The organism is Streptomyces sp. TBY4 (genome assembly GCF_024213195.1).
GTDB lineage: Bacteria > Actinomycetota > Actinomycetes > Streptomycetales > Streptomycetaceae > Streptomyces.
Map to the genome: position 1 here is coordinate 1 of NZ_JANAVF010000006.1, position 115,343 is coordinate 115,343.

Here is a 115,343-nt window from a genome sequence, read left to right on the forward strand (position 1 = left end):
TGGCCTTCGGCCACCCTTGACCGACCGACCCACCCCGAAACGCCACAAGACTTCCGGGATCCCCCCGGGGAACGGCCGGGGGGAGGAGTGGGGAGGAGCGGCCCGGTCGCGTGTGCGCAGCCCCCTCCGGCCGGTGGTCATCCACACACCGCCCCGGCAGGACCGTGACCTCAGCCGGAACAGACGCGCGGGGCGAGCACAGCATCCAGGGCCGGGCGTCTGGACACCCTTCCCGTGACCTTCGACCGCCACCACGAGCGTCAGGACGGCGACCACTACCTCAGAGTCGGTGGGCGCATCAGATCGCTACGCACTCTCGCTCGGCTTGGCGACTGCTGGCCGTCTTGGGCTGGGAAGCCGTTGAGGACGACCGGGGGCCCCTCGCAGCTGGCCGCGGTGTGGTCAGTAGGTGCTGGCGACAGGCCGCGCATTCAGTACCACGCAGACCTGGATCTCCGCATCGACAGCCTGCGCGAGTCGATCACTCCAGCCGGGCCGGCAGGTCGGTGAGGGCCTGCTTCTGAGCCGGGTGCGTGATCGGCAGTGGTGTGCCGATCGCCGCCCGCCGGGGGTGCCCGTAGTCGGTGGTCCGGGCCCCGACTGCGACTTCGTCGTTCCGTACTTGTGGACCGGCCCCTGTCCCGACTCGGGTCGGAAACAATTCTGCAATCTCTTGCGCAAGGTCTTGCAGAGCCTCCCCCTGGCACCTACGGTCGCTGCAATCCCCGACTCGGCCGTGACCGGTCCCCACCCGGTCCTGCGCCTCTCCGCCAGGAGGAACACCCCATGCCAACGCCTGCCCGCGCCGTCAGAGCCGCCGCCGCGCTGCTCTCCGTGTCTGCCGTCACCGCTGTGGCCGCCCTCGCCGTTGTCGGGGGGGCCGCGCCGGACGCCGTGGCTGCTGCCCCGGGTGAGAAGGGCGTCACCGCCGTCATGTTCGAGTGGCGGTTCGAATCCGTTGCGAAGGCCTGCGCGGAGAGCCTCGGGCCCGCCGGCTACGGCTACGTCCAGGTGTCGCCCCCGCAGGAGCACATCCAGGGGAGCCAGTGGTGGACCTCGTACCAGCCCGTCAGCTACAAGATCGCCGGGCGGCTGGGTGACCGTACCGCCTTCAAGTCCATGGTCGACGCCTGTCACGCCGCCGGCGTGAAGGTCGTCGCCGACTCCGTCATCAACCACATGGCGGCCGGGGACGGGGTGGGGACGGGCGGGAGTTCGTACACGAAGTACAACTACCCGGGTATTTACTCCGGTGGTGACATGGACGACTGCCGGGTCTCGATATCGAACTACGGGGACCGCGGGAACGTTCAGAACTGCGAGCTCGTGCAGCTCGCTGATTTGGACACGAGTGAGGAGTATGTGCGGGGGCGCATCGCCGGGTACCTCAATGACCTGCTGTCGCTGGGCGTTGACGGCTTCCGGATCGATGCCGCCAAGCACATGCCCGCCGCCGACCTCGCCAACATCAAGTCGCGGATGACGAACCCGAACGCCTACTGGAAGCTGGAAGCCATCCACGGGGCGGGGGAGGCCGTCTCGCCGAGCGAGTACCTCGGCAGCGGTGACGTCCAGGAGTTCCGGTACGCGCGGGACCTCAAGCGGGTCTTCCAGAACGAGAACCTCGCCTACCTGAAGAACTTCGGGGAGGCGTGGGGGTACATGCCCTCCGGGCAGGCCGGTGTCTTCGTCGACAACCACGACACCGAGCGCGGCGGTGACACCCTCAGCTACAAGGACGGGTCCGCCTACACGCTTGCGAGCGTCTTCATGCTGGCCTGGCCCTACGGGTCGCCCGACGTGCACTCCGGCTACGAGTGGACCGACCGGGATGCCGGACCGCCCAACGGCGGTACCGTGAACGCCTGTTACGCCGACGGATGGAAGTGCCAGCACTCCTGGCGGGAGATCTCCTCCATGGTCGGCTTCCGCAACTCCGCGCGCGGCCAGGCCGTCACCGACTGGTGGGACAACGGCGGCGACCAGATCGCCTTCGGCCGCGGGGCCAAGGCCTACGTGGCGATCAACCACGAGGGCTCGGCCCTGACCCGGACCTTCCAGACCTCCCTCGCGGGCGGGGACTACTGCGACGTGCAGAGCGGCCGCACCGTGACCGTGGACTCCGGGGGCCGGTTCACCGCCACCCTCGGCGCCGGGACGGCCGTCGCCCTGCACGTCGGCGCCCGCGGCTGCGGCACCGGCTCCACGCCGAGCCCGACCCCGACAGTCACCCCCACTGCTGCAGCCGGTGCCTCCTTCGCCGTCAACGCCACCACCGTCGTCGGCCAGAACATCTACGTCACCGGTGACCGCGCCGAGCTCGGCAGCTGGAACACCGGCAGCGCCCTCAAGCTCGACCCGGCCGCCTACCCCGTCTGGAAGCTCGACGTCGCGCTCCCGCCCGGCACGGTCTTCGCGTACAAGTACGTCCGCAAGGACGCCGCCGGGAACGTCACCTGGGAGAGCGGAGCCAACCGCTCCGCCACGGTCCCCGCCAACGGCAAGGTCACGCTGACCGACACCTGGCGCAACTGACCCTCCCGCCCCACCCCCTGTCCCGCACCCGAGGAGATCAGCCTTGATACGCCCCGCCCTCGCCGGCGCCGCGGGAGTGCTCGCCGCCACCCTGGCCGTGACGCTCCTGCCCGCCCTGCCCGCCGCCGCGGCGGTCGCCGCCAAGGCGCCACCGGCCCCGCCCTCGGACGCCAAACTGGCGGCCGAGTCCGCGCGGCACGACCTGACCCGGGAGCAGTTCTACTTCGTGCTCCCGGACCGGTTCGCGAACGGCGACCCGCGCAACGACCGGGGCGGCCTGACCGGTTCCCGGCTGGAGACCGGGCTGGACCCGACCGACAAGGGCTTCTACCAGGGCGGGGACCTCAAGGGGATCACCGACCGGCTGGACTACATCAAGGGGCTCGGCACCACCGCCATCTGGATGGCGCCGATCTTCAAGAACCAGCCGGTCCAGGGGACGGGCAAGGACGTCTCGGCCGGGTACCACGGGTACTGGATCACCGACTTCACCCAGGTCGACCCGCACTTCGGGACCAACGCCGATCTGGAGCGGCTGATCGACAAGGCGCACAAGAAGGGGATGAAGGTCTTCTTCGACGTCATCACCAACCACACCGCCGACGTCGTCGACTACCGGGAGGCGTCCTACGGGTACCTGTCGAAGGGCGCCTTCCCGTACCTGACCAAGGACGGGGAAGCGTTTGAGGACTCCGACTATGTGGGCGGGAAATTCCCCAAGACCGACGGCGACTCCTTCCCCCGCACCCCCTTCGTCCCCGAGGCGAAGAAGAACCTGAAGGTCCCGGCCTGGCTCAACGACCCGACGATGTACCACAACCGGGGCGACTCCACCTTCGCCGGCGAATCCTCCGACCAGGGCGACTTCTTCGGCCTCGACGACCTGTGGACCGAGCGTCCCGAGGTCGTGGAGGGGATGGAGAAGATCTACGAGAAGTGGGTCGAGGAGTTCGACGTCGACGGCTTCCGCATCGACACGGTCAAGCACGTCAACACCGGCTTCTGGACCCAGTGGGCCACCGCCCTCGACGCGTACGCGGCCAGGAAGGGCCGCAAGGACTTCTTCATGTTCGGCGAGGTCTACTCCGCCGACACCGCGATCACCTCCCCGTACGTGACCCGGGGCCGGCTGGACGCCACCCTCGACTTCCCGCTCCAGGAGGCGATCCGCTCGTACGCCGCCCAGGGCGCGGACGCCGGGCGGCTGGCCTCCGTCTTCGGCGACGACTACCGGTACACCACCGACAAGGCGAACGCCTACGAGCAGGTCACCTTCCTCGGCAACCACGACATGGGCCGCTTCGGGACCTTCCTGAAGCAGGACCGGCCGGGGGCGGGGGAGCAGGAGCTGCTGGACCGGTACCGGCTGGCCAACGAGCTGATGTTCCTCTCCCGGGGCAACCCGGTGATCTACTCCGGTGACGAGCAGGGCTTCACCGGCGCGGGCGGGGACAAGGACGCCCGCCAGCCCCTCTTCGCCTCCAAGGCGGCCGACTACCTGGACGACGACCAGCTCGGAACGGTGCGCACGCATGCGAGCGATGCTTACGATCCGGAGCACCCGCTCTACAAGCAGATCAGTGCTCTCGCGAAGCTGACGAAGGAGCACCCGGCCCTCCGGGACGGCGTTCAGAGCGAACGTTTCTCCGACGGTTCGGCCTACGCCTTCGCCCGCACCGACACCCGCACGCGCACCGAATACCTGGTCGCGGCCAACAACGCCACCGCGCCCCGCACCATCGACCTCGACGCCCCGGCCGGCGTCCAGTACGTCGCCCTCTACGGCGGCACGGCCACGCTGATCCGCTCCTCCGCGGCCGGCAAGCTGACCGTCACCCTCCCGGCCCTCGGCTCCGTGGTCCTCCAGGCCACCACCCCGGCCGCCAAGCCCACCGCCAGGCCCGCCCTCACCCTCAAGGCCCCGGCCCCCGGCGCCACCGGCACCGTCGAGCTCTCGGCCGAGGTCTCCGGCGACCCCCTGGGCCGGGTCGTCTTCGCCGCCCAGACCGGCACCGAGAAGTGGCAGGTCCTCGGCTCCGCCGACCACGCCCCGTACAAGGTCACCCAGTTCATCGACCCGGCCACCCCGGCCGGCACCCCGCTGCGCTACAAGGCCGTGGTCGTCGACTCCGCCGGCCGCACCGCGTCCGCCCTCGCCGCGTCCACCACGGGGCAGACCCCGCCCGCCGAGGTCCCCACCGCCACCCAGCGCGACTACGCGATCGTCCACTACAACCGCCCCGACGGCGACTACACGAACTGGCGCCTCTACGCCTGGGGCGACATCGCCGAGGGCGAGGCCACCCCCTGGCCCGCCGGCCACGACTTCACCGGCCGCGACGCCTACGGCGCCTTCGCGTACGTGCGCCTCAAGCCCGGCGCGAGCAGCGTCGGCTACCTCGTCATCGACAAGGACGGCACGAAGGACGTCGGCGCCGACCGCACCATCGACGTGACGAAGACCGGGGAGATCTGGCTGGAGCAGGGCAAGGAGCCCGTCCGCACCGAACGCCCCGCCTACCCGCCGCAGGACACGTCCAAGGCCGTCCTGCACTACCAGCGCCCCGACGGCGCCTACGAGGGCTGGGGCCTGCACGTCTGGACCGGAGCGGCGACGCCCACCGACTGGTCCAAGCCGCTGCTCCCCGTCCGCACCGACTCCTACGGCGCCGTCTACGAGGTCCCCCTCGCCGCCGGAGCCACCAGCCTCAGCTACATCCTCCACAAGGGCGACGAGAAGGACCTCCCGTCCGACCAGTCCCTCGACCTGAAGAGCAACGGGCACGAGGTGTGGATGCTGGGCGGCAAGGAGAAGTACCTCCTCCCGCAGCCCGCCGGCAGCGCCGCCGCCCTGGACCTCACCAAGGCCCAGGCCGTCTGGATCGACCGCGACACCGTCGCCTGGAACGCCCCGGCAGCCGCCGCCTCCCTCCAGCTCCTCGCCTCCCGCGAGGGCGCCGTCAAGGCCGAGAACGGCACCCTGACCGGCCGGGCGCAGTGGCTGCGCATGAACAGGGCCGAGCTGACCGCCGCCCAGAAGCAGAAGTACCCGCACCTGGCCGCCTACGCCGCCTACTCGATCGACCCGCGCGACCGGGACCGCGTCCGCGAAGCCCTGCGCGGCCAGCTCGTCGCCAGTGCCCGCGCCGCGAACGGCGCCGTCCTCGCCGCCACCGGAGTCCAGCTCGCCGGGGTCCTCGACGACCTGTACGCGACCGGCGCGCAGAAGGCGGCGCTCGGCCCGGTCTTCAAGGACGGCCGCCCCACCCTCTCCGTGTGGGCCCCGACCGCCCAGCAGGTGAGCCTCGAACTCGACGGCCGCACCGTCCCGATGCGCCGCGACGACGCCACCGGCGTCTGGTCGGTGCGCGGTGACCGCGACTGGACCGGCAAGCGCTACCGCTTCGCCGTCACCGTCTGGGCCCCGAGCACCGGCCAGGTGGTCCGCAACCTGGTCACCGACCCGTACTCCACCGCCCTGACCACCGACTCCGCGCACAGCCTGGCCGTGGACCTCGCCGATCCGAAGCTCGCCCCGCCCGGCTGGCGCGAGCTGAAGAAGCCCGCGTCCGTCCCCTTCACCTCGGCGCAGATCCAGGAGCTGCACATCCGCGACTTCTCGGTCGCCGACCGCACCAGCACCCACCCCGGCCAGTACCTGGCCTTCACGGACACCGCCTCGGCGGGCATGCGCCACCTGCGCGACCTGGCCGCCGCCGGGACCTCGTACGTCCACCTCCTGCCCGCCTTCGACATCGGCACCATCCCCGAGAAGCCCGCGGACCGCACCGAGCCCGCCTGCGACCTGAAGGTCTACGCCCCCGACTCCGAGGAGCAGCAGGCCTGCGTGGCGGCCGCGGCCGCGAAGGACGCGTACAACTGGGGCTACGACCCGCTGCACTACACGGTCCCCGAGGGCTCGTACGCCAGCGACCCGAACGGCACCGCCCGCACGGTGGAGTTCCGCCGCATGGTGCAGTCCCTGAACGGCGCCGGCCTGCGCACCGTCATGGACGTGGTCTACAACCACACCGTGGCCGCAGGACAGTCCGACAAGTCGGTGCTCGACCGCATCGTCCCCGGCTACTACCAGCGGCTGCTGGCCGACGGCTCCGTCGCCACCTCCACCTGCTGCGCCAACACCGCCCCCGAGAACGCCATGATGGGCCGCCTCGTCGTGGACTCGGTGGTCACCTGGGCCAGGCAGTACAAGGTCGACGGCTTCCGCTTCGACCTGATGGGCCACCACCCCAAGGCCAACATCCTGGCCGTCCGCGCCGCCCTCGACGCGCTGACGCCCGAGAAGGACGGGGTCGACGGGAAGAAGATCGTCCTCTACGGGGAGGGCTGGAACTTCGGCGAGGTCGCGAACGACGCCCGCTTCGTGCAGGCCACGCAGCAGAACATGGCCGGCACCGGAATCGCCACCTTCTCCGACCGCGCCCGCGACGCGGTCCGCGGCGGCGGCCCCTTCGACGAGGACCCGCGCGTCCAGGGCTTCGCCTCCGGCCTGTTCACCGCCCCCAACGCCTCCCCGGCGAACGGCACCCCGGAGCAGCAGCGCGTCCGGCTCCTCCACGACCAGGACCTGATCAAGGTCGGGCTCACCGGCAACCTCGCCGCCTACACCTTCACGGACTCCACCGGCCGCGCCGTCAAGGGCTCCGAGGTGGACTACAACGGGGCCCCGGCCGGGTACGCGGCAGCCCCCGGCGATGCGCTCGCGTACGTCGACGCCCACGACAACGAGACGCTCTACGACGCCCTGGCCTTCAAGCTCCCCGAGGGCACCTCGGCGGCCGACCGGTCCCGCGCCCAGGTCCTGGCGATGTCTGTCGCCGCCCTCTCGCAGGGCCCGGCCCTCTCCCAGGCGGGCACGGACCTGCTCCGCTCCAAGTCCCTGGACCGCAACTCCTACGACAGCGGGGACTGGTTCAACGCCATCCACTGGGACTGCGAGGACGGCAACGGCTTCGGCCGCGGCCTGCCCCCGGCGGCCGACAACCGCGCGAAGTGGCCCTACGCGAAGCCCTTGCTGACCGCGCCCGCACCTGGCTGCACGGAGATCGACGGCGCCGCCTCCGCCTACCGGGACCTGCTGAGGATCCGTACGACGGAACCGGCCTTCGCCCTCACCACCACCGAGGCGGTCCAGGCGGAGCTGGCCTTCCCCCTCTCGGGGCCCGAGGAGACCCCGGGCGTGATCACGATGACCCTGGGCGACCTGGTGGTGGTCCTCAACGCCGGCCCCACCGCGCAGACCCAGCGGGTCCCGGGCCTCGCGGGCACGGCCCACGCCCTGCACCCGGTCCAGGCCTCGGGTGCGGACCCGGTGGTCCGGCGGGCGGCCTACGACCGGGCGAAGGGGGAGTTCACCGTCCCGGCCCGCACGGCGGCGGTCTTCAAGCGGGGGTGAGCGGGGAAGGGCGGGTCAGCGAGGGGTGACCAAGGTGAGCTGATCCAGCCGCTTCTCCAGCAGGATCACCCCGTACACCCGCCCGTCCTTGCCCTCCTTGTTGGGGAACTCACCGACCACCCGGTAGCCCGCGGACTGGTAGTACGCGAGCAGCCGGGGGTTGGTGGAGACGCAGTCCAGCCGCGCCCGTTCGCGGCCGGTCCTGGCGATGCGCCGCTCGGAGTGTTCGAGCAGCCGCCGGCCGGCCCCGGCGGGCGCGGCCTCGCGTTCGACCATGAGCCGGTGCACGTAGCCGGCCACGGGAGGCTGGATGCCCCAGGCCTCCTCGTCGGACCACCACAACTCGTACGCGCCGACGGCGTGCCCGTCGGCGTCCGAGGCGAGCCACACCTCGCCCTCGCGCATGATCGCCCGGAAGTGCGCGGCGTCCTTGTCCCCGGGCTTCCACTGCTCGATCCCGTGCGCGGCCATCCAGCGGGCGGCCTGGTCGTACAGCGCCACCAGGGTGCCGGCGTCCTTCTCCTCGGCCTGCCGGAACACGATCTCGTCTTCAATGATCACGCGGGCATTATTGCGCGCCATTCGATCAAGGACGGTCGATCAACGCGGACCGGGCACCGAGGGACCGGGTTCCGAGGGACCGGGGGCCGAGGGGCCGGGTTCCGAGGGGCTGGAGGCTGAGGTGCCGGGGGCCGAGGTGCCGGGTTCCGAGGGGCCGGCCCCCGGGGGTACCAGGGCCACCAGCCGCCCCACCAGCTCCCCGAACGGCCCGTCCGCCGGCTCGTCCGCGAGGATCCGTACGAGGATCCCCGCCATCTCCGCGTCGTAGGCGGCGCTCACCGCGGCCAGCGCTGCGAAATCGTGCACCAGCTGCAGCTCCAGCTCGGCGCGCGGGATCCGCCGGCCGTCCAGCCAGATCAGCGCCGTCGACTCGGCCAGCGACACCCACGAGCGCACCACGAGCTCCAGCCGGGCGGGCGGAGCCTGCCGGTCGATGCCCAGGTGCGCGAGGATCTGCTCGTACGCGGCCTGGCGCACCTCGTCGATCATCGCGTTGGCCCGGCTGCTGCCGACCGCCGGGCCGCCCCGCATCAGCGCGGAGAAGCCGGGCCCGTGGTCGTCGACGAAGGCGAAGAACCGCCCCATGACCCGGAGCAGCCGAGCCCCGAGCGGCCCCTCCCGGGGCTCCACGAACCGCAGCGCGAGCTCGTCGGCCGCCCGCCGCAGCGCAGCCTCGTAGAGGCTCAGCTTCCCGGGGAAGTAGTGGTAGACGAGCGGCCGCGATATCCCCGCGGCGGCGGCGATCTCGTCGATGGACACATCGTCGGGCGACCGGTGGCTGAACAGCTCCAGCGCCACCCCGATCAGCTGCTGCCGCCGCTCCTCGACACCCATCCTGCGCCGCACCCCGGTTGTCATGCGGACACCCTACTGCGCAGCCCCGTAAGGGCCCCCTACAGGTCCAGGACCAGGTGGTCCGAGGCCGCGCGGGAGACGCACAGGAGCATGGAGTCCTCGCGTTCGCCGTCCGTGAGGAGGGTGTCGCGGTGGTCGATCTCCCCCGCCAGCACCCGGTGTTGGCAGGTCCCGCAGAAGCCCTGCTCGCAGGAGTACGGCGTACCCGGGAGCTCCCGGCGCACGGCGGCCAGGGCGGATTCCGTCGCCGCCACCTCCACGACCCGCCCCGAGCGGCGCAGTTCGACCGTGAAGGGCTGCGCATCCCCGCCCGAGGCCGCCGGGGCGAACCGCTCCAGGTGCACCGGGGTGCCCTCCGGCGCGGCCGCCAGGGCCGCCGCCATCAGCGGGGCCGGGCCGCAGCAGTAGACCGCCGTGTCCGGGCCCAGCGCACCGAGCGCGTTCAGGTCGGGGAGGCCCGCCTCGTCCTCGGGGACGACCGTGACCCGGTCCCCGTACGGGGCGAGTTCGGCGAGGAAGGGCATCGAGGCCCGCGAGCGGCCCCCGTAGAGCAGGGTCCACTCCGCGCCCGCCTCCGTGGCCGCCCGGAGCATCGGCAGGACCGGGGTGATGCCGATCCCGCCCGCGACGAACACGTAGGACCGGGACGGGACCAGCGGGAAGCGGTTGCGGGGCGGGCGGACCGGGAGCTCCGCGCCCTCCAGCAGCTGGGCGTGCGCCTCGCGCGAGCCGCCGCGGCCGTCCTCCACGAGCCGGACCGCGATCGTGTAGCGGCCCCGGTCGGCGGGGTCGCCGCACAGCGAGTACTGGCGGACCAGCCCCGACGGGAGCCGCGCGTCCAGGTGCGCGCCCGGGTCCCACTCCGGGAACTCCGGAGATTCCAGCGTCAGGGCCAGCACCCCGTCCGCGGGCTCCGTGCGCGAGACGATCAGCGCCGGGATCCACCGGCGCGACGAGTACCCCGAGACCGGGGTCTCCAGCGCGGGCAGCGGCCAGAGCGGCGATCCGGAGTCGATGCGCCGGCCGATCGCGCGCTTCGCCAGCCAGGCGGCGCCCGCGAACGCGGTCACCGTGAGGACGCGCTTCACGGGCGGACACCTCCGTCGGTGCCGTGGAAGCCGCCGTTGGCTCCGGGGGAGGAGGCCAGGTAGGCGACGGCCTGCGCCGTGGAGCCCTCCTGCGAGGGGTGGTACGAGCGCGAGAGGTACCTCGGTATCGACCTCAGCATGGCGCCCGTGGCCGGCAGGGTCCCCTTGCGGCCCGAGCGGTAGAACTGGCCCACCGAGGCCTTGGAGCCGGGCGGGAGCGAGGCGTCGTGCTCCATGAAGTAGCGCGATCCGCGCTGCCACAGGAAGACCAGGGCCGTGAAGGCCGTCGCCCAGGTGCGGGCCCGGCGGCGGTAGGTGCCGTCCAGGTGCATGAACAGGTCGAAGGCCACCGACCGGTGCTCGACCTCCTCCGCGCCGTGCCAGCGCAGCAGGTCCAGCATCATCGGGTCCGCGCCGCGCCGGTCCAGCTCTTCGGCGTTGAGGATCCAGTTGCCGAGGAAGGCCGTGTAGTGCTCGATCGCGGCGATCATCGCCACGCGCTCCATCAGCCACCACTTGCGGGGCGCGCCGGGCGGCAGGGTCCGGTCGCCGAGCAGCTTCTCGAAGAGCCAGTCGATCTGCGCCGTGTAGGGCGTCGGGTCCAGGCCCAGCCGCTTGAGGTGGGGGAGCACGTCGTCGTGCGCGCTCGCGTGCATGGCCTCCTGGCCGATGAACCCGACGACGTCCTCGCGCAGCCGCTCGTCCGTGATGTACGGGAGCACCTGCTTGTAGACGTGCACGAACCAGCGCTCGCCCGCCGGGAGCAGCAGGTGCAGCACGTTGATGGTGTGGTTGGCGAAGGGGTCGCCGGGCAGCCAGTGGAGCGGGGTGTCCTCCCAGGAGAAGGACACGTCGCGGGCCTTCAGATCGATGTGCTCCGACGCCACGGGGGCGGGCGACGCGGACGACGCGGGCGGCGTATTAGACATGGCGTCAATGTACTGACGGGTAAGAGCGAGGGAAACCCCTCTGCGGACACTTGTGGCGCCACACCGCCCACCCCTGTCCGTCTATCCGGCGCCCCCGGCCTCCGGGCCCGCCCCCGCCGCCGGGATGGGCTCCGCCTGCCAGTTGATGGGACCGGCGCCTCCGAGCGGGAGCCGCCCCGGGGTCAGGCCGGTGGCGTCCTTCACGGCGTGGCTGAAGTGCGCCTGGTCGTGGAATCCCGCGAGCACCGCCACCTTCGCCAGTGGTACGCCCCGCAGCTGGAGCCGGAAGGCGTGCGTCAGCCGCAGCACCCGGGCGATGGCGCCCGGCGGGTGCCCGATCTGCTCGCGGAACCGCCGCTCCAGATGACGCCGGCTCCACAGCAGCTGGGCCGCGAGCCGCCCGATCCGGATCCGCCCCTGGGTGCGGTGCAGTTCGTGCCACGCCAGCATGATCTCCGGCGCGATCCGTACGGCCTGCGCACCCCGGTGTCCCGCCATCAGCCGGGGCAGCTCCGCGTCGAGGATCGCGGCGCGCGCCAGCGCGTCGGCCTCCTCCAGCATGCGCGGCAGGTGGCGCAGACCGCGCGGCAGCAGGTCCGAGGGGTCGAGGTCGGTCTGGTGCCACTCCGACATCGGGACGCCGAACAGCCGGTAGGCGCCCATGGGCCGCATCCGGACGACCACCCCGCGCACGTCGCCCTCGTGGTCGGCGCGCACCGCCACCGTCGCCGGGAGGTCCACCCGGGAGGGGCTCTCGCTGTAGGTGCGCTCCCCGGCCATCCCCCGGGTGCGCACGGGTGCACCGAATCCGAAATTCACGGTGGCCACGGTATTGGGCAGCAGAATGCGTCCGCGACGCGTTCCGGCGCTGTAGGCATAGCTGGAATATCCACACACAAGCCCTTTCAGGTCGTTTCCCGGAAGGAATGCGTGGCTGGAATCCGGGACTGGGGTTGCGGGCACGGGTGTCCTCCTTCGGATGATCTTCGGTGACGCATGGTGCCTGTGTGGCGGGTGCGTCGAAAGTGCCTCGTCAGCCATCCTTTGAAGCGGACTTGACCGCTCCTTTTCGTGTCGCACATCTACAAGACCGGGCCCGCGGTACAACCCCAGGATTTCCCCTGCACGACCGAACCATCTGAATGCCGGAATCCCCGTGACTCCGGAATCAGCTGAAACGTGGAATTCGCAGATGAACCACCGATTTCAGAGGGGATAGGTCTCATGGCACCGCGCAGCACCTTCCTGTCGGCCGCACCCGCGAAGGCCGCCGTGGCCCTGGCGATGACGGCGCTCACCCTGTTCGCCGCGCCGGGCGTGGCCGGCGCCGCCTCGGCGCCGGACGCCGCCCGGCCCGAGTTCGCCGCCCAGGCGCGCGCCGCGGGGCTCGACGCCGGCCAGGCCAAGAGCCTCCAGAAGCGCGTCGACTCCTACCTCGGCAAGGAGAAGGGGAAGCAGGTCGCAGTCAACAAGATCACCTTGGACAAGGGGGCGGAGATCCTGCTGACCCTGCCGGGGGAGAAGTACGCCCGGGAGGTGGGCGCCCCCAAGATCGCATCGGCGGCGGCCGCGTCCGAGTACTGCGCCTACACCTACGTCTGCGCCTTCGAGTCCACGTGGTTCCAGGGCGACAAGAAGACCCTCTTCACGTGCAACACGCTCAACTACATCCCCTGGTCCGGGACCGGCTCCTGGATCAACAACCAGCGGGCCGCGCTCCGCGCGAAGTTCTACCGGAGCGACCAGACCATCGGGTGGATCTCCCCGGGCGGCTACAGCGAGGACGGACAGGCGCCCTGGGGCTGGGTCTACTGGCTCAGCCCCTGCTGAGCCACCCCGCACCCCCGGGCCCCTGACCCGGGCCCCTGACCCGGGCCCCTGACCCGGGCCCGGTCCAACCGGCTCCGATGGGTGGCGGGGGGCATCCATCGGAGCCGGTCCCCTGGCAGGGGTCCGACCACCGGGCGGGAGGGCCGGTCCTCCTTGCCGGGGGAGTCGGTCCCTTGGCAGGGGGGCCGTCCCTTGGCAGGGGGACCGGCCCTCCTGTGCCACCGGGGCCGCCCGACCGAGCCGGGCGTCAGCGCAGCACGCCCGCCTTCGAACCGTCCGTCAGCTTGCCCGTCAGTTCCACCTGCGCCCCCGCCGGAGCCTTCACCGCCAGCCGGTTGCCGACCGCGACCCCGCTCACCTGCCCGCCGCCCACGGTCAGCGAGGCGAACTGCGCGCTTCCCGCGGCGAGTACGTACCACTGCCCCGCCTTCGACTTCCACAGAACCCCGGCCAGCACCCGCGGCTCCCGCGGCCCGCACGCCGGCGAACCCTCCGCCTTCGCCGCCTGCGCCGCCAACGGCGCGCCCGGGGCCAGGAACTGCGCCTGCACCCGGTCCGCGGTGCCCTGCCAGGTCTCCGCCCGGGTGCACAGCCAGGTCGCCGTGCCGTCGCCCTCCGGCAGCGGCTGCTTCGCGTACGTCCACGCGTTGACCGTGCGCACCCCGTGCGAGCGCACCGAAGGCAGCAGGCACGCGATCCGCGACCAGTCGCCCAGCTCCGCGCCCTCCGTCACGTTCCGCTCGGCGCCCGGCGCCCCCGAGGTCAGCCGGGCCGGGGTCAGCTCGCCCAGGTCCGTGATCAGCCGGGTCGCGCCGTCGCCGGTCACCGCCAGTGCGCTCCAGCTCGTACAACTGCCGTCCGGGGCGGGGCTCGGCACCGGCGGGGTGACCCCCTCCGGGCTCAGCTCGAGCCCGGTCGGCGCCTCCGCCGGCTTCAGCAGGTCCCGCCGCGTGGCGGCCGTCACCCAAGGCGCCGTCAGATAGCGGACGTTGCCGTCGACCCGGCTCAGCACCAGGGCCGCCGCCGTGTCCGCCGAGGCGCCGTCGGTCCGGGCGAAGTCGAGGGCGGCGATGTCGGTGCCCGAGAGCGGTTCGGCGTACCGGGCCACGCGCAGGCCGTCGTACAGCAGGACCACGACGGCCTGGTCGACGGTCCCGGCGAACAGCAGCTGCGGGGGCCCCATCGGCGGCCCCGACGGGGTGCCGGGGGTGGCCGAGACCACCACCGACCGGCCCGGCCGGGCCCAGACGGCCAGCGCCCGCCGCAGCAGTGCGGAATCGTCGACGCGGTTGCCGCGCGCGGGCCAGCCGGAGTAGTCGGTACGGGAGGACGTGCTCCACACCGTGGGCGCGACCCGGAGCAACTGCCCGGGGTCCAGGGCCTGCTCCGCCGCCGCGTTCTTCGCGTAGAGCGGGGCGGCGGCCCCGTCGGCCCCCCACCCGCCGCCGGGCAGCGAGAGCAGCACCCCGCACACGGCGAGGGCGATCCCGGCGGCGATCCCGGCCCGCACCAGCCGCCGGCGGCGCAGCAGGTCGGTGGGCCGGGCCTGGAGCACGCAGGGGTCGAACTCGGGGGAGGCGAACAGCTCGTCGGTCGACGGGTCCCCGGACTCGGCGACGGCGGCGGCCGGGTTGGCCACCCCCGCCTCGGTCAGCACCCGCAGCACCTCGGGCTCGGGCAGCCGCTCCAGCGCCCGCAGGACGCACGCCGCCCGCCCGGGCCCGTCGAGGGTGGCCAGCCACTGGTCGAGGGCCAGCTCCTCGGCCCCGCCCGAGCGCGGGAACAGCCGCAGCCCCCACACCTGGGGGAGCGCCGGCGGCAGTTGAGCCCGCCGGGGCAGCGCGCGGAACGTCAGCGGGATCCCGGCCTCCAGGGCCGACCGCAGCACGCGCAGCCGTACGTACGCGTACCCGGACTCGGCGCCCGCCCCGCCCCGCTGGCCCGGAACCCCGCCCTGCACCGCCGCCTGCGCGGCGGCCGCCCCGTCCCGCCGCCCGCGCGGCAGGGCGCGCTGGGCCAGCGAGTGGGCGGTCAGCACCCGCCGGTTGCGCCCGAGCGCGGGCGGCAGCACCAGGTAGGCCAGCCGGACCAGCCGGGGATAGTGCTCGACGATGGCGGCCTCGGCCTGCTCGACATCGGGGGAGAGGGGGCGGGTGGCGGTATCCGGCGCAGTCACGTTCAGCAGAACGAGCGAATGGTCGGATGGTCACCGTTCCTGGCGATGCCGGTCTCTGTCGCCGATAACGCCGTAAACCGGCCTGGCCGGTTGTCTCCCCGAACGGTCTTGGGAGACGGGGAACAGCGCGAGCTGGTCGCTTCGGTCCCGGCAGGTCTTGCCACCCAGGTCGGGTGTGCCCGTGGTCCTCGGCGGGCTCGCGGTCCCTCGCGCCCTCGGTACGGTGACGGTCTGGCCGGTAGCTCTCCGCGCGACGATCCTCCGGTCGTGTGCGGTCACACCTGGCCGACGCCGGATCCCGTGTCCGAGGGCGCGCCTGCCGATCGCCGCGGCCGCCGCGTGGTGGCCGGTGACGGTCGCGGTCCTGGATTGTTGCTGGAGCGGGGGCTTCCAGTGCTGGGCGCCCCAGCGGCTGGTGTAAGCGGGGTCGACGGCGATGACGACGAGGCCCGCGTGGTGGGCCATGCCGGCCAGCCGGTTGCGGAAGCGCGCGGTGGGCAGGCCCGCGACGGTACGGCGGAACGCCTTGCCGCGCTTGCCACGCCCCATCGTTTCCCGGCCGGCGGCGCGGGCGTCGGCGAAGCCGAGGTCCTCGATGGCGAAACCGGCGCAGCAGGTCCACGGCCAGCAGTCGGGCGCCGGTCGCGGCCAGCTCGGCGGGGGTCGGGAGCCTTGTTTCCGGCATGGCCCAGGAGGCGTCGAGGTACCAACGCCCGCGCTCCGGGTCGCACACGATGTCGTAGCGGACGGAACGGTTGGCCGTGACCCGGTCCAACCACTCGCCCTGGCGATGATGGAAACTGGCGGTGCAGTCGAGCCGGTAGCGGCCCCGGGGTGCGTTGGCCAGGTGCCTGAGCGGCTCGGGCAGGACCATGGTGACCGTGCCGCCATCCGGGTCCACGGTGATCGTGTAGTTCCCGTACCGGGCCCCGGACTCCCCATCGGCGGTCAGGAACATGCGCCGCGCGTTCCGCCGTTCAAGCCACTCGATCTCCGTGAGCCGCGCGGAGGTGAGGTTGTGCCGGGTCTTCGCCAGCTTCCGGCTTCCGGCCACGATGGCCGGATGCCCGGCCTCGATCCGCCGATCCGCCTGGGCGAGGCGCGCGCTGAGAACCTGCCACCGACGCTGCTTCTGTGCCCGCTCGGCCTGGCTCGGGTATCCACGAACGCCACCGGCCCGCTGGCCACAGGGGACGGTCAGGCGCTTGCTGATCTTCGCGATGGCCCGCCGCAGCGAGGTCCGTTCATCGAACAGGCACCGCAGGGAAAGCTGGTACTGATCCTCCGACAGGCGAGTCATCGCCCCGGCCCACCGGGACGATGACATCTGCGTCAGCTCACGCTTGCGATCCGCCCGCCGGTTCTCCTTCGCCGGCACCCTGCCGATGCGGACACGCTCGGCCAGGTCGGCGCGGGCATGCCGGCCGAGATGCCCGCCGACCATCCGCAAGACCTCGGCATCGCGGACGGACAGACGGAGGCGCCCGCGGATACGCGCGCCTAGGGGTGCCGGCACGGTGAACGGTTCGGCCGGCGTGCGCAGCGGCCGCTTCCCCTGCCCTTCCCTACGCGCCATCGGCCACCCTCGTCCGATCCCCTGATGCGGTACCAGCGTTCTCCGGTCACCTTGACGTCTTCGCGAGGACCGTGCGCGCCGAAAGCACCCCGTGTTCACCCGTACGAGCTTGAAGCAGGCCGATCCTGACCAGGGATCAGAGGACGAGGCGGGCGCGCAGGGCCTCGACCGTGTCGTCGGAGATGCCGAGTCCCTCGCGCACGTACTTCTCCATCGAGCCGTAGCGCGTGTTCACCTCGTCGAGGGCGGCCTCCAGGTAGGAGGGGAAGACGCCGATCAGCGCCAGCGCGATGTCCGGGTCGCCGCCGGCCGCAGTGAAGCCCTCGATCATCGGGGCGAAGGCGATCCGCACCGCCGGGTTGACCGACAGGTACTCCTCCATCAGCGTCTCGTCGTCGGCGCCGAGCAGCGCCAGGACCACGGTCGCGCCCCAGCCCGTACGGTCCTTGCCCGCCGTGCAGTGGAAGAGCAGCGGCCCGGACTGCGGGTCGGCGAGTTCGGTGAGCAGCAGCCGGTACGCGGACTGCGCGGAGGCGGAGCTGACCAGGGAGCGGTAGAGGCTGGTGAACAGGGCCTGCACCTTGCCGCCGCCGAGGTGCTCCTCCGCCACCACCGGGTCGGACAGGATGTCCTTGAGCTGGGCGGCGGGTATCTTCCCGGGGCCGCCGTCGCCCGTGCTGTCGGCCGTCATCTTGTCGGCCAGGGCGTCGGCTATGAGCAGCCGGGCGCCGGCCGGCATCCGGTCGGGGTGCTCGCCGCGCTCGACTCCGGTGCGGAAGTCGATGACGGTACGGATGCCCAGCGCGGCCACCGCCTGGTCGACTTCGAGGTCGAGCCGGTCCAGCTGGCCGGAGCGCAGCACCAGACCCGGGCGGACGCTGCGGCCCCCGGCGAGCGGGGTGCCGCCGAGGTCCCGGAGGTTGGCGACGGTCTTGGCGGGGGTGACGGTCATCGTGGCGGCTCCAACGTGATCAGAGAAACGTGGCTCAGGACGAAGCGCGCTGGGTGACGCGTGTCATCCATATGATTTTCGGAGATTTCGCTCCGGATCGGTAATCGGCCAGGTGATCGGCCAGGTAATCGGTGGCCAGCGAGACCCCGATGCCGAGCCCCAGGGCCACCAGGTGCCCCGCGTCGGTGAAGGTCCGCTCCCGCCGCAGCACCGGCCGGACGGCGAGCGCCAGCAGCCCGGCCCGGGCGGTGGTGCGCACCGGCCCGCGCGGGAGCGCCGAGGTCAGCGCGCCGAGCACGGTGTTGAACCCGTAGCTGGTGCCCACGTCCACCGCCCGCCGGGTCCCGGGGCCGGCCGTCCGGCGGAGCACCCCGTACACCAGCAGGGTGGCCGTGACGTGCCCGAACAGGAACGCGGCCGCCGTCCACCAGGCCCCGCGGGCGTACTCGGCGTACCCGAGGACGGCCACCAGCAGGAGCGCGTACGGCAGCGGCATCGGCTCCTCGACGAGGAAGGCGCTGGCCGCCAGGGTCTCCCAGCGGGCGGCGTCCAGGTTGTCGGGGTTGGTGGAGCAGCGGCGCAGCAGCCGGTCCCGCGCCGCCGGATCCAGCCGCTCCAGGGCGTACGCCCCGAGCTGGACCGCGCCCGTGTACACCGCGCTCAGCGGCACCGTCGACGACAGGGGGTTCATCGGACCATGATCGGCCACGGGGGTGCCGTCCGGCGAGGCGGGGGGTCGTGGCAATATGCCCAGGTCATGTCACACAGCCCCGCGCCGATGCGCGCCACGCGGGCCGCGCTCTTCGCGGCGGTGGCCGTCGCACTGGGTGCGGTGGGGCATTCGTACATGTCCGGTACGGACCTTCCCGCATGGGGCCTTCTGTCGGCATTCGCACTGACCGGCGGCCTCGCCTGGCTCGCCGCCGGCCGCCGCCGCGGACCGTTCCCCATCACCGGCGCGCTGCTCGCCGTACAGGCGGTGCTGCACCTCGTCTTCTCCGCGTCGGCCGGGAGCGGCCATTCGGCGGGCATGGGCATGGGCATGGGTGCGGGCGCGGATACCGGCATGCACGGCACGGGCGGCACGCACTCCGCGCACTCCACGGCCTCCACGGGCGCCACGGAGTCCATGCAGGGCATGGCCGACATGCCGGGCATGGCGGGGATGGGCGACATGGCGGCCGGCCACGCCCACGACGGGCTCGGCATGATCGCCGCGCACGTCCTCGCCGGGCTGTTCTGCGCGCTCTGGCTCGCCTGGGGCGAAGCGGCGGTCTTCCGGCTCGCCACCGCCCTCGCGGCCGGGGCGCTGCTCGCCGCCCGGCCGCTCTCCCGGGTGCTCGCCCTGCTCCGGACGCGCGTACGCCTCGTACCGCCGGCGCGTGCGTTCCGGCCGGCAGGGTTCCGGCGGCCGCGCACCCTGCGCGGAGCCGTGCACGCGCACACCGCCGAGCGGCGCGGGCCGCCCGCGCGCGGACGGATCCGCCTCACGGCCCCCGGCCGTCCTGCCCGCGCCTGACCGAACGGCGCACCTCCCCGCTCCGGGCGAGGTGGCGAGACCTGGGGCCGCTCACCCATGTCTTCGCCAACACCTAGGACACCCATGTCTCTCGACGAGGTCGGGGAACTCCGCGCAGCGGACCCCGCCGCACCCGGAACCCCCGTACGCGAAACCGCCGCACCCGAAACCCCCGCGGCCGAACACGCGCCGCCCCGCAAGCCCGGCACCTGGGCCGCCCTGCGGCCGCTGCTCCTGCGCCTGCACTTCTACGCCGGGGTGCTGATCGCCCCGCTCCTGCTGGTCGCCGCCACCACCGGGCTGCTCTACGCCGGCTCCTGGCAGGCCGAGAAGATCCTCTACGCCGACCAGCTGACCGTCGAGCGCGTCGGCGCGAGCGCGCAGCCGCTCAGCGCCCAGGTCGCCGCGGCGGCGAACGCCGCGCCCCAGGGCAAGGTGACGGCCGTCTGGCCCGCGCCGGAGGCGGACGCCACCACCCGGGTGATCATGGAGAGCCCGGGACTCGCCGAGGGCGAGACCCTCACCGTGTTCGTCGATCCGTATACGGCCGAGGTCCGCGGGCAGCTCACCACCGTCGGGGACGCGCTGCCCCTGCGGGCCTGGCTGAGCGAGTTCCACGCCAGCCTCCACCTGGGGGAGTTCGGCCGGAACTACAGCGAGCTCGCCGCGAGCTGGCTGTGGGTGGTCGCGCTCGGCGGGCTCGCGCTGTGGATCGGCCGCAAGCGGGCCCGTAAGGCCGCGCTCGTCGTGCCCGACCGCAAGGCGACCGGCCGCCGCAAGACCCTGTCCTGGCACGGCTCCGCCGGCGTCTGGATCGTGGTCGGCCTCGTCGGCCTCTCCATCACCGGCCTGACCTGGTCGCGGTACGCGGGCGAGAACATCGGGGAGCTCAAGGACAGCCTCGGCGGGGGCACCCCGGCCGTGGCCGCCAAGCTCCCCGGCGCCCCGGCCTCCGACGCCGGCGGCGGCGAGCACGCCGGGCACGGCGCGGCCGGCGGCGAGCACGAGCCCGTGCCCGCCGCCGTCGATGTCATCGGCATCGACGGAGCGGTGGCGGCGGCCCGGTCCGCCGGGATCACCGAGTCGCTTCGGATCACCCTGCCCGCCCAGGGCAAGGGGTACGTCATCAAGGAGCAGGACAAGCAGGTGCCGGTGCACCTGGACGCGGTCTCCGTGGACCCCTCCGACGGCCGGGTCATCGACGTGCTCCGCTTCGCCGACCACCCGCTGCTCGCGCAGCTGACCCGCTTCGGCATCGACCTGCACATGGGCCTGACCTTCGGGCTCGCCAACCAGCTGGCCCTGGCCGTGCTGGCGGTCCTGGTGATGTCCATGGTCATCTGGGGCTACCGCATGTGGTGGCTGCGCCGCCCGACCAAGGAGCGCACGCTCTCCGTCGGCCGCCCCCAGCCGCGCGGGGCGTGGCGGAAGCTGCCGGTGACGCTGCTGCTGCCGCTGGCCGCGGCGACGGCCGTCGTGGGCTGGTTCGTCCCGATGCTGGGCATCAGCCTGCTGGTGTTCCTCGCGGGTGACCTGGTGCTGGGCTTCGTCGCGTCGAGGCGCCGGGCCGGGGCCGAGGCCGGGACCGAGGCCGGCGCCGAGGTCTAGAACCTGGAACACCGTCCGTGGGCCCGGGCCTCCTCCTGGGGAGGCCCGGGCCCACGGCGTCAGCCGGTCTTCCAGAGGGTGACTGCCGTGACGTAGTCGGGGGCAGGGCGGAAGTTCCCCTTGTTGGGCACGACCTCGGTGATGCGCAGCATCGCCAGGTTCCCGTCGCTGGTGACCGTGCACAGCACGGTGCCCTTCGTGAGCTCCTTGCCCTCGTGGAGCTGGTCCTTCGTCAGCTTGGAGGTCAGGGCGTTGGTGCCGACGGCGTCCTTGCACTCCTCCGGCGTACTGCCCGGGCTCTTGCCCGTGGCCGTCAGGAAGACCAGGCCCGCGTCGCTCCAGTCGTGGTAGGTGAGCTCCATCTCCTTGTCCTCGCCGATCCTTCCGTTCGGAACGACCTTCGGAGCGTCCAGGTCGACGTGGGTTCCGGTGCTGGAGGAGGGGGCGCGCAGGGTCAGGGGCTTGTCCTGGAAGACCACCGTGTACGCGGCCTTCGGCGGGGCGGAGGCGGAGGGGGAGGTCTTCGGCGCGGAGGAGGCGGAGGAGGCAGGGGCCGGGTCCGGTGATCCGGACACGGAAGCGGCCGGGTTCTCCTGCCGGGCGGCGGGTGCCTTCGCGTCGTCCCCGGAGCCGTCCTCGTCCAGCAGCCAGACCGTGCCGGCTCCCGCGAGGACGGCCACGACGAGGGAGGCGGCGACGAGCCCGCCACGGAACCCCTTCGGAGCCGGAGCCGGAGCCGGAGGTGCCGGCGTCGCCGCACTCGGCCGGGGCGGTCCGGCGGGCCGGGGCGGCGCGAACGCCGTGTCCGCGTCGTGCACCCCGGCGAAGGCGCCGGACACCCCGGTGCCCGCACCCGTACCGGCCGGGCCGAACCCGCCGGCGGCCGCTGCCGCTGCCGCTGCCGCGCCCGCGCCTGCTGCCGCGCCCGCGCCCGCGCCTCCGGCCCCGCCCGAGTCGAGGACCGTCGGCGCCGGCGGATTCTCCGCGGCCCGCACCCGCCGGGCGATCTCCAGCCCGAGCGGCTCCGGGAGCCAGCCGTCGAAGTCGTTCAGTGGCTGCCCGGCGAACAGTTCGCACATCGCGGCGAGTTCGTCCGTACCGATCCGCTCCGCCGGATCCGGCGTCAGGCAGCGCTCCAGCAGCGGCCGCAGCTCGGCCGGGTAGCCGTTCAGGTCCGGGGGCAGCCGGTCGGTGTTGGCGATCCGCACGCCGATGGCCGTGGCCCCGCCCTCCCCGTACGGATGCCGCCCGGTGGCGGCGACCGCCGCGATGAGCCCGACCGCGAACAGGTCGCTCGCGGTGGTGGTCTCGGCGCCCAGCGCGTGTTCGGGGGACATGTACTGCGGAGTGCCGATGACCCCACCGGTGCGGGTGAGCTGCGTACCGTCGGCGGCCCGGGCGATCCCGAAGTCGATGACGTACGGCCCGGCCGCGCCGAGCAGCAGGTTGGCGGGCTTGAGGTCGCGGTGCACGACCCCGGCGGCGTGGATGGAGCCGAGGGCCCGCGCCGTGCAGCCGATCAGCTGGAAGACGGCGGCCAGTGGCAGCGGTCCGTAGGCACTGAGGGCGTCGTGCAGCGACAGCCCCGGTACGAACTCGGAGGCCAGCCAGGGGAGGGGGCCCGTGGTGTCGTGGTCGAGGACCGGTACGAGGTGGTAGCCCTGCACCCGGCGCGCGGCCCGCACCTCCTGCTCGAACCGGCCGCGGAAGTCCGGGTCCTGCCCGAACTCCCGGCGGATCAGCTTGAGCGCGACCGGCTGCCCGCCGCGCGTGTGCGAGAGGTAGACGGTGCCCATGCCGCCCTCGCCGATCCGGGCGATCAGCCGGTAGCCGGCGGTCTCGCGGGGGTCATGGGGCTCAAGTGGGGCAAGTACGCTGCCGGTTCCGATGATCACGAAGGAAAAGCCTACGGCAGGGGCCGGGCCTGATCAGCGCGGATGTTCGAATAACTCCCCTTTGTCGCGGCTGCGTTGGCCGGCCCGTACTCCCCCTCGTCAGTACGGGCCGGCCGCCCCGCTCCGGTCCGCTCAGGGGGCGTACTTGTACCCGACCCGGCGCACGGTCTGGATCGCACCGCGGTGGGCGGCGCCCAGCTTGCGGCGCAGCCGCGCGACGTGGACGTCGACCGTGCGGCCGTCGCCGACGTGGCCGTAGCCCCAGACGGTGGTCACCAGCTGGTCGCGGCTGTGCACCCGGTGCGGGTGCGCGACCAGGTGGGCCAGCAGCTCGAACTCCAGGTACGTCAGGTCCAGGACCTCGCCGTCCACCTCGGCGGTGCGCTGCGCGGGGTCGATGCGGACCAGCGCGTCGCCGGCCGGTGCGGCCGCGGCGGGGGCCGGGGCGGCGGGAACGGACTGCGGGGAGAAGGCGATCGGCGGCTGCTGGTCGGCCGGTACGAGCACCAGGTAGCCGACCATCGGCGGCTGGCCGGGGAGGCTGGGCAGGGTGTGCTGGGGAGCGGGCAGCCAGGTGGCGCCGGGCGGGAGGAAGTCCACGACGCGGGCCACCTCGTCGCGGTCCACGGCCCGCAGGCGGTGGCGCGGACTGGGCGGGAAGCTCGGGTAGGTCAGGGGAGAGGTCGCAGCGGAGGCGGCAGAAGCGAAGGAACGGGTGTTCGCCATGAGTGGTCAGCTCTTTCACGCGGAGTGGTCGGCAGGAGACGTGCGGAAGTGGCTCGTCTTGTGTCGTACCGCGCAGACCGAAGGCCTGGGGGAGGTCGGTTGAGGTCCCGGAGGCTTTAGAGGGCCGGCGCGTTCTTCGCGCGGCAACACACCCGGTCGAAATCGTGATCCTGACGGGAAGGCCAGAACGGCTCGAGGTCGCTGCGACCGGTCGAGGGGTGCGAGTAGCTGGCCATGGCCCCATTCAAGCAGACGCGGGGCCGTCCGGGCACACCCCGTCTCACCTGATGGAGCGGAATCCCATATTCCGCGAACGCACTATGAACGGCCCGTCACAATCCCGACAAACCATCACCCGCCCAGTGGCCTGCGCCGCTCGGCTTCCGTCACGCGTATCGCATGTCGGGCGGAAACGTCCCAGCCCCACCGAAGCTTTCTACCCCGGTAGGTCGAGCCGCTCCCAGCGGAAGCCGCGGTCCCAGTCCTCTTCCCGGCGGGCCCAGAGCATCATCAGCTCCACGACCTCGTCCGCGACGCCGACGTGCGTCTGGAAGTGCAGCTTGGGGGAGCCCGCCCGGTGTTCCACCTGGTAGTCGCCCTCTCCGGTGGCGGTCCCCGGGACGGGCCGAAGCCCGCCTGGCCACGGGGGCTCGGCGGGCTTCGGGTGTTCAGGGGAGAGGGGCCGGGGTCAGACCAGGCCGTCCTTCTCCAGGGCCGTGCAGCAGGTGTCCGTGATGAGGCGGGTCACCACGTACGGGTCCACGTTCGCGTTCGGGCGGCGGTCCTCGATGTAGCCCTTGCCGTCCTTCTCGACCTGCCACGGGATGCGGACGGAGGCGCCGCGGTCCGAGACGCCGTAGCTGTACTCGTTCCACGGGGCGGTCTCGTGCAGGCCCGTCAGACGCTCGTCGATGCCCGCGCCGTAGTTCTTGACGTGGTCCAGCGGCTTGCTGCCCTCGCCCAGCGACTCCGCCGCGCAGATGATCGCGCGGTAGTCCTCGCGCATCGCCTTCGTGGAGAAGTTGGTGTGCGCGCCCGCGCCGTTCCAGTCACCCTTGACCGGCTTCGGGTTCAGCGTCGCGGAGACGTTGAAGTCCTCGGCGGTGCGGTACAGCAGCCAGCGCGCGATCCACAGCTGGTCGGAGACCTCCAGCGGGCCGACGGGGCCGACCTGGAACTCCCACTGGCCGGGCATGACCTCGGCGTTGATGCCGGAGATGGCGAGGCCCGCCGCGAGGCAGTGGTCCAGGTGCTTCTCGACGATGTCGCGGCCGAAGATCTCGTCCGAGCCGACGCCGCAGTAGTAGCCGCCCTGCGCGGCCGGGAAGCCGTTGACCGGGAAGCCGAGCGGGCGGGTGCCGTCGAAGAAGGTGTACTCCTGCTCGATGCCGTAGATCGGCGCCTGCGCGGCGAACTTCTCGGCGATCGGACGCAGCAGCGCGCGGGTGTTCGACTCGTGCGGGGTCATGTCGATGTTCAGGACCTCGCACAGGACGAGGACGTTGTCGCCGCCGCGGATCGGGTCCGGGCAGGAGAAGACCGGCTGCAGCACGCGGTCGGAGGCGTGGCCCTCGGCCTGGTTGGTGCTCGATCCGTCGAAGCCCCAGATCGGCAGCGCGTCGCCGTCCGCCAGGATCTTGGTCTTGGAACGCAGCTTCGCCGTCGGCTCGGTTCCGTCGATCCAGATGTACTCAGCCTTGTAGCTCACGGGCCCCATCCTTCGGTGCGTCGCTCCGGCGCAGACCCTGCGGGTGCTGCGCTGCGTCCTGCGGATCGCGTACGGCGGTTCACGTCCCTGTGGCTCGCGTACTGCGACATTCGTTCTGCGGTGTAGACCGCAGAGTGCCCGCTCGCGATTTCTCTTCCGTTGCCCGTGTGTGAACCCCGTGTTACCGAGGTTTACGCCGCAGGTGGGCGCGGTCGAGAGGGTTGGGGTCGGGAGGCCCGTCCGGGTGGGGCAGACTGGGCACGTGAGCATTTCGTACGATTTGACGTCCGCCGGAGATGCCGCCGCCGAGGCCGCTTCCGGGCCCCGCCCCCGGGTCGGGCTGCTGGGCACCGGCCCCTGGGCCCGCCGCACGCACGCCCCCGCCCTCGCCGCGCATCCCGGTTCCGAGTTCGCCGGAATCTGGGGCCGGCGCCCCGAAGCCGCCGCCGAACTGGCGCGCGAGTACGGGGTGAAGGTGTACGAAGACCCCGACGCGCTGTTCGCCGACTGCGACGCCGTGGCCTTCGCCCTCCCGCCCGACGTACAGGCCCCGCTCGCCGTGCGCGCGGCCGCCGCCGGCTGCCATCTGCTGCTCGACAAGCCCGTCGCCACGACCCCGGCCGACGCCCGCGCGGTCGCCGCCGCCGTCGCCGAGCACCGGGTCGCCTCCGTCGTCTTCCTCACCCTGCGCTTCGCCGAGCCGACCGCCGGCTGGGTCGAGGAGCAGGCGGAGCGCACGGGCTGGTTCACCGCCGCCGCGCACTGGCTCGGCGCGGTCTTCCCGCCCGACGGCGAGCCCAGCGCCTACGCCGACTCGCCCTGGCGCAAGGCCAAGGGCGGGCTGTGGGACGTGGGCCCGCACGCCCTGTCCGTACTCATCCCGGTCCTCGGCGACGTCACCGGGGTCAGCGCCACCCGCGGCCCCGCCGACGTGGTCCAGCTGGCCCTGCGCCACACCTCCGGCGCGGCCAGCACCGCCGTGCTCAGCCTCAGCTCCCCGCGCGCGGCCGCCGGAGTGGGCCTGGAGCTGCGCGGCACCGCCGGCGTCTTCGGCCTGCCGGAGTGGGGCAACGTCCCGGGCGCCTACGGGCGCGCCCTGGACGCCCTCCTCGCCTCGGCCCGCACCGGGGTGCCGGACGTACGGGACGCGGAGTTCGGCGCCCGCCTGACGGAGATCCTCGCGGAGGCCGAGGAGCAGCTGCCGGAGTGAGGCCCGGGGGCCGGGGCCGGGGCCGGCGTCGGGCAGCGCCGGCCCCCGCTACTTGATGACCGCGTTCGCCACGATGATGGCCAGCCCGATGGTGGCGTCGGCGACGCCGATGAGCAGGGCCGAGCCGAGCTTGTAGCCGACCCGGAGGGCCACGAAGGCGCCCCAGGCGAACAGCAGCGCCGTGTTCACGCCGAGCCCGATCGCCGTGACCCCGTGCGAGTCCCAGTCGGCGAGTCCGGCGACGAGCAGGAGCAGGACCGTGGGCAGGGTGGCCGCGATCATGGGCCACTCGTTCCACAGCGCCCGCCCGAGGATCCGCCACCGGTGTCCGGCGGAGCCGGGCTGATGGGTGCTCATGTGGTGCGCGTACCCGTGCGCGAGCCCGGCCGTGGCGGCGGTGACGAGCACCCAGCTGGCGTCGTAGAACGGGGTGTACTCCCCGCCCTTCTGGTCGAGCGCGGCGAGCAGCCCGGACGCGAGGACGGTGCCGTACACCCCGCCGAACATCCAGTCGGCGCCGCGCCGGGGCGGGGGGAGCCGGGGGAGCGGAGGCGCCGGGAGGTCCGGCGATGCCGGCGGTGCCGCCGGCGGGGCTGCCGACGGCACGGGCGGCGCGGGCGGCTCGCCGGGCGTGGTGGGCCACGGATGCTGCTGCTCGTTCACGATGGATCCTTTGGTGCGGTACGTCCCCTTTGTGCCGCCCCCCACCCTACGAGGCGCGGGATGGGGCCGGGGTGAAGGGTCCGGGCGGTGGGGTCCCACGGGCCCCCGCCCCGGATGGCGCGGCGCTGGAATACCGCGGATCGCGGGCGACTTGAACCCCGCATGGCAACTCTTGGACTCATCGGAAGCGGCAACATCGGAAGCACCCTCGCGCGGCTCGCCGTGGACGCGGGGCTGGACGTGGTCCTCAGCAACTCCAGGGGACCCGAGACGCTGGATACCCTGGTCGCCGAGCTCGGCCCGCGGGCCCGGGCGGCCACCCCGGCCGAGGCGGCGGCCGCCGGGGACTGGGTCGTGGCCACCATCCCGCTCGGGAACTACCGCGACCTGCCCGCCGAGGCCCTGGCGGGCAAGGTCGTGCTCGACACGCTCAACTACTACCCCCAGCGGGACGGGGTCTTCCCCGCCCTGGAGGCGGAGCAGGCCACCACCAGCGGGCTCGTCCAGGAACACCTGTCCGGGTCGCGGGTCGTCAAGGCCTTCAACAACATCTACTTCAAGCACCTGCTCGCCCTCGCCCGCCCGGCCGGCTCCCCGGACCGCTCGGCCCTGCCGATCGCCGGCGAGGACCCGGCCGCCCGCGCGTCCGCCACCCGCCTCCTCGACCTGCTCGGCTACGACGCGGTCGATGCGGGGGAGCTCGCCGAGAGCTGGCGCTTCCAGCGCGACACGCCGGTGTACGTCCTCCCCTACGCCGAGAACCCGGCCGGTCCGGGCGGCCTCGCCGAGGACCCGGGCGCCGTCGCCGACGCGGCGACCGTCCGCGCCGCCCTGGCAAAGGCCGCCCGCCCCGCGGGCTCCGCCGGATGAGGATCCTGAGGGTCGGAGCCGGCCGGCGGGTCTCGGGGCTGGTCGCACAAGTCCCCTGAGGGTGGTCTCGGGGTCCGGTCGGGGTGATCACCGATGGGCAACGCGCGGTGGACGGCGGAGTGTTGGTGTCAGACCCCACCGAGCCGCCACCGTGCCGCCTTCTCCAGGAGCCACCGATGAACGCACGCCCCCGCACCTTCCGCCGGATCGCCGTCACCGGCATCGCCCTGGCGGCCCTCGTCGTGGGTGCGGGCGCCCCGGCCGCGCTGGCCGCGCCCGGCGGGTCCGGCGGGTCTGCGGACTCCGCCGCGGCCGCGGTGCACGACCGGCGGGGGGCCGACCACGACCCCGCCGCGCTGCGGGCCCTGCTGGCCTCGCTGCCCGACGCGGTCTCGACGGGGGCCCTGGCCCGGCTGTCCGGCGAGGGGCTGCACACGCCGTGGACGGGGACCGGCGGGCCGGTCGCCGCGGACGCGGAGATCCCGATCGGCAGCGTCACCAAGCTGTTCACGAACGTCCTGGTGCTGCGGCTCGTCGCGGAGCACCGGATGGAGATCGATGCGCCCGTGCGCCGCTACCTTCCCGGCCTGATACCCGGTGCCTACGCCGAAGTGACCGTGCGGCAGCTCCTGGACCACACCGCCGACCTGCCGATGGTCGCCAGCGACTCCTCCGATCCGCGCACCGTGGTGCTGGAGACCTTCGCGAAGGACGCGGCCGCCCGCCCCGGCCGCATACCCGCCCCCGGCACGGCCCAGCAGTACAACGGGACGAACAGCTTCGTCGCGGGCCTGCTCGTGGAGCGGATGTCCGGCCGGAGCTACGAGGAGGAGCTGCGGCGCCGCATCCTGCGCCCCCTGGGACTGCACCGGACCCGCATGTCGGCGGATCCGCGGATGGCCCGGTTCTGGGCGGAGGGCGGCCTGGACTCCACCGCGGCCGACCTGGACCGCTTCACGGCCGCGCTGCTGGGCGGCAGGCTGCTGCCGCCCGCACAGCAGCGGCACCTGTACGAGGTCCCGGACGTGCCCAACGCCCCCATGAACACCTGCCTGTCGCCGCGGGCCTGCTTCGGCGCGGGCGGCCTGATGCGCCACGAGGCGGCCGGCGCCACGGTCTGGGGCAAGACGGGCTCCGGCCCCGGCTGGTCGACCGGGGTGTTCGCCACCGAGCAGGCCGGCCGCCGGCTCGTCTACGCCCACAACCCGAAGGCCGGCACGTCCCGGACCCAGCAGATCGGGCGCGTCGTGGAGTTCGTGGACGCGGGCTTCGCCGGCCTCGGCTAGGCCGTCGGGCCGGAGGTGCGGGAGAGGGCTTCGCGGACGGCCTCCTCCGAGCGGGCCACCACCGCCGTGCCGTCCTCGGCGGTGATGATCGGGCGCTGGATCAGCTTCGGGTGCGCCGCCAGATGGCTGATCCAGGCCCCGCGGGCCTCTTCGGTCTCCTCGCGCGGCAGCTCCCGTACGCCGGTCTCCTTGGCCAGGGGGTCCGAGGTGCGGGTGATGTCCCAGGGCTCCAGGCCCAGCCGTCCCAGCACCTCGCGGATCTCGGCCTCGGAGGGCACGTCCTCCAGGTAGCGGCGGACGGTGTACTCGGCGCCCTCCGCGTCCAGCAGGGTCAGGGCGCTACGGCACTTCGAGCAGGCGGGATTGATCCAGATCTCCATGCCCGGAAGCTTAGCCAGGGGGCCTCCGGCCAGGTCCTTTGTCAGTGGTCGCCGGTAAAATTCAAGGAGAAGGACAGGACGCCAACTTGCCTTTGGGAGGCTGTAGATGGCCACTGCCATGACCCTGCACACCATCGGACCCGTCAAGAAGAAGCCGCTGCCGGCCGGGCTGCCCCGCGAGTGGTACGAGAGCCACAACCGGCGGCTGAAGGCGATGCGGCTGGCGATATCGCTCCTCGACTCGGGCACCTACGACGCCCAGCGCGCCACCAACCGCAAGATCCGCACGATGGCCGTCCGGACGGGCATCCGCCGGCCGTCGAACGTCACCTGCAAGATGGTCCGCTCCTTCATCCGCGACGCCGGGTAGGCGGGCGGGCCTCAGTCCCCGGTCCCGGGTGCGGGGACCGGGGCGGGGCCCACCTGGGCGGGGGCCTCGATCTGCTGGTGCCGCGCCGCATCAGGTGCCGCGGCCGCATCGTGCACGGCGAGGCCGAGCACGATCGAGCCGTTGATCAGGGCGACGGCTCCGGCCGCCGCGATGACCGCGGAGATCCGCTGGTTGTGCTTGTACGGTGCGCGCATCGAAGGGGCCTCGGATTCCGTGCTCGAAGGGCTGGGAGGGGGTTGGAAGGGTTGGAAGACCCGAGCAAAACACGGAAACTTGCCCAAATGGGTGCCTGTCATCGTTTGGTCATGTGATCAATACGGCGTGGTCATCGGCTGCCAGGGGCGCTGCCGGGGCCGGGTCCGTTGTCGGCCCGGTCCGCGGACAGGGACAGGACCAGCAGGGCCACGTCGTCGCGCGGCCCGCCCCCGGTGAAGGACCTCAGGTCCCGCCACACCGCCGGGGCCAGTCCCGCGGGGTCCGTCGCCAGGACGGGCACGCGCGCGGCCAGCGGGTAGAAGTTCCCCGCCGCGTCGCGGGCCTCCGTCACCCCGTCCGTGTACATCACGAGCCGGTCCCCGGGGGCGAGCCGGAGCTCGGCCGGAGCCGCCGGGGTGGGGCCGGCCAGGCCCAGGCCCAGGGGAGGTCCCGGGTCCACGTCTACTTCCGAGACCGTGAAACCCCGTAGCAGCAGGGGCGGGGGATGCCCGCACGACACGATCCGTACGAGGTCCAGCCCGGGCGGGAACTCCAGCAGCACCGCCGTCGCGAAGAGCTCCGCGTGCGCCACCGACTCGGCCGCAGAGTCCGCGAGCAGCCGCCGGTCGAGCCGGGCCGCCACCGTCGTGAGCTCCGCGTCGTCCAGCACCCCCTCCCGGAAGGCGCCGAGCAGCGAGGCCACGGTGCCGACGGCGGCCAGTCCGTGGCCCTGGACGTCACCGACCAGCGCGCGCACGCCGTAGGGGCCGACCCGTACGTCGTACAGGTCGCCGCCGACCAGGGTGCCCTGCTGGGCGGCCCGGTAGAGGCCCGAGCAGCCGACCGAGCCGACCCGTTCGGGGACCGGCGGCAGGACCGCGAGCTGCGCCGCCTCCGCGACGGTGCGCACGCTCACCAGCTGGGCGTCGCGGCGTTTCCGGACCCAGGCGACCACCACGCTGAGCAGCCCGATCACCGCGACGGTCGCGAGGTCGGAGCCCCTGGCGTGGGCGATCCCGAGCGAGGGCAGGCCGACGAGGACCAGCACCACCGCGGCGAAGACGGCCGTCCCGGCGGCCCCGTAGGCGAAGGCGGCCACCGGGGGGAGCCCGGCCAGGAAGTAGCCCAGCTCGACGTCGCCCGGGGTGATGCGCTGGACGAGCACCAGCACCACGAGGGCCACCGCGGGCGCGAGGCGGGCCCAGCGCGGCGGCGGCGCCCCGCCCAGCCAGCCCGGTTCCTCGCGTCGGCGTCTCACCCCTCCACCCTGATCCCGGCACCGGAGGCGCGCACGCCGGGTGGCTCCTAACGGCGGCGGCCGCGACAGTGGTGGCGTGACGGAAACCGACAGCGGTGCGCAGGGGCCGGCGCACGCGGACCACGGGCAGAGCGCGGAGATCAGCACCCGGCTGAACTGGCTGCGCGCGGGGGTGCTCGGCGCGAACGACGGGATCATCTCCACGGCGGGCCTGGTCGTCGGCGTCGCCGGGGCCACGACCTCGCGCACGGCGATCCTGGCGGCGGGCGTCGCCGGACTGCTGGCGGGCGCGCTGTCGATGGCGGCGGGGGAGTACGTGTCGGTCAGCTCCCAGCGGGACTCGGAGAGGGCCGCGCTGGACCTGGAGCGGCGGGAGCTGGCGGAGTACCCGGAGGAGGAGCTGGAGGAGCTGACGGGGCTGCTGGTGGGCAGGGGGCTGAGCGAGCCGGTGGCGCGGGAGGCGGCGGAGCAGCTGACGGAACGGGACGCGCTGCGGGCGCACGCGCGGGTGGAGCTGGGCATCAACCCCGACGAGCTGGCCAACCCCTGGCACGCGGCGGCGGCGAGTCTGGTGGCGTTCACGGTCGGGGCGCTGCTGCCGCTGCTGGCGATCGTCCTGCCGGGCGCGTCGGAGCGGGTCCCGGTGACCGTGGTGGCGGTGCTGCTCTCCCTGACCCTGTGCGGGGTGCTCAGCGCGAGGCTGGGCGGGGCGCCTCCCGTCCGGGCGATCCTGCGCAACGTCGCCGGCGGCGCGCTGGCCATGGCGGTCACCTACGCGGTAGGCACCTGGCTGGGCACAGCCACCTGACCCCCGGGCCTCCGCCCCGGCCCCCGCTCCTCAAACGCCGGAGGGGCTGGATATCCCCCGTACGTCGGGCGGCAGGGGTGGCGTCCGGGAGGCCCCGCGCCCAGCGGTGCCCGGCCCGCCCGCGCCGTCGGGCCGTCGCCGGGCCCGGGAGGGGGGCCGCGCTGCCAAGATGGGGCCATGCGTATCGCAGTCACCGGTGCGACCGGGCTCATCGGCAGCGCCCTCGGGCGGTCACTGGAGGCCGACGGGCACGAGCTCGTCCGCTTCGTGCGGCGGGAGCCGGCCGGGCCCGGGGAGGCGCGGTGGGACCCGGCGCGCGGGTACGTGGACCCCGCCGGGCTCGCCGGGTGCGGAGCCGTCGTGCACCTGGCCGGGGCCGGGGTCGGGGACCACCGCTGGACGGCCGCCTACAAGCGGGAGATCCGCGACAGCCGGGTCAAGGGCACGGCCGCCGTCGCCGCGGCCGTCGCCGCCATGGAGGAGCCGCCGGGGGTCCTCGTCTGCGGCACCGCCGTCGGGTACTACGGCGACACGGGCGACCGGATGGTCGACGAGGACGCCCCGGCGGGGGAGGGGTTCCTCTCCGAGGTGTGCGTCGACTGGGAGGCCGCCGCCGCGCCCGCCCGGGCCGCCGGGGTCCGGACCGCGTTCGCCCGTACCGGACTGGTCGTCGCCGCCGAGGGCGGGGCCTGGGGGAAGCTGTTCCCGATCTTCAAGGCGGGCATCGGCGGCCGCCTCGGCAACGGCCGCCAGTACTGGTCGTACATCTCGATGCACGACGAGATCGCCGCCCTGCGCCACATCATCGACACCCCGTCCCTGGCCGGGCCGGTGAACCTGACCGCCCCCGAGCCCCTCACCAACCGCGAGGTCACCGCCGCGATGAGCCGGGTCCTGCACCGCCCGGCGGTGTTCGCCGTACCCGCGCCGGTCATGCGCGTGGTGCTCGGGGAGTTCGCCCAGGACGTGCTGGGCAGCCAGCGGGTGCGTCCCGCCCGGCTGCTGGAGTCCGGCTTCGTCTTCCGCCACCCGGGGATCGAGGAGTCGATCAGGGCCGCGCTGGAGGCCTGAAAGCCCTGCGCCATTCGGCCTGAAAGCCCTGCGGCCTCCGGCCTGAAAGCCCCGCGGCCTCCGGCCTGAAACACCCCGGGGCTCCAGGGGGAGCGCCCCGGCGCACACATGCGACCGCCTGTGAGCCGAATGCGACCGTCGTGCGACCGGAGTTGACCGCATCACCCGTAATGGTCCGCCCAACTCGGGTTCCGCTCGACCCCGTTGGGGGAAGGAGGATCCCCACACAGCCGGGCCGACCTCGGGGAGGGGCACGTGCTCAACAGCTCGCACGCACACGCACACCATGCGGACGTGGTCATCGTAGGAGCCGGAGTCTCCGGACTCGCGGCAGCGCACCACCTGATCGCGGCCGGGGTCACGGTCATCGTTCTGGAGGGCGCCGACGACCCCGGCGGCCGGATGGCCACCGAGACCGTCGACGGCTTCCGGCTCGACCGGATCGGCCAGCTCCTCAACACCGCCGCCACCGAACCGGCCCGCACCCCGGGCCTGGAAGGCCTGGTCCTCAAGCCCTTCGCGCCCGGCGCCCTCGTCCAGAGCGACGGCAGAACGCTGCGCGCCGGCGCCCTCACCCCCGCCCGGGCCCTGACCAGCGGCTCCCTCGAACAGGCCCGGATCGGCGCGGCACTCGCCCGCCTCGCCGCCCTGCCCGAGGAACGCCTCCTGGCCCGCCCCGAGCGCACCGCGCACGCCGCCCTGAGCTCCAGGAGCCTCGGTACGACGCTGCGCCCGCTCCTCGCCGCCCTCCTGCGCGACCCCGGACTCACCACCTCCAGCCGCGTCGCCGACCTGGCCCTGCGCACCTTCGCGCGCGGCCGCCTCGCCGTACCCGAGGGCGGCGCCGCCACCCTGCCCGGACTGCTCGCCGCGGGGCTGCCGCCCGGCACCGTGCGCACCGGGGTCCGGGTCCGCTCCGTGGCCACCAACCTGGTCACCACCGAGGAACACGGCGAGTTCAGCTGCCGCTCCGCGATCCTGGCCACCGGCGCCAGGGCCGCCGCCGCACTGCTCCCGGGCCTGCGCGTGCCCGCCTTCCACCAGGTGACCGTGATCCACCACGCCACCGGCACCCCGCTCCCGTGGGACGGCTCGCTGCTCCTGGACGGGGACCCGGACTGGCCCGTCGCCCACACCGCCGTGATGAGCGCGGTCGACCCGACGCGCGCACCCGTCGGCCGCAGCCTGGTCACCACCACCGTGCTCGGCCCGCCACCACCCACCCGTACGGTCGCCTCGCGACTGGCCCGGCTCTACGAGACCGCCACCCGGGACTGGGAGCTGCTCGCCGTCCACCACACCCCGGAGGCCGTCCCCGCCATGCCGCCGCCGCAGGACACCCGGCGCCCCGTCAGGGTCCTGGCCGGGCTCTACGTCTGCGGAGACCACCGGGACACCAACACCGTCGAGGGAGCCCTGCGCTCCTCCCGCCGCGCCACCGCCGCCGTCCTCCGCGACTTCGGCATCCCCGTCCCGACCGCCCCGGAAGCCGCCCTCCCGGTAGCGGCCTGACGGGTCACCCACCCGCACCGGCGGGGCTGATCTGCCCGCAGGGCAGAAATCAGCCCCGCCGGCGTTTGAGGCGCGGGGTCCGGGGCGGCGCCCCGGCAGCCGGCCCGCGCAGGGCTGCGACACCGCAACCACCCCCCCGGCTCCGGGGCGCAGCCCCAGCCGACCCGCAGGGTCAGGACAAGGCGGCCACCCGCTCCCGGTACCCCCGCACCGCCGACGCGTCCCGGTACGGCTCGAGCCGCCGCTCGAAGTCCCGTACGTACTCCACCGCCCGCACCGACCGCATCTCCATCGCCTGCTGCGCCGCCTCCGCGCCCAGCGCGCACGCCTGGTCCAGCTCGCCCAGCCCCAGCCGCGCAGTCGCCAGCACCACCCGGCAGAACAGCCGCGAGCGCGCGTACGAGGGCGCCCGCAGCTGCAGGGACCGCTCGGCGTGCTGCGCCGAGGCCCGGTACTGCTGCAGGTCCCGGTGGCAGTGCCCGAACTCGTCCGCGAGCTGCGCCTCGTCGTAGTCGCGGGCCCAGTGCGGTACGTCGTCCCCCGGCCGGGCCGCGCCCAGCGCCCGCTCGGCGCGCACCAGCGAGGCCGTCGACGCCCGCACCTCGCCGAGCACCGCGTGCCCGCGCGCCTCCGCCGAGTGCAGCAGCGCCTGCACCACCGGCGGCGGCCCCGAGCCCACGCCCTGCTGGGCCACCCGGGCCAGCTGCACCGCCTCCCGGCCGTGGCCGAGGTAGACCGCCTGGCGGCTCATGGTGATCAGCACGTACGCCCCGTACGGCCGGTCCCCGGCGGCCTGGGCCAGCCGCAGCGCCTGGACGAAGTACCGCTGGGCGAGCCCGTGCGCGGCGATGTCGTACGAGGTCCAGCCCGCGAGCCGGGTCAGATCGGCAGCGGCGGCGAAGAGCCGGCGTCCGGTGGTCTCCCCGTAGGTGCCGCGCAGCATCGGCTCGGCCTCGTGCTCCAGGTACCGCACCAGGGCCTGGCGGGCATGGCCGCCGCCGTAGGCGTGGTCCAGGGTGCGGAAAAGCTCGCCCACCGATCTGAGCGCCGCGATGTCACCGCCGGTCACCCGCTGCCCGGGCCCGCGGTCGATCTGCCGCTGCCGGGGCACCGAGGTCCGCCCGGTCAGCAGCCGGCCCTGCTCGGGGCGGCCCTGCTCGGGACGGCCGAGATCCGCACGGCCCAGCTCCGGTCGGCCCAGCTCGGGGCGGCCCTGTTCGGGAACGCGCGCCGCGGCCTGCTCCGCGCCCCGGCCGACCCGCTCGTCGGCCCGGCCGATCAGCCAGTCCCGGCTGGGCACCACCAGCCCGGCGGGGGTGAAGGCGATCTTGCGCAGCTCGGCGTGCGAGCCGGAGTCCTTGCGCCACAGGCCGCTCGCGATGTCGACGGCCTCCTCCGGGGTGGCCGCGAACTCCAGCCCGGCGTACACGGGGGCGCACGCGTCCAGCCCCAGGTCCTGCGCCGAGAGCCGCCGCCCGAGGCGCCGGGTGAACACCTCCGCGATCAGCGCCGGGGTGGTCCCGCGGGGCTGCTGCCCGCGCAGCCAGCGGGTCACGGAGGTCTTGTCGTACCGCAGATCGAGACCGTGCTCCAGACCGAGCTGGTCGACACGGCGGGCGAGCCCGGCGTTGGAGAACCCGGCCTCGGCGATCAGTGCCGAGAGCTGCCGGTTGGGGACACGCTGGGCAGGTCGTTCCGTCATCGGCTCCACGGTCTCCTGACGTGACGGACCGGAGTCCCGGCCCTGTGAACGGCGTGAATGTAGCGGCGAACCTCGCCCGCACCGCCCTCTCTGTCCCACATTCATCCGATCGTGTGCAGAACCGGTGGGTCTCTTTACGGACGGACCCCCTCCACCCGCGTACGCTGCGCCCCATGACCCGCCGGCCCACCGGGGAAGCTCCCCCCGGCAGCTGCGAGCGCCCCGACGGCGACGGCAGCCACGCAGAGTCCACGGCCCCGCCGAAGGTGCCCGAGCTGGCCGCGCCCGAGCTCACCGAGGCGGAGTGCCGGCGGTGCGGGACGTACATCGCCGGTCTCGACGGGCGCTACGCCTGCGGGGTCTGCGGCTGGGTGAACGACCACACCGAGGGGCACCGCCGGCTGCCCCGGGCGGACGAGGACCCGGACCGGCCGCCGAAGGGCCGCCGGCGGCCGAAACAGCTCCCCGGACCCCAGGATCCCGGGCCTTCCGGCCCGTCCGGTACGGGCGGCTGACGGGGCCGGCCGGGGCCGCCGTACCCTTGCCTGGTGCGATAGGTGCACACAGCAAGTTCGTCGGCAGGTTCAACGAGGAGGCGCCGCGGTGGCTGAGCTTGGGTTTGTCCGCATGGGCTTCGGCCCGGAGGCCGTGGAGTACACGGTGGCCTGGGAAGAGCAGCGCCGGGTGCACGCGGCCCGCTTCGCGGACGAGATCGAGGACACCTGCCTGCTGCTGGAGCACCAGCCCGTCTACACGGCCGGCCGGCGCACCGCCGACAACGAGCGTCCGCTCGACGGCACGCCCGTCGTGGACGTGGACCGCGGCGGAAAGATCACCTGGCACGGCCCGGGCCAGCTGGTCGGCTACCCGATCATGAAGCTGCCCCGCCCCGTGGACGTGGTCGCCCACGTCCGCCGCCTGGAGGACGCACTGATCCGCACGGCCGCCGAGTTCGGCCTGGAGACCACCCGCGTCGAGGGGCGCAGCGGGGTCTGGGTGCTGGGAGACCCGGTGGAGGAGCGCCCGAAGATCGGCGGCCTCTCGCTGGACTTCGACCCGAGGCTGCACGACGAGGAGTTCGACCCCCGGCTGAACGGCCCCGAGTACGCCCCGTCCAACGCCGGCCAGCGCCGCGAGGACCGCAAGCTCGCCGCCATCGGCATCCGGGTCGCCAAGGGCGTCACGATGCACGGGTTCGCGATCAACGTGAACCCCGACAACACCTGGTTCGACCGGATCGTCCCCTGCGGGATCCGGGACGCCGGTGTGACCTCGCTCTCCTACGAGCTGGGCCGCGAGATCACCATCGCCGAGGTGCTTCCGGTGATCGAACGGCACCTGAAGGACGTACTGGAGCAGGCGGAGCTGCGGCCCCGGGAGATAGAGCCGGCCGCCGGCTGAGCCCGGGGGAATGGGTCGGGCAGCCCACGGGTTGGCCGACGTAAGAGCGTATGAAATTACGGGCGTACCCTGGTGGGCGCCGAAGAATCGAAGTCACAGGGAGCCGGTCGTGTCCGCAGTCGCACCCGACGGACGCAAGATGCTGCGCCTAGAGGTCCGTAACGCCCAGACGCCCATCGAGCGCAAGCCCGAGTGGATCAAGACGCGGGCCAAGATGGGTCCCGAGTACACCAAGATGCAGGCCCTGGTGAAGGGCGAAGGACTGCACACGGTGTGCCAGGAAGCCGGCTGTCCGAACATCTACGAATGCTGGGAGGACCGCGAGGCCACCTTCCTCATCGGTGGCGACCAGTGCACCCGGCGCTGCGACTTCTGCCAGATCGACACGGGCAAGCCCGAGGCGCTGGACCGCGACGAGCCCCGCCGCGTCGGCGAGTCCGTGGTCACCATGGACCTGAACTACGCCACCATCACGGGCGTCGCGCGCGACGACCTGGCGGACGGCGGAGCCTGGCTCTACGCGGAGACCGTGCGCCAGATCCACCAGCAGACGGCCGGCCGCGAGAGCGGCCACACCAAGGTCGAGCTGCTCGCCCCGGACTTCAACGCGGTCCCGGAGCTGCTGGAGGAGGTCTTCGCCTCCCGCCCCGAGGTCTTCGCCCACAACATCGAGACGGTGCCGCGCATCTTCAAGCGCATCCGCCCCGGCTTCCGCTACGAGCGGTCGATGGACGTCATCACCCGGGCCCGCGCCTACGGCCTCGTCACCAAGTCCAACCTGATCCTGGGCATGGGCGAGGAGCGCGAGGAGGTCAGCCAGGCGCTGAAGGACCTCCACGAGGCGGGCTGCGAGCTCATCACCATCACCCAGTACCTGCGGCCCTCGCCGCGCCACCACCCCGTCGAGCGCTGGGTGAAGCCGGCCGAGTTCGTGGAGCTGGCGCAGGAGGCCGAGGAGATCGGCTTCTCCGGGGTCATGTCCGGCCCGCTGGTCCGTTCCTCGTACCGCGCCGGCCGTCTCTACCAGCAGGCGATGGAGAAGCGCGCGACCGTCTGAGGCGTGTGATGCGGGAGGTATGTGAACTCGCGCACAAAGTCTTACCTGTGGGTAACACCGCATCGATGCGGCCCCTAGGCTCTCCCTCGAGGAGGGTCCTAGCGGGCCGCATCAAGGTTTCATCACTGTTTGACCGGGGGGTCACGCCCTGGTAACACCAATCGGTGACGATAGTTCTACGCACCGCACACACGCTGACGTGAGCTCCGTGAAAGGGTCGACACCATGCAGGCCGCGCCCGTACGCGCCATCGCCATCCCGTCCTTCACCGACGCCGTCCGCGGCCTGGAGTCGCTGCTCATGAGCGGCGCCCGCCGGAACGCCTGGACGGCCGTCCTCGAAGACCGCCGCAGGGCCAGGGACCGGGTCGAAACCGAGCACGTACTCGAGGCCGCGGCGACCCGGACCGAGAAGGCCACGTAAACTTCGCTGCATGGCGAGGAAGTCAAACGCAGAGACTGCTGCGAACCCCGGGCGACTGAAGCAGATCGCCCTGACGTACAAGATGACGCGCAAGGCCGACCCGAAGGTCGGTCTGATCGTCGCGGGCGTGGGAATCGTCACCTTTGGTGTCTTTCTTGCGATCGGCTTCCTGATCGACCACCCGGTCTACCTGGGCATCCTGGGCTTCCTGGTGGCGTTCCTGGCGATGGCGATCATCTTCGGGCGGCGGGCCGAGACGGCCGCCTTCGGGCAGATGGAGGGACAGCCGGGCGCGGCCGCGGCCGTACTGGACAACGTGGGCAGGGGCTGGACCACCACCCCCGCCGTCGCGATGAGCAAGCAGCAGGACATCGTCCACCGTGCCGTGGGCAAGGCCGGCGTGGTCCTGATCGCCGAGGGCAACCCGAACCGGGTGAAGCCGATGCTCGCGAACGAGAAGAAGAAGCTGGCCCGGATCATGCCCGACATCCCGGTCCACGACTTCATCGTGGGCAAGGGTGAGGGCGAGGTGCCGCTCAAGAAGGTCCGTACGACCCTGATGAAGCTGCCCCGTGTGCTCTCCGGGCCTCAGATCACCCAGGTCAACGACAAGCTGCGGGCCATGGGCGACTTGCTGAGCAACATGCCGATCCCGAAGGGCCCGATGCCCAAGGGGATGCGCATGCCGCGCGGCGGAAAGATGCGCTGATCCGCTTTTCGTATACAACACAGAGGGGCGCCCCGGGCCGACGGCCCGGGGCGCCCCTCTGTTTCGGTCTCGCTAGATCCTGACCTGCACGGCGCGGCTGAGGCGGTCGTGCAGTCCGCGGCCGTCGCGGTCCCAGACGAGGGCCGGGATCAGCAGGGCGAGCAGGGCGGTACGGACCACCGTACGGCCGAATCCGAGCGCCCCGCCGTCCTGTGAGACGACCCGGAGGCCCAGGATCCGCTTCCCGGGGGTAAAGCCGACGGTGCCGACCGTCAGGATCACCAGGGCGACGAAGACCGCCAGGGTCCAGTTGCCGGAGCCGTTCCAGTCACGGCCCGTGATCAGGCCGTACGCGATCAGCTGGCAGGCCATCCAGTCGATGGCCACGGCGCCGAGCCGGCGGCCGAAACGGGCCACCGAGCCGGGCCCGTGCTGCGGCAGGCCGAGCTGTTTGCCGGGGTACCCGAAGTCGGCACCCATCTCCTCCGCGGCCTCGCGGGGGCCGGAGAGCCAGGATCCGATTGCTTGCCTCTTGTCCACGCCAACACGGTACCTGTGCCGCCTGACGCCGTTCCGGCGGGACCCTGGTTAACTTGTGCGAAACAAATGGGTCATGCTTGAGAAACCCCGTCTGCTTATGGTCGGGTCAGCGTGCGGCACCGCACTGACGCACCACTAGCTATAAAGCCCGCCCCTGCCCCGGGGCCGGGAGTAGGAGGAGTTGGATGTTCAAGAACGCCGACGAAGTGACGCAGTACATCAAGGAGAACGACGTCAAGTTCGTTGACGTCCGCTTCTGCGACCTGCCTGGTGTGATGCAGCACTTCACCATTCCGGGGCGGGCGTTCGACCCGAACGAGGAGCTGGCCTTCGACGGCTCCTCGATCCGCGGCTTCCAGGCGATCCACGAGTCCGACATGGCGCTGCGTGCCGACATCTCCACCGCGCGTCTGGACCCGTTCCGCAAGGACAAGACGCTCAACATCAACTTCTTCATCCACGACCCGATCACGGGCGAGGCCTACAGCCGCGACCCGCGCAACGTCGCGAAGAAGGCCGAGGCGTACCTCGCCTCCACCGGCATCGCCGACACCGCGTACTTCGGCCCCGAGGCCGAGTTCTACGTGTTCGACAGCGTGCGCTTCGCGACCTCCGCGAACGAGAGCTTCTACCACATCGACTCCGAGGCCGGCGCCTGGAACACGGGCTCCGAGGAGAACAACCGTGGTTACAAGGTCCGCTACAAGGGTGGTTACTTCCCCGTAGCCCCGGTCGACCACTTCGCCGACCTGCGCGCCGAGATCTCCCTCGAGCTGGACGCCCAGGGCCTCCAGGTCGAGCGCCAGCACCACGAGGTCGGCACCGGTGGCCAGGCCGAGATCAACTACAAGTTCAACACGCTGCTCGCCGCGGCCGACGACCTGATGCTCTTCAAGTACATCGTGAAGAACGTCGCCTGGAAGAACGGCAAGACCGCGACCTTCATGCCGAAGCCGATCTTCGGTGACAACGGCTCGGGCATGCACGTGCACCAGTCGCTGTGGGCCAACGGCGACCCGCTGTTCTACGACGAGGCCGGCTACGCGGGCCTGTCGGACACCGCCCGCTACTACATCGGCGGCATCCTCAAGCACGCCCCGTCGCTGCTGGCCTTCACCAACCCGACGGTGAACTCCTACCACCGCCTGGTCCCGGGCTTCGAGGCGCCGGTCAACATGGTGTACTCGCAGCGCAACCGCTCCGCCGCGATGCGCATCCCGATCACGGGCTCGAACCCGAAGGCCAAGCGCGTCGAGTTCCGCGCCCCGGACCCGTCCTCGAACCCGTACCTGGCGTTCGCGGCCCTGCTCCTCGCGGGCCTCGACGGTGTCAAGAACAAGATCGAGCCGATGGAGCCGATCGACAAGGACCTCTACGAGCTCTCCCCCGACGAGCACGCGAGCGTCCCGCAGGTCCCGACCAGCCTCGAGGACGTCCTCAAGGCCCTGGAGGAGGACCACGAGTACCTCCTGGCCGGCGGTGTCTTCACCCCCGACCTGATCGAGACCTGGATCGACTACAAGCGCACGCACGAGATCGCCCCGATCGCCCAGCGCCCGCACCCGCACGAGTTCGAGCTCTACTTCGACCTCTAAGCCGTGCCGTGCTGATGCACTGATCACGCGCTGATCCACGAAGCCCCGCCCCCTCTCCGAGAGGGGGCGGGGCTTCTGCGTGTTCTCGTGACTGGCCGGCGCCGGGGGCTCAGCGCATCAAGGGCATGGCGCCCGTGAGGTCGCGGAGGCAGCGGATGGCCAGTTCTGCGGGGGAGCCGGGGCCCGAGGGCGGGGTGTCCGTGGTGGACCAGAGTTCCAGGGCGATGCGGATCGCGTCCGTGGCGGCCGCCGCGAGGAGGCGTACGGCGAGGGGTTCGGCGTCCGGGCCGGCGAGCCGGGCGACGACCGGGACCAGGCGCTCCTCGGAGTCCTGGTTGACCCGGTACCAGACGGCCCGCAGGGCCTCGTCCGTCGTGGCGGCGCGCAGCAGGCCGCGGGTGACCTCCAGGCCCTCGTCGAGCGCCTGGGGCTCGGTGAGGGAGCGGGTGACGGCGCGCTCCAGGGCCTCGGTGAGGGGGGTGCCGGGGTCCTCCTCGGCGAGCAGGGCGCGCCAGGCGTCGCCGCCGCCCGCGAGCAGGGGGGCGACGGCCTCCTGCTTGTTGCGGAAGTAGCGGTAGAACGTGCGCAGCGCCACGCCCGCGCGGTGGGCGATGTCCTCGGCGGTGGTGCCGTCGGGGCCGTGCTCGGCGAAGAGTTCGCAGGCGGCGCGGGCGATGTCCAGCTGGGTGGCCGCCTTGCGGCGCTCGTTCAGCGACTGGGCTCCGGTGCCGGTCTGGGGAGAGTACGGACGAGGGGATCTCACCGGGGAAGGATACCTTGGGGGAGAGCGGTAAATGCATGTTTTGACAGGGTGGCAAAACGTGTCATCGCGGGAGTACGCTCCCCCTCATGAACCGTTACGAAGGACGTCGCGTCCTCATCACCGGCGGCGGCTCCGGCATCGGCCAGGCCACCGTCCACCGCATCCTTTCCGAGGGTGGCCGCGTCCACACAGTGGACGTCAACGAGGCCGGCCTGAAGGTGACGGCCGACCGGGCCGCCGCCGACGGGCACGCCGACCGCCTCACCACCGCGGTCCTTGACATATCCGACGAGGCCGCCGTCAAGGCGGGCGTGGCCGCCGCGGTCGACACCCTCACCGGGATCGACGTACTAGTCAACGCCGCGGGCATCCTGCGCTCCGCGCACACCCACCAGACCACGCTCGAGTTCTGGAACAAGATCATCGCGGTGAACCTGACCGGTACGTTCCTGGTCATCCGCGAGTCGCTCCCGGCGCTGCTGGCGGGCGACCAGCCGGTCGTCGTCAACTTCAGCTCCACCTCGGCGTCCTTCGCGCACCCCTACATGTCCGCCTACGCGGCCAGCAAGGGCGGCATCCAGTCGATGACCCACGCGCTCGCCGCCGAGTACAGCAAGCAGGGCCTGCGCTTCGTCTCCGTCGCGCCCGGCTCCATCGAGAGCGGCATGACCACCGGCACCGGCCCCGGCCTGCCCGAGGACACCGACTGGAGCCTGTTCGCGAAGCTCGCCCCGGCCCTCGGCCAGGGCTTCGCCGGCCCTCAGACGGTCGCCGGCGTCGTCGCCATGCTGGGCTCCGAGGACGGCGCCTTCATCACCGGTACGGAGATCCGCATCGACGGCGGCACGCACTACTGACGTACCCGCCGGGGCGTCAGCCCCTGAAGCGGTCCCACAGCCGGGGGAAGCGCTCCGCGAGCACGGCTTCGTTCTCGAAGTCCAGCGCAGCGCCCTCCGGCTCCGCCGCCTGCAGCGGGATCCCGAGATCCGGCGCGACGGCCCCGGTCAGCTGCTCGTACGCCTCGTCCGCCGCGTACCCCAGCTCCTCGCCGTCCCCGTCGATCTCCTCGTCGAACTCGTCGAGGAGCTCCGCGAGCTGGTCCGGATCGTGCACCCCGCCCTCGAAGACCTCCCGGCCCTGCCCGATCAGCCAGCACCGGAAGTAGTCGAACGCGTCGTCGCTGGCCCCGTCGAGCAGCACCCACGCCGCGCCCCACAGGTCCCAGGTGTACGCCCGGTTGTAGCGGGACTCGAAGTGCCGGGCGAAGTCCAGGACGGAATCCGGGTCGAGCTGCGCCAGCCGCTCCACGAGCAGCTCGGCGTGTTCCTCGGGGTCGCCCTCGGCGGCCTCGCGGGTACGGTCGACCATCTCCCAGAACTCCGTCTCGTCCATCACCGCTCAAGCATCACGGGTACGCCCCCTCGCCGCCACCGCGCGTGCCGCGAAAGGCCGGTCCAAGCCCCCCGCACGGCCGCATCCCCGGACCGGCCGGAGCCGTGGAGCCGGACCCGGGGAACGCGGAAGGCGGTCCGCTCCCGGAGGGGCGGACCGCCTTGCGGTCGTTCAGCGTGCCGGCCGGCCGGGCCGCCAGGGCCTACAGGCCGTAGCGCTCCCGGGCCTCCTTGATGGAGGACGCCGGTACCTCGCCGCGGCGGGCGAGCTGGGCCAGCGCGGCCACCACGATGGACTGCGCGTCGACACCGAAGTGGCGGCGGGCGCCCTCGCGGGTGTCGGAGAGGCCGAAGCCGTCCGTGCCCAGCGAGGTGTAGTCCTGCTCGACCCACTGGCTGATCTGGTCCGGGACCTGACGCATCCAGTCGGAGACGGCGAGCACCGGGCTGGTGACGCCCTCCAGGGCGCGGGTGACGAACGGGGTGCGCATCTCTCCTCGCAGCAGCGCCTCGTCGCACTCCAGCGCGTCGCGGCGCAGCTCGCCCCAGGAGGTGGCGGACCAGACGTCGGCGGCCACGTTCCAGTCGGCGGCGAGCAGCTTCTGCGCGTCGAGGGCCCAGTGGATGGCCGTACCGGAGGCCATCAGCTGGATCTTCGGGGCGTCGGCGGCCGGGGCCGCCTCCGCCAGGTCCGCCGCCGTGTTGAAGCGGTAGAGACCGCGCAGGATGCCCTCTTCCACGCCCTCGGGCATGGCCGGCTGCGGCTTCGGCTCGTTGTAGACCGTCAGGTAGTAGAAGACGTCTTCCGGCTTCTCGCCGTACATCCGGCGCAGACCGTCCTTGACGATCACCGCGATCTCGTACGCGAAGGCCGGGTCGTAGTTGAGCGACGCCGGGTTCGTGGACGCGATCAGGTGCGAGTGGCCGTCCGCGTGCTGCAGGCCCTCACCGGTCAGGGTGGTGCGGCCGGCGGTGGCGCCGACGATGAAGCCCTTGCCGAGCTGGTCGGCGAGCTGCCACATCTGGTCGGCGGTGCGCTGCCAGCCGAACATCGAGTAGAAGATGTAGAACGGGATCATCGGCTCGCCGTGCGTCGCGTACGACGTGCAGGCGGCGATGAAGTCGGCCATGGCGCCGGCCTCGGTGATCCCCTCGTTGAGGATCTGGCCGTCCTTGGCTTCCTTGTAGTACATGAGCTGGTCGCGGTCGACCGGCTCGTACGTCTGGCCCAGCGGCGAGTAGATGCCGGCCGACGGGAAGAGGGACTCCATACCGAAGGTGCGGGCCTCGTCGGGGACGATCGGAACCCAGCGCTTGCCGGTCTCCTTGTCCCGCATCAGGTCCTTGACGAGCCGGACGAAGGCCATGGTGGTGGCCATCTCCTGCTTGCCGGAGCCCTTGAGCAGCGGGGCGAAGGAACGGTCCGCCGGGGCCGGCAGGGCCACGTGCTTGACCTTGCGGGCCGGGGCCGGGCCGCCGAGCGCCGCGCGGCGCTCGTTCAGGTACTGGACCTCGGGGCTGTTCGCGCCCGGGTGGCCGTACGGGACCTGGCCGTCGGCGAAGGCGCTGTCCGGGATCGGGAGGCCAAGGAGGTCACGCATGTCCTTGAACTCGTCGATCGTCAGCTTCTTCATCTGGTGGTTCGCGTTCTTCGACTCGAACCCGGCGCCCAGCGTGTAGCCCTTGACGGTCTGCGCGAGGATGACCGTCGGCGCACCCTTGTGCTCCAGCGCGGCCTTGTACGCGGCGTAGACCTTGCGGGGCTCGTGGCCGCCGCGGGAGCTGTGGAAGCACTCGGCGATCTTCGCGTCGGAGAGCACGCCGGCCAGCTGCACGAGCTCGGCGTTGGCGCCGAAGAAGTGCTGGCGGATGTAGGCCACGTCGCGGGTCGCGTACGTCTGGAACTGCGCGTCGGGTACCTCGCGCAGGCGGCGTACCAGGGCGCCCGTGGTGTCGAGCTGGAACAGCTCGTCCCAGGCGGAGCCCCACAGCGACTTGATGACGTTCCAGCCGGCGCCGCGGAACTGGGCTTCCAGCTCCTGGACCACGCGGAAGTTGGCGCGGACCGGACCGTCGAGGCGCTGCAGGTTGCAGTTGATGACGAAGGTCAGGTTGTCGAGCTGCTCGCGGGAGGCGAGGGCCAGGGCGGCGGTCGACTCGGGCTCGTCCATCTCGCCGTCGCCCAGGAAGGCCCAGACGTGCGAGTTGGCGGTGTCCTTGATGCTCCGGTTCTGCAGGTAGCGGTTGAAGCGCGCCTGGTAGATCGCGGAGAGCGGGCCGAGGCCCATGGACACCGTCGGGAACTCCCACAGCCACGGCAGGCGCCGCGGGTGCGGGTAGGACGGCAGGCCGTTGCCGCCGGCCTCCTGGCGGAAGTTGTCGAGCTGCTGCTCGGAGACGCGCCCGTCGAGGAAGGCGCGGGCGTAGATGCCGGGGGAGGCGTGGCCCTGGATGTAGAGCTGGTCGCCCGATCCGTCGGCCTCCTTCCCGCGGAAGAAGTGCTGGAAGCCGGTCTCGTACAGCCACGCGGCGGAGGCGAAGGTGGCGATGTGGCCGCCGACGCCGTACTTGGAGCCGCGGGTCACCATGGCGGCCGCGTTCCAGCGGTTCCACGCGGTGATGCGGGCTTCCATCGCCTCGTCACCGGGGAACTCCGGCTCCGCGGCGGTGGGGATGGTGTTGACGTAGTCCGTCTCGAGCAGCTTCGGCAGCGCGAGGCCGGCGGCCTCGGCGTGCTGAAGGGTGCGACGGAGCAGGTATTCGGCGCGGCGCGTACCGGCGGCCTTGGCGACTGCGTCGAGGGAGGCCGCCCATTCGGCGGTCTCCTCGGTGTCGCGGTCCGGGAGCTGGTCGAGCTCGCTCGGAAGCTTTCCTACGGGGTCGGACATCGGTGTGCGCCGCCTTCCGGACAAAGGAGAGGTGGTGAAGAAATCCCTGACGGGCAGGACAGGGTCGTTGGACCCGGGTGGGGTCCGCGGATGACTGTAAGGCGCTGATCGATGATCGATCAAATAAAAGTGACAAAGAAACGTCGATACGACAAAAGTCGGCACCGGGTGCCATGAAAACGGGCACCCGGTGCCGGGTAAATCGGGGCGAAACGGGCGATGGAGCGCGTCTCGAGGGGCGAGATCAAGCCCGGGGCGCGCACCCCAGGACGTGCCGCTTCACGAGCAGGCCGATCTCCGGGTCCTGGTTGCGGAAGGCGTCCACCAGGGCTTCGTGCTCTTCGGCGTAGGACTTCTGGACGGTTCCCAGCCACCGGATGGACAGGGCCGTGAAGACCTCGATGCCCAGGGACTCCCAGGTGTGCAGCAGCACGCTGTTCCCGGCCGCCCGCACCATCTCCCGGTGGAAGCCCACCGTGTGCCGCACCTGGGCCGTGCCGTCCGCGCTGCGGTCGGCCTCCCACAGGGCCGCCACGTGCGGCTCCAGGGCCGTGCAGTCGGCCGCCAGCCGGGGCGCGGCCAGCTCGGCCGCGATCTGCTCCAGGCCCGCCCGGACCGGATAGATCTCCTCCAGGTCCGCCGCGGACAGGTTCCGTACGCGCACGCCCTTGTTCGGCGCCGACTCGATCAGCCGCAGCGTCTCCAGCTCGCGCAGGGCCTCGCGCACGGGGGTCTGGCTGACCTCCAGCTCCACCGCGATCCGGCGCTCCACGATCCGCTCGCCGGGCTTCCAGCGTCCGCTGACGATCCCCTCCACGATGTGCTCGCGGATCTGCTCGCGCAGCGAGTGCACGACGGGTGGGGTGATCATCGGGGCTTCATCTCCTGTGGGGATCGCACGGGTCGATGCGTAGACAATACGGCGGTGTCGGCCCGGTGAGCTGCGTTCCCGGCGGTGGCCCCGGGTGAGGCTGGTTACAAGGGCCGGGGGCCGGACGCGGCGCGAATGCTCCGGATGAGGGTGCACAGGACCTCGCCGTGCCCCGGGTGGCGCTCGTTGACGGACCTGATCTCCTCAATGGCCCTTTCCCTTTCGGTGACTTCATGGGGGTGCCACGGGTCGTCGAGCAACCTCCCGTTCGCGAGCGCGAGCGCGAGGCGCCCGTGGGCCTGGCCCGTGAACGCCTCGCGGTGGACCGTGAACTCCAGGAAGCCGATGGCGAGGAGGATCACGGGAGCCGGCTCCTCCGGCGTGGCCAGGAGCCGCTGGCACCGGCTGCGCAGCGCGCCGCGGTCCATGACGTACTGGTACGCCGCATCGATCCCGTCGGCGCGCGCCAGGACGGCCAGCGCGAAGTGCTCGGCCTGCCGGCGGCCCTTGAGGTCGGACTCGAGGAGGTCGACGGCCCGGTCGCTCAGCAGGAACTCGGCATGCGCCGCAAGGTAGTTGTGGGACTCCTCCCAGGTCGGGAGCGCCTTCCAGGTCTCCACGCATTCGCGCGTGAGGTACGGGAAGAAGGCGGTGTCGGGATCCCTGGAGGCCGACTCCCGGGCGACGCGGAGGAGGGCTGCGGCGGGCCTGTGGAGGCGTGCCGTGGCGGACCTGTCGACCAGGGCGATCTCCTCGAGGGCCGTGGTGACCTCGGCGGAGCACAGCAACTCGGCGTGCTCCTCCCAGAAGGTGCGCGCTTCGGCCCAGGTGGGGCATGCGACCCAGCCGGCCGCGAGGTCCACCGCGGCGTCCGGGATCCCGAGCCAGTCGGGCGGATCGGTACCGGCGACCGCGCGCCACACGGCGTCGACCTGCACGGCACTGGCCTCGTCGGTCCGGCGCTGGGCGCGCAGCAGTCGCCGGGCCTGGACCGCCGTATCGGCCACCTCCGGGCGTCCGGGCGGATCGGCGAGGGCGACGAGGACGCGTATGCCGAGGTCGCGGTCCAGGAAGGCGAGGAGCAGCTCCGCGCGCCGCAGGGCGAGCCGGCGGACCACGTCCGGGTGCTCGGCGAGCGCCCGCTCCAGCTCGGTGTGGACGGTGACGGCCTGCCGGGCGGAGACCAGGCCGGAGAGCAGTTCCAGGGCGTCCGAGAGGTTGCCGAAGTGGGTGGTGGGGTTGTCCTGTGCCAAGGCCCGGTAGATGCCGACGGCTTCGCAGACGCTGGCGAGCGCACGGGCCCGGTCCCCGACCCCGTTCTGCAGGACCGACAGGTCGAGGAGGGTCCGGGCGAGGTCCGGAAGGTAGGCGGCGGGGTTCTCCCGCGCGACGAGCCGGTAGAGGGTGCTGGCCTCGGTCATGGCCTTGAGCGCACCGTGCCGGTCCCCGTGCCGCGCGTGGACGTCGGTGAGGGCGTTGAGGCACAGGGCCAGGTCCGGGCGGCGGGCGGCCGGGTTCCGGGCGGCGAGCGTCCGGAACAGGCCTATGGCCTTGGTGACGCTGGTGAGTGCGGCCTCCGCGTTTCCGGACTCCGCCTGGAGGTGGCCCAGCAGCATGAGCGACTGGGCGTGGTAGGGCACGTAGGTGTCCGGATCCCGCTTGGCGAGGATCCGGAAGAGCGCGGCGCCCTCCCTGGCGAGCGGGACCGCCTGGTCCGGCCGGTCCGCGGACTGCGCGAAGGCGACCTCGGACAGCGATTCCGCCAGATCCGAGAGGAACAGGTCCGGATCCAGGTCGAAGAGCTCGCGGACCAGCTCGATCCCCTTGACCCCCGCCATGACCACGTGCTCGGCCAGTGTCCTGCGCAGGTACGGATTCGCGCTCCCGATCCTCGCGGCGTCGGCGGTCTGCGCGCGCAGGAGGTCGACCAGGGCGCGGGCGACGCGGTACGGGGGATCCTCCGGCAGGTAGGACTCGGACACGCGGCGCAGGTGGTTGACGAGTTCGTGGTGGTAGAGCCGGTAGACGGCCTGGGCCCCGTCCCCGTCCTCCACGACGTAGCGCCCGTAGGCGTTCAGCAGCCAGTCCACGTCCGCGGGGTCGTACCGGACCCCCTCCACGCTCAGCGAGGTGGCGGCGGCCTCCCAGACCCCCTGGGCCGGCATGCCGTTCCCCGAGCTCCAGGCCAGGGCCGTCAGGAGGTCCTCGGCCGCGTACGGAAGGGGCGTCCCGTCGCGCTCCCGCTTCGGACCGCTGCGCACGTCATCGGCGAAGGCCGCGCCGATGGACTCGGGAATGACCTGGTTCCAGTCCTCCCTGAGCGACCCGCCCACACGTCTGATCACGGATCTGACCGCCATGCTGGCGAACAGGAAACCGCCGCCGCCGCCGGCGCAGGCCCGTACGGCGATGACCTGCGCGGCCGTCGAGGCGTCCTCCTCGGGCAGGCCCGCGGCGATCAGCCTCTGCCGGCTGTACCGCGTGATGTCGTCGGCGGTGTCGGCCTCCTCGTCCAGGACGGACGCGTGGGCCCGGGTGTTCAGCAGTCGGCTGACCGTCCGGTCGAGTGCCTCCCCGGGCTCGGCCCGGTGGCTGAACGGCCGGTCCCGAGAGCCGAGCACGACGCACGCCAGGCGGCTCAGCGGGGCGAGCAGCTCCTTCACGATGCGGGGGATCTGGTCGGGCGCGGCCTCGTCCAGTCCGTCCAGGAGCAGAACCAGCGGGTGGTCCGGGCCGGGCCACCCGCTCTCCACATCGGCGATCAGCGCGGCGGGGGTCAGGGGAGGAGGAAGTTTCAGCGCGCGGGCGATCGCCCGGGCGAGCTGCTGGACGGTGAGGCCGCGCAGATGGAACGAGGCGTCCACCGAGTCCGGTCCCGGGTCCGGATCGCCGCGTACGAGTGCGCGGTGGGCCAGGATGTCGGCGCGGTGCTTCGGTTCCGACAGGGTCCAGATCCGGCCCAGCACGGCGGACTTTCCGCTGCCCGCGCTCCCCGTCACCAGGAACAGCCCGGGCTTGCGGCGCTCCAGCCACTGCGTGATCTCCCCGAGCAGCCGGTGGCGGCCGCTGAAGAACCATCCCTCGTCGACCCGGTCGGCCCCCCGCGCCGCCCTCACCAGGTGTTCGACCAGCTGGGGTTCCGCGTGCGCGGCGGTCGGCCGGCGGGGATTGGCGAACATGGCCTGGGGGAAGCCGGCGGTGTTCACCCGCGCGACCTGGCCCGTGTCCTGCGGCCACTGCTCCTTGATGCCCTCCAGGAGGTTCTGCCCGGTGATGTGGCGGTTGCGGGCGCTGAACGCGTGCTGGTACTTCCCCGCCCGCGGTCCCTTGCCGAGCAACCGGGTGGCGGTGTCCAGCAGGATTCCGGAGTCCTCGGCGGTCTTCTCCGGGTGACAGCACGCGATCGCCCCGATCCACGCGGACCGGCCGGGAGGAAGGCTGTCCTCGTTCAGCTTGTACAGCCACCGGTTCATGACATCGGGAACGCCCGCCCCCGCGTAGCAGGTGTCGATGAGCATGAGGACCTGGTCGGCTCCGGTACGCAGCACCGTGCTGGTCAGGAAGCCCGGCGAGTACGTCTCCTCCAGGTCCGCCACGTCCTGGGTGTCGTACACGATCAGCCGCAGTTCCCGGCTCTGGAGCACGGCGTGCCCGGACCACAGGACCACCGCCGGACCGTGGTTGCCCGTGGCGGCCCACTGCAGGCTCCAGCTCGCCAGGGCCTGCCGGAGCTCGTCGCGGGTCGGGCTCCTCAGCACCTTCTTCCTGTACCCGAACGGCTCCAGCAGTTCGCACAGGTTCTCCATCTGGGCGGTTGCCCCCTCCAGGGTCGGGAACCGGTCGCTTTGGTAGTTCTCGACCACGACGCCGAGCACCGTCCCCCGGATCCGCCGGCCGCGCCGTTCACCCACCGTTCCCACACACCAGCGTCAGCGCCGTCACCGGCGCCTCCGGATGCCCGGCCGTCCACACCGCCAGCCGGTAGCCGCCCGGATCCGGGGCGGGGAAGGCGGCGGTGTACCGGCCGTCGCCGAGGTTGCGCAGGGAGCGCGAAGACGCGGGCCCGCCCTCGTCCGGGCAGAGGTCCGCGGTGATCAGCTGCTCGTCGTGGCGGGGGGTCTCCGGGGGGACCGCGACCGTCACCTCGTACGGCTCGCCCGGCTCCAGCAGCGGGGGCGCCAGCACCCCGAGCGGTACGGGGCCGTCCCCGCCGGGGCCCCGGTGGAACACCGGCTCCTGGCCCAGCAGGCGCCACAGGACCTCGCGTACGCCCGTGTTGTTCTGCAGGGAGCCGTGCTGTTCGCAGGAGGTGTGGGACTCGCCCACGCCGTAGCCGCTGCGCGAGGCGTTCGCGGGCCGGGCCGAGAGGCGGGGGACCGTACCGTCGCCGCCCTCGTCCTCGTCGCGGATGTCCCACAGCGGGACCAGCCTGCCACCCGTGTACTCGGCGGTGGTGGCGGTCCGCTGGAGGACGCCGGCCACGGCGTCCAGCGTGGTGGGGACGGGGCGATCGGCGGCCCGGCGCAGACCCTCGTGGAAGGCGCCTGCGTCCGCGAGCAGCGCCGGGTCCACCCCCGGGAGCCCCGGCAGGTCACGGACGTACGCGAGTGTCCCGCCGGGCCCCTTCACGCAGGCGTAGTCGGGCACCAGCTGGTGCAGCGACGGCAGGCTGCGGGCGAAGGCGCTGAGGTCCAGGCCGAACGGGCCCCATCCCTTGCGCAGGCCGTTCGCCAGGTGGGCGAGGGCCGCCACGGAGCCCCGGTGCGGGGTTCCCAGGGTGATCACGCGGCGGGTGATCTCGTGGCCGCCGAGGCATTCGGTGTAGTACCGGGCCACGAGGCCGCCCATGGAGTGGCAGACGAAGACCACCCGGGCGTCCTGGCGGTCGGGGGCGGAGGCCCGCCACCGGGTCAGTTCCCGCTCGGTACGGTCCTTCAGCAGCCCGGCGTTGTAGCGGCACGACAGGCGCCAGTCGTACGGGAAGGCCACGAGGTTGCCGGGTGTCCCAGGGGTGGGAGGGGACAGGGTGAAGGCCCGCTCCAGCCAGTCCAGCAGCGCGGTGTAGCCGTCCACCGGGTGCCAGATCCCCGGGATGGCGTGCAGGCTGGGCAGCACGCCCGTGGCGGCGACCCCGTCCCCGGGATGGCCGTCCCCGAGATCCTTCGGGAGGCTGAGCCGCTTCAGGGAACCGCCGAGGGTGCGGACGGCCGCCCACAGGGCGCCGCCCGACACGTCCCACACCGGTCGTCCATCGGCATCCGCGAGCCGGCTGCCCATGATCCCCGGCAACACCACCACGAGATCCTTCACGGGTGCGCGTGCCATGTCTTCAGGCTAGGACGACGACGGCGCCCCCGCCCGGGGAAGATCCCGGACGGGGGCGCCGTGACGCGGCAGACGGTGCTCCGCGAGGGTTCCTACAGGCCGAGCTCGACCTCGAACTCGCCGGCCTCGAGGATCGCCTTGACGGCCGAGAGGTACCGGGCCGCGTCCGCGCCGTCCACCAGGCGGTGGTCGTAGGACAGGGTCAGGTACGTCATGTCGCGGATGCCGATGTTCGTGCCCTCGGCGGTCTCGATGACCACCGGGCGCTTGACCGTCGCGCCGATGCCCAGGATGGCGACCTGGTTCGGGGGCACGATGACCGTGTCGAACAGCGCACCGCGCGAGCCGGTGTTGCTGATGGTGAAGGTCGCGCCCGACAGCTCGTCCGGCGTGATCTTGTTGCCGCGGACCTTGGAGGCCAGGTCGGCGGTGGCCTTGGAGATGCCCGCCAGGTTGAGGTCACCGGCACCCTTGATGACCGGGGTCATCAGGCCCTTCTCGGAGTCCACGGCGATGCCGATGTTCTCCGAGTCGAAGTAGGTGATGGTGCCCTCGTCCTCGTTGATCCGGGCGTTGACGACCGCGTGGGCCTTCAGCGCCTGGGCCGCGGCCTTGACGAAGAACGGCATCGGGGACAGCTTGACGCCCTCGCGGGCGAGGAAGCCGGCCTTGGCCTTCTCGCGCAGCTTCATGATCTTGGTGATGTCCACCTCGACCACGGAGCTGAGCTGCGCCTGCGAGTGCAGGGCCTTCATCATGTTGTCGCCGATGACCTTGCGCATGCGGGTCATCTTGACGGTCTGGCCACGCAGCTCGGAGACCGCGGCGGCCGGAGCCTTGGCGGCCGGAGCGGCAGCAGCCGGAGCGGCAGCGGCGGCCTTGGCGGCCTCGGCGGCGGCCAGGACGTCCTGCTTGCGGATGCGGCCACCGACACCGGTGCCCGAGACCGCGGACAGGTTGACGCCGGACTCCGTGGCGAGCTTGCGCACCAGCGGGGTCACGTAGGCACCCTCGTCACCGGCGGAGACCGGGGCGGCGGGGGCGACCGGAGCGACCGGAGCCGGGGCGGCGACCGGAGCCGGAGCGGCCACGGGAGCCGGAGCGGCAACCGGGGCGGCCACGGGGGCCGGGGCGGCAACCGGGGCCGGAGCGGCCACGGGAGCCGGAGCGGCGACCGGAGCCGGGGCGGCGGCGGCCGGAGCGGCCGCGGGAGCCGCGCCCGCCGCGCCGATGACGGCCAGACGCGCGCCGACCTCGGCGTTCTCGTCCTCGGCGACCAGGATCTCCAGCAGGACGCCGGCGACCGGGGCGGGGATCTCGGTGTCGACCTTGTCGGTCGAGACCTCCAGCAGCGGCTCGTCGGCCTCGACCGACTCGCCGACCTGCTTCAGCCAGCGGGTGACGGTGCCCTCGGTGACGGACTCGCCCAGCGCGGGGAGCACGACATCGGTACCGGCGGCGGCCGGAGCCGGAGCGGCAGCGGCCGGGGCCTCGGCGACCGGGGCGGGGGCCGCGGGGGCCTCCACGACCGGAGCCGGAGCGGCCGGGGCCTCGGCGGCCGGAGCGGCGGCCGGAGCCGGCGCGCCCGAACCGTCGTCGATGACGGCCAGCTCGGCGCCGACCTCGACGGTCTCGTCCTCGGCGACCTTGATGGAGGCCAGGATGCCCGACACGGGGGACGGGATCTCGGTGTCGACCTTGTCGGTCGAGACCTCGAGCAGCGGCTCGTCGGCCTCGACGCGCTCGCCCTCGGCCTTCAGCCAACGGGTGACAGTGCCCTCAGTGACGCTCTCACCGAGCGCCGGAAGGGTTACGGAAACCGACATGGTTTCAGTTGCTCCTAACGGAAAGTGCGGAAGTGGTCGTCGCGCCCAGTGACGAATTAGTCGTGTGCGTGCAGCGGCTTGCCGGCGAGTGCCAGGTGAGCCTCGCCCATCGCCTCGTTCTGCGTCGGGTGCGCGTGGATGAGCTGCGCGACCTCGGCCGGCAGGGCTTCCCAGTTGTAGATCAGCTGGGCCTCGCCGACCTGCTCGCCCATCCGGTCACCGACCATGTGGACGCCGACCACGGCACCGTCCTTGACCTGGACGAGCTTGATCTCGCCCGCGGTCTTCAGGATCTTGCTCCTGCCGTTGCCCGCCAGGTTGTACTTGAGGGCCACGACCTTGTCCGCGCCGTAGATCTCCTTGGCCTTGGCCTCGGTGATGCCGACGGAGGCGACCTCGGGGTGGCAGTACGTGACGCGCGGCACACCGTCGTAGTCGATCGGGACGGCCTTGAGGCCGGCCAGACGCTCCGCCACCAGGATGCCCTCGGCGAAGCCGACGTGCGCGAGCTGGAGGGTCGGGGCGAGGTCGCCGACGGCCGAGATGGTCGGCACGTTGGTCTGCATGTACTCGTCGACCACGACGTAGCCGCGGTCCATCGCGACGCCCTGCTCCTCGTAGCCCAGACCCTGGGAGACGGGGCCGCGGCCGATCGCGACCAGCAGCACCTCCGCCTCGAAGGTCTTGCCGTCGGCCAGGGTGACCCGCACGCCGTTCTCGGTGTACTCGGCCTTGTCGAAGAAGGTGCCGAGGTTGAACTTGATGCCCCGCTTGCGGAACGCGCGCTCCAGCAGCTTGGAGCTGTTCTCGTCCTCGACCGGCACGAGGTGCTTGAGGCCCTCGATGATGGTGACGTCGGTGCCGAAGGACTTCCACGCCGAGGCGAACTCGACGCCGATGACGCCGCCGCCCAGGACGATGGCGGACTCGGGCACGCGGTCCAGGACCAGCGCGTGGTCCGAGGAGATGATGCGGTTGCCGTCGATGTTCAGGCCCGGCAGCGAGCGCGGCACGGAGCCGGTCGCCAGGAGCACGTGGCGGCCCTGGATGCGCTGGCCGTTCACGTCGACGGAAGTCGGCGAGGAGAGGCGGCCCTCACCCTCGATGTAGGTCAGCTTGCGCGAGGCGACCAGACCCTGCAGGCCCTTGTACAGGCCCGCGATGATGTCGTCCTTGTACTTGTGCACACCCGCGATGTCGATGCCCTCGAAGGTGGCCTTGACACCGAACTGGGCGGCCTCGCGGGCCTGGTCCGCGATCTCGCCCGCGTGCAGCAGAGCCTTCGTGGGGATGCAGCCGTTGTGCAGGCAGGTGCCGCCGAGCTTGTTCTTCTCGATCAGGGCAACGTCCAGACCCAGCTGGGATGCGCGCAGTGCCGCGGCGTAACCGCCACTGCCGCCACCGAGGATCACTAGGTCGAAAACGGTGCTGGCGTCGTTCGCCACGTCACGTCCTCCATGCATGTGCGCCGAGCACCGGTCCTCTGTGACCGGGCGGCGGCTGGTATACGGCCGCTTTTTCTTCGGCCCTGTGGTGGGGGCCCTGTCCTGCCGAGAACCCATCTTCGCATTTGTCGGCGGAACGCGGGACGCCGGGCCTGCCCTCAGTCAGGTCGTTCTGCCCGAACCGGGGGTTACTGCGGCGTAGAAACCTACGGATTTCGTTGGCAGCGAACGGGCCCCGGCCGCGATCAGAAAATCTGATCATGACCGGGGCCCGTGTGGAGCCGGGACTCCGGGTGTCAGCCCAGGTCGCCCGTGGCGGTGCGCTCGGCCAGCCGGACCAGGGTCCGGACGGCGGAGCCGGTGCCGCCCTTGGGGGTGTAGCCGAACGGGGCGCCCTCGTGGAAGGCGGGGCCCGCGATGTCGAGGTGGGCCCAGGTGATGCCCTCGCCGACGAACTCCTGCAGGAAGAGGCCGGCCACCAGGCCGCCGCCCATCCGGACACCCATGTTGGCGATGTCGGCGGTGGGGGAGTCCATGGACTTGCGCAGGTCCTCGGGGAGCGGCATCGGCCAGGAGGCCTCGCCGACCTCCTCGGCGATCTCGTGGATCGAGGTCCGGAAGGCGTCGTCGTTGGCCATGATGCCGAAGGTGCGGTCGCCCAGGGCCATCACCATGGCGCCGGTCAGGGTCGCCACGTCGACGATCGCGTCCGGGTTCTCCTCGGAGGCCTTGGTCAGCGCGTCGCCCAGGACCAGGCGGCCCTCGGCGTCCGTGTTGAGCACCTCGACCGTCTTGCCGCTGTACATGCGCAGCACGTCGCCGGGCTTGGTGGCCGAGCCGGAGGGCATGTTCTCGGCGAGCGCGAGCCAGCCGGTGACGTTGACCTGGAGGCCGAGCTTGGCGGCCGCGACCACGGAGGCGAAGACGGCAGCCGCGCCGGCCATGTCGCACTTCATCGTCTCGTTGTGGCCGGCCGGCTTCAGGGAGATGCCGCCGGAGTCGTAGGTGATGCCCTTGCCGACGAAGGCGAGGGTCTTCTCCGCCTTGGCGTGGGTGTAGGAGAGCTTCACCAGGCGCGGCGGGTTCTCGGAGCCCTTGCCGACACCCATGATGCCGCCGTAGCCGCCCTTGACCAGGGCCTTCTCGTCCAGGACCTGGACCTTGATGCCGTTCTCCTTCGCGGCCGCGCCGGCGACCGCGGCGAAGGCCTCGGGGGTGAGGTCGTTCGGCGGGGTGTTGACGAGGTCACGGGCGATGTTGATCTCGGTCGCGACGATCGTGGCGCGCTCGGCCGCGGCCTTGTGCTCCTTGTCGCGCGGCTTGGCGCCGAGCAGGGCGATCTCGGCGAGCGGCTGCTTCGGGCCGCCGTTCTTGCCCGAGGCCTTCTTCTCGCCGCCCTGGTAGGCGGTGAAGGCGTACGCGCCCAGCAGCGCGCCCTCGGCCACGGCCGTGACGGCGGAGGCGTCGTCGAGCGGCAGCGCGAAGGCGGCCTTCTTGGTGCCGTGCAGGGCACGGGCGGCGGCGCCGGCGGCGCGGCGCAGCGCCTCCTCGTCGTAGGACTCGTCCGCGTCGGGAAGGGCGCCCAGTCCGACCGCCAGCACGAGCGGGACCTTGAGGCCGTCCGGCGCCGGCAGCTTGGTGGTCTCGCCTTCGGCGCCCGAGGCACCGAGCGCGTCGAGCACGGCGGCGAGCTTGCCGTCGTACGCCTTGTCCACGGCCTCGGCGCCCGCGGCGACGACGGGGCCCTTGGGGCCCTTCGCCACGCCGACGACGAGGGCGTCGGCGCGCAGCGTCGCCGGTCCGGCAGTGCTGAGAGTCAGAGCAGTCACGGTGGTGAATTCTCGCTTCCGTTTTGGTGGTGTGGGCCGAGTGGGTGGACGGCCGTCCGTAGCGATCGTATTCGGGCCCGATGGCCGCCGGAAACGAGCCTACGCGCACGTACTCGTCCGCACGCCACTCGAAGGTTTGGCAAGTTGTTCGAGCACGAGGTCGTCAGGTTCACCCATCTGTGGCCTCTGTTCCACGTTTGCCCCTCCGACCTGACGAGGTCCGAAACACTCGGACCACTCTCGCAAGGGGACGCGGGGTTCCTTTGCATCATTTCCACAGAAGCCTCCCCGGTCCGGCCCAACGCCACGGGCCGAAGGCGAGGATCTGCGGGGGGAAAGGCCGAAATGGTCCACAAGAACCGGATGAACAGGCTCGCCGCCGTCTGCCTCGCGGCCGCCATAGCATCCGTCGCGGTACCCGCTGTCACCGCGCACGCCGCGGTGACGCCGCGGATCGACCTGCGGGTGCTCGTCGTCGACGACGGCGGGAGCTCGGTCGAGGCGATCACGGCGGAGCTCCGCGACACGGGAGTTCCGTACACCCGGATCGACCTGGGCAGCGGGAGCCGCCCGGTCGTCAACGCGGCGTTCCTCGCCGACACGGTCGACGGCCGGCCGCGCGCCAAGTTCCAGGGCGTGGTGCTGCCGAACGAGAGCCCGTTCGGGGAGGGCTCGGCCGAAATGGCCGCGCTCACCGCGTACGAGACGGCGTACGGGATCCGCCAGGTCGACGCCTACACCTGGGCGCACCCGGGCGTAGGCCTGGAGTACACCGACAACGGCGGCTACAGCGGCACCCTCGACGGCACTCCGGCCGCCGTCACCGCCGCCGGCAAGGCGGGCCCCTTCGGCTACCTCGGGGGGCAGGTGGAGTTCGAGGACAACTCGCCGCTGATCCCCGAGAGCTACGGGTTCATGGCCAAGCCGCGCCCGGGATACACCAGTTACCTCGACGCCCCGGTCGGCTCCGGGCGGGCCTCGCTCGTGGGCGAGTACACCCACGACGGGCGCAGCGAGCTGGTCGTCACCTTCGGCTACAACCAGCACCAGCGGCAGTTCCGGCTGCTGGCCAGGGGCATCGTCGAGTGGGTCACCCAGGGGGTCCACCTCGGCCAGGAGCGCAACTACTTCGCGGTCCACGTCGACGACGTCTTCGCCCCCGACGCCCGCTGGAACAAGGACCTGAACTGCACCCCGGGCGACTACGCCTGCCCCGGCGGCGAGGGCCAGGAGTCCACGATCCGGATGACGGCCGCGGACGCCGTGTACGCGGCGCAGTGGCAGACCTCCAAGAACTTCAAGCTCGACATGCTCTTCAACGGCGGCGCCGGCGAGGAGTGGAAGGCCGAGCACGGCGGCGTCGACGCCCTGACCGCGCAGCTCGTCGCCGACCGGGCGAAGTACCGGTGGATGAACCACACCTTCACCCACCCCTTCCTCGGCTGCGTCCAGGACACCACCACCGTCCCGTGGACCTGCACGAAGAACGCCCAGGGCGCCGTCAACTGGATGAGCCGCGCCGAGATCTCGGCGCAGATCCGCGACAACAACAACTGGGCGGCCTCCAAGGGCATCGCCACCGACCGGACCGAGCTCGTCACCGGTGAGCACTCGGGCCTGAAGACCAACCCGCAGCAGGCCCAGGACAACCCCAACCTGGCCGGCGCGCTCGCCGACAACGGCGTGAAATGGGCGGGCAGCGACAACTCCCGCGAGCCCGACCAGCGGGCGGTCGGCGCCGCGCTGACCGTCCCCCGGCACCCGATGAACGTGTACTACAACACGGGCACCAACGCCGAGATGGCCGACGAGTACAACTGGATCTACACCAGCCGGGCCGACGGCGGCAGCGGCATCTGCGAGGACAACCCCGGCACCTCCACCTGCCTGCCGGACCCCCTCGACGCCCAGACGGGCTACCTGGACTACATCGTCCCGGCCGAGGCCAGGACCGCCCTGCGGCACGTCCTGAACAACGACCCGCGCCCGCACTACGTCCACCAGTCCAACCTCGCCGAGGACCGCACGCTCTACCCGGTGCTGAACCAGGTGCTCGACACCTACCGCACCCTCTACGCGCCCTCCGCGCCGATCGTGAACCAGAGCATGAAGGACACCGGCGTGGAGCTCCAGCGCCGCGCCGCCTGGAACGCGGCGGTCGCCGCCAACCAGGTCACCGCCTACCGCATCGGCAAGGTCGTCACCGTCAAGGCGCCCTCCGGAGTCGTGGCCCCGGTCACCGCTCCCACCGGCACCAGGAAGCAGCTCCTGCTCGGCACAGCGGAGTTCGGCACCGCCTACGCCGGCACCCGCTCCACGTGGACGGCTCCCGAACTGCTCCAGAGCGCCGTCACGCTGAACCTGCCCTGACGCTCCACCTGCCCTGACGTTCCAGGTGCCGCGAGCGCACCTGCCGGGCACGCACGTCACAAGACAGCCACGCGTACCACCTAGCGCCGGCGCTCCGCCAACCACGGGCGCCGGCCCCTTTTCCGTCCTTGGGGGGACACACCGCATGAGCCATGGGCGCCATGTCACCATGCTCACCGAAGGCACCTACCCGCACGTCCACGGGGGCGTCAGCACATGGTGCGACCAACTGGTCCGCGGCATGCCGGAGGTCGACTTCAACGTCATAGCCCTGACCGGCTCCGGACGCGAGCCGGTCACCTGGGAACTGCCGCGCAACGTCTACCGCCACACCAGCGTCCCCCTCTGGGGCGCTCCGCCGGCCCGCAGACTCCGCTCCGGCCTGCGGGGCAAGGCCAAACGCCGCTTCGCCGAGACCTACGAGACCTTCCTGCTCTCCCTGCTCGACCCCGCGCGCGGCGGATTCTCCGCCTCCCTGCGCGAGCTGGCCCTGCTGGCCCGCTCCGGGCGGCTCGCCGCGGCCCTGCGCTCCGAATCGGTGCTGCGGCTGCTGATGACCGTCTGGACCCGCCCCGGCCTGGCCACCGCCGCCGCCGAGCCCACCATCCACGACGCGCTCACCGCCACCGACCTGCTGGAACACGCCCTGCGCCCGCTGTCCGTGCGGATCCCGCCCGACAGCGTCGCGCACGCCGTCAGCAGCGGACTGGCCACCCTCCCGGCGCTCGCCGCCAAGTACCTCGACCAGGTGCCCTTCCTCCTCACCGAGCACGGCATCTACCTCCGCGAGCGCTACCTCGGCTACCGCAGCGCCGAACAGCGCTGGCCCGTCAAGGCGCTCATGCTCGGCTTCTACCGCGAGCTCAACACCGAGGGCTACCGCCAGGCCGACCTGATCACCCCGTGCAACCAGTACAACCGTCGCTGGGAGGAGCGCGGGGGAGCCGACGCCGAGCGGATCCGCACCGTCTACAACGGCGTCGACCCGCACGCCTTCCCCGAGGCCGGCCCCGAGCCGGAGGTCCCCACCCTCAGCTGGTGCGGCCGCATCGACCCCATCAAGGACCTCGAAACCCTCGTGCGGGCCTACGCCTTCATGCGCGAGGAGCTCCCCGCCCTGCGGCTGCGGCTCTTCGGCCCGGTCCCGGCCGGCTGCGAGGACTACAAGCTCAAGCTGGAGAAGCTCGCCGCCGAACTGGGCGTGAGCGACGGGATCACCTACGAGGGCCGCATCGACGACGTGGCCCGGGCCTACGGGGCCGGCTCCGTCGTGATGCTCTCCTCCATCAGCGAGGGCTTCCCCTTCTCCATCATCGAGGCCATGTCCTGCGGCCGCACCACCGTCTCCACCGACGTGGGCGGGGTCCGCGAGGCCGTCGGCGACACCGGCCTCGTCGTCCCGCCGCGCGAGCCCGAGACCATGGCCCGCGCCACCCTCGCCCTGCTCCGCGACGACGAACGCCGCGCGGAACTGGGCCGGATGTCCCGCAAGCGGGTGGTGGAGAAGTTCACCCTCCACCAGTCCGTGGACGGCTTCCGCCATATCTACCGCGAGCTCGCCGGCCAGCCCGTCCTGCCCGTCCACGTGGGCGACGAGTGGACCCAGCGCCTCGCCGACCCCTGGTACAAGGAACTCGCCGCCGACGGGAGCCTGTGGTGAGCGGATCGCTCTGGCTCAAGCCGCCCGGCCCGGACGGGGCCTGGGTGCCCGTCGGCCACGCAGCGGCCGCCGGCCGCGGCACGGCGCCCGCCGCGGCCGCCGCCGACGCCCTGCCCGGCATCCCCCGGCCGCGCCGCGAAGGACATGAAGGACGCGACGGACAAGACGGGCGTGACGGGCCGGCCCCCGACCCGATGGACGAACTCGCCGAACGCCTCGACGGGTTCATCGCCGCCGCCGTCCACCCCGACGAGATCGCCGCCGTCCTGGAATCCGACGGGATGACTGACGAGCACATCCGCCTCGCCTACGGGCGCCAGGACTCCTTCGGCCTCGCCGAGGAGCTCTACGCCCGGGTGCCCCGCTCCTTCCCGGAGCCCGACCGGGTCCCCGACCCCTGGAAGGTCCCCCTCACCGCCTGCCTCCTGCGCGGGCTGATCTTCGCCCTGCCCGGCCTCGCCTACCTGCTGGGCGCCCCCCTCCTGGAGGGGCCGCAGGACCGGCTGGGGCTGCCCGCCGGGACGCTCACCCTGCTCGCCGGGGCCCTCATCGGCTGGGTCTGGGACCAGACCCTGTCCCACCGCGCCTACTCCTGGCTCGGCCTCGGCGACCGGGCCGCCGCCGGGCGGACCCTGCTCGCCGGAGCCCCCGCGGGGGCCCTCCTGGGCACCGCCGCCGCGCTCGCGGTACCCGGCGGGCCCCCCTTCTCCTACGCCTTCGCCGCCGGTCAGGCCCTGTACGTCGGGGCCGCCACCGTCCTGCTCGTCCTCGGGCGGGAGCGGCTGCTCCTGGCCGCGCTCGCACCGATGGCCGCCGGGGCGCTGCTCTCCCTCGCCCTGGAACTGCCCGTCCCCGTCCGGGTGTTCCTGCTGGCGGTCTCCCTCCTGGCCGCCTGCGCGCTGGCCGTACGGGAACTGCCGCTGGCCGACGGCGTACGGGCCCTCGTGCTCCGCGTCCGCGGCTGGACGCAGCACCGGCCGGGCGAACGCGGCCCGGTGCGCTGGCAGATGCTGCGCGGCGCCGAGGAGGAGTACGGGCCGCGCGGGCCCCGGCTGGCGGACTCCGTCCCCTACGGGGTGTTCGGCCTCGGCACCGGTCTGCTCGTGCTGTACGCCGCCCTCGGGGAGGTGCTCGCCGGCGGCCCCGCCGAGGCGGTCGCCGCCCCCTCGGCGGTGGCGCTCACCCTCAGCATGGGCCCCGCCGAATGGCTGCTCCACCGGTTCCGCAGCGGCAGCCTCGCCGGGCTGCGCGCCGCCCGCTCGCCCCGGCAGTTCCGGCTGCGGATGCTCTCCGCCCTGGCCCGGTGCCTCGCCGTGTACCTGGCGGTGCTGCTGGCCCTCGGCATCACCGGAACCCTGCTCTGGCCCGGCGCGCCCGGCCTGACCGGGGTCCGGGTCGCCACCCTGCTGCTGCTCGGCGCCGTGATGTGGACCGGGCTGCTCCTGCAGTCCTTCGGGGCGGTCCGGCCCGCCGCGGTGGTCTGCGCCTCGGCCGCCGTCGCGCAGAGCCTGGCCCTGCTCCTGGGCCTCGGCCACCCGCGCGCCGTGCAGCTGGCCGTCGCCGGAGCCGCGGCGCTCGCGCTGGGCACCCTCGTCTGCCTGCTGCTCGGCCGCGCCACGGCCCACCGCTGAGGCCCGGCGGCAGACCCCGTACACCCCCGATGCACGTGACCCCGTACCCGTACCCGTACGAGAAGAAGGACCCCATGCTCCTGGTGCCCCTCTACGAGCACCCCGCCGACCGCCCCGAGTACTGGGAGCGGCTCATCTGCTCCCCGGGCCGACTGCACTCCGTGGTGCTCAACCCCGCCAGCGGGCCGGGCGAGGCCCCCGACGAGCGGTTCGCCGCCGTGTCGGCGCGGCTGCGCGAGGCCGGGGTGCCCGTCCTCGGGTACGCCGACACCGACTACGGGCGCCGCCCGCACGCCGCCGTGGTCCAGGACCTGCTGCGCCACCGCGACTGGTACGCCGTCGACGGGACCTTCCTGGACCAGGCGGCGGCCGGCCCGGAGTGCCTGGCGCACTACCGGCGGCTCGTCGTCGCGGCGCGGGCCGCCGGGGCCCGTACCGTCGTCCTCAACCACGGAGTGCACCCGCACCCGGACTACGCCGAACTCGCCGACCTGCTCGTCACCTTCGAGGGGCCCTGGGACGCCTACCGGGACGCGGCCGCCGCGCCCCCGTGGACCGCGGACCATCCCGCCCACCGGTTCTGCCACCTCGTCTACGCCGTCCCGCCGGGCGCCCCGGCCGCCGCACTCGCCGAGCGGCTGGCGGCCCAGCGGGGGGCCGGGGTGCACTGCGCGGTCCCGGGGACCGGCGCGCACCCGTGGGGGACCCTGCCGTACGCCCTGGAGGCCGCCGGATGAGACGCCCGTCCGCAGGCCGCCGCCTGCTGTTCCTCGGCGCCGTCGCCGTGCTGCTGCTCGCGGCCTGCACCTCGGCCCCGGACGACGACGAGGAGCAGCCGGAGGACTTCTCGCCCGCCCCGGCGCCCGGGGAGCGCTGGCAGCCGGCCCCCGGGGTCAGCTGGCAGTGGCAGATCACCGGGAAGCTGGACACCTCGGTGAAGGCGGCGGTCTACGACATCGACGGGTTCACCACCACCAAGGAGCAGGTCGCCGGGCTGAAGGCGGCCGGCCGCCGGACCATCTGCTACCTCTCCACCGGCGCCTGGGAGGACTTCCGGCCGGACGCCGCGGCCTTCCCGCGGTCGATGATCGGGGAGGGCAACGGCTGGGAGGGCGAGCGCTGGCTCGACATCCGGCGGCTCGCGGAACTGGAACCGCTGATGGCCAAGCGGTTCGACATGTGCCGCGACAAGGGCTTCGACGCAGTGGAGCCGGACAACATGGACGCCTACCGCAACAAGTCCGGCTTCCCGCTCACCGCCGGGGACCAGCTGAACTACAACCGGCTGATCGTGCGGCTCGCCCACGACCGGGGCCTGTCGGTCGGGCTGAAGAACGACCTGGACCAGATCCCCGAGCTGGTGGGGGACTTCGACTTCGCGGTCAACGAACAGTGCGCGCAGTACGACGAGTGCGCCCGGCTGACCCCGTTCATCCTGGCGGGCAAGGCGGTCTTCCACGTGGAGTACGAGCTCCCGGCCGGCCGGTTCTGCGCCGCTACGACCGCGCTGAAGCTCAGCTCGCTGGAGAAGAAGTACGACCTCGGCGCCTGGCGGAAGGCCTGCTGAAGCCCGGCCGCCGGCCCGTCCGCCCCTCAGCCCACCGGAAGGATGGCGTGCACCCGGTAGCCGCCCCCGAAGCGGGGTCCGGCGAAGCAGGAGCCGCCCAGGGCCACGGCCCGCTCGCGCATGCCGAGCAGGCCGTGCCCGCCGCCGGGGTCGCGGGGTTCCGGCGAGGGGTCCGCCGCGGAGCCGCCGTCGTCCAGCACGGTCACCTCCACCGAGCCGCCCACCCGCACCACGCTGACCTCGGCGCCGGCTCCGGGACCGGCGTGCTTGCGGACGTTGGTCAGCGCCTCCTGGATCACCCGGTAGGCCGCGAGGTCCACGGCGGCGGGCAGCGGGACCGCGGCCGCCGGGCCCAGCTGGACCATCACCTTCACCGGGAGCCCGGCGTTGCGGAAGGTGCCCACGAGGTCGTCGAGGACGGCCAGCCCGGGCGCCGGTTCGGTCGGCGCCTCCGGGTCGCCGGACTGGCGCAGCAGCCCGACGGTCGCCCGCAGCTCGTTCAGGGCCGAGCGGCTGGCGTCCCGTACGTGCGCCAGCGCCTCCTTGGCCTGGTCCGGGCGCTTGTCCATGACGTGCGCGGCCACGCCCGCCTGCACGTTGACCAGGGCGATGTGGTGGGCCACCACGTCGTGCAGGTCCCGGGCGATCCGCAGCCGCTCCTCGGCGACCCGCCTGCGGGCCTCCTCCTCGCGGGTCCGCTCGGCGCGCTCGGCCCGCTCCTGGATGGCGTCGATGAAGGCCCGCCGGCTGCGCACCGCGTCCCCGGCGGCCGCGGCCATGCCGGTCCAGGCGAAGATGCCCAGGTTCTCCTGCGCGTACCAGGGCAGCGGCCCGGCCAGCATGGCCACGCCCGTCAGCCCGGCCATGGTGATCAGGCCGAGCTTCCAGGTGGTGGGCCGGTCGGTGCGGGAGGCCACCGTGTACAGGGCGATCACCGTGCACATGGCGACGGGCGCCCGCGGCTCCCCGGTGGTCAGCTCCAGCAGCGAGAGCCCGATGGTCACGGCCAGCACCGCGCGGGGCCGCCGGCGCCGCAGCACCAGGGCGCCCGCGCCGAGCACGATGAGGACCAGCGAGAACGGCTCGGGGGTGCGGGTGCCGAAGGTCGGCCCGTGCTCCCCGTGCGGGTCGGCGAAGGACCCGACGACCATGGCGACGAGCGCCCCGAGCGCCAGGAGGGCGTCGGTGGCCAGCGGATGGTCCCGCATCCACTGCCGCGTCGGAGCGAGCGGCCCGAGGTGTGTCGTCACCCCGATACGGTACGGCCCCGCGCGCCCGGTCAGACCCGGGGCGGTGGCACGGGAGGCGTCCCGGGCGGCGGCGGGGGAGGGGCAGCGGCCGCCGGCCGCCCCAGCGGGGCGCGGGAGCGCTCCGGGCCCCACAGGGCGCGGACCAGGCAGATCACCATCACCGAGGCGATGGCGGCCAGGTGTTCTTTGCCCGCCAGGTTGTCCTTGAAGAGCAGTTCGCCGATCATCACCAGGACCACGAGGGAGCCGGTCAGGTAGGCCCGGTACCGCCAGCAGACGTAGACGGCGAGCCCGACCACCGCCGCCGAGGGCCCGGTGTCGTTGACGATCCGGTCCGTCGCGGGCAGGCCGAAGGGGTGGTCGGGGCCGAGCGAGAGCCCGATCCGCGCGTACGTGGTCCCGGCCAGGGTGGCCACGTAGCCGATGACCAGCGTGCGCCACCAGCCAACGCAGATCTCCGCGATCCCGAAGACGAGCAGGATCTGCGCGAGCGCCCCCCACACCGGCAGGTCCAGCGCCGGCACGAACAGCGACAGCGGGGTCCGCAGCAGGGCCAGCCAGAGCGGGTCGACGGCTTTGACCGACCCGAGGTTCTGGACAGGCTGGAAGCCCCATGACGTCTGCTGGACGATCTGGAAGACGGCGGTCAGGCAGACCGCGCCGAGGGTCATCGGGACGGCCCGCCACTTGTCGCGGACGAGCGCGTCCCGGACCGTCCGGTACAGGGGCCCCCACTCGCGGTCGGCGAACCGCCGCAGTGAGGAGGTGGTCAACGCTTGCTCTCCAGATGTCTGCGGTGCATCCACTTCGGCAGCCCGGGTGCTTCCAGGAAGCCCTCGGCCCGGCCCGCAGCGATGCCGATCCGCAGCAGGTCCGAGCTCTTCTCGAAGAGCATGAACCGCGGTTCCCAGATCGGCCGGTATTTGGCGTTGGCCCGGTAGAGGGACTCGATCTGCCACCAGCGCGAGAAGAAGCTCAGCAGCGAGCGCCACAGACGCAGCACCGGACCGGCGCCGAGCTTCGACCCGCGCTCGAAGACGGACCGGAACATCGCGAAGTTGAGGGAGACCTGCGTGACCCCGATCTCCTTTGACCGCTCCAGGAGTTCGATGACCATGAACTCCATCAGACCGTTCTCGGAATCCCGGTCACGGCGCATCAGGTCCAGCGACAGCCCCTTGGGTCCCCAGGGCACGAAGGACAGCACGGCGCGCAGCTCGCCCTCGCCGTCGAAGCACTCCAGCATCACGCACTGGCCGTCGTCGGGATCGCCCAGCCGGCCCAGTGCCATGGAGAAGCCGCGCTCGGTCGCGCCGTCGCGCCAGTCGTCGGCGCGCAGCAGGAGGACGTCCATCTCCTCGGCCGGGATGTCGGCGTGGCGGCGGATGCGGACGGTGTACCCGGCCCGCTTGACGCGGTTGTACGCCTGGCGGACGGTGCGCATGGCCCGGCCCTCCAGGGTGAACTCGTCGGTCTCGACGATGGCCTCGTCGCCCAGCTCCAGCGCGTCCAGTCCGTGCCGGGCGTAGATCTGCCCGGCCTCCTCGCTCGCGCCCATCACGGCGGGCACCCAGCCGTGCTCGCGGGCCTCGGCCAGCCACGGGTCGATGGCGCCGGGCCAGGCCTCGGGGTCGCCGATCGGGTCGCCGGAGGCCAGCGAGACCCCGCCGACGACGCGGTAGGTGACCGCCGCCTTGCCGGTGGGGGACCAGATGACGGACTTCTCGCGGCGCAGCGCGAAGTAGCCCAGCGAGTCCCGGTTTCCGTGCCGGGCGAGCAGCAGCCGCAGCTTCTCCTCGTCCTCCTCGGTGATCGGGTCCACGGCGCGGCGCGAGCGGAAGGCCGCGAACAGCACGGCGAGCAGCAGCAGCGTCGACATCACGTTGATCGCGACGTCCACCCAGCCCGGCGTGGTGATCGCGTTGTACGCCTTGTCGTCGGGGGCCAGGGTGACCAGCCGCATCACGCCGTACCGCCAGCGGGCCAGGAAGGTGGCGTCGGCGGCGTCCGGGTCGGTGTTGGTCGCGCCGACGACCAGGGCGGCGACCAGCGAGGTCACCAGCAGGCCGACGGAGGCGACCAGACTGGCCAGCAGCGGGTTGGAGCGGTCGCCCTTGGCGTAGAACTCCCGGCGGCCCAGCAGCAGGGCGCCGAAGAAGAGCGCGGTCAGCCCGAAGGCCACCCAGTTCTGCGGGTGGACGCGGAACTCCGGGTAGCAGAACTCGTACGAGCCCCCGGAGCACGGGGTGAAGGAGGCGACGGCCGCCATCGCGAAGGCCGCCAGGAGCAGCCCGCTGAGCACGAGGTTCAGGATCCAGGCCGCGCGCTTGCGGCGGCCCATGGTGACGGTGAGCAGCAGCGAGAACGCCGCGGAGGCGAAGCCCGCCGTGAGCAGGTACGGAGTGTAGAAATCGGCGGTGCTGTGCCGGCGCAGGTCCTGGCCGAGCGAGAACCACACCGCGCTGAGCAGGTTGACGAAGGTGACGGCGCGCAAGTACCAGACCGCGAAGGTGGCGCTGCGCCGCGAGCGGACGCTGCCCCGGCCGGTCTCCCGGGTGTTCCCCTGACCGGCGGACGCGGTTCCCGGCGTGCTGCCCTGTGTGCTGCCCTGGGTGTTTCCTTGCTGGCTTCCTTGCGGGTTCCCCCGCCCGCCCCCCGGGTTGTTTCTGCCGTTCGGATCCCCACCGGTTCCTCGGTCGGTCTTCCGATCGGACTCTGCGCTGGTCAAACGGACCTCTCCCATAAAAAGCGATGATATGGGGCATCGCGGTCCGTGCTGGACTCCCGGAGGCCGCGGCCTGGTCAAGGCCGCGGGCTCCGGTGACTCACTCGGTGGGCTCGGCCGCCCGTTCGGGGAGTTCCGCCGCGAGTGCGGCGGCCGCCTGGACGAGGGGGAGAGCCAGCAGCGCCCCGGTTCCTTCTCCCACAGTGACGCCGTGGTCGAGCACGGGGTTGAGCGCCATCCGGTCCAGGGCCTTTGCCTGGCCGGGCTCCCCGCTGGCCTGCCCGGCCAGCCACCAGTCCGGGGCGCGGAAGGCGGCCCGCTGGGCCACCAGCCCGCAGGCCGCCGAGACGACCCCGTCGAGGATCACGGGGGTGCGGCGCACCGCGCACTGGAGCAGGAAGCCGGTGATCGCCGCGACGTCGGCGCCGCCGACGGTGGCGAGCAGCGCGACCTGATCCCCGAGGACGGGCCGGGCGCGTCGCAGCGCGTCGCGGATCGCCGCGCACTTGCGCATCCAGGTCAGATCGTCGATCGGCATGCCGCCGCGGCCGGTGACCACGGAGGCGTCGGTACCGCACAGGGCGGCGACCAGGGTCGCGGCGACCGTGGTCCCGCCGACGCTCAGGTCGCCGAGGACGACCAGGTCGGTGCCGGAGTCGGCCTCCTCGTCGGCGATCCGCATCCCGAGCCGCAGCGCGTCGGAGGCCTCCTCGGCGGTGAGCGCGTCCTCCACGTCGATCCGCCCGCTGCCGGCGCGGATCCGGTGCCGGGTGATCTCCTCCGGCAGCAGCTCCGGATCGCACGCCAAGCCGGCGTCCACGATCCGTACGGAGGCCCCGAGCCGCCCGGCCAGCACCGACACCGGGCTCCGGCCGTCGAGGACGGCCCGCACCAGCTCGTGGGCGCTGCCGGCGGGACGGACGGAGACCCCCTCGGAGGCCACCCCGTGGTCGGCGGCGAACAGCACGACGCGCGGCCGCTCGATCGGCCTGACCGGCACCCGGCCCTGCGCGGCGGCGAGCCACTCGGCGAGTTCGTCGAGCCGCCCCAGCGCCCCGACCGGCACGGCCAGCCGTTCACGGCGTTCCTCGGCGTCACGCCGGACGCCCCCGTCGGGGCGCTCGATCAGATCGGAGAAGTCGTCGAGATTCAGCGTGGTCATCTGCCAGAGGGTACAGCGGAGCCCTGCGGGGCCCGAACGGTCCTCACACCCCGGGGCGTTGCCGTCGCCGGGCCGGGCCGCGTGCGGCGCGCCGACGGGCCGCGACCCCGTTCGAGGGCCCGGGTGCCGCGCCCCGCACGGCTACTGCTTCAGGGCCAGTGCCTGCCCCGCCACCACCAGGAGGACGTGCTCGCACTCCCCGGCGACCCCCGCGTTCAGCCGCCCCAGCTCGTCCCGGAACCGCCGCCCCGCCGCCGTCGCGGGAACGACCCCGGAGCCGACCTCGTTGCTGACCAGCACCACCTGCCGGCGGGTGGCCCGGACCGCCGCCACCAGTTCACCGACGCGCGCGGCCAGCTCCTTGCTCCCCCCTTCCGCCCAGACGGAGTCGTCCCAGGCGCCGGCCCGGTCCATCGCGTCCGTCAGCCACAGCGCCAGGCAGTCGATGAGCAGCGCCGGCCCGGTCTGCTCCAGCAGCGGCACCAGATCGCAGGTCTCCACCGTCCGCCAGGACGCCGCCCTGCGCTCGCGGTGGAGCCCGATCCGCGCGGCCCACTCCGGGTCGCCCTCGCGCGTACCGCCGGTGGCCACGTAGACGACCTCCGGGTAGCCGGCGAGCCTGCGCTCGGCCTCGTACGACTTGCCCGACCGGGCCCCGCCCAGGACCAGGGTCCGCCGCGGCACCTCGGGCGCCGGCCGGTACTCCCCGGCCGCCACCGTGGTCCCGTCCGCCACCGTCCGCGTGCCCGCGGCCGCGCACCGGCGCTCCAGTTCGGCCCCCGGCGGGGTGTCGTGGTCCAGGTGGACCGCGATCACGTCGGTCGCCGGCCCCACCGCGCCGCTGGCCCGCAGCCGCGCCAGCGCCTCCGGCCGGCCGAGCACGTCCGCGAGGACCACGTCGTACGGGCGCCGCCCACTGGTGCCCGAGGTCCCGGCCGGGGCCCCGCCCGGCGGCAGGTACAGCATCCGGGCACCGTCCGGCCCGGTCACCTCGTAGCCGGTGCCCGGCGCGTCCATCGGCACGGCCCGCACCCGGTGCCCGGAGATCACCGCGAGCTCCCGCCCGTCCGGCACCCGCCCGGCCGCCGGCAGCCCCGGCGGCAGCTCGACGGCGGGGCCGTCGTGCGGATGGGTCAGCAGGACCTGCCGTACGGCGGCCAGCGAATGCCCCGCCCGGGCGCCGGCGAGCACCGCCCCGGGGGTCAGGTCCAGCAGCAGCGCCCCGTCCACGAGCACGGAGGTGGCGGCGCGCGCCCGGGGCCCCACGGAGAGCGCGCACGCGGCGCAGGGACAGCCGGGGCGGGGCAGTCCTTCGGGTGTGCCGGTGCCGAGCAGAGTGAGTTCCACAGGATGATCCTCCCGCGTCGCCGGGACTGCTGCGCGCCCGGTTAGTCTGCGGGCACACTCAAGGCGAGAAGCGTGTGAGAAGCGGACGAGCAACGGAGGCGGACATGGCGTGGACGTGGCGGTTCGAGACGGCCGACGGCAGTGAGACGAGCCCGTCGGTGGTGCCGGAGGAGTTCACCACGCAGGGGGACGCCGAATCCTGGATCGGCGAGTACTGGAAGGACCTGCTGGAGGGCGGTACCGAACAGGTGAAGCTGTCCGACGACAACGGGGTCCAGCTCTACACGATGAGCCTGCGCGAGGCCGCTGAACTCTGACCGGCGCTGCCCGGGTACGCGAGAGCCCGGACCCCCTCAGGGGGGTCCGGGCTCCGCTGTGTCCACGGCCCGCGCCCTCAGCCCCGTACGCCGCACAGGTGCAGCAGCGCGGCGACCCCGCGGTACGGGTCGGTCCGCCCGGCGCGGTCCTCGGCGGCGAGCAGCCGCTCCAGTTCCGCGTCGGCGGGGAGCTTGTCGCCGGCCTCGGTGCCGTCGGTGAAGACGCGCACCCCGTACCAGGTCTGCAGCGGGGCGCCGATCCCCGACAGGGTCGCGGTCAGCGTGGCCAGCCGGTCGGCGCGCACGTCCAGGCCCAGCCGGTTCGTGTAGTCGACGCCGTCGAAGGCAGCCAGCGCGGCCGTCCAGTCGCCGTGCAGGCCGGGCCGCATGGCGAGGGCGTCGCCGTTGCGCACCAGCAGGGACAGCAGTCCGCCGGGGGCCAGCATCCGGGCGAGCCCGGCGAGCATGGCGTCCGGCTCGGGCACGTACATCAGGACGCCGTGGCAGAGCACGACGTCGAAGCTGCCCGGCAGGAAGTGCGCTCCGGTCTCCCGGCCGTCGCCCTCCATGAGGCGGACGCGGTCGCGGATCCCGGGGGGCTCGGCGGCCAGCACCTCACGGGCGACGGCCAGCATGTCCGGGTCCTGCTCCAGCCCGGTCACCATGTGCCCGGCGCGGGCCAGGCGCAGCGCCTGCGTGCCCTGGCCCATGCCGACGTCGAGGACGCGCAGCCGCTGCCCCACGGGGAAGCGGTGCGCGATCTGCTCGTCGACCTGACGGCCGACGAGCTCCTGGCGCACCGCGTTGCGGAGCCCGCCGAGGCCTTCCAGCCACAACCGGGCCCCGTCCGCGAAGCCACCCCCGCCGAACGCTCCGGGCGTTCCTCGGCTCAGGGCCGTTCCCCGCGCTTGACCTGCGGCTTCGGCAGACGGAGCCGGCGCATCTGGAGGGTGCGCATCAGGCCGTACGCGACGGCGCCGCGCTTGGGCTCGTTCGGGAAGCGCTGGTTCAGGGCCTTGCGCAGGCGGATGAACATGCCGATGGAGTCGACGATGATCAGCGCGATCACGCCGAGCCACAGCAGGAGCGCGATGTTCTGGATGGACGGCACCCGCACCATGCTCAGCACCAGGATGATCACGGCCAGCGGCAGGAACATCTCGGCGACGGAGAAGCGGGAGTCCACGAAGTCGCGCACGTAGCGGCGCACGGGACCCTTGTCGCGGTTGGGCAGGTAACGCTCGTCGCCATTGGCGAGGGCCTCGCGCTGCTTGGTCATCTCGACCCGGCGGCGCTCACGAGCCCGCTTGGCATCCTCCTTGCGATTGCCGGTCGAGGCCACCACGGCCTTGCGCTGCGACTGGGCCACAGCACGCTTCGGCGTCGGGCGGCCCTTCGGGGCCTGAGGGTCACGGGACTGCGAGAGGTCGGCGCTCACCTTGTCGGTGGCGGCGTCCTTCTCTTCCTTGGAGGATCGGCTACCAAACACAAAACCCAAGGGTACGTGGTTGTGGGCACGCGCCCCATCCCGGAGGGGAACGATCCGGCAACGGCGGGCGTCCTTCCTGAGGGAAGCACCTACTCCTTACGCCTGACACGGCGGAAGCGCAGTCGTCCTGGAGGAGGAGCGCATCCCCGCTCGAACAGTGCGGTAATAGAGGCAGGGCCCGTACTGTGGGTCTTGTTGGTGACCTGGAGCACAGTCCGTCTAGAAGGGGGCGCGCGAAGCCCATGAGCGGTGTCATGAAGCGTATGGGGATGATCTTCCGCGCGAAGGCGAACAAGGCCCTGGACCGGGCCGAGGACCCGCGCGAGACCCTCGACTACTCGTACCAGAAGCAGCTGGAGCTGCTCCAGAAGGTGCGCCGCGGCGTCGCCGACGTGGCGACCTCCCGCAAGCGCCTGGAGCTGCAGCTCAACCAGCTCCAGGGCCAGTCCAGCAAGCTGGAGGACCAGGGCCGCAAGGCGCTGGCGCTGGGCCGCGAGGACCTGGCCCGCGAGGCCCTGTCCCGCCGCGCCTCGCTGCAGCAGCAGGTCAGCGACCTGGAGGTGCAGCACCAGACCCTCCAGGGCGAGGAGGAGAAGCTGACGCTGGCCGCGCAGCGGCTCCAGGCCAAGGTGGACGCCTTCCGCACGAAGAAGGAGACCATCAAGGCCACGTACACGGCGGCCCAGGCGCAGACGCGGATCGCCGAGTCCTTCTCCGGCATCTCCGAGGAGATGAGCGACGTCGGCCTCGCCATCCAGCGGGCCGAGGACAAGACGGCGCAGCTCCAGGCCCGCGCCGGCGCGATCGACGAGCTACTCGCCTCCGGCGCCCTCGACGACCAGAGCGGCCTCGGCTCCAAGGACGACATCCAGGCCGAGCTGGACCGCCTCTCCGGCGGGACGGACGTGGAGCTGGAGCTCCAGCGGATGAAGGCCGAGCTGGCGGGCGGCCCCTCCGCCCAGCAGCAGGCCATCGAGGGCGGCGCCCCCGGCGCCGGCCAGCAGCCGCAGACCCAGCACCGGTTCGACAAGCAGTAGGACGGGGCCCGTCATGATTGTCCGCATCATGGGGGAAGGTCAGGTGAAGCTGGCGGACAGCCACTTCACCGAGCTCAACAAGCTGGACGACGAGCTGCTCGCGGAGATGGAGAGCGGCGACGAGGAGGGGTTCCGGCGCACGCTGGGCGAGCTGCTCGACGCCGTGCGGCGGCTCGGCGAGCCGCTCCCCGACGAGGCGCTGGAGCCGTCCGAGCTGATCCTGCCCGCCCCCGACGCCTCCCTGGACGAGGTGCGGGCGATGCTGAGCGACGACGGGCTGATCCCGGGCTGACCCCGGGCTGGCGGCCGAGCCGTCAGTCCGGGTCCTTCGCGGCGGGCCGTCCCTCCCCGTCCGGGGTCCCGCCGATGAAGTTCTCGAACCTGCGCCGCGGCGAGGCCCACCGGCGGTCGTGGTGGAAGGCCCGCAGCCCGGCCTTGGCGCGGGCCTTCGGGCGGTTCGCGTAGAACTTCTTGGCGTACGGGGAAGCGGGCCGGGCCAGCCGGATCGCCCCGATGAGCGCCACGAAGGGGATGACCACGCCGAAGAACGCGGTGCGCGCCTTGCCCTTCCACAGGGCGATCAGGGCGAGGAAGAAGTTGGTGGCCGTGTTCATGGCGACCAGTCCGCGGTTGTGCCGCTCGTCCTCGGTGAGGTCGTTGACCCCGAAGGGCAGGAAGCCGCCCAGCACCAGCGCCACGATCGCCGCCGTCAGGACCACGATCTCCACGCTCTTGCGGCCCTGCTCGCTCCAGTAGACGTCGTCCAGGTGCAGGATCAGCGCGAACTCGTCCAGCACCAGCCCCGCGCCCAGCCCGAAGATCACGGCCGACAGGCCCGCCCCGAAGCTGTGCCGGGCGCTGCCGATCGCGCCGAAGCCGCCGATGATCACGAGGATCACGCCGGGGACCACGTGGTGGATGTGGAGCCCGCCCGGGGTGACGTTCTTGAAGGGCCCCCGGCCCGCCCGGATCATGCGGGTGATCATGCGGGTGACCAGGAAGGACAGGACGAAGGAGACCAGCGCGAGGAGCAGCGGGAGCTTCCCCGGCTCCACAATGTTGCGATACCACCAGTGACCCATGCCACCACCTCCCGATTTGGGGTGTTATGGGTAACTTACCGGTCCGGTCGAGCGGGTAGCGTTCGCGCCGATGACAGATTCGTACGAAGGCCCGCCCCTGACCCCGCCCCCGGACCGGGCCTCGCTGCTCGACGGGGTCCGCTTCGCCTTCGGCACCCTCACCGTGCTGCCCACCCGCATCACCCGCTGGGACCGCCCCGCCGCCCGCACGGGCATGGTCTGCGCCCCGCTCGCCGGGCTCGTCGTGGGGCTCCTCGCGGCCGTGCCCGGGGTGCTCCTGCTGGTGTGCGGCGCCGGTCCGCTGCTCTCCGCGGCCGTCACCGTCGCCGTCCCGGCGGCCCTGACCCGGGCCCTGCACCTGGACGGCCTCGCCGACACGGCGGACGGACTGGGCAGCGCCAAGCCGGCCGACGCCGCGCTGCGCATCATGAAGCAGTCCGACATCGGGCCCTTCGGGGTGGTGGTGCTGGTGTTCGGCCTGCTGGTCCAGGTCGCGGCGCTGGCGGACGTCTACGCCGACAGCTGGATCCGGGGCGCCCTGGCCGCCGTCGTCGCGGCCGTCACCGCCCGGCTCGCCATGACCCTGGCCTCGCGCGACGGGATCCCCCCGGCCCGCCCCGAGGGACTGGGCGCGGCGGTCGCCGGAGCGGTCCCGCGCGGGGCGGCCGCCGCGGTCGCCGGGCTCGTGGTGGTCCTGGCCGCCGCCGCGGCGCTGCCGCTGGGCCTGCCCGCCGCCGCGCAGCACACCGCGGCGGTCCTGGCCGCCCTGCTGACGGCGGAGGCCCTGCTCCGCCGCTGCGTGCGCCGCTTCGACGGGGTCACCGGCGACGTGTTCGGAGCCCTGGCCGAGGTCTCGGCGACGACGGCCCTGCTCGTACTGGCCCTGGGCTAGGCCGTCTCTTCCGGATCTTGCCTGGCCCGCGTCGTCCGGCACCGCACCTCGCCGCGCTGCAGGGGCACCCGAGTACGTCCAGTACGCGGGAGCCCCTGCAGCGCGCCGAGGCACGGCACCGGACGACGCGGGCCTGACCGGCAAGATCCGGAAGAGACGGCCTGGGCGGCCCCCCTCCCGGATCCGGTCCCGCCGCGCGGGACGACGTAGGGTCGGGGCGTGGAAACGACCCCGAACCAGGCCCCGACGCCCATCCGGGTGCTCCTCGCCGACGACCAGGCCCTGCTGCGCAGCGCGTTCAAGGTGCTCGTCGACTCCGAGGCCGACATGTGTGTCGTCGGGGAGGCCTCCGACGGGGCGCAGGCCTTCGAACTGGCGCGCGCGGCCCGGCCCGACGTGGTGCTCATGGACATCCGGATGCCCGGCACCGACGGCCTCGCCGCCACCCGGCTGATCAGCGCCGACCCCGAACTGGCCGACGTCCGCGTGGTGATGCTGACGACCTTCGAGGTGGACGAGTACGTGGCGGCGGCCCTGCGGGCGGGCGCCTCCGGGTTCCTCGGCAAGGGGGCCGAGCCCGAGGAGCTGCTCAACGCCATCCGCGTCGCGGCCGCCGGGGACGCACTGCTCTCCCCGGCCGCCACCAAGGGGCTCATCGCCACCTTCCTCGCGCAGGGCGGCGGCGACGAGGCCACCGCCCCCGCCGAGAGCGCCGCCCACGTGACGCGCCTGGCCGCGCTGACCGGACGCGAGCGCGAGGTCCTCGTCCTCGTGGCGGCGGGTCTGTCGAACGACGAGATCGCCCGCCGGCTGGAGGTCAGCCCGCTCACCGTCAAGACCCACGTGAACCGGGCCATGTCCAAGCTCGGCGCCCGCGACAGGGCGCAATTGGTGGTCATTGCCTACGAATCGGGACTGGTCCGGCCGAGAGCCGAGTAGGCCGCAGCAGTTCGGAGTAGGCCCGCCTACTGCGGGTGCGGTATGCCCCGCATAAGGACGAGACCTGGGGGCGACGTGGGCGTGCCCGTGCGCACGAGAGGCTGGGGGAGCCCGCGCGTGCCCGAAGGCACGGCCCCGTCATGCCGCGCAGACCTCGCCGCGTCCTTGCAGAGAGATCCCCATAGCCATGTTCCGGCTGTCCCGCTTCAGCCTCGCCCAGAGGGCACTGATCGGCCTCGTGTCGCTCGTCGCGCTCCTCTTCGGCGCCATAGCCATTCCGCAGCTCAAGCAGCAGCTGCTGCCCTCCATCGACCTGCCGATGGTGTCCGTGCTCGCGCCGTACCAGGGCGCCTCGCCCGACGTGGTGGAGAAGCAGGTCGTCGAGCCGATCGAAGCCATGCTCAAGGGCGTCGACGGCATCACCGGCATCACCTCCACCGCCAGCGAGGGCAACGCCCTGATCATGGCGACCTTCGACTACGGCGACGAGGGCACCAAGCAGCTCGTCGCCGACGTCCAGCAGGCCGTCAACCGGGCCCGCGTACGGCTCCCCGCCGAGGTGGACCCGCAGGTGATCGCCGGTTCCACCGACGACATCCCGACCGTGGTCCTCGCCGTCACCTCCGACAAGGACCAGCAGGCGCTGGCCGACCAGCTGAACAAGTCCGTGGTCCCCGCGCTGGAGGACATCGCGGGCGTCGGCCAGGTCACCGTCGACGGCGTCCAGGACCTCCAGGTCACTGTCACCCCCGACGACGCCAAGCTCGCCGCCGCCGGCATCGACGGCGCGACCCTGGCCCAGGGCCTGCAGGCGGGCGGCGCCACCGTCCCCGCCGGCTCCTTCGACGAGGCGGGCAAGAACCGCACCGTGCGCGTCGGTTCGGGCTTCACCTCGCTCGCCCAGCTGGAGGACCTGCGCCTCACCGCCGGACCGGGCAAGCCCGTCGTCCGCCTCGGTGACGTCGCGGGCGTCAAGCAGGAGCCGGCCAAGGCCGACTCCCTGACCCGCACCAACGGCAAGCCCAGCCTCGCGCTGGCCCTCACCATGGACAAGGACGGCAGCGCCGTCGCCATCTCGGACGCGGTCAAGGACAAGCTGCCCGAGCTCCGCACCACCCTCGGCTCCGGTGCCGACCTGGCCGTGGTCAGCGACCAGGGCCCGGCCGTGGCCAAGTCCATCTCGGGCCTGACCACCGAGGGCCTGCTCGGCCTGGTCTTCGCGGTCGTCGTGATCCTGGTCTTCCTCGGCTCGCTGCGCTCGACGCTGGTCACCGCGGTCTCCATCCCGCTGTCCGTCGTCCTCGCGCTGATCGTGCTGTGGACCCGCGACCTCTCCCTCAACATGCTGACGCTGGGCGCGCTCACCATCGCCATCGGCCGGGTCGTCGACGACTCGATCGTGGTCCTGGAGAACATCAAGCGCCACCTCGGCTACGGCGAGGAGCGCCGCGGCGCCATCATCACCGCGGTCAAGGAGGTGGCCGGCGCGGTCACCTCCTCCACCCTCACCACCGTCGCCGTCTTCCTGCCGATCGCCTTCGTCGGGGGCATGGTCGGCCAGTTCTTCGGCCCGTTCTCCATCACCGTCACCGCGGCCCTGCTGGCCTCGCTGCTCGTCTCCCTGACGGTCGTGCCGGTGCTCTCGTACTGGTTCCTGCGCGCGCCGAAGGGCGTCAGCGAGGGGGACGCCGCGAGCATCGAGAAGGCCCGCCGCGAGGCCGAGGAGAAGGAGTCCCGCAGCAAGCTCCAGCGGTTCTACGTACGGGCGCTGGACCTGGTCACCCGCCGCCGGATCGCCACCCTGGCCGTCGCCGTCGTGGTGTTCGTCGTGACGCTGGGCATGACCCCGCTGCTCAAGACGAACTTCTTCGACCAGGGCGAGCAGGAAGTCCTCAGCATCAAGCAGCAGTTGCCGCCCGGCACCTCGCTGGCGGCCTCCGACGAGGCGAGCCGCAAGGTCGAGAAGGTCCTGTCGGAGACCGACGGGGTCAAGGACTACCAGGTCACCGTCGGCTCCTCCGGCTTCCTGGCCGCCTTCGGCGGCGGTACGGGCTCCAACCAGGCCTCGTACCAGATCACGCTGGAGAGCTCGGACAAGACCGAGTCCGCCAAGAAGCACATCGAGACCGCCCTGAAGGGGCTCGACGGCATCGGTGAGACCACCATCGCGGCCGGCGACGGCTTCGGCAGCCAGAACGTCAGCGTCGTCGTCAAGGCCGGTGACGGGGCCGTCCTCGCCCAGGCCGCGGAGCTGGTCCGCGCCGAGGTGGCGAAGATCGGCGACGTCACCGACGTCCAGAGCGACCTGTCGCAGTCCGTGCCCCGGATCTCCGTCACCGCCACCCCCAAGGCCGCGGAGCTCGGTCTGAACCAGGCGGCGCTCGGCGCCATCGTCGGCCAGGCCGTACGCGGCAACCCGGCGGGCAAGGCCGTACTGGACGACACCGAGCGGGACATCGTCATCAGGTCCGCACAGCCGGCCACCACCCTGGCCCAGCTGCAGGCGCTGCCCGTCGGCCCCGTGAAGCTCGGCGACATCGCCGAGGTCAAGGAGGTCCCCGGCCCCGTCGCGATGACCCGGATCGACGGCGCCCGCGCCGCGACCATCAGCGCGAAGCCGATCGGCGACAACACCGGCGCCGTCAGCTCCACCCTGCAGTCGAAGATCAAGGCCCTGAAGCTGCCCGAGGGCGCCACGGCCTCCATCGGAGGCGTCGGAGAGGACCAGAGCGAGGCCTTCGGCCAGCTGGGCCTGGCCATGCTCGCGGCCATCGCGATCGTGTTCATGCTGCTGGTCGCGACCTTCCGCTCGCTGGTCCAGCCGCTGATCCTGCTGGTCTCCGTCCCCTTCGCCGCGACCGGCGCGCTGGGCCTGCTCCTGGTCACCGGCACCCCGCTCGGCGTCCCGGCGCTGATCGGCATGCTGATGCTCATCGGCATCGTGGTGACCAACGCGATCGTCCTGATCGACTTGGTCAACCAGTACCGGGCCCAGGGCTACGGCGTCATCGAGGCGGTCGTCGAGGGCGGCCGCCACCGGCTCCGCCCGATCCTGATGACGGCACTGGCGACGATCTTCGCGCTGCTCCCGATGGCGCTCGGCGTCACCGGCGAGGGCGGCTTCATCTCGCAGCCGCTCGCGGTGGTCGTCATCGGCGGCCTGATCAGCTCCACCGTGCTGACCCTGCTCCTGGTGCCGACCCTCTACACGATGCTGGAGCTCCGCAAGGAGCGCCGCCGCGCGAAGAAGACGGCCCGCCTGACCGTGGTCCCGGCCCCGTCCGCCTCCGCGGAGGACGAGAGCCCGGTCAAGGTCTGAGGTTCCGTACGAGCGCACACGACGAAGGGCCGTCCCCCGCAGGAGGGGGCGGCCCTTCGGTCGTCGCCGGGCTGTCGTCGCCGGGCTACGGAAGCGCGAGCATCCGCTCCAGGGCGAGCTTCGCGAAGCTCTCGGTCTCCTTGTCGACCTGGATCTGGTTGACGAGGTTGCCCTCGGCCAGGGACTCCAGGGTCCACACCAGGTGCGGGAGGTCGATGCGGTTCATGGTCGAGCAGAAGCAGACCGTCTTGTCGAGGAAGACGACCTCCTTGTCCTCCGCGGCGAAACGGTTCGCCAGGCGCTGTACGAGGTTCAGCTCGGTGCCGATGGCCCACTTGGAGCCGGCCGGGGCCGCCTCCAGCGCCTTGATGATGTACTCGGTGGAGCCGACGTAGTCCGCCGCCGCCACGACCTCGTGCTTGCACTCCGGGTGGACCAGGACGTTCACGCCGGGGATCCGGGCGCGCACGTCGTTGACCGAGTCGACCGAGAAACGGCCGTGCACCGAGCAGTGGCCGCGCCACAGGATCATCTTGGCGTTCCGCAGCTGCTCGACGGTCAGGCCGCCGTTCGGCTTGTGCGGGTTGTACAGCACGCAGTCGTCGAGGGACATGCCCATGTCGCGGACGGCGGTGTTGCGGCCCAGGTGCTGGTCCGGCAGGAAGAGGATCTTCTCGCCCTGCTCGAACGCCCACTCCAGGGCCTTCTTCGCGTTGGACGAGGTGCAGATCGTGCCGCCGTGCTTGCCCGTGAAGGCCTTGATGTCGGCCGAGGAGTTCATGTACGAGACGGGGACCGTCTCACCGGCGATGCCGGCCTCGGTCAGCACGTCCCAGCACTCCGCGACCTGCTCGGCGGTGGCCATGTCGGCCATCGAGCAGCCCGCGGCCAGGTCCGGCAGGACCACCTTCTGGTCGTCCGAGGTGAGGATGTCCGCGGACTCGGCCATGAAGTGGACGCCGCAGAAGACGATGTACTCGGCCTCCGGCTTCGCGGCCGCGTCCTTGGCGAGCTTGAAGGAGTCACCGGTGACGTCGGCGAACTCGATGACCTCGTCACGCTGGTAGTGGTGGCCGAGGATGAAGACCTTGTCCCCGAGCTTCTCCTTGGCGGCGCGGGCGCGCGCCACCAGGTCCGGGTCCGACGGCGAGGGCAGGTCGCCGGGGCACTCCACCCCGCGCTCGCTCTTGGGGTCGGCTTCGCGGCCGAGCAGCAGCAAGGCAAGGGGCGTCGGCTGGACGTCCAAAGGCTGGTTGTCCAAAGGCTGGGCGGTGGTCACGACACGCACCCTTTCTGTTCTGCGACAAGGGACTTCTGAAGCCACTCTGAAGCCTGCGCTTCGACTTCTCGTCTATTTGACGCTATCTATCATAACTGCTTCACGTCACTTTGACGATGCCGATAGTGTCGATGTGACGAATTCGCGGGCCCGTCGCGGGTGCGCGAGTACCGCGCGGGGAGCCACCCCCGCGCGGGGGTGTGCGAGCATGGAATTTCTGAAACACGCGTCGGGTCCCGGAATGAATCCGCGGTCCCGCTCGTTGCCACCGACGGCAAGAGTCCGACGTTTCCCCGCTCCCGGCGGGGAGCCGCCCACTTCGGGAGTGAATGCAGATGTCCGTACAGGACGAAAAGACCACCGTGAGCGACGGCATCCTCCTGTCCGACGCCGCCGCCGAGAAGGTCAGGACCCTGCTCGAGCAGGAGGGTCGCGATGACCTGGCGCTCCGCGTCGCCGTCCAGCCCGGTGGCTGCTCGGGCCTGCGCTACCAGCTCTTCTTCGACGAGCGCTCCCTCGACGGCGACGTCGTGAAGGACTTCGACGGTGTGAAGGTCGTCACCGACCGGATGAGCTCCCCGTACCTGCACGGTGCGTCCATCGACTTCGTCGACACCATCGAGAAGCAGGGCTTCACCATCGACAACCCGAACGCCACGGGCTCCTGCGCCTGCGGCGACTCCTTCAACTAGCCCGGCCCCCCGGCCCACCGGCCGGGCCCGCCAGGACGCACGAGAGGGGCCCGCCCGCGGATGTCCGCGGACGGGCCCCTCTCGTGCGTCCTGGCGCCCCCCGGCGCGTCCTGGAGCTACTGGCGGGGGATCGCCTTGCCGGTGGTCGCGTCGATCACCTTGCGGTCGCCCAGCGGCTGCTGGAGCGTGCCCGTCACCGTCATCTCCTGCGCGATCATGATGCAGGCGTGCCCCGGGCTGTTCGGGGTGTCCGTGATCCGCACCATCACCGTCTGCGGCTGCTCCCGGATCTCCAGGGCGTACGTGCTGCACACTCCGCCCCAGAAGTTCACGGTCAGCGTCCGGTCGGCGGAGGAGTACGAGAACCCGGGCACGGTCTGCCCCTTCACGGGCGGGTCGGCCGGGGCGGGCGGATCGGCCGGGGGAGTCTCCCCGGTCGGGGCCGCCGGCTGGGCCACCGTGTGGCCCGGGCCGCCGCCCTTGCCCGCCACCTCGAACAGCCAGGCCGGCACCAGGCCGCGGACCCCGTCGACCGTGCCCGGGGCCAGCCCGAGCACGGCGCCCCGCACCGACTCCGTCCGCGACGGCTTCATCGGGCGCGGCTCCGGGTTGCACGGCAGCGTGTCCGTGGCGCCGACCGGGGTGTCCGGGGCCAGCGGGACGCTCGTGGCGCAGCCGCTCGGGCCCGGGTCGGGGGCGCCGGAGCCCCGGGACCTGTCGTTCAGCCGGGCCAGCGCGTCGACCGCCCCGATCACCGGCTGCTCGGCGGCCCGCACCGGAACCTTCAGCTCGCCGCTGCCCGACACCACGAGGGAGTCCGCCCCGACACCGATCCGGGTGGCCCAGCCCTGCGTGGGCAGCCCGCCGACCACCGGGTCGGCCGTCACCACGCGTACGGAGCCCTGCGCGATCCGGGCGTCGAGCTTCGCCCCGCCCTGCCCCACGGCGGCCAGCACGGGCGCGGCGGCGGCCTTGGCGGCCGCCTCGGAGACCGGCGTGCCACCGGCGGCGGCGCCGCCCTGCTCCTGGCCCAGGTCCTGGGGGAGGGTGGCCGGGCCGCAGGTGTCCTTGCCCCGGACGCAGTTGTCCCCGGTGCCGCCGGTACCGGTCCCGCCGACCTGGAAGCGGGAGAAGTTCCAGGTCCCGGGAGCCTTGAGGTTCACCGTGAGCCGGGGCCCGGAGCCGTCCGCCGTCTCCCCGGCCTGCCAGGTCTCCCCGGCGAGCCGGGGCGCGCCGGAGATCCCCAGCGCCGTCGCGAGCCGCGCCACCTCGGCGGAGGTCACCTCGCCGCTCGCCGTGAAGGCCGGCGCGGTGGCCGGGCCGTCCGGGAGCGGGACGTCCGCGGCGTAGGTGATCCCGCCGCCGGACGGGTCGGGCTCGCCGGGGGCGATCCCGGGCCCGGGCGGAGTGGGCGCCGTGCGGGGCGCGGAGGCCGCGCTGTCCCCCGTACGCCCCTCGCCGTGGGCGGTCGACGCCCAGTACGCGGTGCCGCCGCCCGTGAGCAGGACGGCGGCCGCGATCGAGCCGACGACCCAGACCGGCCGCCGCCGTGCCCCGGACGACGTGCCGGGGGTGCCGAGCGCTCCGGGCGTCTCGGAAGTCTCGGATGCCTCGGGTGCATCGGATGGTTCGCTGGTCACCGCATCGCTCCTTTGCCCGTCCCGCAGGGGGTGATGCGGGTGTGACGGAACAGACGCCGATCCGGTTCCGCGGAGGCCGGCCCAGGCCGGCCCGGGCCGGGACGGCCTAGTAGCCGTAGACCGCCGTGGCGGCGATGAGGCGGGCCGAGGCCGCCGGGACCCGGATCCCGCTGATCTGCGAGGGAGCCACCCGATCCGGACGCGGACCGGCGGGAACCGGCCAGTGCGGGGCCATCCGGGCGCAGTCGCCCAGCAGCTGATCGAACTCGGTGCCCGCCGTGTTCTCGGAGGGCCGGACGTGCCCGAAGCCATAGGTGTAGGTCATGGGGCACGGTAGGCACGCCGCGGCGAGGGAGGAAAGAGCTACTACGGGGTAGTTTCTGCCGATCGGCAGGGGCTCGCCGACCGGGTAGTTTTGAATGTCCCCTTGCCCTCCCCTGCAGGAGCGTCCACGCCGTGCGTATCGCAGTCACCGGCTCCATCGCCACCGACCACCTCATGACCTTCCCCGGCCGCTTCGCCGACCAGTTGGTCGCGGACCAGCTGCACACGGTCTCCCTCTCCTTCCTCGTCGACAACCTCGACGTGCGGCGCGGCGGCGTCGGCCCGAACATCTGCTTCGGCATGGGGCAGCTCGGCGCCCGGCCGATCCTCGTCGGCGCGGCCGGCTCCGACTTCGACGAGTACCGCGCCTGGCTCGACCGCCACGGCGTCGACACCCAGTCCGTGCGGATCTCCGAGGTCCTGCACACCGCGCGCTTCGTCTGCACCACGGACGCCGACCACAACCAGATCGGCTCCTTCTACACGGGCGCGATGAGCGAGGCCCGCCTGATCGAGCTGAAGTCGGTCGCGGACCGGGTCGGCGGCCTGGACCTCGTCCTGATCGGCGCGGACGACCCCGAGGCGATGCTGCGCCACACGGAGGAGTGCCGGACGCGGGAGATCCCCTTCGCGGCGGACTTCTCGCAGCAGATCGCCCGGATGGACGGCGACAACATCCGCACCCTGATGGAGGGTGCGACGTACCTCTTCTCCAACGAGTACGAGAAGGGCCTCATCGAGGCGAAGTCCGGCTGGACCGACGCGGAGATCCTGGCGAAGGTCGGCACCCGGGTCACCACGCTCGGCTCGAACGGCGTCCGCATCGAGCGGGTCGGCCACGACCCGATCGTGGTCGGCTGCCCGGAGGAGACCGCGAAGGTCGACCCGACCGGCGTCGGCGACGCGTTCCGCGCAGGCTTCCTGACAGGCCTCGGCTGGGGCGTCGGCCTGGAGCGGGCCGCACAGGTCGGCTGCATGCTGGCCACGCTCGTCATCGAGACCCTCGGCACGCAGGAGTACACCCTGGCCCGCGCCCACTTCATGGAGCGCTTCACGAAGGCCTACGGCGACGAGGCCGCGGCAGAAGTCCAGTCCCACCTCCCGGCGTAGCCCCTCGCGCCCGCGCCCTCGAACGCCGGGCGGGCTGGATGAATCCAGCCTCGCCGGCGTTTGAGGCGCGGGGTCCGGGGCGGCGCCCCGGGGAACGGTGGAAGGGCGGGCAGGGGACAGCCCCGCAGGGCCGCCCCGCCCCGCCTCCCGGCCCGGGTCAGACCGCCCGGCGGACCGTGTACGCAGTACCGAGGGGGCGCGGGGCTTCGCCCACGTAGGTCTGCCCCCGCATCGCACACCACGCCGGGATGTCCAGCCGCGCGACCTCGTCGTCCGACAGGACGGTCACCGTGCCGCCCACCGGAACCCGCCCGATCGCCCGCGCCAGCTCGATCACCGGCTGCGGACACCGCAGCCCGAGCGCGTCCAGCTCCAGGGATTCCGCCTCCGGATCCGCGGCCGGCCCCGCCTCCACCACGCCGAGCCGCTCACGCACCCCCGCCACCAGCCCCGGCAGCACCTCCAGGAACCCGTTGACCTCCGCCGCGGTCGTGCCGCCCGGCAGGGACACCCGTACGTTCCCCTCCGACAGCACCCCCATGGCCCGCAGGACATGGGACGGCGTCAGCGTCGAGCTGGTGCACGAGGAGCCGGACGAAACGGAGTACCCCGCCCGGTCCAGCCCGTGGAGCAGGGTCTCCCCGTCCACGTACAGGCAGGAGAAGGTGACCAGGTGCGGGAGCCGAAGGTCGGGGTGGCCCACCACCTCGACGTCCGGCACCAGGCGGGCCACCCGCCGCCGCAGCCGGTCCACCAGGATCCGCAGGCGGGCCGCCTCCGCGTCCGCCTCGGCGCGCACCGCCCGCAGGGAGGCCGCCGCGGCCACCGCCGCGGGGAGGTTGACGAAGCCGGGGGAGCGCCCCGACTCCCTTTCGTCGGCGGGGCCTTGGGGGGAGAACCGCACTCCCTTGCGGACCGCCAGCAGGCCGACTCCCGCCGGGCCGCCCCATTTGTGGGCGCTCGCGCACAGCACGGACCAGTTCCCGGGGACCGGCCCCCAGCCCAGCGACTGCGCGGCGTCCACCAGCAGCGGGACCCCGGCGGCGGCGCACACCTCGGCGACCTCCGCCACGGGCTGGACGGTTCCGACCTCGTGGTTGGCCGACTGGAGGCAGGCCAGCGCCGTGGCGGGGCCGACGAGTTCCCCGTAGGAGGAGGCGGAGACCCGGCCGAACCGGTCCACCGGGACCTCCTCGACCCGCCCGCCGCCCGCCGCGTGGAGCTCCGCCGCGTGGAGCACGGAGCTGTGTTCCACCGCTGATACGACCAGATGCCCGCCGACGCGCCGACGCCCCGCCAGGACCCCGGCCATGCCCGAGTGAACCGCGTGCGTCCCCGAAGGAGTGAACACGAGCTCGTCGGGGCGACAGCCCACCGCCTCCGCCGCCGCCTCCCGCGCCGCGTCCAGCAGCATCCGCGCCCGGCGGCCTTCGCGGTACAGCCGGGCCGGGTCGGCCCAGCCCTCGTCAAGGGAGGCCTGGAGCGCCTGCCGGGCCACGGGGTGCAGCGGGGCGGCGGACGCGGTGTCGAAGTACGGCATCCGGTCACGCTAACCGGCCGCCACGCCGACGCCACGCCGGGGCCGCGACCCGCCGAGGTCAGGGACCGTCAGATGCCGCCGGGACCCCGCCATTCGGGGCCCGTTGGGCCGTCCCCCGTACGGCGGATCCATCCCTTCGGGGTCAGTAACGGCGCGTTGGGCACCCTCCCCGCGCGACCCCAAATAGCGTCCAGTAGGGTTTGGTCCGCATAAACATCCAAACCCCTGCCTGCGTCAGGGCCGGCGACCGACCCGAATGCGGCCGCGGCCGGCCGCGCGGGCCGAGACTCTCGGGAAGGCGCTACGTGAGTCCCTACGGCTCCGACCGCTCGCCGCGGCGCCCGATGCGGCGGAAGCCGCTGCAGGTGCTGGCTGCAGGCGCGGTCCTGGCGACCGCCACTGGTTGCTCGCCAACATGGAAAGACTTCCCCCGCCTCGGATTGCCCACCCCGGTCACTGAGGAGGCGCCTCGCATCCTCTCCCTGTGGCAGGGGTCCTGGGCCGCCGCTCTGATCACCGGCATCCTCGTGTGGGGCCTGATCATGTGGAGCGTCATCTTCCACCGGCGTAGCCGGACCAAGGTCGAGGTTCCCCCGCAGACCCGGTACAACATGCCGATCGAGGCGCTGTACACCGTGGTCCCGCTCATCATCGTCTCGGTGCTGTTCTACTTCACCGCGCGCGACGAGTCGAAGCTGCTCTCCCTCTCCGCCAAGCCGGCGCACACGATCAACGTGATCGGCTTCCAGTGGAGCTGGGGCTTCAACTACATCGAGAACGTCGACGGCGATGCGGCGACCCCGAAGGCCGGCGAGGTTCCCAAGGAGCTCGCCTCCCTGCCGGACCGCTACACCAAGGACTTCCCCGCGGGCGCCGAAGGCGTCTACACCAAGGGCGTCCCGAGCGACCGGAACGCGGAGACCGGCAACCCGGGCCCGACGCTCTGGCTGCCGAAGGGCGAGAAGGTCCGCTTCATCCTGTCGTCCAACGACGTCATCCACTCCTTCTGGGTGGTCCCCTTCCTGTTCAAGCAGGACGTCATCCCGGGGCACACCAACGTCTTCGAGGTCACCCCGACCGAAGAGGGCGTCTTCATGGGCAAGTGCGCCGAGCTCTGCGGTGTCGACCACTCCCGCATGCTCTTCAACGTCAAGGTCGTCTCCCCGGAGGCGTACAAGGCGCACCTGAAGGAGCTTGCGGAGAAGGGCCAGACCGGCTTCCTCCCGGCCGGTATCCAGCAGACCGACCCGGCCCGCAATGCTGAGGTGAACAAACTGTGAGCATCCTCAACCAGCCTCAGGGTGCCGAGGCCGACTCGTACGAGAACGAGTTGCCGGTACGGAGCAAGCAGCCGGGCAACGTGGTCGTGAAGTGGCTCACCACCACCGACCACAAGACCATCGGCACGATGTACCTGCTCACGTCGTTCGTGTTCTTCCTCATCGGCGGCCTGCTGGCGCTCTTCATGCGCGCCGAGCTGGCCCGTCCGGGTACGCAGATCATGTCGAACGAGCAGTTCAACCAGGCGTTCACCATGCATGGCACGATCATGCTGCTGATGTTCGCCACCCCGCTGTTCGCGGGCTTCGCGAACTGGATCATGCCGCTCCAGATCGGCGCGCCCGACGTGGCGTTCCCGCGGCTGAACATGTTCGCGTACTGGCTGTACCTCTTCGGTTCGACCATCGCGGTGGCCGGCTTCATCACCCCCTCGGGTGCCGCCGACTTCGGCTGGTTCGCCTACTCCCCGCTGTCGGACGCCGTCCGCTCGCCGGGCATCGGCGCCGACATGTGGATCATGGGTCTGGCCTTCTCCGGCTTCGGCACGATCCTCGGTTCGGTCAACTTCATCACCACGATCATCTGCATGCGCGCGCCCGGCATGACGATGTTCCGCATGCCGATCTTCACCTGGAACGTGCTGCTGACCGGTGTTCTGGTCCTGCTCGCCTTCCCGGTGCTGGCCGCCGCGCTCTTCGCGCTGGAGGCCGACAGGAAGTTCGGTTCGCACATCTTCGACGCGGCCAATGGCGGCGCCTTGCTGTGGCAACACCTCTTCTGGTTCTTCGGACACCCAGAGGTGTACATCATCGCGCTGCCGTTCTTCGGAATCGTTTCCGAAATCATCCCGGTCTTCTCGCGCAAGCCGATGTTCGGTTACATCGGTCTGATCGCCGCGACGATCTCGATCGCCGGCCTTTCGGTGACCGTGTGGGCGCACCACATGTACGTCACCGGCGGTGTGCTGCTGCCGTTCTTCTCCTTCATGACGTTCCTCATCGCGGTTCCGACCGGTGTGAAGTTCTTCAACTGGATCGGCACCATGTGGAAGGGCTCGCTGTCCTTCGAGACCCCGATGCTCTGGACGATCGGCTTCCTGGTCACCTTCACCTTCGGTGGTCTGACCGGCGTCATCCTGGCCTCGCCCCCGATGGACTTCCACGTCTCCGACTCGTACTTCGTCGTCGCGCACTTCCACTACGTCGTCTTCGGCACCGTGGTCTTCGCGATGTTCGCCGGCTTCCACTTCTGGTGGCCGAAGTTCACGGGCAAGATGCTGGACGAGCGCCTCGGCAAGATCACCTTCTGGACGCTGTTCATCGGCTTCCACGGCACCTTCCTGGTGCAGCACTGGCTGGGCGCCGAGGGCATGCCGCGTCGTTACGCGGACTACCTCGCGGCGGACGGCTTCACGCTGCTGAACACGATCTCGACGATCAGCTCGTTCGTGCTGGGCCTGTCGATGCTGCCGTTCATGTACAACGTCTGGAAGACGGCGAAGTACGGCAAGAAGATCGAGGTCGACGACCCGTGGGGCTACGGCCGTTCGCTCGAATGGGCGACGTCCTGCCCGCCGCCGCGGCACAACTTCCTCACCCTGCCGAGGATCCGGTCCGAATCCCCGGCGTTCGATCTGCACCACCCCGAGATCGCGGCCCTCGACCACCTTGAGGACCACTCCGTGGCCGCCAAGGCCGTCGCTGGTGGCAAGGAGGCCGGCAAGTGAAGATCCAGGGCAGGATGTTCCTGTGGCTCGCCGCCTTCATCCTGATCATGACCGTCGTGTACGGCGTCTGGTCGAAGGAGCCGGTCGGCACCACCGCTCTCGCACTGGCCTTCGGCCTGAGCGCCATGATCGGCTACTACCTGGCCTTCACGGCCGCGCGCGTGGACGAGATGGCCCAGGACAACCTGGAGGCCGACGTCGCCGACGAGGCGGGCGAGCTGGGGTTCTTCTCCCCGCACAGCTGGCAGCCGCTCTCGCTGGCCATCGGTGGCGCCTTCGCCTTCAGCGGCGTCATCTTCGGCTGGTGGCTGATGTACTTCTCGGCGCCGCTGATCCTCGTGGGTCTGTGGGGCTGGGTGTACGAGTACTACCGCGGCGAGAACCAGAACCAGTAGCCGCACCTGCATGAGACCAGGGGCCCGGACACCTCCAATGGAGGAGTCCGGGCCCCTCGTTTGCAGTCACCCCGCGCGCCGTAATTGTCATACCTTCATAGCGTTGGCTCCATGAACAAGTCACCGCGTCTTTGGACGGTCATCGGCTGCTCCCTGCTGGTCGCGTCCCTCGGGGCCGGCGCCACCGCATGCGGGTCGGGCGACGACAACCCGCTGTCCGCCCGCCCCTACGACGCGGGCGACCAAGTCGCCCTCAACCAGGCCTCCGGCAGCCGCCCGGTCGATCCGGACCGGCCCCTGGAGGTCACCGCCAAGAGCGGCGACGGCCGGATCACCGACGTGAGCGCCGTGGACACCCACGGACGCCGCCTGGCGGGCGAGTTGTCCGCCACCGGCGACCGCTGGCACAGCACCGTCCCGATGGCCGCGGGCGTCCGCTACACCGTCCTCGTGAGCACCGAGGACGAACGGGGCGCCCCCGGGCAGCGCACGCTCACCTTCGACACCACCCCGGCGCAGAAGGTCCTCAAGGTCGAATTCGGCCCGGACGAGGGCAAGTACGGCGTCGGACAGCCCCTCACGGCCGAGCTCAACGAACCCGTGAAGGACAAGGCCGCCCGCGCCGTCATCGAGCGCGGCCTGATCGTCGACGCCCCGCCGGAGGCCGTGGGCGCCTGGCACTGGGTGGACGACAAGAACCTCCACTACCGGCCCAAGGACTACTGGCCCGCAAACACCACCGTGTCCGTCCGGAGCAACCTGGAGGGCGTCAAGATCTCCGACGACCTGCACGGAGCCGCCTCCAAGCCGCTGAAGCTGGAGATCGGGGACCGGGTCGAGGTCACCACGGACGCCTCCTCGCACTGGATGACGTTCAAGCGCAACGGAGAAGTGATCAATTCCATCCCGATCACCACCGGCAAGCCCGGGTTCTCCACCCGCAACGGCGTCAAGGTGGTCCTCGGCAAGCAGTACTACGTCCGGATGCGCGGAGACACCGTGGGCATCGGCGGCAGCGAGTACTACAACCTGCCCGTCTACTACGCGACCCGCGTCACCTGGAGCGGTGAATACGTCCACGCCGCGCCGTGGTCCGTCGGCTCCCACGGCTACGCCAACGTCAGCCACGGCTGCACCGGCATGAGCACCGGCAACGCCGCCTGGTTCTACGAGAACATCACCGAAGGCGACATCGTCCAGGTCATCAACAGCATCGGCGACGACATGGACATCTTCGGCAACGGCTTCGGCGACTGGAACATGGACTGGAAGGACTGGCGCGAGGGCAGCGCCCTCCTCAAGGGCACCCAGGAGGGCCGCAGCCCCGTCGACCAGGCCCGCCTGCGCCCGCAGGTGTAACCACCGGGCCAGGAGCGCCCGGAGAGCCGGGAGGGGCCTGAGAGCCCGGAGAGCCGGGAGAGGCCACAGCCGGGGCACGGGTGCCCGTACGGAGCGTACGGGCGCCCGTGCCCCGGTATGCGCCGGTAAGGCGCTGTGCGGGGCACACAGGCCCCGCTGCGCCCCCGGGAGAGCTAGGCCGCCGGGGAGATCCGCGCGCGCAGCAGACCCGCCAGGGCCTGCGCGAAGTCCACCGGATCGACCGGAAGGGTGACCGCGGCGTCCGCGCGGCTCCAGGTGGCCAGCCAGGCGTCCTGCGGACGGCCCATCAGGAGCAGGACGGGCGGGCACTGGAAGATCTCGTCCTTGATCTGCCGGCACACCCCCATGCCCCCGGCCGGGACCGCCTCGCCGTCCAGTACGCACACGTCGATGCCGCCCGCGTCCAGCTCCTTCAGGACGGCCGGCAGCGTCGCGCACTCCAGGAACTCCACCGGCGGCAGGTCCGTGGCCGGCCTGCGCCCGGCCGCCAGCCGCACCTGCTCCCGGGTGCCCGCGTCGTCGCTGTAGACCAGAACCCGCGCAGTCGCCCGCATTTCGTTCCTCCACGTGTCCCGTGAATCACGTTGATGTTGCGCGGGATGCTACTCCGTCCGACCCGGTGTCAACATCGGTTCGCACAGCCTCGCCCGGGGGACGGCCGGCGGGCGTCCGCAGGGCGATCTGATGGGCCGTTCGGGCCTTGCACACGCCCCTGACACTCCGAACGGCACCCCCCGGGGTGAGGGCGGGATAAGGGACCGACATAATGTCGGTCGTGGCGACAGCAACGACAGTAGATACCGGGCACGCGCACCCGACGGTCAACAGGCCGAACCTCGTCAGCGTGGGAACCATCATCTGGTTGAGTTCCGAGCTGATGTTCTTCGCGGCCCTCTTCGCGATGTACTTCACCCTGCGATCCGTGACAGGCGCCGAGTACTGGACAGAACAGGCTTCGGCCTTGAATCTGCCCTTCTCGGCGACGAACACGACGATCCTGGTGCTTTCCTCGCTCACCTGCCAGCTCGGCGTATTCGCCGCCGAGCGCGGTGACGTGAAGAAGCTCAGGACGTGGTTCATCATCACGTTCGTCATGGGTGCGATCTTCATTGGCGGCCAGGTGTTCGAGTACACCGAGCTGGTCAAGCACGAGGGCATGAGCCTCTCGTCCGGTCCGTACGGCTCGGTCTTCTACCTGACCACCGGCTTCCACGGTCTGCACGTGACGGGCGGTCTCATCGCCTTCCTGCTGGTCCTCGGCCGGACGTACGCGGCCAAGAGGTTCACCCACGAACAGGCCACGTCGGCCATCGTCGTGTCCTACTACTGGCACTTCGTCGATGTCGTCTGGATCGGCCTCTTCGCGACGATCTACCTGATCAAGTAGCGAACACGTCGCCGGGCAGGGCCCGGCACTCCATCCAGACACACCGACGCAGAAGATCCTGACACCGGGGTAATCCGTGAAAAAGCTCTCCGCACGACGACGCCATCCGCTGGCGGCGGTCGTCGTTCTACTCTTCGCGCTGGCGGTTACCGGGGGGCTGTACAGCGCCTTCGCGCCCGCGGGCAATGCGAAGGCCGACGAAACCGTCCAGTCCCTCGCCATCGAGGAGGGCCAGAAGCTCTACGCCGTCGGCTGCGCAAGCTGCCACGGGACCGGCGGTCAGGGTTCCTCTGACGGCCCCAGCCTGGTAGGCGTCGGCTCCGCTGCCGTCGACTTCCAGGTCATGACGGGCCGGATGCCCGCCCAGCAGCCCGGCGCCCAGGTGCCGAAGAAGCCCGTCATCTACACCCAGGCGCAGGCCGACCAGCTCGCCGCGTACATCGCCTCCCTCGGAGCCGGCCCGATCACGCCGACCGAGAAGCAGTACGACCCGGCGGGTGCCGACATCGCGAAGGGTGGCGAGCTGTTCCGCAACAACTGCGCGCAGTGCCACAACTTCACCGGTGAGGGCGGCGCACTGACGAACGGCAAGTACGCCCCCAACCTTGAGGGTGTCGAGCCGAAGCACGTCTACGAGGCCATGCTCACCGGCCCGCAGAACATGCCCTCCTTCCCCGACAGCACCATGCCGGAGAAGCAGAAGAAGGACATCATCGCGTACCTCCAGCACGTCAACGGCGAGAAGTCGACCAACCCCGGTGGCCTCAAGCTCGGTGGCCTCGGCCCCGTCTCCGAGGGTCTCTTCGGCTGGATCTTCGGACTGGGTGCGCTGATCGCTGTCGCCGTCTGGGTCGCGGCCCACACCGCTAAGGCCAAGAAGTCATGAGTAGCCAAGACATTCCCGAAGAGAAGCACCTGCCGAGCGAGCAGGGCGACACGCACCACGGTGCCGTGACAGTGGCGGACGACCCGTTCGCCGACCCCGGCCTGCCGGTTCACCGGCCGCGGATCCAGGACATCGACGAGCGGGCCGCGAAGCGGTCCGAGCGCACGGTGGCCCTGCTGTTCACGCTGTCGATGCTGGCGACGATCGCCTTCATCGCCTCGTTCGTGATCCTGCCGGTCGACAAGATCGTCTACATCTTCCCCATCGGGAAGGTGAGCGCTCTCAACTTCGCCCTGGGCGTGAGCCTCGGCGCGGCCCTCTTCTGCATCGGCGCGGGCGCGGTCCACTGGGCCCGCACCCTGATGTCCGACGTGGAGGTCGCCGCCGAGCGCCACGAGATCGCGGCCCCGCCGGAGGTCAAGGCGCAGGTCCTGCAGGACTTCGCGGACGGCGCGCGCGAGTCGGCCATCGGCCGCCGCCCGCTCATCCGCAACACGATGTTCGGTGCGCTGGCCCTGCTGCCGCTCTCCGCCGTCGTGATCCTGCGCGACCTGGGCCCGCTGCCCGAGGACAAGCTGCGCAAGACCATCTGGGCGAAGGGCAAGATGCTCATCAACCAGAACACGATGGAGCCGCTGCGCCCCGAGGACATCGTCGTCGGTTCGCTCACCTTCGCCATGCCGGAAGGCCTGGAGGAGGACGCGCACGACTTCCAGGTGCAGATCGCCAAGGCCGCCCTGATGATCGTCCGTATCCAGCCGGAGAACATCAAGGACAAGAAGGAACTGGAGTGGTCCCACGACGGGATCGTGGCCTACTCCAAGATCTGCACCCACGTCGGCTGCCCGATCAGCCTGTACGAGCAGCAGTCGCACCACGTGCTCTGCCCGTGCCACCAGTCCACCTTCGACCTCTCCGACGGCGCCCGAGTCATCTTCGGCCCGGCTGGTCACGCGCTCCCGCAGCTGCGGATCGGCGTCAATGACGAAGGTTTCCTCGAGGCGCTCGGCGACTTCGAAGAGCCCGTCGGTCCCTCTTTCTGGGAGCGCGGATGAGCACTGCCACTCAAACCAAAGAGCGCAAGGCTCCGGCCGGCGAGCGCGTAGCCGACTGGGCCGACGGCCGGCTGGGCATCTACAGCCTCGCCAAGGCCAACATGCGCAAGATCTTCCCGGACCACTGGTCCTTCATGCTGGGCGAGATCTGCCTCTACAGCTTCATCATCCTCATCCTCACGGGTGTGTACCTGACGCTGTTCTTCCACCCGAGCATGAACGAAGTGCACTACGACGGCTCGTACATCCCCATGCAGGGTGTGCAGATGTCGGAGGCCTTCAAGTCCACCCTGGAAATCAGCTTCGACGTCCGCGGCGGTCTGCTCATCCGGCAGATCCACCACTGGTCGGCGCTGATCTTCATCGCGGCGATGCTCGTGCACATGATGCGCGTGTTCTTCACCGGCGCGTTCCGCAAGCCGCGTGAGGTCAACTGGGTCTTCGGCTTCCTGCTGCTGGTCCTCGGCATGTTCACCGGTTTCACCGGTTACTCCCTGCCGGACGACCTGCTCTCGGGCACCGGTGTCCGCTTCATGGAAGGCGCGATGCTGTCCGTGCCGATCGTGGGCACGTACATGTCGTTCTTCTTCTTCGGCGGGGAGTTCCCCGGCGGCGACTTCGTGGGCCGGCTCTACTCGGTGCACATCCTGCTGCTGCCCGGCATCATGATGGGCCTGCTGGTGGCCCACCTGATCCTGGTCTTCTACCACAAGCACACCCAGTTCGCGGGCCCCGGCAAGACCGAGAAGAACGTCGTCGGCATGCCGCTGCTCCCGGTCTACATGGCCAAGGCCGGAGGCTTCTTCTTCCTGGTCTTCGGTGTCATCGCGGCCATCGCGGGCATCGCCTCGATCAACCCGATCTGGGCGCTGGGCCCGTACCGTCCGGACCACGTGTCCACCGGTGCGCAGCCCGACTGGTACATGGGCTTCTCCGAGGGCCTGATCCGCGCCATGCCGGGCTGGGAGATCAACCTGTGGGGCCACACCCTGGCCCTGGGCGTCTTCATCCCGTTCATGATCTTCCCGCTGGTCCTGGCCACGATCGCGGTCTACCCGTTCATCGAGTCCTGGGTCACCGGGGACAAGCGCGAGCACCACATCCTGGACCGCCCGCGCAACGCCCCGACGCGCACGGGCTTCGGTGTGGCATGGCTGACGTGGTACGTCATCCTGCTGATCGCCGGTGGAAACGACATGTTCGCGCAGTACTTCCACCTGTCGATCAACTCGATCACGTGGTTCGCCCGCATCGGGTTCTTCGTGGGCCCGGTCATCGCGTTCATCATCACCAAGCGGATCTGCCTCGGCCTCCAGCGCCGGGACCGGGACAAGGTGCTGCACGGTCGCGAGACCGGCATCATCAAGCGCCTGCCGCACGGTGAGTTCGTCGAGGTCCACGAGCCGCTCTCGCAGGGCAAGCTGCACACGCTCACCTCGTACGAGCAGTACAAGCCCGTCGAGATCGGCCCCACGGTCGACGAGAACGGTGTCGAGCGCAAGGTGAAGCTGCTCGAGAAGCTCCGCGCCAAGCTCAGCAAGGGCTACTACGGGGAGGACAACCAGATCCCCAAGCCCACGGTCGAGGAGTACAAGGAGATCCAGAACGGCCACGGCCACCACTGATCTCCCGCATCACGGCTTCACACGCTTCATGGTTCACGTAGTACGCACGACGCACCACGCACGACGCATGACTGCTTGAGGGACTGATTTCGGTCAGTCCTGGTGTCGCCACGGCGAGAGCCCCGTCCAGTGTCTGGACGGGGCTCTTTGCCGTCCCCGGGGCTGGATAGGCTGAACCCCTTCCCATTCGACGTGGAATCCTCGACGAGCAGCAGGAGCGGACCATGAACCTGGTGACCCCGGCAGGCGGCGACAGCGTGGCGGCCCGCGGCTGGCCGGGCCTTCTGGACGCCCTGCTGACCGGCCGGGACCTCAGCGCCGACGACACGGCCTGGGCCATGGACCGGATCATGCGCGGGGAGGCCACCGACGCCCAGATCGCCGGCTTCGCCGTCGCGCTGCGGGCCAAAGGGGAGACCGTGGCCGAGATCAACGGCCTGGTCCGCGCCATGTACGAACACGCCAACCTGATCGAGGTGCCGGGCCGGACGGTGGACATCGTCGGCACCGGCGGCGACGGGGCCAAGACGGTGAACATCTCCACGATGTCGGCCATCGTGGTGGCCGGTACGGGTGCCAAGGTCGTCAAGCACGGCAACCGGGCCGCATCCTCCGCGAGCGGCTCCTCGGACGTCCTGGAGAAGCTCGGCGTCAACCTGGACCTCACCCCCGCACGGGTCGTGGAGGTGGCCGAGGAAGCCGGCATCACCTTCTGCTTCGCGGTCAAGTTCCACCCCGCGCTGCGGCACGTGGCGGCGGCCCGCCGGGAACTCGGCATCCGCACCACCTTCAACTTCCTCGGCCCGCTCACCAACCCGGCGCGGGTCCGGGCCCAGGCCACCGGTGTGGCCGACGCGCGGGTGGCCCCGATCGTCGCGGGCGTGCTCGCGGAGCGGGGCTCCTCGGCGCTGGTCTTCCGCGGTGACGACGGGCTCGACGAGCTCACCACCACCGCGACCTCGCGGGTCTGGTGGGTCCGGGGCGGCGAGGTCCGGGAGCAGAGCTTCGACCCGCGCGACATCGGCATCCCGCTGGTGGACGTCTCCGCGCTGGCCGGCGCGGACGCCTCGTACAACGCGGACGTGGCCCGCCGCCTGCTGGCCGGCGAGACCGGCCCGGTCCGCGATGCGGTGCTGCTGAACTCGGCCGCGGCCCTGGTCGCCCTGGACCCGGGTACGGGCAGCCTGGAGGAGCAGCTCGCCGCCGGTGTCGTACGGGCCGCGGAGTCGGTGGACTCGGGCGCGGCCCGGGCGGCGCTGGCCCGCTGGTCGGCGGCGAGCAACGCCTGATCGGCTCCGTCCGACGGGATCCGGCCAAGATCCAGCACTGACCCCGGTCCGCCATGTGGACCGGGGTCTTGCATTCGGAAGATCGTGTGGCAGGATGCTCCTCAGGTCACGAGTGACAGCGTTTAGGCCCCGGCTTGCTGTCCGGCAACCCTCCTTCCGTGGCGGGGTGCCCCGGGTGATGACCAGGTCGTAGGCAGTGAGGTCTACGGCAAGCGCGGATCCCTCGAACACCAGGGGTCCTGGTCTCTCGAGGAGCGTTTCCGTGAGCAAGCGAATGCGATAGGGCGACTCCGCCCCTTCTTCACCCCTCGGAACAGGGTCGTTTCCGCGTACCCGCAGCACGTCTGCGTACGCCGAGCCGATCCGAACACTCCGGGGCATTCCCGTACCCCGAACGGCCGCAGCGCCGTATCCGCGTACGGGCACACCGAAGCCATTCACACCTGCCTGCCGGGAGATACCGCCATGTCCGCGACCCTGAACGCCGCCGCCGTCACCTCCGCCACCGAGGACCCCGCCTGCGCCGAGCCGCTGCCGGTCCTCGGCCGTGACGTCACCGTCCCGCTCGTCACCGGCGGCGAGGTCACCTACGCCGCCCTCGACTACGCGGCCAGCGCCCCCGCGCTGCAGCGGGTCTGGGACGACGTGGCCGCGTACGCCCCGTACTACGGCAGCGTCCACCGCGGCGCCGGGTACCTCTCGCAGCTCTCCACCGACCTGTTCGAGCAGAGCCGGGTCACGGTCGCCGAGTTCCTCGACTGCCGGCCCTCCGACCAGGTGATCTTCACCCGGTCCACCACCGACTCCCTCAACCTGCTCGCCGCCGTCATCCCGGCCGACTGCCAGGTCTTCGTCTTCGAGACCGAGCACCACGCCTCGCTGCTCCCGTGGACGAACGCGCAGGTCACCTACCTCAACGCCCCCCGCACCCCGGACGAGGCCGTCGCCACCCTGGAGCGGGCCCTCGCCGACCGCGACCCTTACGGCCCCGCGCTCGTCTGCGTCACCGGCGCCTCCAACGTCACCGGCGAGCTGTGGCCCGTCCGGGAACTCGCCGCCGCCGCGCACGCCCACGGCGCCCGCATCGTCCTCGACGCCGCCCAGCTGGCCCCGCACCACCCCGTCTCGGTCCAGGACCTCGACGTGGACTGGGTCGCCTTCTCCGGCCACAAGCTCTACGCACCCTTCGGCTCGGGCGTGCTCGCCGGCCGCGCGGACTGGCTGCAGGAAGCGGACCCGTACCTCGCCGGCGGCGGGGCCTCGCGCAAGGTGGCCCGCCGGGAGGACGGCGGCGTGGACGTCGAGTGGCACACCACCGCCGCCCGCCACGAGGCCGGCTCCCCGAACGTCATCGGCGTCTACTCCATCGCCTCCGCCTGCAAGGCGCTGAAGGAGGCCGGCTTCGAGAACCTCGTCGCCCGCGAGCAGCGCCTCATCGAAAAGGTCCGGGCCGGCCTCGCCGAGGTCCCTGCCGTCCGCGTCCTGTCCCTCTTCGGCGACGACGCCCCGCGGGTCGGCGTCATCTCCTTCGTGGTGGACGGCTGGAACAGCTCGCACTTCGCGGCCGCGCTCTCCGCCGAGTACGGCATCGGCGTCCGCGACGGCCTCTTCTGCGCCCACCCGCTGGTCCGCACCCTGCTCGGCAGCGAGCCGCAGGCCCAGGGCGAGTGCGGAGCCCCGGAGGCGGCCCCGGGCGAGCGCTCGCTCAACGCGATCCGCGTCAGCTTCGGCGCCGGCACCCCCGACGAGCACGTCGACCGCTTCGTCCGCGCCGTCAAGGAGCTCGTCGCGGACGGCGCCAAGTGGCAGTACCGCACCGAAGAGGGCCGCTGCGTCCCGGCCGTCTGACAGGCTGCGGGGAATGACCTACTGGGATCCGCTGCCCGCCCTCGCGGCGCTGCCCGCCGACTCCCCTTATGCGGGAGCCCGCTGGGACGGCCTCTGGGAGGAGCGCAACCGGCTCAACGTGCCGGGCCCGTTCTACGGGGCGATGACCGACACCTGCCTGACCGGTCGGCAGCTCGCGCCCGACCTGGTCCTGTACGACGACGTCTACGGCCAGGAGTTCGTGTACCGCCAGCCCCGTGATCCGGGAGAGGTCGCGGACCTCCGCGCGGCCGCTTCCGAGGAGGCCTGCAACGGGTACGGCCACGACGGGGACCTGTACTGGACACCGGAACGGCTCCGGGACTGGTGGCGGGAGCGTGGCCAGGTGCGCGAGTGGGCTGTGGGCGCGGGGTGGGGTGACTGGGTGACCCGGCCGTCCGACTGGATGAACGACGCCGCCGCCGGGGCCCGCGCCTACGTGGCGTACATGGACCACGGCCTCGGGGACTACCTGCGCGGCTATCTCTTCCGGCAGGAAGAGGGCCGCCCCGCCCGGGCGGGCGAGGCACTGCCCGTGCTCTGAAGCTACGCGTCGAGACCGATCGCGAACGCCGCTTCCAGGTCGTGCTGGGAGTACGTGCGGAACGCCACGTGCGTGTCCGTCGCCTCGACGCCCGGGATCTTGCTGATGCGGCCGGGGATGATGTCGGCCAGGTTCTCGTGCCGGGCCACCCGGACCAGCGCGATGAGGTCGTAGGTACCCGTGACCGAGTAGACCTCGCTGACGCTGTCCAGTGCGGCGATCGCCTCGGCGATCTCGGGGATCCGGTCCACGCTGGTCTTGATGAGCACGATCGCGGTGATCACGGTTGGCTGTCTCCCTCGACGGCGGTCACTGGTCGCCTCACTCTAGTCCCACGCCGGTAGCGGGCCCACGCGTAGAGGAAGCCCGCCGAGAAGCCCACCACGTGGGCCAGGTAGGCGACTCCGGGGCCGCTCGCCGCGCGGTGGGCCGCCAGCCACTGCAGGCCGAACCAGAACAGCAGCACGATCCACGCGGGGAACCGCAGGGGCAGGAAGAAGAGGAACGGGAACAGGCTCGTCACGCGGGCCCGGGGGAACAGGTACAGGAAGGCGCCCAGGACCGCGGAGATCGCGCCGGAGGCCCCGACCAGGGTCTGGTCCGAGGAGGCGTGGGCCGCCGCGTACGCCGCCAGGGCCAGGTAGCCCGTGCAGACGTAGAAGCAGAGGAAACCGGCCCGGCCCATGCGCTGCTCCGTCATCGCCCCGAAGACGTAGAGGAAGAGCATGTTGCCCAGCAGGTGCAGCCAGCTGCCGTGCACGAACAGCGCCGTCAACGGAGTGAGCAGCGCCCGGCCCGAGCCGGTGAACAGCTCGTCCGGGACCACGCCCCAGCGCCGGAAGTACGCCGTGCCCGTGGTCATGAGCTGGTCGCCCGTCCCGTAGACGGGGTTGAGTCCCGACGCCGGGCTCAGCACGAACACCACGCAGCAGCCGGCGATCAGCGCGTGGGTGACCACCGGGCCCCGGGCGGCCTCGCGTACGGCCTGCCACCTTACGATCATGCGAACGAGCATGACCCAGCCGGGCCCGCCGGCGGGTGCGGCAGGCCGTAGGGTTACGAGCTGTGCACGCGCACGCGCGCACGCGCCGCGCGCGGCACTCATGCCACGCATGCGATAGAAGAACAGAAGGAGAGAGCGGCCTGATGACGGTTCCCCTGCCGACCGACACCACCCGGTGGCGCTGCACCCTGTGCGGCAACCTCACGCGTTTCGACGTCACCCGTTCGTCGAAGGTCGTGGAGTACCTCCACCTGGACCTCGCCGGGGAGCCCAAGGTCGAGGAGCGCGAGGTGGTCAATGAGACCATCGAGTCGGTGCGCTGCCGCTGGTGCAACGCGGTGGACCAGATCGAGCTCGTGGACAGGCCGGGCGCGGACTCCTGAAGGAGCCCCGCCCGCAGGTGAATGACGGTAGGGGTGACGGATTGTGGAGCCAGCAAGCGGCGCTGAGCCGGCCGACGCGGCCGGCGACGCCGCGGAGGTGCTCGACCGCCCGCTGCCGGAAGGCGTGCGGCGCCGGGTCGTCGCACTCGTCTCCGACGCCTTCGGCGGGCTGACGGTCGCGGACCTCCCGGCGCAGCTGCGCCAGTACGCCCGTTTCACCCCGACCCGGCGCGCCAAGTTCGCGGGCAACGCCATGGCCACGGCCGTGGAGAGCGACCCGGTCTTCCGGGGCCGGGTCGCCGAGAAGCTCCGCGAGGCGCAGGCCGGGCTGGCCGCCGCCCTGGAGTCGGGCGCCCCGCCCGCCGCCGCCGATCCGCTGGACGTGGCGGCCGCGGCGTACGTGCTGCGGCCGGCCGGCTGGGTCAAGCTGGTCGCCGCGGCCGGCGAGGAGGCGCAGCGCGCCGACGCCGAGCGGGTCGACGAGGAGGCCCGCCGCGAGATGGAGCGGCTCCGCGAGGAGCTGGCCCACGTACGGGAACTGCAGCGCACGGGTGTCGACCAGGTGCGGGCCGAGCTGGAAGCGGCGCGCAAGGAAGCGGAATCGCTTCAGCGCAAGCTGCGCAGCGCCCTCAGCGACGTGAAGCGGGGCGACGCGGCCCTGCGCAAGATCAACGCGGAGGTCGACGGCATCCGCGCCGAGGCGGCCTCCCAGGTGACCACCGCCGAGAGCGAGACCCGGCGGCTCAAGTCCCGCCTCGCGGAGGTGGAATCGGCGCTGGAGACCTCGCGCCGGGCCACCCGCGAGGGGCGCAGCATCGAGGACATGCGGCTGCGCCTCCTGCTGGACACCGTGCTGGACGCGGCCGCGGGACTGCGCCGGGAGCTCGCGCTGCCGCCGGTCTCCACACGGCCCGCCGACACGGTGGAGGCGGTGGAGCCGGGCCGGATGACCCCGAAGGACATCGCGGCGCGCGCCCTGTCGGAGACCGACCCGGCGCTGCTGGACCAGTTGCTGGCACTGCCCCAGGCCCATCTGGTGGTCGACGGCTACAACGTCACCAAGACCGGCTACCCCACGATGCCGCTGGAGAAGCAGCGGCTGCGGCTGCTGGGCGGGCTGTCGATGCTCGCCGCGCAGACGGGCGCCGAGATGACCTGTGTCTTCGACGGGGCCGAGCTGGCGGCCCCCGTGCTGCTCGCGCCGCCGCGCGGGGTGCGGGTGCTGTTCTCCAAGGCCGGGGTGACGGCGGACGAGCTGATCCGCCAGCTGGTGCGCGCCGAACCGGCGGGCCGTCCGGTGGTCGTGGTCTCCACCGACCGGGAGGTCGCCGACGGGGTCGCCAAGGCCGGGGCGCGGCCGGTGGCGTCCGCCTTGTTGCTGAAGCGGCTTTCGCGCGTTTCGTAACTGCTGGGCCCAATGCCGGAATTGGCAGGGCCCCGCAGGAACGTACCGTCAAGTCGTCGGCACAGAGCGTGCACTGTAGGTAAAGAACCTGGTCGGACGGCGAGTTTTTTGCCGACAGGATTTGAACTGATCACAGAAGGGTCACTAGGGTCAGTCAAACCTTCGTGCGGTAGTTCACTCATTCGGGGTGGCAGCGAAGGTGTCGCCGAGCCTCGCGTTCCCTTCGGCGGCTCTAGGAAGAAGGAGCTCGCCTTCGTGGCGTCCCACCGTCGACCCAAGCAGCCGACCCGCATGCGCACCACCGTGCTCGGCGTCACCGCGGCGGCCGCCGTGGTCCTCTCGGGGCAGGCCGCCAACGCCGCCCCCGCCAAGCCGAACAAGGACGAGGTCAAGGCGAAGGTCGACGCCCTCTACGAAGAGGCGGAGCAGGCCACCGAGAAGTTCAACGGGGCCAAGGAGCGCCAGGACAAGCTCGAGACCGAGATCGGGCAGCTCCAGGACCAGGTCGCCCGCGGCCAGGAGGAGCTCAACGCGCTGCGCGGCACGCTCGGTTCGATGGCCAGCGCCCAGTACCGCAGCGGCGGCATCGACCAGTCCCTCGCGCTCTTCCTCTCGGCCGACCCGGACAACTACCTCGACAAGGCCTCCACGCTGGAGCAGCTGAGCGGTCAGCAGGTCGAAAGCGTCCAGAAGATCCAGGCCAAGCAGCGCACCCTCGCGCAGCAGCGCCAGGAGGCCGCCGGCAAGCTCACCGACCTCGACGCCACCCGCAAGGAGCTCGGCGAGAAGAAGAAGGCCTCCTCGGACAAGCTCGCCGAGGCCCAGGCGCTGCTGAACACCCTGACCGCCCAGGAGCGGCAGCAGATCAAGGACGAGGAGGGCCGCGCCAGCCGCGGCGCCGGCGAGCGCGTCCCCGACCTCGGCAACGCGAAGCCCTCCGGCCGGGCCGGCGCCGCCCTCGCGGCCGCCAAGACCAAGATCGGCAGCGCGTACATATCCGGGCACGAAGGCCCCAACTCGTTCGACTGCTCGGGCCTGACCCAGTGGGCGTACAAGCAGGCGAACGTGTCGATATCGCGCACCACCTTCACGCAGATCAACGACGGCACCCGGATCGGCAGGAGCCAGCTCCAGCCCGGTGACCTGGTGTTCTTCTACGGCGACCTGCACCACGTCGGCCTGTACGCGGGCGGCAACACGGTGCTGCACGCCTCGAACCCGCGCAGCGGCGTCAAGTACGAATCGATCGACAACATGCCGTTCCAGTTCGGCGTGCGCGTCGGCTGACGCCCCCTCCTGCACACAGGGTCCGTCCGGACGCGCCGTACACCGCCCATCCGGGCGAATTACGAAGCCCCGCTCCGACCACACGCCCCGCCGGTGACCTGCGTCTCCGACGGGGCGTCACTGTGCGTGCCCGCCGGAGGTCGTTGGCCGGTGCCCTTCCGCGCGGCTACTGTCTGCCAGCGCGGAACCCCGGCACACGGCCGTCCACGGAGGGCGGACCCGGGTCCCGCTCAGCAGGAGGGAGCGGTTTCACGTGGCGTCCCATCGCCGGTCCGGGCCCAGCGCCCTCGACCGGAACACCAAGGTCACCGTCCTCACCGCCGCCGCGGCGGGAGCGGCGGTCGCCATGTCGGGCGCACCCGCCGGTGCGGCCCCCGGCCTCCCGCAGGAGCCCTCCGCGGGCACCCGCGCCCAGGTCGACCGGCTCTTCGAAGAGGCCGAACAGGCCACCGAACGCTTCAACCAGGCAGGCGAGCGGGCCGGCCGGCTCCGCAGCGAAGTCGACCGGATCCAGGACGCGGTGGCCCGCGGACAGGACCGCATCAACACCATGCGCGGGGTGCTCGGCGCCTACGCCGGAGCCCAGTACCGGGCCGGCGGCATCGACCCCGCCGTCGAGCTGATGCTCTCCGAAGACCCCGACGACTACCTCGCCAAGGCCGCCGCCCTCGACCGGCTCTCCGGCCGGCAGGCCCGCCAGCTCGACGAACTGCGCTCCGAGCAGCGCCGGCTCGGCCAGGAACGCCGGGAGGCCTCCCGCAAGCTCGCCGAACTCGACGCCCTGCGCGCCGACGTGGCGAAGGAGAAGCGCGCCGTCACCGCCAAGCTCGCAGCCGCCCGCCGGCTGCTGAACGAGATGCCCACGCAGGAGCGCGCCGAGTTCGACCGGGCCTCGCGCTCCGCCGGCCGCCCCGACGGACTGCCCGACCTCCCCGACATCGCGGCCTCCGGGCCCGCCTCCGGGCGCGCCATGACCGCCGTGATGGCGGCCCGGTCCGCCGTGGGGCGGCCCTACGTGTGGGGATCCACCGGCCCCTCCGGCTTCGACTGCTCCGGGCTGATGGTGTGGTCGTACCGGCAGGCGGGCGTGGCCCTGCCGCGCACCTCGCAGGCGCAGCGGCACGCCGGGCGGCGGGTGTCGCTGTCGGAGGCGCGGCCGGGGGACCTGGTGACGTACCGCTCGGACGCCAGCCACGTCGGCATGTACGTCGGCAACGGCCAGGTGGTGCACGCCCCGTACCCGGGGGCGCGGGTGCGGTACGACCCCGTCGGGATGATGCCCGTGTCCTCGGTGACCCGGCCCTGAGGGCTGCGCTGCGTACGATCGGGTGATGTTCCCGGTCCTGGGCCGTACCCCGCGCTGTACCCCTCGGCGGCGCCCGCGCGTGCTGTCGCCGGTGCTGCTCTGCCTGTTGCTGCTGTGCGTGCCGCTCGCCGGATGCGGTTCCGGTTCCGGTTCCCCCTCGGGTTCCGGTTCCGGGGCCCCCTCGGCTTCGGCGGACCCCGTCGAGCGGGACGTGCGGCGGGCCGTCGCCGACTGGTCGGCGGCCCCGCCCGCGGCCCTCGCGGCGATCCCGCTGGAGGGATGGTCGTACGAGGTCTCGACGGTCCGGGTGGACGGCGTACGGGCCCTCGCGCGCGCCGAGCTGCGCTACCGGCTCACCGGCTACGACACCGCCCCCGCCGGCTCCGCCCGCGAGGTGGAGCTCACCCGTGACGGCGGCTCCTGGGCGGTGACCGCCGACCGGCCTGCCCCCGGAGCCCTGCCGCAGCTGTGGGACCAGGGCCCGGTGTCCGTGGAGCGCGGGGCGCACGCCCTGGTGCTCGGCGGCGCGGGCCAGGGCTCCGGCCCCCTCTCCGAGATCGCCGCCGAGGCCGACAAGGCGGTGCCCGCGGCGAGCGCGGCCTGGCCGCGGCCGTGGGCGGGCCGGGTGGTGGTGCTGGTGCCCGGCTCGCTCGACGCGATGGCGGCGCTGCTGGGGCGGCCCGCCGAGGAGTACCGGGGGCTCGGCGCCGTCACCACCGGGCGGACCGGGGCGGGGCCCGCCCCCGCGGACCGGGTCGTGGTGAACCCCGAGGGGTACGGGCAGCTCACGGCGGAGGGCCGCCAGGTGATCCTGACCCACGAGACCACCCACGTGGCCACCCGGGCGGCGACCACCTCCCGGACCCCGCTCTGGCTCTCCGAGGGCTTCGCGGACTGGGCCGCCTACCGCGACAGCGGCCGCACCCCGGCCGAAGCCGCGCCCTCCCTCGCCCGCGCGGTGCGGAGGGGGGAGCTGCCGGCGAGCCTCCCGGAGCCCGGGGCCTTCGCCTTCGGCGGGGACGCGGACGCTTTGGCGCGGGCCTACGAGGGCTCCTGGCTGGCCTGCCGGCTCATCGCCCGGCGCTGGGGGGAGCCGGCACTGGTCTCCCTCTACGAGAGCGCGGGCCGGGAGTCCCTCCCGACGGCCCTGCAGAAGTCCCTCGGCACGGACCCCGCGGCCCTGACCCGCGCCTGGCAGCAGTCTCTGACCGGGGAGTTCCGCTAGCCCGCGCCGTTGCCGGGGGCCGGCCCCCGGACCCCCGCTCCTCAAACGCCGGAGGGGCTGGATCTTGCGCATCGCGCCGCAGGTCACCTCGGGTCGCCTCCGGTAGGGTCGGCAGGCGATGGACAAGACGCTGATCGTGACCAACGACTTCCCGCCGCGGCCAGGAGGCATCCAGGCCTTCCTGCACAACATGGCGCTGCGCCTCGACCCCGACAAGGTCGTGGTCTACGCCTCCACCTGGAAGCACTCGGCCGAGGGCAGGGCCGCCACCGCCGCCTTCGACGCGGAGCAGCCCTTCCAGGTGGTCCGCGACCGGACGACGATGCTGCTGCCGACCCCCAGGGTCACCCGCCGGGCCGTGGGCCTGCTGCGCGAACACGGCTGCTCGTCGGTGTGGTTCGGCGCGGCGGCCCCGCTGGGGCTGATGGGGCCCGCGCTGCGCCGGGCGGGGGCGCGCCGGATCGTGGCGACCACGCACGGGCACGAGGCCGGCTGGGCGCAGCTGCCGGTCGCGCGCGGGCTGCTGCGGCGGATCGGCGAGGGCACGGACACCCTGACCTATCTGGGGGAGTACACGCGTTCGCGGATCGCCTCCGCCCTGACGGACCGGGCGGCGGCACGGATGACGCAGCTCCCGCCGGGCGTGGACGAGAAGACCTTCCACCCGGGGTCGGGCGGCGCGGAGGTCCGGGCGGGGCTCGGTCTGACGGACCGGCCGGTGGTCGTCTGCGTCTCGCGCCTCGTCCCCCGCAAGGGCCAGGACACGCTGATCGAGGCGATGCCGCGGATCCTGGCGGCGCTCCCGGACGCCGTCCTGCTCATCGTGGGCGGCGGCCCCTACGAGGCCGACCTGAAGGCCCTGGCCGCCCGGACCGGGGTCGCGGATTCCGTCGTGTTCACGGGCGCGGTCCCGTGGTCCGAACTGCCCGCCCACTACGGGGCCGGAGACGTCTTCGCGATGCCCTGCCGGACCCGGCGCGGCGGGCTCGACGTGGAGGGTCTCGGCATCGTCTACCTGGAGGCCTCCGCCACCGGCCTGCCGGTGATCGCCGGCGACTCCGGCGGCGCCCCGGACGCCGTACTGGACGGGGAGACGGGCTGGGTGGTCCCCGGCGGCGCCCCGGCCGAGACCGCGGAACGCGTCCTCGCCCTGCTCCGGGACCCGGCCCTGCGCGCGCGCATGGGCGGGCGCGGCCGTGCCTGGGTCGAGGAGAAGTGGCGCTGGGACCTGCTGGCGGAGCGGCTGCGCGAGCTGCTGTAACCCGCTCGCGTAGAGCGCAAGCAGCATCCCCTTTCCGTACGGAGGGGGGATTATCGCCCCCGGGGGCCCCATCGCGGGCAGAGTCGATCAAACCGCTCGGGCCGGGGCGCGGCCCGCCTACGGTCGAGCCATGTCTGACTGTTACTCAGAAGCGTGTCAGTGCGGGTTATGGCCGGTTGGGTGGAATCCACTCATGATGCGCCCATGACACCAAACCTGACGCGTCGTCACGTTCTCGGGCTGGGCGCCCTCTCGACCGCGGCCGCCCTCGGCTTCACCCGCATAGGCCTGCAGTCCGCAGCCGCCTCCGAGCCCGCGGCCTCGACGTACGCCCCGGCCATCGTCGTCGGCTCCGGCTACGGATCCGCCGTCGCCGCGCTCCGCCTCGGGCAGGCCGGGGTGCGGACCGTCGTCCTGGAGATGGGCCGGCTCTGGGACACCCCGGGCGCCGACGGGAAGATCTTCCCGGCCACCTCCGCCCCCGACCAGCGCTCGATGTGGTTCCGCAACCGCACCGAGGCCCCGCTCGCCCAGTTCCTCTGGCTGGACGTGGTCAACCGCAACATCGACCCGTACCCCGGCGTCCTGGACCGCGTGAACTACGGGGACATGTCGGTGTACGTGGGCCGCGGCGTCGGCGGCGGCTCCCTCGTCAACGGCGGCATGGCGCCCACGCCGAGGCGCTCGTACTTCACCGAGGTCATGCCCCGCGTGGACGCCGACGAGATGTACGGCACCTACTACCCCCGGGCCCGCGCCATGCTCGGGGTCAACGACATCGACCCGGCCTGGTTCGAGTCCACGGAGTGGTACCGCTTCGCCCGCATCTCCCGCAAGCACGCCCAGAAGACCGGCCTGCGGACCACCTTCGTCCCCAACGTCTACGACTTCGAGTACATGAAGCGCGAGGCCGCCGGCACCGCCACCCGGTCCGCCCTCGCGGGCGAGGTCATCTACGGCAACAACCACGGCAAGAAGAGCGTGGACAAGACCTACCTGGCCGCCGCCCTGGGGACGGGGAACGTCACCATCGAGACCATGCAGCGCGTGGTCGGCGTACGGCAGGACCCGGCCGGCGGGTACGTGCTGACCGTGCAGACCAGCGACCTCACCGGCCGCGTCACCCAGGTCCGCGAACTGGGCTGCAAGCAGCTCTTCCTCGGCGCCGGCAGCCTCGGCACCACCGAGATCCTGCTGCGCGCCCGCGAGACCGGCACCCTGCCCGCCCTGAACGACAAGGTGGGCCTCGGCTGGGGCCACAACGGCAACGTCATGACCGCCCGGGCCAACCACCTGTGGGACACCGTCGGCGCCAACCAGGCCACCATGCCGGCCCTCGGCATCGACGACTGGGACAACGCCTCGAACCCGGTCTTCGCCGAGATCGCCCCGCTCCCGATGGGCTTCGAGCACTGGATCTCGATGTACCTGGCCATCACCAAGAACCCGGAGCGCGGGCACTTCACCTACGACGCCGCCAGCGACTCGGCGAAGCTCCAGTGGACCCGGGACCAGAACACCCCGTCCGTCCAGGCCGCCAAGCGCCTCTTCGACCGGATCAACCGGGCCAACTTCACGATCTACCGCTACGACCTGTTCGGCGACAACAAGAACTTCGCCGACAACTTCACCTACCACCCGCTGGGCGGCTGCGTCCTCGGGGACGCGACCGACGACTTCGGCCGGGTGAAGGGCTACCAGGGCCTCTACGTCACCGACAGCTCGCTGATCCCCGGGTCGCTCGGCGTGAACCCCTTCGTGACCGTCACCGCGCTCGCAGAACGGAACATGGCGAGGGTCCTCGCCGAGGACCCTCGCTGACGAACCGGACCACTAGCCCCGGTAGAGGGCTTCGATCTCGTCCGCGAAGTCCTTCGCCACCACATTCCGCTTCAGCTTCAGCGAAGGCGTGATGTGCCCGGACTCCTCCGTGAACTGGGAGGGCAGAATGCGGAATTTCCGCACCGATTCCGCCTTGGAAACCGCCGCGTTGCCGTCGTCCACGGCCTTCTGGACGGCGGCGACGAGGTCCGCGTCCTCGCGCAGCTGGGCCGCCGTCGAACCGGCCGGCTTGCCGTGCTCCGCGGCCCACCGGCCGAGGAACTCCTCGTCGATGGTGACCAGCGCGGCCACGAACGGCCGCGCGTCGCCGACCACCATGCACTCCGCGACCAGCGCGTGCGCCCGGATCCGGTCCTCGATCACCGCGGGCGCCACGTTCTTGCCGCCCGCCGTGACGATGAGCTCCTTCTTGCGCCCGGTGATCGCCAGGTAGCCGTCCTCGTCGAGGGTGCCGACGTCGCCGGTGTGGAACCAGCCGTCGGTCAGTGCGTCGGCGGTGGCCGTCGGGTTGTTCCAGTACTCCTTGAAGATGTGCTCGCCGTGCAGCAGCACCTCGCCGTCGTCGGCGATGCGCACCACGGAGCCCGGGAGCGGCTGGCCGACCGTACCGATCTTCGTCTTGTCCCACGGGTTGAAGGCCGTGGCCGCGCAGGACTCGGTCAGGCCGTAGCCCTCCAGCACGGTGAAGCCGATGCCGCGGAAGAAGTGGCCGAGGCGCTCGCCCAGCGGCGCCCCGCCGGAGATCGCGTACTCGCCGCGCCCGCCGAGGACCGTGTGGAGCTTGCTGTAGACCAGCTTGGAGAAGAGCTTGTGCTTGAGCTTGAGGCCGAAGGACGGGCCGCCCGGCAGGTCCAGCGCGCGGCTGTACGCGATCGCGGTCTCGGCCGCCGCGTCGAAGATCTTGCCCTTGCCGTCGGCCTGCGCCTTGGCGCGGGCCGAGTTGTAGACCTTCTCGAAGACGCGCGGCACGCCGAGGATCAGCGTCGGCCGGAAGGACTGCAGCTCGTCGGTGAGGTTCTTGATGTCCGGTACGCAGCCCAGCCGGATCGGCGCCAGCACGGCCGCCACCTCCACCAGGCGGCCGAAGACGTGCGCGGCCGGCAGGAACAGCAGCACGGAGCACTCGCCGGTCCGGAACAGCGGACGCAGCCGGGCCACGATGTTCCCGCACTCGGCGAAGAAGCTGCGGTGGGTCAGCACGCAGCCCTTGGGTCGGCCGGTGGTGCCGGAGGTGTAGACGATGGTGGCCGGGTCGTCGGCGCCCGCGAGCGCGCTGCGCTCGTCGACCTCGGCGTCCGAGATCCCGGCGCCGGCCGCCTTCAGCGTCTCCAGGGCGCCCTGCTCGATCTCCCAGACCTCGCGCAGCTCCGGCAGCCGGTCGCGCAGGGCCGCCACGGACGCGGCGTGCCCGGCGGACTCCACGACGACGGCGACGGCGCCGGAGTCGCCGAGGATCCACTGGATCTGCTCGGGGGAGCTGGTCTCGTACACGGGGACGGTAACGGCGCCCGCGCTCCAGATCGCGAAGTCGATCAGCACCCACTCGTAGCGGGTGCGGGAGATCAGGGCGACCCGGTCGCCGGGCTTGATGCCGGCCGCGATCAGGCCCTTCGCCGCGGTGCGGACCTCGGCGAGGAACTCCGTCGCGGTGACGTCCTGCCACGCGCCGCCGACCTTGCGGGCCATGACGGCGGTGTCGGGATGCTGCGCGGCGTTGCGGCGGATGAGATCCGTCAGGTTCCCGTCCGACGGGACCTCGTACAGGGCCGGAAGGCTGAACTCGCGCAAGACTGCTGCTCCTCTGGGCGCCATCGCCACCATGTGGACCGACCGGACGTTACCCATCGGTAGGGGGTTCCGGATAGAGGGAACCGGCCAGATGTTCCCTGCGTCACATGTCGCGGCCGTGTCCTGCCGACATTAGTCGACCCGGTTTGCGACTCGGAAGTAACCGCAGGTCCGGCCGCCTGAGCCGATTCCCTCCCCGCGGTGGCCCGGCGCGCCTAGGGTGGCGGCATGGGTGGCTCTATGGGTGGTACGCAGAACCGGACACGGGTCCACGTCGTCAGCGACGTCCACGGCAACACCGAGGCCCTGGCGCGGGCCGGGGAAGGCGCCGACGCGCTGATCTGCCTCGGCGACCTCGTCCTCTTCCTCGACTACGCCGACCACTCGCGCGGCATCTTCCCCGACCTCTTCGGCGTCGAGAACGCCGATCACATCGTGGAGCTGCGCACCGCGCGCCGCTTCGAGGAGGCCCGCGAGTTCGCCCGCGGCCTCTGGGCCGGACTGGACCGGGACCGGCTGGTCGAGGGCGCGGTCCGGCGCCAGTACGCCGAAATGTTCGCCGCCTTCCCGAAGCCCACGTACGCCACCTACGGCAACGTGGACATCCCCGGCCTCTGGCCCGAGTACGCGGGCCCCGGCCTGACCGTGCTCGACGGACAGCGGGCCGAGATCGGCGGCCGGGTCTTCGGCTTCGTCGGCGGCGGACTGCCCTCCCCGATGCGCACGCCCTACGAGGTGCCCGAGGAGGAGTACGCGGCCAAGGTGGAGGCGCTGGGCGAGGTCGACGTGCTCTGCTCCCACATCCCGCCGGAGGTGCCGGAACTCTGCTACGACACCGTGGCGCGGCGCTTCGAACGGGGCAGCGGGGCGCTGCTCGCCGCGATCCGCAAGGTGCGGCCCCGGTACGCCCTCTTCGGCCACGTCCACCAGCCGCTCGCCCGGCGGATGCGGATCGGCGCCACCGAGTGCGTGAACGTCGGGCACTTCGCCGCCACGGGGAGGCCGTGGGCCCTGGAGTGGTGACCGGTCACGACGTGACGCGCGATAGCCTTCACGCGGCGGCCCCGGCCGTCCGCACACTTCCTCGAACTCCCCCCGGAGGAGCGACCGCGATGGCGGAACACACCAGCTCGAGCATCACGATCGAGGCGTCCCCGGCCGACGTCATGGCCGTGATCGCCGACTTCGCCCGCTACCCGGAATGGACCGGCGAGGTGAAGGAGGCCGAGGTACTGGCCAAGGACGACTCCGGCCGGGCCGCGCTCGTCCGGCTGCTGCTGGACGCCGGCGCGATCAAGGACGACCACACGCTGGCGTACACCTGGCCGGCGGAGAACACGGTCAGCTGGACGCTGGACAAGTCCCAGATGCTGCGGCAGCTCGACGGGTCCTACCAGCTGGCGCCGGTCGCCGGGGGCGCCCGCACCGAGGTCACCTACTCCCTGACGGTGGACGTCAAGATCCCGATGCTCGGAATGATCAAGCGCAAGGCGGAGAAGGTCATCATCGACCGCGCCCTGGCAGGCCTGAAGAAGCGCGTGGAAAGCCACCCCGGCGCCAACCCTTCTTAACGCGGAGCTCGCACCGCTGCGCGGGCTTCGCTCCGCTGCGCCGGACTCCGTCCGGCGGTGGCGGGTCGGCGGTGCGGCCACGGCCGCCTGTTGTGGGTGCCGGTGGGCGGGTGCGGCTGGGTGTGCCCTGCGGGGCTGGGTCCCCTACCCGCCCTTCGCCCGTTCCCCGGGCTGCGCCCGGGCCCCTTGCCGGGGGCGCTGCCCCCGGACCCCCGCTCCTCAAACGCCGGAGGGGCTGGGTGCATCCAGCCTCGCCGGCGTTTGAGGAGCGGGGTCTGGGGCGGAGCCCCAGGGGCTTGGCGGGTCCGGGCAGCGCCCGGGGAACGGTGGAAGGGCGGGTAGGGGACTCCGCCCGCGCAGCGGCAACGGTCGCAGCGGGGGGCCGGGGGCCAGGGCCCGGGTGGGGTTTCGTGGCGTGGCAGGCTGGCGGGGCCAGGGTCGGGCTCGCCGGGAGGCGGGGCCGGGCACACGCGGAGCTAGGAGCAGCATGCACACCCTTCTCGTCACCGGCCCCGGCGGCGCCGGACGCAGCACCGTCGCGGCCGCCACCGCGCTCGCCGCCGCACGGCAGGGCCACCGCGTGCTCCTCCTCACCGCAGACCCCACCGACCCCCCGGTCACCCCCCAGGGCAGCCTCCGCGTGTCCCGCGTCGACTCCGGCGAGGAGTTCCGCACGGAGCTGC

97 protein-coding genes and 1 riboswitch (1 of these 98 running past the window's edge) are annotated in these 115,343 nt (G+C 72.1%); of the genes, 54 read left to right on the top strand and 43 right to left on the bottom strand.

The features are described 5' to 3' along the window. Window positions 1-786: 786 nt before the first annotated feature. Both NLX94_RS15870 and pulA read left to right on the top strand, forming a co-directional pair. A complete protein-coding gene (locus NLX94_RS15870) occupies window positions 787-2,535 on the top strand; it encodes a carbohydrate-binding module family 20 domain-containing protein (RefSeq protein ID WP_254383380.1) in 1,749 nt (582 codons plus the stop codon). Window positions 2,536-2,578: 43 nt separating this feature from the next. After that, the gene (pulA, locus tag NLX94_RS15875) at window positions 2,579-7,951 is read left to right on the top strand and encodes a pullulanase-type alpha-1,6-glucosidase (RefSeq protein WP_374683964.1); all 5,373 of its coding nucleotides are present in this window, start codon (window positions 2,579-2,581) and stop codon (window positions 7,949-7,951) included. Between the two features lie 15 nt (window positions 7,952-7,966). On the opposite strand, the gene NLX94_RS15880 is transcribed toward pulA, so the two are convergent. The 5 genes from NLX94_RS15880 to NLX94_RS39365 all read right to left on the bottom strand — a co-directional run bounded on the left by NLX94_RS15880 (window position 7,967) and on the right by NLX94_RS39365 (window position 12,203). Beyond that, a complete protein-coding gene (locus NLX94_RS15880; RefSeq protein ID WP_254383381.1) occupies window positions 7,967-8,512 on the bottom strand; it encodes a GNAT family N-acetyltransferase in 546 nt (181 codons plus the stop codon). A gap of 39 nt (window positions 8,513-8,551) precedes the next feature. Beyond that, window positions 8,552-9,370 carry a TetR/AcrR family transcriptional regulator gene (locus NLX94_RS15885; RefSeq protein WP_254383382.1) on the bottom strand — a complete coding sequence of 273 codons (819 nt, stop codon included), beginning with the start codon at window positions 9,368-9,370 and terminating at the stop codon, window positions 8,552-8,554. A gap of 35 nt (window positions 9,371-9,405) precedes the next feature. After that, on the bottom strand, window positions 9,406-10,455 hold the full coding sequence (locus tag NLX94_RS15890; RefSeq protein WP_254383383.1) for a PDR/VanB family oxidoreductase: 1,050 nt from the start codon (window positions 10,453-10,455) through the stop codon (window positions 9,406-9,408). After that, the gene (locus NLX94_RS15895) at window positions 10,452-11,384 is read right to left on the bottom strand and encodes a metal-dependent hydrolase (RefSeq protein ID WP_254383384.1); all 933 of its coding nucleotides are present in this window, start codon (window positions 11,382-11,384) and stop codon (window positions 10,452-10,454) included. Before NLX94_RS15895 ends, NLX94_RS15890 begins: the two co-directional genes overlap by 4 nt. A gap of 81 nt (window positions 11,385-11,465) precedes the next feature. Then, window positions 11,466-12,203 (bottom strand): helix-turn-helix transcriptional regulator, encoded by a 738-nt coding sequence (locus NLX94_RS39365; protein WP_254383385.1) that lies wholly within the window; start codon window positions 12,201-12,203, stop codon window positions 11,466-11,468. 405 nt (window positions 12,204-12,608) lie between these two features. Between NLX94_RS39365 and NLX94_RS15905 the strand changes: the two genes are divergently transcribed. After that, complete coding sequence (locus tag NLX94_RS15905; protein WP_254383386.1) at window positions 12,609-13,214, top strand: hypothetical protein; 606 nt, start codon at window positions 12,609-12,611, stop codon at window positions 13,212-13,214. A gap of 247 nt (window positions 13,215-13,461) precedes the next feature. Here the strand turns inward: NLX94_RS15905 and NLX94_RS15910 are convergent, their stop codons facing one another. Next, complete coding sequence (locus tag NLX94_RS15910; protein WP_374683965.1) at window positions 13,462-15,390, bottom strand: hypothetical protein; 1,929 nt, start codon at window positions 15,388-15,390, stop codon at window positions 13,462-13,464. 1,063 nt (window positions 15,391-16,453) lie between these two features. On the opposite strand from NLX94_RS15910, the gene NLX94_RS15915 reads away from it, so the two are divergent. Beyond that, window positions 16,454-16,714, top strand: a complete 261-nt coding sequence (locus NLX94_RS15915) for a hypothetical protein (RefSeq protein WP_254383388.1) — start codon at window positions 16,454-16,456, stop codon at window positions 16,712-16,714. Between the two features lie 388 nt (window positions 16,715-17,102). Here the strand turns inward: NLX94_RS15915 and NLX94_RS15920 are convergent, their stop codons facing one another. Both NLX94_RS15920 and NLX94_RS15925 read right to left on the bottom strand, forming a co-directional pair. Next, a complete protein-coding gene (locus NLX94_RS15920) occupies window positions 17,103-17,918 on the bottom strand; it encodes a tyrosine-protein phosphatase (RefSeq protein ID WP_254383389.1) in 816 nt (271 codons plus the stop codon). A gap of 34 nt (window positions 17,919-17,952) precedes the next feature. Then, window positions 17,953-18,609, bottom strand: coding sequence for a rhomboid-like protein (locus NLX94_RS15925; RefSeq protein WP_254383390.1), 657 nt, complete (start codon window positions 18,607-18,609; stop codon window positions 17,953-17,955). A 66-nt stretch (window positions 18,610-18,675) separates the two neighbouring features. On the opposite strand from NLX94_RS15925, the gene NLX94_RS15930 reads away from it, so the two are divergent. After that, complete coding sequence (locus tag NLX94_RS15930) at window positions 18,676-19,437, top strand: hypothetical protein (RefSeq protein WP_254383391.1); 762 nt, start codon at window positions 18,676-18,678, stop codon at window positions 19,435-19,437. Window positions 19,438-19,521: 84 nt separating this feature from the next. Further along, window positions 19,522-21,045 (top strand): PepSY domain-containing protein, encoded by a 1,524-nt coding sequence (locus NLX94_RS15935; protein WP_254383392.1) that lies wholly within the window; start codon window positions 19,522-19,524, stop codon window positions 21,043-21,045. Between the two features lie 59 nt (window positions 21,046-21,104). Here NLX94_RS15935 and NLX94_RS15940 read toward each other — a convergent pair whose 3' ends face one another. The 4 genes from NLX94_RS15940 to glnII all read right to left on the bottom strand — a co-directional run bounded on the left by NLX94_RS15940 (window position 21,105) and on the right by glnII (window position 25,374). Beyond that, window positions 21,105-22,940, bottom strand: a complete 1,836-nt coding sequence (locus NLX94_RS15940) for a serine/threonine-protein kinase (RefSeq protein ID WP_254383393.1) — start codon at window positions 22,938-22,940, stop codon at window positions 21,105-21,107. A gap of 132 nt (window positions 22,941-23,072) precedes the next feature. Continuing rightward, window positions 23,073-23,666 carry a winged helix-turn-helix domain-containing protein gene (locus tag NLX94_RS15945; RefSeq protein ID WP_254383394.1) on the bottom strand — a complete coding sequence of 198 codons (594 nt, stop codon included), beginning with the start codon at window positions 23,664-23,666 and terminating at the stop codon, window positions 23,073-23,075. Window positions 23,667-24,102: 436 nt separating this feature from the next. Beyond that, window positions 24,103-24,252, bottom strand: a complete 150-nt coding sequence (locus NLX94_RS15955) for a hypothetical protein (RefSeq protein ID WP_254383395.1) — start codon at window positions 24,250-24,252, stop codon at window positions 24,103-24,105. A gap of 102 nt (window positions 24,253-24,354) precedes the next feature. After that, window positions 24,355-25,374 carry a glutamine synthetase gene (glnII, locus tag NLX94_RS15960; RefSeq protein ID WP_254383396.1) on the bottom strand — a complete coding sequence of 340 codons (1,020 nt, stop codon included), beginning with the start codon at window positions 25,372-25,374 and terminating at the stop codon, window positions 24,355-24,357. 280 nt (window positions 25,375-25,654) lie between these two features. Between glnII and NLX94_RS15965 the strand changes: the two genes are divergently transcribed. After that, complete coding sequence (locus tag NLX94_RS15965) at window positions 25,655-26,584, top strand: Gfo/Idh/MocA family oxidoreductase (RefSeq protein ID WP_302169716.1); 930 nt, start codon at window positions 25,655-25,657, stop codon at window positions 26,582-26,584. A 48-nt stretch (window positions 26,585-26,632) separates the two neighbouring features. Here the strand turns inward: NLX94_RS15965 and NLX94_RS15970 are convergent, their stop codons facing one another. Then, a complete protein-coding gene (locus tag NLX94_RS15970; RefSeq protein WP_254383397.1) occupies window positions 26,633-27,247 on the bottom strand; it encodes a hypothetical protein in 615 nt (204 codons plus the stop codon). Between the two features lie 114 nt (window positions 27,248-27,361). Between NLX94_RS15970 and NLX94_RS15975 the strand changes: the two genes are divergently transcribed. Then, complete coding sequence (locus NLX94_RS15975) at window positions 27,362-28,117, top strand: NAD(P)-binding domain-containing protein (RefSeq protein ID WP_374683976.1); 756 nt, start codon at window positions 27,362-27,364, stop codon at window positions 28,115-28,117. A gap of 176 nt (window positions 28,118-28,293) precedes the next feature. Next, the gene (locus tag NLX94_RS15980; RefSeq protein ID WP_254383399.1) at window positions 28,294-29,403 is read left to right on the top strand and encodes a serine hydrolase; all 1,110 of its coding nucleotides are present in this window, start codon (window positions 28,294-28,296) and stop codon (window positions 29,401-29,403) included. On the opposite strand, the gene NLX94_RS15985 is transcribed toward NLX94_RS15980, so the two are convergent. Next, window positions 29,400-29,783, bottom strand: a complete 384-nt coding sequence (locus NLX94_RS15985) for an ArsC/Spx/MgsR family protein (RefSeq protein ID WP_254383400.1) — start codon at window positions 29,781-29,783, stop codon at window positions 29,400-29,402. The genes NLX94_RS15980 and NLX94_RS15985 overlap by 4 nt on opposite strands. Window positions 29,784-29,889: 106 nt before the next feature. On the opposite strand from NLX94_RS15985, the gene NLX94_RS15990 reads away from it, so the two are divergent. Continuing rightward, window positions 29,890-30,153, top strand: a complete 264-nt coding sequence (locus tag NLX94_RS15990) for a hypothetical protein (protein WP_254383401.1) — start codon at window positions 29,890-29,892, stop codon at window positions 30,151-30,153. Between the two features lie 11 nt (window positions 30,154-30,164). On the opposite strand, the gene NLX94_RS15995 is transcribed toward NLX94_RS15990, so the two are convergent. Next, window positions 30,165-30,368 (bottom strand): hypothetical protein, encoded by a 204-nt coding sequence (locus tag NLX94_RS15995; protein WP_254383402.1) that lies wholly within the window; start codon window positions 30,366-30,368, stop codon window positions 30,165-30,167. A gap of 131 nt (window positions 30,369-30,499) precedes the next feature. After that, entirely contained in the window at window positions 30,500-31,627 is a 1,128-nt protein-coding gene (locus NLX94_RS16000) for a PP2C family protein-serine/threonine phosphatase (RefSeq protein WP_254383403.1), read from the bottom strand. 139 nt (window positions 31,628-31,766) lie between these two features. Here NLX94_RS16000 and NLX94_RS16005 point away from each other — a divergent pair, with 139 nt between their 5' ends. The 3 genes from NLX94_RS16005 (at window position 31,767) to NLX94_RS16015 (ending at window position 35,018) form a co-directional block, all read left to right on the top strand. Further along, a complete protein-coding gene (locus tag NLX94_RS16005) occupies window positions 31,767-32,435 on the top strand; it encodes a VIT family protein (protein WP_254383938.1) in 669 nt (222 codons plus the stop codon). 177 nt (window positions 32,436-32,612) lie between these two features. After that, a complete protein-coding gene (locus NLX94_RS16010) occupies window positions 32,613-33,506 on the top strand; it encodes a TIGR01777 family oxidoreductase (protein WP_254383405.1) in 894 nt (297 codons plus the stop codon). Window positions 33,507-33,800: 294 nt separating this feature from the next. Next, window positions 33,801-35,018 (top strand): FAD-dependent oxidoreductase, encoded by a 1,218-nt coding sequence (locus tag NLX94_RS16015; RefSeq protein ID WP_254383407.1) that lies wholly within the window; start codon window positions 33,801-33,803, stop codon window positions 35,016-35,018. A gap of 172 nt (window positions 35,019-35,190) precedes the next feature. On the opposite strand, the gene NLX94_RS16020 is transcribed toward NLX94_RS16015, so the two are convergent. Next, window positions 35,191-36,720: a regulator gene (locus NLX94_RS16020; RefSeq protein ID WP_254383409.1), complete on the bottom strand. Its 1,530-nt coding sequence runs from the start codon at window positions 36,718-36,720 to the stop codon at window positions 35,191-35,193. A 173-nt stretch (window positions 36,721-36,893) separates the two neighbouring features. Here NLX94_RS16020 and NLX94_RS16025 point away from each other — a divergent pair, with 173 nt between their 5' ends. The 5 genes from NLX94_RS16025 (at window position 36,894) to NLX94_RS16045 (ending at window position 40,310) form a co-directional block, all read left to right on the top strand. After that, window positions 36,894-37,235, top strand: coding sequence for a hypothetical protein (locus NLX94_RS16025; RefSeq protein WP_254383411.1), 342 nt, complete (start codon window positions 36,894-36,896; stop codon window positions 37,233-37,235). 88 nt (window positions 37,236-37,323) lie between these two features. After that, window positions 37,324-38,121: a lipoyl(octanoyl) transferase LipB gene (gene lipB / locus NLX94_RS16030; protein WP_250743565.1), complete on the top strand. Its 798-nt coding sequence runs from the start codon at window positions 37,324-37,326 to the stop codon at window positions 38,119-38,121. 109 nt (window positions 38,122-38,230) lie between these two features. Next, complete coding sequence (gene lipA, locus NLX94_RS16035; RefSeq protein WP_254383412.1) at window positions 38,231-39,178, top strand: lipoyl synthase; 948 nt, start codon at window positions 38,231-38,233, stop codon at window positions 39,176-39,178. A gap of 225 nt (window positions 39,179-39,403) precedes the next feature. Continuing rightward, window positions 39,404-39,601, top strand: coding sequence for a hypothetical protein (locus NLX94_RS16040; protein ID WP_254383413.1), 198 nt, complete (start codon window positions 39,404-39,406; stop codon window positions 39,599-39,601). 10 nt (window positions 39,602-39,611) lie between these two features. Beyond that, window positions 39,612-40,310, top strand: a complete 699-nt coding sequence (locus NLX94_RS16045; protein ID WP_250743562.1) for a DUF4191 domain-containing protein — start codon at window positions 39,612-39,614, stop codon at window positions 40,308-40,310. Window positions 40,311-40,382: 72 nt separating this feature from the next. On the opposite strand, the gene NLX94_RS16050 is transcribed toward NLX94_RS16045, so the two are convergent. Continuing rightward, a complete protein-coding gene (locus NLX94_RS16050; protein ID WP_254383414.1) occupies window positions 40,383-40,850 on the bottom strand; it encodes an RDD family protein in 468 nt (155 codons plus the stop codon). Between the two features lie 185 nt (window positions 40,851-41,035). On the opposite strand from NLX94_RS16050, the gene glnA reads away from it, so the two are divergent. Then, on the top strand, window positions 41,036-42,445 hold the full coding sequence (gene glnA / locus NLX94_RS16055; RefSeq protein ID WP_254383415.1) for a type I glutamate--ammonia ligase: 1,410 nt from the start codon (window positions 41,036-41,038) through the stop codon (window positions 42,443-42,445). Between the two features lie 109 nt (window positions 42,446-42,554). On the opposite strand, the gene NLX94_RS16060 is transcribed toward glnA, so the two are convergent. After that, window positions 42,555-43,208 carry a TetR/AcrR family transcriptional regulator gene (locus tag NLX94_RS16060; protein WP_254383416.1) on the bottom strand — a complete coding sequence of 218 codons (654 nt, stop codon included), beginning with the start codon at window positions 43,206-43,208 and terminating at the stop codon, window positions 42,555-42,557. Between the two features lie 86 nt (window positions 43,209-43,294). Here NLX94_RS16060 and NLX94_RS16065 point away from each other — a divergent pair, with 86 nt between their 5' ends. Next, complete coding sequence (locus NLX94_RS16065; RefSeq protein WP_254383417.1) at window positions 43,295-44,065, top strand: SDR family NAD(P)-dependent oxidoreductase; 771 nt, start codon at window positions 43,295-43,297, stop codon at window positions 44,063-44,065. A gap of 16 nt (window positions 44,066-44,081) precedes the next feature. Here NLX94_RS16065 and NLX94_RS16070 read toward each other — a convergent pair whose 3' ends face one another. The 8 genes from NLX94_RS16070 to NLX94_RS16105 form a co-directional block, all read right to left on the bottom strand. Then, entirely contained in the window at window positions 44,082-44,600 is a 519-nt protein-coding gene (locus NLX94_RS16070) for a DUF4240 domain-containing protein (RefSeq protein WP_254383940.1), read from the bottom strand. A 202-nt stretch (window positions 44,601-44,802) separates the two neighbouring features. Beyond that, window positions 44,803-47,487, bottom strand: a complete 2,685-nt coding sequence (aceE, locus tag NLX94_RS16075) for a pyruvate dehydrogenase (acetyl-transferring), homodimeric type (protein WP_254383418.1) — start codon at window positions 47,485-47,487, stop codon at window positions 44,803-44,805. A 244-nt stretch (window positions 47,488-47,731) separates the two neighbouring features. Beyond that, window positions 47,732-48,355: a GntR family transcriptional regulator gene (locus NLX94_RS16080; RefSeq protein ID WP_254383942.1), complete on the bottom strand. Its 624-nt coding sequence runs from the start codon at window positions 48,353-48,355 to the stop codon at window positions 47,732-47,734. Between the two features lie 107 nt (window positions 48,356-48,462). Then, on the bottom strand, window positions 48,463-52,269 hold the full coding sequence (locus NLX94_RS16085) for a caspase family protein (protein ID WP_254383419.1): 3,807 nt from the start codon (window positions 52,267-52,269) through the stop codon (window positions 48,463-48,465). Next, a complete protein-coding gene (locus tag NLX94_RS16090) occupies window positions 52,262-53,683 on the bottom strand; it encodes a triacylglycerol lipase (RefSeq protein WP_254383421.1) in 1,422 nt (473 codons plus the stop codon). The genes NLX94_RS16085 and NLX94_RS16090 overlap by 8 nt, the downstream gene beginning before the upstream one ends. A gap of 92 nt (window positions 53,684-53,775) precedes the next feature. Further along, entirely contained in the window at window positions 53,776-55,509 is a 1,734-nt protein-coding gene (sucB, locus tag NLX94_RS16095) for a 2-oxoglutarate dehydrogenase, E2 component, dihydrolipoamide succinyltransferase (RefSeq protein WP_254383423.1), read from the bottom strand. A gap of 56 nt (window positions 55,510-55,565) precedes the next feature. After that, entirely contained in the window at window positions 55,566-56,954 is a 1,389-nt protein-coding gene (lpdA, locus tag NLX94_RS16100) for a dihydrolipoyl dehydrogenase (protein ID WP_254383424.1), read from the bottom strand. Between the two features lie 296 nt (window positions 56,955-57,250). Beyond that, window positions 57,251-58,783, bottom strand: coding sequence for a leucyl aminopeptidase (locus NLX94_RS16105; RefSeq protein WP_254383426.1), 1,533 nt, complete (start codon window positions 58,781-58,783; stop codon window positions 57,251-57,253). Window positions 58,784-59,128: 345 nt separating this feature from the next. On the opposite strand from NLX94_RS16105, the gene NLX94_RS16110 reads away from it, so the two are divergent. The 5 genes from NLX94_RS16110 (at window position 59,129) to NLX94_RS16130 (ending at window position 66,011) form a co-directional block, all read left to right on the top strand. Beyond that, complete coding sequence (locus NLX94_RS16110) at window positions 59,129-61,153, top strand: hypothetical protein (RefSeq protein ID WP_254383427.1); 2,025 nt, start codon at window positions 59,129-59,131, stop codon at window positions 61,151-61,153. A 145-nt stretch (window positions 61,154-61,298) separates the two neighbouring features. Further along, entirely contained in the window at window positions 61,299-62,813 is a 1,515-nt protein-coding gene (pelF, locus tag NLX94_RS16115) for a GT4 family glycosyltransferase PelF (RefSeq protein ID WP_254383429.1), read from the top strand. Beyond that, on the top strand, window positions 62,810-64,444 hold the full coding sequence (locus NLX94_RS16120; protein ID WP_254383431.1) for a hypothetical protein: 1,635 nt from the start codon (window positions 62,810-62,812) through the stop codon (window positions 64,442-64,444). Before pelF ends, NLX94_RS16120 begins: the two co-directional genes overlap by 4 nt. 29 nt (window positions 64,445-64,473) lie before the next feature. Next, the gene (locus NLX94_RS16125; protein ID WP_254383433.1) at window positions 64,474-65,181 is read left to right on the top strand and encodes a spherulation-specific family 4 protein; all 708 of its coding nucleotides are present in this window, start codon (window positions 64,474-64,476) and stop codon (window positions 65,179-65,181) included. Then, on the top strand, window positions 65,178-66,011 hold the full coding sequence (locus NLX94_RS16130) for an endo alpha-1,4 polygalactosaminidase (protein ID WP_254383434.1): 834 nt from the start codon (window positions 65,178-65,180) through the stop codon (window positions 66,009-66,011). Before NLX94_RS16125 ends, NLX94_RS16130 begins: the two co-directional genes overlap by 4 nt. Window positions 66,012-66,037: 26 nt before the next feature. Here the strand turns inward: NLX94_RS16130 and NLX94_RS16135 are convergent, their stop codons facing one another. The 5 genes from NLX94_RS16135 to NLX94_RS16155 all read right to left on the bottom strand — a co-directional run bounded on the left by NLX94_RS16135 (window position 66,038) and on the right by NLX94_RS16155 (window position 72,495). Continuing rightward, window positions 66,038-67,219, bottom strand: coding sequence for a histidine kinase (locus NLX94_RS16135; protein ID WP_254383944.1), 1,182 nt, complete (start codon window positions 67,217-67,219; stop codon window positions 66,038-66,040). A gap of 71 nt (window positions 67,220-67,290) precedes the next feature. Continuing rightward, the gene (locus tag NLX94_RS16140; protein ID WP_254383435.1) at window positions 67,291-68,034 is read right to left on the bottom strand and encodes a hypothetical protein; all 744 of its coding nucleotides are present in this window, start codon (window positions 68,032-68,034) and stop codon (window positions 67,291-67,293) included. Next, on the bottom strand, window positions 68,031-70,004 hold the full coding sequence (locus NLX94_RS16145; protein WP_254383436.1) for a phosphatidylglycerol lysyltransferase domain-containing protein: 1,974 nt from the start codon (window positions 70,002-70,004) through the stop codon (window positions 68,031-68,033). The genes NLX94_RS16140 and NLX94_RS16145 overlap by 4 nt, the downstream gene beginning before the upstream one ends. Window positions 70,005-70,086: 82 nt before the next feature. Further along, window positions 70,087-71,148, bottom strand: a complete 1,062-nt coding sequence (gene cobT / locus NLX94_RS16150) for a nicotinate-nucleotide--dimethylbenzimidazole phosphoribosyltransferase (protein ID WP_254383437.1) — start codon at window positions 71,146-71,148, stop codon at window positions 70,087-70,089. A 141-nt stretch (window positions 71,149-71,289) separates the two neighbouring features. Further along, on the bottom strand, window positions 71,290-72,495 hold the full coding sequence (locus NLX94_RS16155; protein ID WP_254383438.1) for a bifunctional adenosylcobinamide kinase/adenosylcobinamide-phosphate guanylyltransferase: 1,206 nt from the start codon (window positions 72,493-72,495) through the stop codon (window positions 71,290-71,292). A gap of 104 nt (window positions 72,496-72,599) precedes the next feature. On the opposite strand from NLX94_RS16155, the gene NLX94_RS16160 reads away from it, so the two are divergent. After that, the gene (locus NLX94_RS16160) at window positions 72,600-72,812 is read left to right on the top strand and encodes a hypothetical protein (RefSeq protein WP_250742535.1); all 213 of its coding nucleotides are present in this window, start codon (window positions 72,600-72,602) and stop codon (window positions 72,810-72,812) included. Between the two features lie 77 nt (window positions 72,813-72,889). Here the strand turns inward: NLX94_RS16160 and NLX94_RS16165 are convergent, their stop codons facing one another. Next, entirely contained in the window at window positions 72,890-73,648 is a 759-nt protein-coding gene (locus NLX94_RS16165; RefSeq protein ID WP_374683966.1) for a class I SAM-dependent methyltransferase, read from the bottom strand. A 53-nt stretch (window positions 73,649-73,701) separates the two neighbouring features. After that, on the bottom strand, window positions 73,702-74,301 hold the full coding sequence (locus NLX94_RS16170) for a DUF3043 domain-containing protein (RefSeq protein WP_254383439.1): 600 nt from the start codon (window positions 74,299-74,301) through the stop codon (window positions 73,702-73,704). 242 nt (window positions 74,302-74,543) lie between these two features. Here NLX94_RS16170 and NLX94_RS16175 point away from each other — a divergent pair, with 242 nt between their 5' ends. Beyond that, window positions 74,544-75,338 carry a PspA/IM30 family protein gene (locus tag NLX94_RS16175; protein ID WP_254383440.1) on the top strand — a complete coding sequence of 265 codons (795 nt, stop codon included), beginning with the start codon at window positions 74,544-74,546 and terminating at the stop codon, window positions 75,336-75,338. 13 nt (window positions 75,339-75,351) lie between these two features. After that, entirely contained in the window at window positions 75,352-75,630 is a 279-nt protein-coding gene (locus NLX94_RS16180; RefSeq protein WP_254383442.1) for a hypothetical protein, read from the top strand. A 22-nt stretch (window positions 75,631-75,652) separates the two neighbouring features. Here NLX94_RS16180 and NLX94_RS16185 read toward each other — a convergent pair whose 3' ends face one another. Further along, window positions 75,653-76,420 (bottom strand): hypothetical protein, encoded by a 768-nt coding sequence (locus tag NLX94_RS16185; protein WP_254383444.1) that lies wholly within the window; start codon window positions 76,418-76,420, stop codon window positions 75,653-75,655. 70 nt (window positions 76,421-76,490) lie between these two features. Between NLX94_RS16185 and NLX94_RS16190 the strand changes: the two genes are divergently transcribed. The 3 genes from NLX94_RS16190 (at window position 76,491) to NLX94_RS16200 (ending at window position 81,570) form a co-directional block, all read left to right on the top strand. Then, entirely contained in the window at window positions 76,491-77,312 is an 822-nt protein-coding gene (locus tag NLX94_RS16190; RefSeq protein ID WP_254383446.1) for an adenosylcobinamide-GDP ribazoletransferase, read from the top strand. A 219-nt stretch (window positions 77,313-77,531) separates the two neighbouring features. Next, the gene (locus tag NLX94_RS16195; RefSeq protein WP_254383448.1) at window positions 77,532-78,251 is read left to right on the top strand and encodes a response regulator transcription factor; all 720 of its coding nucleotides are present in this window, start codon (window positions 77,532-77,534) and stop codon (window positions 78,249-78,251) included. A gap of 187 nt (window positions 78,252-78,438) precedes the next feature. Continuing rightward, window positions 78,439-81,570, top strand: coding sequence for an efflux RND transporter permease subunit (locus NLX94_RS16200; protein WP_254383449.1), 3,132 nt, complete (start codon window positions 78,439-78,441; stop codon window positions 81,568-81,570). A gap of 85 nt (window positions 81,571-81,655) precedes the next feature. Here the strand turns inward: NLX94_RS16200 and nadA are convergent, their stop codons facing one another. After that, a complete protein-coding gene (nadA, locus tag NLX94_RS16205; protein ID WP_254383450.1) occupies window positions 81,656-82,858 on the bottom strand; it encodes a quinolinate synthase NadA in 1,203 nt (400 codons plus the stop codon). Window positions 82,859-83,184: 326 nt separating this feature from the next. Here nadA and erpA point away from each other — a divergent pair, with 326 nt between their 5' ends. Next, a complete protein-coding gene (gene erpA, locus NLX94_RS16210) occupies window positions 83,185-83,541 on the top strand; it encodes an iron-sulfur cluster insertion protein ErpA (protein ID WP_243330017.1) in 357 nt (118 codons plus the stop codon). Between the two features lie 116 nt (window positions 83,542-83,657). On the opposite strand, the gene NLX94_RS16215 is transcribed toward erpA, so the two are convergent. Together NLX94_RS16215 and NLX94_RS16220 are read right to left on the bottom strand one after the other, a co-directional pair. Continuing rightward, window positions 83,658-85,181 (bottom strand): hypothetical protein, encoded by a 1,524-nt coding sequence (locus tag NLX94_RS16215; protein ID WP_254383451.1) that lies wholly within the window; start codon window positions 85,179-85,181, stop codon window positions 83,658-83,660. A 106-nt stretch (window positions 85,182-85,287) separates the two neighbouring features. Next, a complete protein-coding gene (locus NLX94_RS16220; protein WP_254383452.1) occupies window positions 85,288-85,506 on the bottom strand; it encodes a hypothetical protein in 219 nt (72 codons plus the stop codon). Between the two features lie 131 nt (window positions 85,507-85,637). On the opposite strand from NLX94_RS16220, the gene NLX94_RS16225 reads away from it, so the two are divergent. Beyond that, window positions 85,638-86,615: a carbohydrate kinase family protein gene (locus NLX94_RS16225; RefSeq protein ID WP_254383453.1), complete on the top strand. Its 978-nt coding sequence runs from the start codon at window positions 85,638-85,640 to the stop codon at window positions 86,613-86,615. A gap of 157 nt (window positions 86,616-86,772) precedes the next feature. Here NLX94_RS16225 and NLX94_RS16230 read toward each other — a convergent pair whose 3' ends face one another. After that, entirely contained in the window at window positions 86,773-88,155 is a 1,383-nt protein-coding gene (locus NLX94_RS16230) for a cysteine desulfurase/sulfurtransferase TusA family protein (RefSeq protein ID WP_254383454.1), read from the bottom strand. A 305-nt stretch (window positions 88,156-88,460) separates the two neighbouring features. On the opposite strand from NLX94_RS16230, the gene coxB reads away from it, so the two are divergent. From coxB to NLX94_RS16250, 4 genes are all read left to right on the top strand, one after another. Next, the gene (coxB, locus tag NLX94_RS16235) at window positions 88,461-89,435 is read left to right on the top strand and encodes a cytochrome c oxidase subunit II (protein ID WP_254383455.1); all 975 of its coding nucleotides are present in this window, start codon (window positions 88,461-88,463) and stop codon (window positions 89,433-89,435) included. Then, the gene (gene ctaD / locus NLX94_RS16240) at window positions 89,432-91,162 is read left to right on the top strand and encodes a cytochrome c oxidase subunit I (protein WP_254383456.1); all 1,731 of its coding nucleotides are present in this window, start codon (window positions 89,432-89,434) and stop codon (window positions 91,160-91,162) included. The genes coxB and ctaD overlap by 4 nt, the downstream gene beginning before the upstream one ends. Continuing rightward, on the top strand, window positions 91,159-91,557 hold the full coding sequence (locus tag NLX94_RS16245) for a cytochrome c oxidase subunit 4 (protein ID WP_254383458.1): 399 nt from the start codon (window positions 91,159-91,161) through the stop codon (window positions 91,555-91,557). The genes ctaD and NLX94_RS16245 overlap by 4 nt, the downstream gene beginning before the upstream one ends. Window positions 91,558-91,668: 111 nt before the next feature. Then, window positions 91,669-92,916, top strand: a complete 1,248-nt coding sequence (locus NLX94_RS16250) for an Ig-like domain-containing protein (protein ID WP_254383460.1) — start codon at window positions 91,669-91,671, stop codon at window positions 92,914-92,916. A gap of 173 nt (window positions 92,917-93,089) precedes the next feature. Here NLX94_RS16250 and NLX94_RS16255 read toward each other — a convergent pair whose 3' ends face one another. Then, window positions 93,090-93,491: a hypothetical protein gene (locus tag NLX94_RS16255; protein WP_254383462.1), complete on the bottom strand. Its 402-nt coding sequence runs from the start codon at window positions 93,489-93,491 to the stop codon at window positions 93,090-93,092. A 212-nt stretch (window positions 93,492-93,703) separates the two neighbouring features. Between NLX94_RS16255 and NLX94_RS16260 the strand changes: the two genes are divergently transcribed. The 7 genes from NLX94_RS16260 to NLX94_RS16290 all read left to right on the top strand — a co-directional run bounded on the left by NLX94_RS16260 (window position 93,704) and on the right by NLX94_RS16290 (window position 101,589). Beyond that, window positions 93,704-94,324 (top strand): heme-copper oxidase subunit III, encoded by a 621-nt coding sequence (locus tag NLX94_RS16260; protein ID WP_008738823.1) that lies wholly within the window; start codon window positions 93,704-93,706, stop codon window positions 94,322-94,324. 76 nt (window positions 94,325-94,400) lie between these two features. Continuing rightward, complete coding sequence (locus tag NLX94_RS16265; RefSeq protein ID WP_254383464.1) at window positions 94,401-95,210, top strand: c-type cytochrome; 810 nt, start codon at window positions 94,401-94,403, stop codon at window positions 95,208-95,210. Beyond that, on the top strand, window positions 95,207-96,265 hold the full coding sequence (locus NLX94_RS16270) for a Rieske 2Fe-2S domain-containing protein (protein WP_254383466.1): 1,059 nt from the start codon (window positions 95,207-95,209) through the stop codon (window positions 96,263-96,265). Before NLX94_RS16265 ends, NLX94_RS16270 begins: the two co-directional genes overlap by 4 nt. After that, window positions 96,262-97,890 carry a cytochrome bc complex cytochrome b subunit gene (locus NLX94_RS16275; RefSeq protein ID WP_254383468.1) on the top strand — a complete coding sequence of 543 codons (1,629 nt, stop codon included), beginning with the start codon at window positions 96,262-96,264 and terminating at the stop codon, window positions 97,888-97,890. Before NLX94_RS16270 ends, NLX94_RS16275 begins: the two co-directional genes overlap by 4 nt. Before the next feature lie 224 nt (window positions 97,891-98,114). Beyond that, window positions 98,115-99,179 (top strand): anthranilate phosphoribosyltransferase, encoded by a 1,065-nt coding sequence (gene trpD, locus NLX94_RS16280; RefSeq protein ID WP_254383470.1) that lies wholly within the window; start codon window positions 98,115-98,117, stop codon window positions 99,177-99,179. Window positions 99,180-99,283: 104 nt separating this feature from the next. Continuing rightward, window positions 99,284-99,400, top strand: a riboswitch (SAM riboswitch). A 244-nt stretch (window positions 99,401-99,644) separates the two neighbouring features. Then, a complete protein-coding gene (locus tag NLX94_RS16285) occupies window positions 99,645-101,027 on the top strand; it encodes an aminotransferase class V-fold PLP-dependent enzyme (RefSeq protein WP_254383472.1) in 1,383 nt (460 codons plus the stop codon). Between the two features lie 13 nt (window positions 101,028-101,040). Continuing rightward, window positions 101,041-101,589, top strand: a complete 549-nt coding sequence (locus NLX94_RS16290) for a ferredoxin (protein WP_254383473.1) — start codon at window positions 101,041-101,043, stop codon at window positions 101,587-101,589. Between the two features lie 2 nt (window positions 101,590-101,591). Here the strand turns inward: NLX94_RS16290 and NLX94_RS16295 are convergent, their stop codons facing one another. Next, complete coding sequence (locus NLX94_RS16295; RefSeq protein ID WP_031148522.1) at window positions 101,592-101,873, bottom strand: Lrp/AsnC ligand binding domain-containing protein; 282 nt, start codon at window positions 101,871-101,873, stop codon at window positions 101,592-101,594. Beyond that, entirely contained in the window at window positions 101,870-102,592 is a 723-nt protein-coding gene (locus NLX94_RS16300; RefSeq protein ID WP_254383474.1) for a rhomboid family intramembrane serine protease, read from the bottom strand. The genes NLX94_RS16295 and NLX94_RS16300 overlap by 4 nt, the downstream gene beginning before the upstream one ends. Before the next feature lie 143 nt (window positions 102,593-102,735). On the opposite strand from NLX94_RS16300, the gene NLX94_RS16305 reads away from it, so the two are divergent. The 7 genes from NLX94_RS16305 to NLX94_RS16335 all read left to right on the top strand — a co-directional run bounded on the left by NLX94_RS16305 (window position 102,736) and on the right by NLX94_RS16335 (window position 111,280). Beyond that, window positions 102,736-102,975 (top strand): hypothetical protein, encoded by a 240-nt coding sequence (locus NLX94_RS16305; protein ID WP_254383475.1) that lies wholly within the window; start codon window positions 102,736-102,738, stop codon window positions 102,973-102,975. Between the two features lie 40 nt (window positions 102,976-103,015). Beyond that, the gene (locus tag NLX94_RS16310) at window positions 103,016-104,380 is read left to right on the top strand and encodes an NYN domain-containing protein (protein ID WP_254383948.1); all 1,365 of its coding nucleotides are present in this window, start codon (window positions 103,016-103,018) and stop codon (window positions 104,378-104,380) included. A 255-nt stretch (window positions 104,381-104,635) separates the two neighbouring features. Further along, entirely contained in the window at window positions 104,636-105,667 is a 1,032-nt protein-coding gene (locus tag NLX94_RS16315) for a C40 family peptidase (RefSeq protein WP_254383476.1), read from the top strand. A gap of 253 nt (window positions 105,668-105,920) precedes the next feature. Next, window positions 105,921-106,973, top strand: coding sequence for a C40 family peptidase (locus NLX94_RS16320; RefSeq protein ID WP_254383477.1), 1,053 nt, complete (start codon window positions 105,921-105,923; stop codon window positions 106,971-106,973). A gap of 25 nt (window positions 106,974-106,998) precedes the next feature. Beyond that, the gene (locus tag NLX94_RS16325) at window positions 106,999-108,198 is read left to right on the top strand and encodes a DUF4412 domain-containing protein (protein ID WP_254383478.1); all 1,200 of its coding nucleotides are present in this window, start codon (window positions 106,999-107,001) and stop codon (window positions 108,196-108,198) included. 118 nt (window positions 108,199-108,316) lie between these two features. Next, window positions 108,317-109,459, top strand: coding sequence for a glycosyltransferase family 4 protein (locus tag NLX94_RS16330; RefSeq protein WP_254383479.1), 1,143 nt, complete (start codon window positions 108,317-108,319; stop codon window positions 109,457-109,459). 204 nt (window positions 109,460-109,663) lie between these two features. Continuing rightward, the gene (locus NLX94_RS16335; protein ID WP_254383481.1) at window positions 109,664-111,280 is read left to right on the top strand and encodes a GMC oxidoreductase; all 1,617 of its coding nucleotides are present in this window, start codon (window positions 109,664-109,666) and stop codon (window positions 111,278-111,280) included. Between the two features lie 12 nt (window positions 111,281-111,292). On the opposite strand, the gene NLX94_RS16340 is transcribed toward NLX94_RS16335, so the two are convergent. Further along, window positions 111,293-113,089: a long-chain fatty acid--CoA ligase gene (locus tag NLX94_RS16340; protein WP_254383483.1), complete on the bottom strand. Its 1,797-nt coding sequence runs from the start codon at window positions 113,087-113,089 to the stop codon at window positions 111,293-111,295. Between the two features lie 228 nt (window positions 113,090-113,317). On the opposite strand from NLX94_RS16340, the gene NLX94_RS16345 reads away from it, so the two are divergent. The 3 genes from NLX94_RS16345 to NLX94_RS16355 form a co-directional block, all read left to right on the top strand. Beyond that, window positions 113,318-114,112, top strand: coding sequence for a metallophosphoesterase (locus tag NLX94_RS16345; RefSeq protein WP_254383485.1), 795 nt, complete (start codon window positions 113,318-113,320; stop codon window positions 114,110-114,112). Window positions 114,113-114,201: 89 nt separating this feature from the next. Beyond that, window positions 114,202-114,660, top strand: a complete 459-nt coding sequence (locus NLX94_RS16350) for an SRPBCC family protein (protein WP_254383487.1) — start codon at window positions 114,202-114,204, stop codon at window positions 114,658-114,660. A 487-nt stretch (window positions 114,661-115,147) separates the two neighbouring features. Beyond that, window positions 115,148-115,343, top strand: partial view of an ArsA family ATPase gene (locus tag NLX94_RS16355; protein WP_254383488.1) — the beginning only. The gene runs 953 nt beyond the window's last position; the window shows 196 of its 1,149 coding nt (coding positions 1-196); the start codon lies at window positions 115,148-115,150; the stop codon falls past the right edge of the window.

Bases quoted from the DNA above. Each gene is read 5' to 3' on its own strand.
- NLX94_RS15870 (WP_254383380.1), top strand. From the start codon at position 787: ATGCCAACGCCTGCCCGCGCCGTCAGAGCCGCCGCCGCGCTGCTCTCC.
- NLX94_RS15885 (WP_254383382.1), bottom strand. From the start codon at position 9,370: ATGACAACCGGGGTGCGGCGCAGGATGGGTGTCGAGGAGCGGCGGCAG.
- NLX94_RS15895 (WP_254383384.1), bottom strand. From the start codon at position 11,384: ATGTCTAATACGCCGCCCGCGTCGTCCGCGTCGCCCGCCCCCGTGGCG.
- NLX94_RS15905 (WP_254383386.1), top strand. From the start codon at position 12,609: ATGGCACCGCGCAGCACCTTCCTGTCGGCCGCACCCGCGAAGGCCGCC.
- NLX94_RS15915 (WP_254383388.1), top strand. From the start codon at position 16,454: ATGCCCGGCCTCGATCCGCCGATCCGCCTGGGCGAGGCGCGCGCTGAG.
- NLX94_RS15920 (WP_254383389.1), bottom strand. From the start codon at position 17,918: ATGACCGTCACCCCCGCCAAGACCGTCGCCAACCTCCGGGACCTCGGC.
- NLX94_RS15925 (WP_254383390.1), bottom strand. From the start codon at position 18,609: ATGAACCCCCTGTCGTCGACGGTGCCGCTGAGCGCGGTGTACACGGGC.
- NLX94_RS15930 (WP_254383391.1), top strand. From the start codon at position 18,676: ATGTCACACAGCCCCGCGCCGATGCGCGCCACGCGGGCCGCGCTCTTC.
- NLX94_RS15935 (WP_254383392.1), top strand. From the start codon at position 19,522: ATGTCTCTCGACGAGGTCGGGGAACTCCGCGCAGCGGACCCCGCCGCA.
- NLX94_RS15945 (WP_254383394.1), bottom strand. From the start codon at position 23,666: ATGGCGAACACCCGTTCCTTCGCTTCTGCCGCCTCCGCTGCGACCTCT.
- NLX94_RS15975 (WP_374683976.1), top strand. From the start codon at position 27,362: ATGGCGCGGCGCTGGAATACCGCGGATCGCGGGCGACTTGAACCCCGC.
- NLX94_RS15980 (WP_254383399.1), top strand. From the start codon at position 28,294: ATGAACGCACGCCCCCGCACCTTCCGCCGGATCGCCGTCACCGGCATC.
- NLX94_RS15985 (WP_254383400.1), bottom strand. From the start codon at position 29,783: ATGGAGATCTGGATCAATCCCGCCTGCTCGAAGTGCCGTAGCGCCCTG.
- NLX94_RS15990 (WP_254383401.1), top strand. From the start codon at position 29,890: ATGGCCACTGCCATGACCCTGCACACCATCGGACCCGTCAAGAAGAAG.
- NLX94_RS15995 (WP_254383402.1), bottom strand. From the start codon at position 30,368: ATGCGCGCACCGTACAAGCACAACCAGCGGATCTCCGCGGTCATCGCG.
- NLX94_RS16010 (WP_254383405.1), top strand. From the start codon at position 32,613: ATGCGTATCGCAGTCACCGGTGCGACCGGGCTCATCGGCAGCGCCCTC.
- NLX94_RS16020 (WP_254383409.1), bottom strand. From the start codon at position 36,720: ATGACGGAACGACCTGCCCAGCGTGTCCCCAACCGGCAGCTCTCGGCA.
- NLX94_RS16025 (WP_254383411.1), top strand. From the start codon at position 36,894: ATGACCCGCCGGCCCACCGGGGAAGCTCCCCCCGGCAGCTGCGAGCGC.
- NLX94_RS16040 (WP_254383413.1), top strand. From the start codon at position 39,404: ATGCAGGCCGCGCCCGTACGCGCCATCGCCATCCCGTCCTTCACCGAC.
- NLX94_RS16045 (WP_250743562.1), top strand. From the start codon at position 39,612: ATGGCGAGGAAGTCAAACGCAGAGACTGCTGCGAACCCCGGGCGACTG.
- glnA (WP_254383415.1), top strand. From the start codon at position 41,036: ATGTTCAAGAACGCCGACGAAGTGACGCAGTACATCAAGGAGAACGAC.
- NLX94_RS16065 (WP_254383417.1), top strand. From the start codon at position 43,295: ATGAACCGTTACGAAGGACGTCGCGTCCTCATCACCGGCGGCGGCTCC.
- NLX94_RS16070 (WP_254383940.1), bottom strand. From the start codon at position 44,600: ATGGACGAGACGGAGTTCTGGGAGATGGTCGACCGTACCCGCGAGGCC.
- aceE (WP_254383418.1), bottom strand. From the start codon at position 47,487: ATGTCCGACCCCGTAGGAAAGCTTCCGAGCGAGCTCGACCAGCTCCCG.
- NLX94_RS16090 (WP_254383421.1), bottom strand. From the start codon at position 53,683: ATGGCACGCGCACCCGTGAAGGATCTCGTGGTGGTGTTGCCGGGGATC.
- sucB (WP_254383423.1), bottom strand. From the start codon at position 55,509: ATGTCGGTTTCCGTAACCCTTCCGGCGCTCGGTGAGAGCGTCACTGAG.
- NLX94_RS16110 (WP_254383427.1), top strand. From the start codon at position 59,129: ATGGTCCACAAGAACCGGATGAACAGGCTCGCCGCCGTCTGCCTCGCG.
- pelF (WP_254383429.1), top strand. From the start codon at position 61,299: ATGAGCCATGGGCGCCATGTCACCATGCTCACCGAAGGCACCTACCCG.
- NLX94_RS16125 (WP_254383433.1), top strand. From the start codon at position 64,474: ATGCACGTGACCCCGTACCCGTACCCGTACGAGAAGAAGGACCCCATG.
- NLX94_RS16130 (WP_254383434.1), top strand. From the start codon at position 65,178: ATGAGACGCCCGTCCGCAGGCCGCCGCCTGCTGTTCCTCGGCGCCGTC.
- NLX94_RS16135 (WP_254383944.1), bottom strand. From the start codon at position 67,219: ATGCGGGACCATCCGCTGGCCACCGACGCCCTCCTGGCGCTCGGGGCG.
- NLX94_RS16145 (WP_254383436.1), bottom strand. From the start codon at position 70,004: ATGGGAGAGGTCCGTTTGACCAGCGCAGAGTCCGATCGGAAGACCGAC.
- cobT (WP_254383437.1), bottom strand. From the start codon at position 71,148: ATGACCACGCTGAATCTCGACGACTTCTCCGATCTGATCGAGCGCCCC.
- NLX94_RS16160 (WP_250742535.1), top strand. From the start codon at position 72,600: ATGGCGTGGACGTGGCGGTTCGAGACGGCCGACGGCAGTGAGACGAGC.
- NLX94_RS16175 (WP_254383440.1), top strand. From the start codon at position 74,544: ATGAGCGGTGTCATGAAGCGTATGGGGATGATCTTCCGCGCGAAGGCG.
- NLX94_RS16180 (WP_254383442.1), top strand. From the start codon at position 75,352: ATGATTGTCCGCATCATGGGGGAAGGTCAGGTGAAGCTGGCGGACAGC.
- NLX94_RS16185 (WP_254383444.1), bottom strand. From the start codon at position 76,420: ATGGGTCACTGGTGGTATCGCAACATTGTGGAGCCGGGGAAGCTCCCG.
- NLX94_RS16190 (WP_254383446.1), top strand. From the start codon at position 76,491: ATGACAGATTCGTACGAAGGCCCGCCCCTGACCCCGCCCCCGGACCGG.
- NLX94_RS16200 (WP_254383449.1), top strand. From the start codon at position 78,439: ATGTTCCGGCTGTCCCGCTTCAGCCTCGCCCAGAGGGCACTGATCGGC.
- erpA (WP_243330017.1), top strand. From the start codon at position 83,185: ATGTCCGTACAGGACGAAAAGACCACCGTGAGCGACGGCATCCTCCTG.
- NLX94_RS16220 (WP_254383452.1), bottom strand. From the start codon at position 85,506: ATGACCTACACCTATGGCTTCGGGCACGTCCGGCCCTCCGAGAACACG.
- NLX94_RS16230 (WP_254383454.1), bottom strand. From the start codon at position 88,155: ATGCCGTACTTCGACACCGCGTCCGCCGCCCCGCTGCACCCCGTGGCC.
- NLX94_RS16250 (WP_254383460.1), top strand. From the start codon at position 91,669: ATGAACAAGTCACCGCGTCTTTGGACGGTCATCGGCTGCTCCCTGCTG.
- NLX94_RS16255 (WP_254383462.1), bottom strand. From the start codon at position 93,491: ATGCGGGCGACTGCGCGGGTTCTGGTCTACAGCGACGACGCGGGCACC.
- NLX94_RS16260 (WP_008738823.1), top strand. From the start codon at position 93,704: ATGTCGGTCGTGGCGACAGCAACGACAGTAGATACCGGGCACGCGCAC.
- NLX94_RS16270 (WP_254383466.1), top strand. From the start codon at position 95,207: ATGAGTAGCCAAGACATTCCCGAAGAGAAGCACCTGCCGAGCGAGCAG.
- NLX94_RS16275 (WP_254383468.1), top strand. From the start codon at position 96,262: ATGAGCACTGCCACTCAAACCAAAGAGCGCAAGGCTCCGGCCGGCGAG.
- trpD (WP_254383470.1), top strand. From the start codon at position 98,115: ATGAACCTGGTGACCCCGGCAGGCGGCGACAGCGTGGCGGCCCGCGGC.
- NLX94_RS16285 (WP_254383472.1), top strand. From the start codon at position 99,645: ATGTCCGCGACCCTGAACGCCGCCGCCGTCACCTCCGCCACCGAGGAC.
- NLX94_RS16290 (WP_254383473.1), top strand. From the start codon at position 101,041: ATGACCTACTGGGATCCGCTGCCCGCCCTCGCGGCGCTGCCCGCCGAC.
- NLX94_RS16300 (WP_254383474.1), bottom strand. From the start codon at position 102,592: ATGATCGTAAGGTGGCAGGCCGTACGCGAGGCCGCCCGGGGCCCGGTG.
- NLX94_RS16305 (WP_254383475.1), top strand. From the start codon at position 102,736: ATGACGGTTCCCCTGCCGACCGACACCACCCGGTGGCGCTGCACCCTG.
- NLX94_RS16325 (WP_254383478.1), top strand. From the start codon at position 106,999: ATGTTCCCGGTCCTGGGCCGTACCCCGCGCTGTACCCCTCGGCGGCGC.
- NLX94_RS16330 (WP_254383479.1), top strand. From the start codon at position 108,317: ATGGACAAGACGCTGATCGTGACCAACGACTTCCCGCCGCGGCCAGGA.
- NLX94_RS16335 (WP_254383481.1), top strand. From the start codon at position 109,664: ATGACACCAAACCTGACGCGTCGTCACGTTCTCGGGCTGGGCGCCCTC.
- NLX94_RS16345 (WP_254383485.1), top strand. From the start codon at position 113,318: ATGGGTGGCTCTATGGGTGGTACGCAGAACCGGACACGGGTCCACGTC.
- NLX94_RS16350 (WP_254383487.1), top strand. From the start codon at position 114,202: ATGGCGGAACACACCAGCTCGAGCATCACGATCGAGGCGTCCCCGGCC.